This is a genomic window from Cupriavidus sp. 22TCCZM01-5 (assembly GCF_057798915.1).
Genome location: NZ_JBYOJR010000016.1, coordinates 1 through 115035 on the forward strand (window position 1 = coordinate 1; position 115035 = coordinate 115035).

The following is a 115035-nucleotide window of genomic DNA, read 5'->3' on the forward strand; positions in this document are numbered from 1 at the left end:
ACCGTACGTTTCTTCTTCATCGGCATATCCATGGTCATTACCTCTCATGATATGCCTCGTACACAAATTTCCGGATAGGTCCCGTTAGCTCCCCACGCGGCGACGACGCTACGGCCGCCCGGACGTGCCGGTGCTGAACGCCTCACTGAACTCATCCGAGTAGATTTCGGCCAGCGCAAGACGCAAGGCTGTGGCGCGCTCGGCGCCATAGACCAATTCGAAGCGTTCCTGTGCCCGTCGCCAGAGTACGTTTGCTTCGGCAAGCTTGTCGCGTCCCGACAGTGTCAGTTCAACGCGCCGGCTCCGCCCATCGCGTTCATCACGCCCCTGTATTAGATATCCATCTCGCTCCAGCGGTTGAAGGTTGCGTGCCAGTGCTGAGCGGTCCAACACCATGGCGTGGGGCCAACTCGGTCATGGTCGGGCGATCGGCCCGCGCGACATGCAGGAGGACCGATCGTTGCAAGATGCTCAGTCCACACGGTTCGAGTACGGCGTCATAGAGCTGCGCCTGTGAGACTATCTGGCATGCAGATCAACTCCAGTATGACTGGATTGACCAGGATCCATGAACCGTCTTGGCGAATCAAGTGACGGCAGCGTTACGGCGCCCATCCCGCTACCCCGGCGGCGTGGCCTCCTGTTCCCCGCGTTTGCGTGGACGGGCTTCTCGTCCGCATTTGCCTCCATCATCGTCGGCGGTTACCTGCAGGCCTCCCTGGGCACGTTCGACGCGCTGTTTGCGGCGACCCTCGGCAACTGGATTCTCTTCATCTATTCGGCGGCAATAGGCTTCGCCGCCGGGCGATGGGGCCTGAGTTCGCAGCTCGTGCTGGAAGGCGTCTTTGGCCGCTGGGGTGCCATCATGCCCGGCGCGCTGCTGGGGGTGTTGGTTACGGGCTGGTTTGCGTTCCACGTTGCCGTGACGGCGGACATCCTGGTCACCGCGCTGCACGTGCAGGGCGAATCGAAGCTCGCAATCTGCCTGATAGGCGTCCTGTTCGCGATGCCGGTCATCGTCCGAATCAGCCGCAGCTTCAACATGACTGCGATCGGGATCCCTGCGATGGCCGTATTCGCCATCGTCGTCTTCGCGCATCGGCTCGCACCCAGATGGGACGTGCTGCTGGATGGCCCGATCGGCGGGCCGATGCCGTTCGGCACGGGCGTGTGCATTGCCTTCGGCACCTTCGTCGTGAGCGGTACGATGACGGGCGACATCGTAAGGTATTGCCGAACCGGCAACGAAGCGGTTCAGGCGACGGCATTCGGCTTCCTGCTGGCGAACCTGCCGTTCCTGATTCTGGGTGTACTGCTTGCGGCATCAGGCACAAAGGTGAACGACCTCTTCACTGCGGGCAATGCGCTGTCGTGGCTGCTGCTGGCGCTGGTCATCATCGCCAACTGGACCACCTGCGATGCGTGCCTGACAAACGCCGCCGTAACGTTCAAGAGTGCGTTCCCGACACTGCCCTGGATGGGTGTCGCGGGCGCCGCGATGCTCCTTGGCATTCTTCTCGCCATCACCAACAGCGTTGGCGATGTATCCGGCTGGACGCTGCTGTTGACAGCCATGGCATCTCCAATCGGCGGCGTGATCATCGCGGATTACTACGTCGTGCGCGTACGGGCGGGTTTTTCGCGCGCACGGACAGCGCCGGTGAACCTGGCGGCATTGCTCGCCACCGGAGCAGGGATGCTGGTGGCGGTGTTCTGTCACCGGCTGATTCCCGGCGTGATCACACCGCTTGTTAGTGCGCCGGTTGCCGGATGCCTCTATCTCGTCATGTCCGGCATCGCTTCACGACACCTTGGCGCCGATCTCGGCGGCCAGTCTGCCGGGGCGGAAGCGCTCGACTGATACGCATGTTCGGCGCCCCAAGCAGACCGGTCACTCCGCGTCCCCCTACCGAGGCTAGAACCGCCATCGTGGTGATCGTGCTGATCTCCTCGCTCGCGTACCTGCTATTCCAGGCACGCAAGGACGCACTCGACAATCTGCTTCTGCATCAGGCACGCCTTGCCGCCCAGCTCGCTTTCGCCGAACTCCGTTCCGATCCGTCAGACGGCGTCACGCTGATCGACGACGGTGAACACGATTCGGGCAACTTCCTCGGTGGCATCCCCGCATGGCCGGGGCAGAAAACGATCGTCATTCCGCTCGCATCGGGCTGCGCGGCAAGTCCGTTTTGCGATGGTCTGACAGAGGCGCAGGCCAAGGATACCAGGGGCCGTTTCGTCATCCGGAATGGGGCGCTATTCGCTTCGCTTCGTGACAGCAAGTTCGCCGTCGCGACGTCCGCGCCGCTCTCGGCGCTGGCGGCGGGGCTGTTCGGCCGTCTTGCGATGGATATTGCGGCGGTGTTCTTCCTTGGGTGCCTGCTCCTGCTGGTGCGAGAAAGCCGCCTGAGCGACTACTCGGTTCACCGCTTGCTGGACGCTTCGCCCATTCCGCTCTTGCTGATCGATGCGCAAGGGCAGGTCGAATTCGCCAACCGTCAGGCGCTCGACCTGTTCCTGGACGATCCGCCGCGCACGCCGGGACGGCTGCAGGAAGCACTGCGGCGCGAGGTGAAACTGTTCACCTGGCTGGTCTCCGAAGAGGAAACGGGCGGCGCGATCGAGACTTGCGAATTCGAGACCGGCAACCAGGCCGGCGCAGTGCGCCATCTGCTGGTCTCGCGACAGTCGCTGTCGGTTCGCTCGAAGCGGATGATCATCGCGAGTGTGGCGGACATCACGGTGAGGCACGAAGCCGAGCGTGCGCTCGTCAAGGCGAAGAACGCGGCGGAGGCACTCGAGCGGATGAAGTCTGAATCGCTCGCCATGATCAGCCATGAACTGCGCACGCCCGTCAACGGGGTGCTTGGGCTTGCGCAACTGCTCGTGCAACATGAGCTTCCTGATGGCGCGGCGCAGATCGTGGGACGGATGATCCAGGCAGGCAAGACGCTGGCCGTCATCATCAACGATATCGTCGATTTTGCATTGCTCGAGGTCCGGCACATCCGGCTGGAGCGGCGCTGCTTCGATCTGCGTGAGGTGATCACGGGCGCGGCCACACTGGCGAGCGCGGCTGCCGCGGAGAAGGGGCTGATGGTTCGCGTGAGCGCTCTCGCGCCGCTGCCGCCAGCCGTGTTCGGCGACCCTGCGCGCTTGCAGCAGATCATCATCAACCTCGTCGGCAATGGCATCAAGTTCACTGACGCCGGGCATATCGAGGTCAGGACGGATGTCGCTGGCCGCGTCAACGATTCGATCGAAATCGTCATCGACGTGGCCGACACGGGAATCGGCATTGCGCCAGAAGTCATCCCGCGGCTCTTCCGGCCGTTCTCGCAGGCGGAAGCCGGACATGAAAGGCGCTTTGAAGGAACCGGCCTTGGCCTCGCCATCAGCAAGGGCCTTGCCGAAGCGATGGGCGGCTCGATTTCGGTGCGCAGCATGATCGGGGAAGGCACGACCTTCTCGGTGCGCCTACCGTTCGACCTTGCGCTGGGTAAAGCGGAGCGCGCGCCGAGGCCGGCGCCTGCCTCGCGCGTGCTGGTTGTCGACGACGTGGCGCTGAATCGCGATGTCGTGGGCGAATTGCTGCGCGCCGAAGGATGCGATGTGACGACTGCCGGCTCTGGGCAGGAGGCGCTGGATATCCTCAAGACCCGACAATTCGACCTGATATTGATGGACATCCGCATGCCTGTGATGGACGGTCTTGCCACTACCGCCGCGATCCGGTCGAGCCGCGAGCCGAACCGGCATACAGCTCCGATACTCGGGCTGACGGCGAATCCGCTGCCGACCGACAGACCGCTCTATTTGCTGCGCGGCATCGACGGAATCATCGAAAAGCCGGTCGAGGTGGAAGCGCTGCGCTCGGCGCTGAGGCAGGTGGCGCTGCCGGTGACATCCGCTGCCATCGAAGAGCCGGAGCGCCTCGGCCGGCTGCGCCAGAAGCTCGGGCAGGATCGCACCCTGCGCATCGTCGTGGCGTTCTCGCAAACGGCGGCCGATGCAGTGGAAGGCATCGCGACCGGCTGCGCCCGCGCCGCGCTGGACACGGTCGCGGAAGACGCGCATCGCCTTGCGGGCGCCGCATCGAACGTCGGATTTGACCAGTTGGCGAAGGCGGCCGCCAGGCTCGAGCAGATTGCCCGGACAGGCAGCGCCACAGAAGTCCTGGATGCGGCGTTGATAGTCGTGACGATCTACCGGGACGTGGAGCGCTTCGTGGGCGTCCTGATGTCGCCCGCGGCCGCCGGGCCCGAGAACAGATACCCGGTGCCGTGAACCGTCTTGATCAGGTGCGGGTTGTCGGGGTCCGCCTCGATCTTGCGACGCAAACGACGCACCAGCGTGTCGACCGTCCGGTCCATTGATTCGAAGCGGCGCCGCTTGATGGCCGACATCAGCCGCTCGCGCGACATGACGTGGCCGGCATTCCTGACAAGTACCAGAAGAAGGTCAAACTCCGCGGTCGTGAGGGCCACATTCTCACCCGCCGGACCGGTCAGGCTGCGGCCACGTGTGTCGAGTCGGAACTGGCCGAATGACAGCGCCGAGGGCGCGGCGACGTCCCGGCTGTGTTCGACGCGCCGCAGCAGGTTACGCACGCGCGGCAGCAGTTCACGTTCGTCGACGGGCTTCGCAATGTAGTCGTCCGCGCCATATTCGAGGCCCAGAATGCGATCCACCCGGTCGTTGCGGCCCGTGATCAGGATGATGCCCATTTCGGACTTCTCGCGCAGGTCACGCGTCAGCGACAGGCCGTCGCGTCCTGGCAGCCGAATATCCAGCAGCACGAGATCCACGGGACGAATGAGCATCAGGCGGTCGAGTTCGTCAGCGTCGGCCGCACAACAGATGTCGTAGCCCTCCGCCTCTAGAAAGCCTGCCAGTGTTTCGCGAATTGACGGATCGTCGTCGACCACGGCAATGCACTGGTCTGTCCGGCTCTGCTGCATGGGGTCCTCGCGAAGTCTCCTGGGCCGTCTGTCCGCGGCGCCGGCCGACGCTCGTGCGTCTCATGCCGTCTTTGCGCCGCTATTCACAAATTTTAACAAACCGCCATAGCCTGTTCAATTTGCGGGGCAGACTCGTTCACAAGATCGCCCGATAGTGAGATCACCACCCCAACGAACTGCTACAGAGATTGATCATGGATATCAAGCAACAGATTTGCGGCATGGACGCGGTCGGCCTCGCAAGGGCCATGCGCAGCAAGGAGCTTTCGCCCGTCGAAGTGGTCGAGGCCCACCTGGCGCGGATGGAAGCCGTCGAGCCGGCGATCCATGCGTTTTGCACGATTATTGCGCAAGCGGCTCGCGACCAGGCCCGCCAGGTGGAGGCGCGCATCCTGCGTGGCGATGACGTTGGTCCCTTGGCAGGCGTGCCCGTCGGCATCAAGGACCTGGTTTGCACGGCTGGCATCAGGACGGCTTCCGGATCTCCCGCATACAGGGATTTCGTGCCCGACGAAGACGACGTCGTGGTCGAGCGCCTGAAGCAGGCCGACGCCATTATCGTCGGCAAGACCAATGTCCCGGAATTCGGATACAGCGGTGTCGGCCACAACCCAATATTCGAAACCACCCGGAACCCATGGAACCTGGACATGACGCCGGGCGGCTCCAGCGCAGGCTCCGGCGCGGCGGTGGCAAGCGGAGAGATTCCGTTTGCCATCGGGAGCGACGGCGGTGGGTCGATCCGCATTCCGGCGGCGCACTCGGGAATCTACGGCATCAAGCCGTCGATGGGGCGCGTGCCGCTCTATCCCGGTTGCCGCGACGAACGCTATCCGGGCGTGTCGAGTTGGGAGAGCCTCGAACATATCGGCCCGATGAGCCGGACCGTGGCGGACAGCGCCCTGATGCTGTCAGTCATCGCAGGCCCCGATCCGCGCGACCGTCATTCGCTGCCCACCGCTGGCTTCGATTGGCGCGAGGCGCTCGATGGCGACCTGAAAGGGCTGCGGGTCGCGTACAGCCCGGACTGGGGCTATGCGGCCGTCGACCCGCAGGTGCGACGCGTCGTTGATGACGCCGTGCGTGTCTTCGAGCGCGATCTCGGCTGCAGCGTCGAGATCGCGCATCCCGGCTGGAGCGATCCCTTCGACGCGTTCTGGGCAATCGTCGCGATGGACACCGACCTCAAGGGCATGCGCGAGATGGTGGCGCAGTGGGGCAAGGAGATGTCGCCACACCTGGTCGCACTGCTGAATCATCCGTGGACGGCGGAGGACTTCACCAATGCAATGGTGACCCGCAAAAGCGTGGTCAACAAGATGTGGCGCTTCATGGCGAACTATGACCTGCTGCTCACGCCGACGCTGGCGGTTCCGCCGTTCCCGGTGCATTGCCAGGGTCCCGAGAAAATCGACGGACGCATGGTTGCGCCGACACAGTGGCTCGCGTTCACCTATCCGATCAATCTGACGGGACAGCCAGCAGCCTCGGTGCCTGCGGGCTTCACCAGCGATGGCTTGCCGGTCGGCCTGCAAATCGTCGGGCGTCATCTCGACGATCCGCTAGTGCTGCGCGCGTCGGCGGCGTTCGAGCGGGTGCGTCCGTGGCGCAACACCGTGCCGCCGCTACTCAAGGACCTCGGTCTCGTGCAATGACCCGCCTGTCCAGTCAAGAAACCCAGGGGAACCCCATGACCCATCCAACCGAACAGCATGGGCTCGACGAAGAGTTCGAGCACAAGCCCGTCCCGCTCTCGCATCGTCATCGGCTGTCGTCAGTGGCGGCGGTGTGGTTCGGCTTTCCAATGATCATTACGAACGCGGTATTCGGCGGGATCATCGCCTATAACCTCGGCTTCTCGCGAGCGCTGCTCGCGATCCTGATGGGCAATGCGATCCTGCTTGCCTACGTCGGCACGCTGAGCTTCATCGCCGGCAGTACCGGCCGCAATTTCGGGCTCCAGGCCGAACGCACGTTTGGAAGGAAGGGCTATGCGATCACTTCCGGCTTTCTCGCGAGCGTCGTCGTGGGATGGTACGCGTTTCAGACCGGCCTCACCGGCACGACGGTCCATGCGTCGTTCGGCTGGAACGAAACGGCCACCATTGTCGGGGCCACCCTGCTCTATACCGGCGTGACGTTCATTGGCATTCGCGCCCTGTCGATCGTCGGCATGATCGCCGCGCCGCTCTACGTGGTGCTCGGCTTCGTGGCGCTGTACCTGATCGGATCGGAGCATTCGCTGGGAGCCGTGTTTCACTACGACGGGCTTGGGGTGGGCAGCATGATGTCCTTCGGCGGCGCGGTCACGTTGGTGGTGGCGACCTTTGCCGATTCCGGCACGATGACCGCGGACTTCACCCGCTGGTCAAAGGACGGAAGGAGTGCAGTCTACGCGACGCTGACGGCGTTTCCGTTTGCGAACATAACAGCCCAGCTTTTTGGCATCCTGATCGTATGCGCGGGCGCTGCCGCGGCGCCGGCCACGCAGGGGGGCGACTTCATGTCGGTGCTCACCGGACATGGGGGCTTGCTGTCGGCCATTGCGCTGGTGTTCGTCTTTGTGAACCTGGGGTCCGTATGCACGCATTGCCTCTACAACGGTGCGGTTGGCTGGGGACGCATCGCGAGCAAGAAGATGCGAACCATGACGGTCCTGCTTGGCCTGCTTGGCGGGTTGCTGGCCGTGGCCGGCGTGTGGAGCCTGTTCCTGGACTGGCTGAACTTGCTCGGCGTGCTGGTACCGCCGATCGGCGCCGTCATCATCGTCGACCAGATATTCGTTCGGCATTACTCGCATGACGATGACGTACCGAACTTCCGCGGCAGCGCCTTCGCCGCGTGGGCACTGGGCGCGCTCTCCGCATTGTTCGTTCACGGGATGGCGCCGTGGTTTTCGGAAGCCGTTGCTGGGATGCTGGTCGGTGCCGTGGCGCATTATGTGTTGTCGCAGGGCGCGCTGCGCGAGGTGCGTCAGCGCAATGGCTTGCTGTAGGGGGGCGCCGTTCTGCGAGCCGCAAAATGGCGGCCCTGCAAAACGCGGGGGGCGAATCAACGCAGAATGACAAGAGGCAGTGCTCGCCCCCGGGGCGCCGAAATGTCATAGCGATATCGCAGGTAACAGTCCATCCGGTCGACTCCGTCATTCATGACTGCGCGTAGCCGAGGCGATTTCTTAGCCGTGGAATTCGCAAAGTCAAGGAACGCCCGCAGCTTCAGTGGTATCTGGCCCTGGCTGAAGTATATGAGGCTAACGGGCACCCGATGACAGTAATGGCGGCTTTGGGATGCAGAGGCGTCGCTCAATTGACTACGTGACGGAAGTTGCGAACGGCAGTTAGTGGCCGCATGCCGCCCGACGCTGAACACAACCGAGCGTTCCTCCCGGACCATCCCGCGTGGGGCCGTAGCCGACCCAACTCGGACATCTGACCTCATCTGCCTGAATGGCTGGACTCGCCAACGAACCAGCCATTCCCGGGCTCAGGACGGCGAGCGATTTCGGATCCCTTTCGGACGCTCAGCGAACAACGCAGCAGCCGACACCGCCTTGTGTTCGTAGACGCCTCTTCTTCCTCTTTGCCAGTCAGTGGTTTCCCGGTATGTCCCGGATCGCGAAGCCATCGTAAGTGCCCTTAAGTAGTACCAAACCACAGATGGGTGTCTTTCAGGCCACGCGACTGCACCTCCCTTGAAGGCGCCAAGTGAACGCTGCGGCTGGGTATGCATATCGCGCATTGGATCGATATAAAAGTTGCACTTGGTTTATTGCCAACATCCATGTCAAATAGTTGGAATCAGCGGGCTGACTGTCCAACGAACCTCGCGTGCTTTCTGTCCAGCGACGGCCAGGGGCAACTGATCTTCGACCTATTTCCTCCAGGAACATCGCATGTTTCGACAGAACACCTTGTTGGCAGAAGCCACATCCAGTCAGACGGGCGTTGCAGAACCCGCATATGAGCAACCGAAGCCGGCCACGAGAGATACCGAAGTTGCGAATGCCGCTGTATTGGAGCGACTGCCTTTCGCTAACCGCCAGGACTTCGAGGACGCGCAGCGGGGCTTCATGGGGACGCTGGAAACCGGTGATATTCGCGATGCAGAAGGTCGGGTGGTCTGGTCCCTGGAAAGCTACGCGTTCCTGAATGACAAGAAGGCGCCGCCCACGGTCAACCCCAGTTTGTGGCGACAGGCGCAGTTGAACCTTCTGAACGGTCTGTTCAAGGTCACCGACGGGATCTACCAGGTTCGTGGATTCGACATCTCGAACATGACGATCATCGAGGGCGAAACCGGCCTGATCGTCATCGATCCGCTAACAGCAACGGAAACAGCTCATGCCGGCCTCTCGCTGTACTACCAGCACCGCCCGAAGCGGCCTGTCGTCGCCGTGATTTATACCCACAGCCATGGCGACCATTTCGCAGGTGTCAAAGGTGTCATCCGCGAAGAGGATGTACAGGCTGGCCGCGTCGTAGTGCTGGGGCCGGAAGGCTTCCTGGAAGAAGCCGTCAGCGAGAACGTTTTCGCGGGCAACGCCATGATGCGTCGGGCGCAATACATGTATGGCGGAAACCTGCCGAAAGGCGTGACCGGCCACGTAGATTCAGGCCTGGGTAAAGCTACTTCGTACGGCACCATCTCCCTGATTGCACCGACAGACCTGATCAAGGAGAGCGGCGAAGTTCGTACCATCGACGGAGTCGAGATCGAGTTCCAGATGGCACCAGGCACCGAGGCGCCAGCCGAGATGCTGATGTATTTCCCGCAGTGGAACGCCCTGTGCACGTCGGAGGATGCCACACACGTCATGCATAACCTTTACACGATCCGTGGTGCCCAGGTGCGCGATGCAAACCTGTGGTGGCGCGCGCTGGATGACACGCTGGAGCGGTTTGGCCCGCGTTCCGACGTGCAATTTGCCCAGCACCACTGGCCCAAGTGGGGACGGGAGAACATCGGCGCATTCCTTCGCAATCAGCGTGACGCCTACAAGTTCATTCACGATCAATCCTTGCGTCTTGCCAATCATGGCTTCACTCCCATCGAGATCAGCGAGCAGGTGAAATTGCCGCCTTCGCTGGCTAACCAGTGGGACCTGCGGGATTACTACGGCACGGTGAACCACAATGCGAAGGCAGTTTACCAGCGCTATCTGGGCTGGTATGACGCCAATCCGGCCAACCTGTATCCGCTGCCGCCAGTTGAATCAGCCCGGAATTACGTGGAGTACATGGGTGGTGCGGCGGTGGTGATCGAACGGGCGCGGGTGTCGTTCGCCCGCGGCGAGTATCGCTGGGTCGCCGAAGTGATGAAGCACGTAGTCTTCGCAGATCCCGCCAACCAGGAAGCACGTAACCTGCAAGCCGACGCGCTGGAGCAACTGGGCTACCAGACAGAGTCCGCTACCTGGCGGAGTGCATTCCTCAGTGGAGCGTATGAACTACGCAACGGCGTGCGCAGGAACATCGTCGCGCGCAACACGGCGGATATGCAGCGCGCCATGACTGACGCGATGTTCCTGGACTATCTGGCCATCCGCCTCAACGGAGATCGGGCCGCCGGCCACTCGATCGCGATCAACTGGATCGCGTCGGATTCACAGAAGCGCTACGCGCTCACAGTCGAGAACTGTGTTTTTCACTACAAGGCCGACACGCTCCATGCCGCGCCGCAGGCAACCATGACCATGCCTCGCAGCGCCTTGGTGCGGATCGCTGCGGACCCGACCACGCTGCATGACGAAGTCGATGCAGCTCATGCCTGTCTGTGTGGCGATGAGGCGGCCATTGCTACGTGGCTGGGACTACTGGACAAATTCGATCCCTTTTTCAATATCGTGTTGCCCTGAACCGCTGGTCAGGCAAGAAGAGGAATTTACCCATGCTGAGCTATGACGTTGTCGAGCACGGAAAGCCGCTCCAAGTGCGTCTTCGCGAGACGCCTGTTCCGAAAGGACGCGAGGTGGTCATTCGGATTTCACATGCCGGCCTCTGCCATTCCGACGTGCATCTCTGGAAGGGATATTTTGATCTCGGGGGCGGCAACAAGGCCGCACTGAGTGCCAGTGGGGTGCTTCCCCCCCTCACGCTTGGGCACGAGCCGCTTGGGACAGTCGTTGCCTGCGGCGAAGATGTTACGGAAGTGAAGCCCGGAGACAAGCGCCTTGTTTTCCCGTGGAACGGCTGTGGCAAGTGCTGGGCATGCGAGGCCGAGCGAACGGACTTGTGCGCGACTCCCAGGAACATCGGCATCGTCGTGCCGGGAGGCTTCGCAACGCATCTTGTTGTCCCTGACCCGCGCCTGCTCGTCGATGTCACCGGCCTTGATGATGCCTTTGCGGCAACCCTTGCCTGCTCAGGGGTCACATCCTATGCATCCGTGTCGAAGTTGCCGGACATGACGGAGAAGGACTGGGTTGCCGTGGTCGGATGTGGCGGCGTCGGGATGACAGCCATCTCCATTCTGCGTGCCCGGGGCGTCAAGAACATCATTGCCTGTGATGTGGACGATGACAAACTGGCCGCTGCCGCTGGTCTCGGCGCCGCCAAGACAGTGCGCAGCGATCGCGATGGCGCCGCCGCTGCGCTGGCCGGTGCTGCCGAGGGCATGCTAGCCGGCGCCATCGATTTTGTCGGCACGCCGAAAACATTCAGTCTCGTGCAAGCGGCTTTGCGCAAGGGCGGTGTCTATGTGCTTTGCGGACTTCATGGGGGCGAATTGGTAACACCCATGCCGCCGATTTCCATGCGTTCGATTTCGATCGTCGGCTCGTTCGTGGGAACGATTGCGGATCTGCGAGCGACTGTCGCTCTGGCGCGGGAAGGCAAGTTGTCGCCTCTTCCGATCCGCATACGCAATGCTGCCGAGATCAATGAGGCGTTGCAGGATCTGGACGAGGGACGTGTCGTTGGTCGCACGGTACTCGACTTCTCCGAGGTAACGGAGTCGTAGCCTTCGCCGCAACCGACAGTCGCCGATACCCGATCTCCTCTACGTGCGCTGCCGCTCGATTTCGAAGCGGACAGCGCCATGCGAACGCACACCCATACAGGCCAATCCAATGGAGCTGACCATGAACCAACGTTGGACCTCGATTCATATCCGCCAGGTTGCTGTCGCCGCAGCCCTGGCGTTATCCGTACCGACAGCCATGGCGTGGACCAGCAATCCAGTTCGGATGCTGGTGCCAGCCCCCGCAGGCGGGTCCATGGACGCACTTGCCCGCGTGACAGCCGAACGCCTATCCGCCGAACTGGGTCAGCCCGTGGTGGTTGAAAACAAGCCGGGTGGCGGCGGCAGCATCGCTGTCAGGGCCATGCTGGGTGCGTCGCCCGACGGAACCACCATTCTGTTCACCTCCACCCACGTCTTTACGCAGATCCCGCACGTGATGAGCGTGCCATACAACCCACTGAAGGATGTAACGCCGGTTGCAGCCCTGGCAAAGACGGACCTGGTGTTGGTCAGTTCGTCAAACCTGCAGGCTAGCGACTTGCCAGGTCTGATTTCTTACGCAAAGGCCAATCCCGGCAAACTGAGCTTTGCGTCCCCTAGTATCGGGACGACCGCTCACTATGCCGGGCTGATACTGAACAAGAAGGCCGGGCTGGATGTGGAGCACGTGCCGTTCACAGGCGCGCCGGCGGCTCTGACGCAGGTGATGGGGGGGCAAGTCACGATGATGTACGACGCTGTGGTCAGTTCCCTGCCGTACATCGCCTCCGGAAAGCTTCGTCCATACGCCGTGGCTGCCGAAAAGCGCTCGCCTCTGCTCCCGAAGATCCCGACCTTCGCCGAGCTGGGATATCCGGATCTGTCATTCAGCAGTTGGTTCGGCGTCTTCGTGTCTGCTCAGACAAAGAGCGACTTGGTCAACAAGATCCACGACGCGACATACAAGGCAATGTCGACACCAAAGGGGCAAGAAGGTATCAAGACACTCGGCTTTGGGCAGATTCCGGTGCAAACGGTCGCTCAACTCAGCCAGGGATTGCGCAAGGAGTCGGAGCGAAACGGTGCCATTGTGAGTGACTTCCATATCAAGCCCTGATGAAGCCGACGGATTGAGGCCCGCGAACGTCGGCTAGTCCATCTTTCAACAAATTATCGGAGACAGTCATGTACCAGGATCTCGCCCTCTACATAGATGGAGAATTCGTCAAGGGCGGTGGCCGGCAGGAGCAGGACGTGGTCAACCCGGCGACCCTGGAGGTGCTGGGGAAGTTGCCACACGCAACTCGCGGCGACCTCGACCGCGCGCTGGCCGCTGCGCAGCGTGCCTTTGAGAGTTGGAAGAAATCCTCACCAATGGAGCGCTCGAAGATCCTGCGCAGGGTGGGCGAACTGACCCGCGAGCGCGCTAGCGACATCGGCCGCAATATCACGCTGGACCAGGGCAAGCCGCTGGCCGAAGCCGTCGCCGAGGTGATGGGCTGTGCCGACCATGCCGAGTGGCACGCGGAAGAATGCCGCCGGATCTATGGGCGCGTGATCCCGCCTCGCCAGACGGGCGTACGCCAGATCGTGGTGCGAGACCCAGTGGGAGTGTGTGCCGCCTTCACGCCGTGGAATTTCCCATTCAACCAGGCCATTCGCAAGATAGTGGCTGCGGTAGGGGCGGGTTGTACGCTGATTCTCAAGGGCCCGGAGGACTCGCCGAGTGCCGTCGTGGCACTGGCACAGCTATTCCATGACGCGGGCTTGCCGCCTGGCGTGCTGAATATCGTATGGGGCGTGCCGGGCGAGGTCTCGACTTACCTGATCGAATCGCCGATTGTGCGCAAGATATCGTTTACCGGCTCGGTACCGATTGGCAAGCAACTCGCTGCGCTGGCCGGGGCGCAGATGAAACGCGTGACGATGGAATTGGGTGGTCACTCGCCGGTCCTGGTCTTCGATGACGCTGATATCGAGCCGGCCGCCGAGATGCTGGCGCGCTTCAAGTTGCGCAATGCGGGGCAGGTGTGCGTTTCGCCAACGCGCTTTTATGTGCAAGAGAAAGCCTACGACAAGTTCCTGGCCCGCTTTACCGAGGTATTCAGCTCGATCAAGGTGGGCAATGGTCTGGACGCCGGCACGCAAATGGGGCCGCTTGCGCATGGACGCCGTATTGCTTCCATGGAGCAGTTCCTGGAGGATGCCGACTATCGCGGCGGCAGGGTCGTAGCTGGTGGGGCCCGCATTGGCAGCGTCGGCAGAGGCCACTTCTTCGCGCCAACCGTAGTGACGGATCTCCCCGACGATGCAAGGCTTATGGTTGACGAGCCCTTCGGCCCGGTGGCACCGGTCACGCGTTTCACTGGGACGGCAGATGTGCTGCGTCGCGCCAATAGTCTGCCGTACGGCCTCGCCGCATACGTCTTCACCGGTTCGTTGAAGACCGCGACCGAAGTATCCAATGGACTCGAAGCTGGCATGGTCAGTATCAACCATTTCGGCGTGGCGCTCGCCGAGACCCCTTTCGGCGGCACTAAGGACTCCGGGATCGGCAGCGAAGGCGGCCAAGAAACGTTCGACGGCTACCTGGTGACCAAGTTCATCACCCAGATCTGATTGCCCCGGCCAGCAATGCGGGTGGGAAACGGCGGCTGAGTTCTCCGGCATATAATCGCCGGGCTTGCCATGTCATTAATGCGCGGGGGACTCGGATTGAACTTGAAGCGTCTAGAGCATTTGATTGCCGTAGCGGAAGAGGGATCGGTCGCGGGAGCGGCCCGCCGTGTTCACTTGACCCAGCCAGCGTTGACGCGCAGCATCCAGGCCCTTGAAACAGAGGTTGGCATGCAGTTGTGCGATCGTGGTACTCGTGGCGTCACACTCACCGCTGTGGGGCAGATGGTCGTCGAGCGCGCGAAGCGCATCATGTTCGAGACGCGTTGCCTGACTCGTGATCTGACCCTTCTGCGTGAGCATGTGATCGGCAATGTCCAATTCGGACTTGGCCCGTTTCCCGCTGCAACGTTGCTGGCGGACACCCTACGGACGCTCCATGCCGAGTGGCCGCAGTTGCAGGTTGCGGCGGAGGTCAACAGTCCGCCCGCGCTCCTGGCTGCTTTGCAGGCAGAGTCGCTCGATTTCGTTATTGTCGAACGCCGCACCGTTCCGCAAAGTGAGGATTTTGCGGTGCACCGTTTGCGGCCGGAGGGAGCAGGTTTCTTTGTCCGTCCATCACATCCCCTTCGTAACAGTAGTCGAATCACGCCATTACAGTTGCGCGAGGCCACGCTGATATCTGTGCCTTTTCCTGTCCGGGGTGCTGGCCCGCTACGAAAGCTTTTGGGCTGTCGTAGTGACGAAAGGCTTCCGCTGCAACTGGAAAGCAATGACTTTCATGCCCTAACGCTACTGGCCTGCCAGTCTGATGCGGTGCTGCTGGGGCCGGTCCGGGCACTGACCGCAGCAGTCGAGGCCGGCGCGCTTGTGCAATTGGAGATTGCGAGTGCCGATATGGTCATGGACTTCGATATTGTTCACCTGGCGCACCGTACGCTGTCGCCTGCCGCACAGCGAGCGATCGCGACAATCAATGCCTTGGCCTGAAATCCCATGCGTTGAGGCTTCCGACTAGTGGAATCGCCGTAGTTGACAACTGAGCGCGGCGTCCGTCAGGGGGCTGACAGCGGTCAATAGCTTGGTACCCGCGGTAATGCTGCAAATCGGTTATCTCGGCCATTGAAGGGCGGAGGCCGAATGACTCAAACTGGCAAGCGACCGCAAGCCGGCCACGCCCCCTAACTACACTTCGGTCTGCTCTGCCATTTCGAGTGCGTCGTCCACTTCAATGCCAAGGTAACGCACTGTGCTCTCAAGCTTGGTGTGCCCGAGAAGCAGTTGAGTACATACCCTTAGTCGGCGGAGCCGGAGCCAGACGTGAAGGAACCTCAAGGAGATGAGGATGTCATCTATCGCCGAAGCGCACCCGACATGGCATTCGAAACTCAGTCCGCCTTGATATCAAACGATTTGACGATCGTTGCGTTACGGTCGAACTCGACGCGCACGTCACTTGCCAGTCGGGCTGTGGGCTGATCGGGCATGGGCTCAAGGCCCACGGAAACCAACCGGTCACGGACCTTTGGCGTTGCTGCGGCCTTGGACACCGCCACGTGGATCTTCTCTGTCAGTTCAGGAGAAATCTTTGCAGAGACCACGACCCCGGTCCAGTTCCTGAACTCGATATCGGGGTAGCCCTGCTCCCCGAGCGTCGGCACACTTGGCAACTGAGGCCACCGCGTCTTCGACGCCACCCCGAATACCTTGATCTTGCTCGCCGCAATCAGAGGTTTGGATGTCACGACGCCATCGAACATAAGGGGGACCTGCCCCCCCATGACTTGGGTCAGTGCCGGCACAGAGCCGGGAAACGGCACATGCGCAAGATCCAGACCGGCTTCCTTGTTGAATATGGCGCCGGCGTATTGTGCAGCGGTGCCGGGGCCATACGATGCATAGCTCAGTTTCCCCGGATTCTCCTTTACCCAGGCGACAACGCCCTTCACGTCCTTGGCTGGTACGTGCGGCGCCCCTACAAACACCAGGACGCCGCGCGCGAGCGCAACAACAGGCTTCACGTCCTTCAGCGGATCGAAGCCGACGCTGAGCACATGGGGCACCTCCGTCAATATGTTGCTGGTCGTCAGCAGGATCGTCCGGCCGTCCGGCGCGGACGTGAGCATTGACTTGACGGCGATGGATCCGCCTGCACCCGGCTTGTTGTCCACCACTACCGGCTGGCCGATCTGGGCAGTCAGTTCATCGGCCACGATTCTTGCCACCGTGTCCATGGTGCCGCCGGGCGGGGCAGGCACGATCATGCGCACCGGCTTGTCGGTCCAGGCGAACGCGCCTTTCGCCCCGAGCGCCATGAAGAGGACGCAAGTCAAATACTTGCAGGTTTGATTCATGTGTCTGTCTCCGCCGTGAATCATGTACAAATATGTGGCTTCGCAAGGATTGCTGAGTCCCTTAACCGATTACGCTGAAGGCTACTCAATGCTCAAGATGGGTAATGGGACTTCAAACGCCCGAAGCTCCTGACGCGGCGCGTAGGCCCGAAGGGTCAGTTGGAAATGACCGGTCGGTGCCGGAAACCAGTTGCCTTTCCGGTCAGGCTCCTCCGGCATCCTGTGCTGGATGTATATGCGAATTGAATTGTCCGGCTCCTTCTGGAGGCCTACAGTTCGGTCCCCGATCGAGTGCCGGCCGATCGAGTTCTCCACGAAAAACTTTCGTCCATCCGGCGTCGGTTCATAGAGCGACAACGACCAGAATGCGTCTACGGGAACGCCCTGAGGGGAGATAGTCAGGCAGTAGTTGTTCGTGCCATGCAGTGACTGACCGTCGTCGTCGGTCGTTCGACCCATGTAGATGGCCTCGACTGGCGGCAATGCACCCAAGCCCCCGAGAGCGACTGCGGCTCGCCACTCATAGCAATCATTCTCGTGTTCAGACTCATCGCGTACCCACCAGCCCTGGACGTTGCGCCGCCGGCTAAAGAAAGCAGCCTGGATGCGCCTGTGAGCGCTTTCCATGCCTGCTTGCCACGCATGCCGGGTTGCCTCGGGCAAACCGGTCCATGGATCGTACGCGCCCGGCAAAATCCCCACCGCCCCGATTCGCGACAGGATGGCCGCATCCTCCGCTGGTGGCGGATTGCGTTCAAGCTGTTCGGCAACCACAGCCAGGAAGTTGGCGGGATCCATCGAGTCTGTCGGCTCTGCGACGGGGCCGGGCACGGGCCTGCACGGGGTCACTGACAGACAGTCCTGCATCGCATTAGCGGCCCCGAGGTCGTCGTCACCATGGACGATCCACCGCGCAAGCAGCCAAACGTCATTGCCAGGTGCATGTATCACTCGCCCCGCAATCGGCTCGTCATGATCGTTGGGACAGGCAAGCGTCACTGTGACCGGCCCGGGCCCTTCAAGGCGCTGTCCAAGCAGTACGAAGTTGTTTGTGAATGCATCCATGAACGCGATCGACCAGTACCGATCGGGTGGGAGCGCGTCCACGGTGACCCGGACGGGGCCGCCCGACAAGTCAAGCCACGCCCGCGAATACAGCGTGTCGTTATTCGGGGTCGTAATCCAGTTGCACTGGTTATCGGCAAGCCTGCGGTCGTGGCAAACGGTGTTTGGCGCAATGCCGGGCTGCCCCATCCAGCCAGTGGTGTCCCGATATCGTGTTCTGGCCACCTCATAAAGCGGGAACCCGTAGGCAAATGCCTCGGCGATCGTGGCTTCGAGATCCTGCATCATGCGCTCCCCTTTCCGGGTGCGGCATCCGGATGCTCTGCGACCAACAGATCGCGCCGTCGCTCCCGGCTGGACCTGGCGACATGATTGAAGATGCCCCGGGTCATTGTCGCCGCCTCGTTGCTCGAACGCGCTGCGTAGATCCTTGCCCGGACCCGATGCGCGGCCTCCGATCCAGGCTCCGCCAGAATGGCCAGCTCCACCAGGTGACACGCCATCCGGAGATCGCTCTCGGCTTCGAGTTCTGCAACACGCTCGAGGACCCTGGTCACGCCACCAGACAACGCAATCCATTCACGGGCTTGCTGGTGCCGAGGCGCTGGAAGGAGGCCATCGGGCTCACCATCCCACCAGCCGCCGTAGCGACGCCAGACATTGCGCACCAGGAACTGGGGGTGGTCATAGATGGGCTTCAGGTAGGGCTTGTTTGCCAGGTGCGCAGGAGGTGAGACGCGATGGATGACGTCATCCAACGGCAAGCCTTGATTCATCAGGGCGAGCGTCTGCCGTTCGATCGACTCCAGGTACTCGGCGGTATCGAGCAGTGCCTCCCTGACCCGCGTCGAGCCGAAGATCGGCATGCCGTGGCCGCAGATCATCACGTCAGGCTGGCACCCCACCATCTCGCGCAAGGCAGTCGCCCACTCTTCGCAATAGCGCTGGACTTTCTGAGGATTGCCCGCATTGGGAACCGCCCAGATGAACAGGTCGCCAGGAAATAGCCAACGACGCTCTGGCACCCACACCCAGACATGATCGTCCGTTTCGCCCCGGGCATGCCGCAACTCGAAGGTCAACGCTCCGATCTTCAAAGTGAGAGCCCGGTCGAACGTCACGTCCGGATAGCGAAAATCCGTTGGACCCTTTGCCCGACCGAGCTGACGGCTAAACTGTCGCGCCTTGACGGCATCGATCCAGCCAGCCGTTTTCCGGTATCGGTCCAGATGCTGGGGCAGCAGCGAGTGTGCATACACAACCGGCGCGGCCCAGCCACGCTTTGCCGCTTCTTCGTCGAAGCGGCGCGTTGCCCAGATGTGGTCGAGATGGTGCTGGGAGAAGACGGCGGCAACCAGCGGAGTATCGGGGCGCCACGCCCGGACCGCTTCGAAAACGCGGTCCATGTCGCCGCGGGTACCGGCATCCAGCATGATGAGTCCCGCGCCGGTGTCAATCACCGTAATCGCCGCCACCCCTTTGAAATAGAGCAGGCCGGGTGCAAGTTCCTGGGCACCGGGATACGTCCCGGTAACAGGATGGTCGGTCTCGAGCAGATCGACCTGACCGTGCCAGTATTGCTCTGCGAGGGAAAGAAAATCAGTCTCAGTCATCTTGCCTGTCCAGGGGTTCCATTGGGCCACTTTGCACAGGTTGCGTTGGCGCGCTTCCTGGCGATCGGGTGTGGTCAATCTAGCCGAGGTACCATTCGAGAAATGCCACCTACGTGGCAAATCGCACTAGTACCTTCCCTTAGACGGAGGCGGACATGAAAGTACCTGCCAGGCCACCTTCCAGACGCTCATCGCCAAATATCAACGGCGTGGAGGTCTTGCCTGAGCATTCCCTTCTCGCCTTTCGCGAAATCGGCGTTCTGCGGCAATGGAGGCGGGGCCAGGTCTTGCATTGGGCGGGCGATCACGCCGAATCGATCCTGGCCGTGCAGAAGGGACTATTGCGCGTTTGCAGTCATGACTCCGCCGGGAACGAGAACATCCTTGCCTGGATCGAACCCGGCATGATCGGTGCCCTGGCACCGGTGATCGCCAACCAGCCTTTCAACTTCGACATCATTGCCGATCGTCAATGCGAGGTACTGCATATCCAGCGAGACCGGCTCCTGGAGTATCTTCGGCATGATTCGACGACAGCATTCGTCATCACCCTGATGCTCGCCAGCAGGTTGAACAATGTGCTGGAAATGTATAGCACGCAGACCTTCGAGGCACTTGCGGACAAGGTATGGGCTCGCCTTGTCCAGTTGGCAAGGCGGTCACCGCAGGGCAGTCCATCCACAATCTGTATCGAGGTGACGCAAGCGGACCTGGCGAGATCCGTTGGTGGTTCCCGCTATCGCGTGGGTCTCGAATTGAACCGGCTGGAGGCAACGGGAGTCATTGTTCTCTCGCGAGGCCGAATCGAGATCTCGCGCGAGCATATTGAGCGTCGTCCAATGAAAGGTTCGTAGTGCCTACGCTGACAGGACTGCGCGTTGTGAGTTCGCGAACGTTCCCCAGCTTCGCGTAGAAGTCCCCTTTGTAATGAGAGCAGCCACTCGAGTGGCTGAATCTTTCGATAGCGGATGGCAGAAAATGGCCGGGTGCGGCCCGACACCGAGCACAACCGAGCGGGTGGCTATCGGAAGCGGATGCTGCGCTTGTGGGATGCTCGGTGCGCCCTGACAGGATGCGCTATCGAAGAAGTCCTCAGTGCCTCGCACGCGCCCCCGTTTGCCCTGTGCGACACCGCGGCTGAGTGCCTGGACACGAATACAACGGGCTGCTGCTGTCCGCCAACATCGACCGCCTTTTCGACAGTGGCTTGATCGCCTTTCAGAATGATGGAACGGTGCTGCTCAAGGCCGAGGCTGGGCTGGCTGAACTTGTTAAAGCGGATCGCTTGCGATCCGTACACCCCCGGCACGCACCTTACCTCGCCTGGCACCGCAAACACTTCGGGTTCGAGTAGATCTTGGTGGTCTCACTTTCGCGAGACCAATTCGAAGCGGGTAACGGCATCACGCCCCCACGGCACTTGCCATCGAACGTGCCGCCGGCTAACCAGCGAGAAATTGTGCCCGGACTGCAAAATTTATGACAGAGATTGGTCGATAGACTTTAATAGTGCGGAGCTTGCTATGAAGGAATTTGCGGCAATTGATGTCGTTGGGCGGTCGCTCTCCCCAGGGCAGGCGGTTTCACGTTTGTGAAACGCCTGGTGAAGGTCTGGTCACCGGGTTGACCGCCGCCGCACAGGTTTCGCGGCCTATCGACTGCCGTGGCCGCCCGGCTCGATGCCGGGCGGTGCGATCTTCGGTTCTGTGCTCCGAATTTACGGCGCCACGACAAACACATCTCATTGCCGCAAGGGCCCAACGTCCAGCAGTTGTCGGAGACGCTCTACCCTGAGGTACGGCCGCCCGGCCACTGGCTTTCACGAGTCCTGAAGCGGCCGGTTCATCCAAGCGGTTACTCTAGCGGCTTCCCGATGCCTGGCTTCAGCGATTGAATCGCGGCGGCTGTTCCCTTTGTCCTTGCCTTGATTTCTTGTTCGACTTCGAACGTAGACGTCACGCCTACACATTCGAGATTCTTCTTAAGCCACGTCTCCGCCGTCTCCGACCCAGCATCACGCAGCGCGCGAAACAGGTCTCGTGACGGCGTACTCTTCGACGCGGCACCAATTTCTTCCATGTAGTGGGGCGCGGCGATCACGTGGAAGCGTTTCTCGGCATAGGGGCGGCCGTCCTCGTCTCTTGCGTCCGGGCTTAAGAGGCCTCGTTGGATGAGCTTGTTGAGTGACGCGATTTGCTTCATCTCTGTCACCCATGATGCGCCAAAGCTTACCTCATTGATCCGGTTCACAATCTGACGCGGTAGCTGGGGCGGACCTTTCTCCATGTGGAGGGGATTAATCAGGACAGTCAGGATGTCGTGCGCCTCTTGTTGAACAAGCGGCTTGAGGGCAGGGTTGGCCATATAGCCACCATCCCAATAGTATTCTTCTTCGATCTTCACCGGTTCGAACATCGTTGGGTAGCAGGCTGAAGCCATCAATACATCGACGGTGATATCCGTAGGCTTGAAAATCCGGAGCGCGGTTTTATTGACGTTCGTCGCCGAGACGAATAAATCGGGAGCTTGGTTATTGTGCTGCGTGATCGTCGCGAAATCCGGTATGAGCCGTGAGAGGATGGTGCGCAGCGGGTTCTTCACCCAAGGCGTCATGTATGGCGAGGTGGTTTGCTGAAGCATCCCTTGCCAGATGACGATCGGGTTGTAGTCGACGTTAAACTGCTGCGGCGAGTGAAGGCCGGATATCGGAAAGTTATGGAAGGGCGGAAACCAATAGGAGCTAGCACCGACGGACTCCCAAAGCTGTTCCAGGAGTTCCTTCGCCTTTGCTGGGCTCTCGTTCAGCCCACTTGTACAGGCCGCACCGTTCAAGGCGCCGCCGCTGGTTCCACTGATCCCGGTAATGAGCAGGTTGCCTTTGGCTACCTGGTCAAGCAGCCGGTTCAACACGCCCCACGTAAAGGCAGCATGGGCGCCGCCACCCTGCAGAGCCAAGCTGACGCGCTTCGGCTTGGTATTCGCCACCTTTGGCTCGTTCGAATGAGGCATCTTCGTCGCTCAGTTATGGATCACTGGAACAGCTCTGGTGGGACCGGCTGCTGGCAAACTCTTGAAAGAATAGATGCCCGAGGCCAGTCTACAAGACTGCATCTTGGCGTCCGTATGTGGGGCGGCGTACGGTAGTGGCAAAATGCAGGACGGGGGGACGCCTAAAGCTGGTAAGACGACTCGTCCGCAGATATTGCGACGGAGGGCGAATAGCAACTAATCTTCAAACGGTCGATCCGGTGCGGTGGTGTCCTCAGCCATTGTGCCTCTCCTTTTTCTTCTTGGGGCTGAGCGTTGCGCTGCCCGGTTGGGGGACGCTGCCCGCGCAGGCATAGACGGTATGTGCGACACCGCACGAATGACGCCACACCCCTACCTTGGGAGGGGTGTGAGGTTGTCAAAGCACTGAATGCACAGGGCGTCGAGGCTACCGGTGGTACGCCAAGCCAATATCGCGAGCTGATTCATGGCGAGTACGTACGCTGGAACAAGGTCGTCAAGGATACTGGCGCGACTGTTGATTTGGCGGGCGGGAGACCCTGATTTCCCTTCCGGACCCGGGCCTTCGGTACGCGACGTTCCCCGCCAACGGCGAGTTTCACAAATAGCGGCGCGAAGGCAGCTTTCTGCCGGGCCAGGCGCAGCGCTAGGCCCGTCAGAAATGATTAGAAGCGTCAGACGCCGCGCCCACGATGCCGCCGACGCTGAGCACGAGGTTCTCTTCAGACCGACGTTGGGGTGGTTCGAAGCGTCGTTGCTGATGGCGTTCACACCGGCCTCAAGGAACAGGCTGCCGCCGCGTCCGATCGGCGACGTATGCGAGAGGTGGGTAGTGGCCGACTTGAGGCGGCCGGGGGGAGGGCGCCGGTCGGCGCTACCCGACCCTTCTCGACCGGTCAGCCGATTGAGGGACATCGTCCGGGATGTTGCTATGAGTGTCATGACAGGCGTCGACGTCGTACCGCCACCAGAATGGTCGCTCGCGTCTGAAGACGCTGCCGCCGCGGTTTTATGAGCGAAACATGCCGGTGCGGGCTGGCACACAGTTGCCACCCCTAACTTCCATATCTATTGATAGGCTGAGGCGTTCCTCGTTTGTGATGCTATGACTCGGGCGAAAGGATAGGCAATGGCCGGGATACGCTTGCTGATGGGATTGGAGCTCCTCGGACTGTGCTCATTCGCATGGGCAGCAGAGTTGTCAGACGTGGATGCAGGCACCTATGAGTGGCTCAAGGGGGATCGCACCCCAACGGGCGTGCTCCAGAAATTCAGCCGCTGAGCAGCAGGCTTCATTTGCTTCCCCTTGACCAAGTTGCCCCCGATTGGAGCTTAGCCCCCGTTATGGCACCTGACCAAGCAACTGTCGTACCACCTGCTGTCTGCTCGCCCGATGTAACCGCCAGAGAAGATACGCACCTTAGCGCTCGCGTGCCAGCCAGAAGCTTGCAATGATCTGACGCGTCGTGGGGCTCATTGCAACCTCCCACAGTTCCAGTTGCGAGAACCACTGGTGGTGTGCAATTTCCTTGCTCGGCTTTGCAGCAGCAGATTTCCCCAATATTGGCGACGAAGACATGGGGCACAGTCGTTGCTGACTCAAACTGGCCGACCTCTGCCGTCGGCGCACCGTTTGAGGGCCGACGGCGGTCATCGGCGGCTGCCGACCCACAACGGCCTGTCATCTTGCTCCGAAGCGGACGCTCAACGATTGAAGTAACCGGCTCCGCCGGAGCGCGGAGGGCGGAGGGAACCCCCAAGCGCAGCTTGCGGGCGGCGTGCTGCGCACCGGCCGGCGGCCCTGTGGGAACTACTGCCAGACTGATCAGCTACAATTTAAACATTGACGCCAGTCAATGAATTTTCTTTCAATATGCAATTCAGTTGCAACATATTGGCGGCTTGGTCCGAGATTCCGACGTAATCGCCGGTCGTGATGCTTCGTCAACGCACCTTCGCAATTCTGCTGGCAATGCTGCTAGTCCTGTCCCAGTACCTGGGATCAGTGCACGTTGTTGCGCATTGTGTGTCGGAATTGGCACCGATCACTTTGACAGCATCCGACACGTCGCATGATCAGCAGCTACCTGGCGATCTGCACTGTGCACAGTGTCTGGCCTTTTCGACACTCGTTTCTGCCCTTCCCGCTGTGCCGCTGGCGATATTCACCATCGCCATTGAAACGCGGGTGGCGGGCCAGGCTCCGTTTATCATTTTCCTATCCGAGTCGATCCGCTGTTTCGATTCGCGTGCCCCACCTTCTCCACTCCTCTGAATTCTTTTGTCGCCGCTCGTATAACGCTGTCCGAGCGACCTTTCTCCTTTCGCTCGGAGGATCACGATGTTCAGGACTAGTGCTCTGGTGGCAGCGCTCGCTGCCGCCTATGGTTCGTTCGGCATTGCGCATGCAGCCGACGACCAGGACCTTGCGCAAATGCGCGAGGAAATTCGCCAAATGAAACAGGATTACGAAGCGCGCATTCAAGCTTTGGAAAAACGATTGCAGGCAGCGGAAACGCAAGCGGCACAGGTGCCCGCTCCCGGTGCCGCCTCCCCCGCTGCTTCCCCTTCGCCAGTCCCAGTCGTTGCAGCCGGGGGAGCATCACCGGCCGAGGGCGCACCGAACACGCCTGCGAGTAATACCAATGCCTTCAATCCCGCCATTTCGGCCATTCTCGGCGGCACCTACGCCAATCTTTCGCAAGACCCGAACAAATTCCGCTTGCAAGGCTTCATCCCCGCCGGCAAGGATATCGGCCCTGGCAGCCGCAGCTTCAGCCTCGGCGAATCTGAATTGACGCTCAGCGCGAACGTCGATCCGCACTTTGCCGGCGTATTGACCTTTTCAATCGCCGGCGACAACAGCGTGGACGTCGAGGAGGCCTACTTCCAGACCAAGAGCTTGTCGGATGGGCTCAATCTGCGAGGCGGCCGCATGCTTTCCGGTGTCGGTTATCTCAACAGCATCCACGCGCATGCGTGGGATTTCGTCGATGCACCACTCGTCTACCAGGCATTTCTCGGAGGCCAATACAAGACCGACGGCGTGCAATTGCGCTGGCTGGCACCGACCGAACGCTTCATCGAACTGGGAACGGAAGTCGGCAATGGTGGCGCGTTCCCCGGTAGTGCGCAGAACAAGAACGGTGCAGGCGCAGTCGCCGTGTTCGGCCATGTCGGTGATGACATTGGCGAAAGCGCAAGTTGGCGCGCCGGCCTGTCCTACGTGCACACCGGGGCAGCCAACCGAACCTACGACGACGTGAATAGCGCCGGCACCCCAGTCACCAACTCCTTCAACGGCCACGGAGATCTCTGGATGGTCGATGGCGTCTACAAGTGGGCACCAAACGGCAATTCCACGCAGACGAATTTCAAACTGCAAGGCGAGTACTTCCACCGCAGGGAAAACGGGACGCTGACTCACGACACGCTGGCGGCGGCAACGGGCCCGGCCACGAATAACTACTCAAGTGCGCAATCAGGCTGGTATCTGCAAGGCGTTTATCAATTCCGGCCAACGTGGCGCGTCGGCCTGCGCTACGACAAGCTGTATTCGGGTTCGCCATCCATCGGCCTCGTCAACAGCGGCACGCTGAGTTCCAGTGACTTCCCGCTGCTGTCTTCGTACAACCCCTCGCGTGCCACTGTCATGCTGGATTATTCGCCGTCCGAGTTCAGCCGTTTCCGCCTGCAATACGCGCGCGACAAGTCGCGTCCCGACGCGACCGACTACCAGATATTCCTTCAATACATCATGAGTTTGGGTGTGCACGGCGCCCACACTTTCTAGGAGCAGAGAATGAAAAAGACACTACTGAGCCTCGCGGCGTCACTCGTCATGTTGTTGGTTTTACCCGCGCATGCCACTGTCAACGTGTTGGCGTGTGAACCGGAATGGGCCTCCTTGGCATCCGAGATCGGTGGCGACAAGGTAAAGGCATCGAGTGCCACGACCGCGCTGCAAGACCCGCATCGGATCGAAGCACGGCCCAGCCTGATCGCAAGGACGCGCAATGCCGACCTGCTCGTTTGCACCGGCCTTGAGTTGGAAGTCGGCTGGCTACCTATCCTGCTGCAGCAATCCGGCAACGGCAAAATCGCGCCTGGCCAACCGGGCTATCTCGAGGTTGGCTCGCTGGTGCCGAAGTTGGAAATCCCAACACGACTCGATCGCAGCGAGGGCGATGTGCACGCCGCTGGCAACCCGCATATCCAGCAAGATCCGCGCAACATCGCACGCATCGCTGAAGTCCTGACGCTGCGCCTTGCGCAGATCGACTCCGCGAATGCGGCGTACTACCAGTCGCGCTACAAGGACTTCAGCACACGCTGGAACGGCGCGATCAGAAAATGGGAGCAGCAAGCCGCGCCGTTAAAAGGTGTCGCGGTAGTCGAGCATCACAAGAACATGGAATATCTGTTGAACTGGCTCGGTATGCGCGCAGTCGGCACGCTGGAACCGAAACCCGGTGTCGAACCGAGTGCAGCGCACCTGTCCGAACTGGTCAATCAACTGCAGCGCGACCCCGCAAAAATTGTAATGCGCGCCGCATACCAGGATGGCCGTGCGTCCGAATGGCTGTCCGACCATGCGCATATTCCGACAGTGGTTTTGCCCTTTACCGTCGGCGGTGACGACAAGGCCAAAGATTTATTCGGCTTGTTCGACGTCACGCTACAACGCCTGCTCGAGGGAGCCAAATGAATCTGGATGCCATTGACCTGAGCATCGTGGCGCCCGCCTTTCTGGCGGGACTGCTCGTTCTCATCACCCACGTTCCCCTCGGCGCGCAAGTCTTGAAGCGCGGTATCGTGTTCATCGATCTCGCGATTGCTCAAATCGCCGCACTCGGCGTGATACTCGCCGGCATGGTGGATATCGATCACGGATGGCAGGTACAAGTCGCAGCCGGCACCGCCGCAGTGTTGGGAGCCTTTCTGCTGACCTGGACCGAGAAGCGCTGGCCTGCCGTGCAAGAGGCGCAAATCGGCGTGCTGTTCGTATTGGCCGCCACCGGGGGATTGCTGCTTCTCGCACACAATCCGCATGGTGGCGAGCATTTACGAGATCTTCTCGCCGGGCAGATTCTGTGGGTACGCTATGACCAGCTTTGGGTCCCCGCCCTCGGCACGGCATTCATTACTGCACTCAATTTCTTGTTCAAGGAAAGGCTCGGCCGCCTAGGCTTTTACCTGATCTTCGCGGTGGCGGTCACTATCTCGGTGCAGCTAGTGGGGGTGTATCTCGTGTTTGCGAGCCTGATCGTTCCAAGTCTCGGTGTCAGAAACTACCGCAGCACGTCGCGCCTGTGGTGCGCCTATCTGATTGGTATTGCGGGTTATGCCGTTGGCTTGCTGATCTCGATGATGTTCGACCTTCCATCGGGCGCGCTCATCGTCTGGTGCCTTGCCCTCTTGGCGATTCTGGCGTATGCAGCGGGACCGGCGGACGGTGCTACCAAAGCAGGCGCTAATTCGCGATAGCGCTTGGGAGCTCGACAGCCGTCAACAACGCGAAATCGCGTTTAGGTATAAGAGGCGTGACGCTGTCTCACCTTATCGTCTTGATCAAGCAATATGGCCTGGGCGCCGTATTCGTACAGGTGTGAATCCGATCAACCTGCAAGTGACAGTCGTGAGGGTCGACGGCCGTCATCGGCGGCTGCCGACTGCGGATTCAACCGGTCAGTGCAGCAGCTTGTTGGAATCGTTCAGCCGGTGTATCGAAGTTTAGTGTCTTGCGCGGACGTTCATGAGCCGCCCGCCAGTCGTCATCGCGGCTACATCACTGGGAACAATGCCGTGGTAAGACTGAATACCCAAAAAGCTCGGGAACCGCGAACGGCCCAGCCCTCAGTAAACGACTATTAACGCGCAAGACTTGAGGTGACGGCAAGACTGCCCGGGCAGCCCACTTGTTATCACACGACGTGTCACGGTAGTGAGCCGTTTAGTCGTGAGATCACCTCGCCGGGAGTATTGACACCCAGCTCAGCCGGATCCCGGCCGCGAATCTGGAGCCGTCTCTGACCGACCCGTTGCTGTCCATCGACCCGGCCCGACCTCGATGGCCACTCCTAAGGGGTACAACGGTCATTCGTGCGCTTGGGTCGATCGGCAACTGCTCGGCCAAAGCGGTCCCGCTTTGCATGCAGCTCCTGCGCTTTCTTGTCACCATCGACGCTCCCTGCCGGATTCAGGGCCGGGCCAGTCCAGGCATCGCAAAACATCAGGCAAATCCAGTTCCACACGGAACTGACTTCCTTCTCTCTTGCGCAGCGGAAAATCGGGCTATCGCCTATAAACATTGTTCAACAAGATGTAGTGTTTTGTGCGAGAGCGTACATACGCCGCTTCATGACAGCATCTTTGATTGACCTGGTCGCAAGTGCGAAAGCAATAACCGTTCTGCAGGCGCGCATGGACGATCAACGCGTACAAGCGGGTGCAGGATCTGCAAGCGAAGTAAAGCGGCTCCGTTGCCGCAATGAGCCACCTACGTGACCACGGACGGAGTAACTCAGGAAGTTGTTGCGTTTTTTTACGTATAGCACTCCATAGGAGCGTATTTATGAGACAACTCAATCTCGTTGCGTCGGCGCTGTTCTCTGCCTGGCTGCTGGCTGCACCGCTCGCGTTCGCCCAAGGAGGAAATGTCGAGCAGCAAATCTCCGCGCTCTCAGATGAGATGATTCAGGCAAACCTGAAAGGCGACACCAACTTCTACCAAAAGTATTACGCTGACGACGCCACAATCGTCCACGGCAACGGCAAGCTGTTCACGAAGGATCAGGACATCGCGGATCTCAAGTCTGGCTCTCTAAAATACGAGTCAATTGACGTCCGAGAGAAAACAATACATGTGTATGGCGATACGGCGGTCGTTCACCTTCTGCTCACTTTCAAGGGGTCGCTTAGCGGCAAACCGTTCGATCCGATCGACCTCCGCAGAACAGTAGTTTGGGTCAACCAGAAAGGACACTGGAAGGTTGTCGCGTGGCAAGTGACGCGAGCAGAGAGCAAATAAGGTTCGGTAACGTACTCGGGCGGCTCACTCGTCTGGCCGGAAACTTCAAGGACAACTCGGTGGAGTTCGGGCTCAGGCGTTGCGGTGGGGTCACGGACGGCGCTTTAGCCGATGAAGCGACTAGCATCGCCGACCAGCGAAAGTCCGTTGGCTTGGCTGGAGCCGACGGTCGAACGACCGAGTGATCGCGCGGGCCTACGACGCTTCATGGCCGGGAAGAGACCGATTGCCCAGGCTCTCGGAGAACTCCGTGGCGACGGGCTGTAGCCGACCCATAGCGGGCGTTCCGCTTTGCACTAGACAATGGCCGATCTCAACGCATTACGGCCATCGGTCTACCGCTCTTACCCATAAACCCTTGCTCGTCCTGAACACGCGGCAAGGGCGCAGTTGAAACAATCGGCTATCCCTGAGGCCCGGCTCCCTGCTGCTTATTGATGAATATGGTAAGTCTTCACGATGTCGGCATTACGGTAATACTCCGTTCGAATTGCCTCGCTAAGTTCTTGGACGGTCTGTGATGGCATGGTATCGAAGCCGAGTTCGCGGATCTTGGCTTGCACTTTTGGCTCCGAGGCAGCCTTGTAGACTACATCGTGGATCCTTTGCATCAACTCGCCGGACATCTTGGCTGACACAAAGACGCCCCCCCAGTTGCCAAAGTTCATATCCGGATAACCTAGCTCGGCGAAGGTCGGAACCTGCGGAAGTTGGGCGGACCTCTGCTTGGAGGCCACCGCATAGGCGCGAACCTTGTCGGACCGAATCATCGGCAGGGAATTGACGATACCGTTATACATCAGCGGAATCTGGCCGCCGACCACCTGCGGCAGGGCCTGTGGCGACCCGGCAAATGGCACATGCTGCAAATCGAGTCCGGCTTTCTGATTCATGATTTCCCCAGCATAGTGCGAAATCGTGCCGGCGCTGTAGGACGCGTAGCTCATGGTGCCAGGATGAGCCTTGATGTATTGCACCAGGCTAGGAAAATCACGGGCCGGGAGATTTGGCGAACCGATCAGCACGGTGACAGATTTTGCCAATGCGGCCACAGGCTTCAAATCCTTCAGCGGGTCGAAGGAGACCTGCATTACATGCGGAATCTCCGTGATCACATTGGTTGTATTGATTAGGATCGTCTGCCCGTCGGGCGGTGCCGCCAGCAGGGCTTTCACTGCGATGTTGCCTGCGCCGCCTGGCTTGTTCTCTACTACAAAGGGCTGGCCCAGATCCGTCGCCAACTGTTGGGCCAAAATCCGCGCCACCAGGTCAAATGCCCCGCCTGCCGGGGTCGGTACCAGCACCTTCACAGGCCTGTCCGGCCATGCCGCCATGGCCGCGGGCACGACCAGGGACATTACCGCAGCAACTGCTGCTTTGCGTAGCATGGGGATACTTCTGCGACGATCCATTTGCAACTCCGTGGGATTCGTAACGTGGTAGGTACTAGGTGTGGCTTTCATTCGCCGCGACATCACGCAGCGCGACGCATGAGGCTGAAGCTCTGGGCGCTGGGGCCTGTATCGGGCATGCCTGCCAGGAACAATGCGAGAGGAATAACGTCGTCAACTTCCTTGAACCACTCGCCGGGGGGGATGACGGAGTTCCGGGTCATCTCCGTCTTGACCGGTCCCGGAATCAGTTCGTTGACGCTGATATTGTCTTCCCGCAACTCCATTGCCAGGGACTGGATGAGCATCCACAGGCCGCTCTTGGAGCAAGAGTAGGCGGAAATGCCATTTGGATTCGGCAGTTTGCGTTGCCCGGAGCCCATCATGATGATCTTGCCGCCGCCACGCTGACGCAGGTGGGGAATGGCCGCGTGCGCGGTATGGAAGGCGCCGGTCAGATTGATATCGATGGTCTTGCGCCAGAGTTCTGGATCGCACTCGGCAATCTTGCGCCGTTCGAGCGAGACCCCCGCGTTGGCGAACACAATATCAACGCCGCCAAACGCTTCAACGGCGCGCTGAAAGAGCGCTGAGACCGTTGCATATTTTTCCACGTCTACGGTATGTGCGATTGCTCGGCCACCCGCCTCCGTAATCAGCCGCGCTGTTTCGGCGATTTCAGCATCGCCTCGGGCGCTGCACACCACAGCCGCGCCGGCGCTGGCATACGCAAGCGCTATGGCGCGGCCGATTCCGCGGCTGGCCCCCGTAATCACTGCTACCTTGCCCTCGAGCAGGTTGGAATTCGTGTGGTTCATTCTCTGTCTCCTCGCGGTGCCGCTTTGAGGTGTGCGCCGCAGTCTGCGGGCCGATGATGTTGCCGTAACGCGTGAATCCCGCCGCGGCGTCGTGCTGTTTGGCGGATTTTCGACGAAAGCCGGTCTTGCTCGCGTAGCCAATCACGCCATGACTTGGCTCGCAACGTCAAACTCGGGCTTGGCGCGATTCGCCAATTTGTGGCGCTAACCGTTACGCGCTTGCTAGGAATCGCCCCGACAATCAACCTAGGCTCAGCTTTTCACTGCAAGGAGGAGAGGGACATGGAGTTGAAGGACAAGGTGGCGATCGTTACCGGTGGCGGTCAGGGAGGGGGTGAAGGCATTGCGCGGGTGCTGGCCCGTGAAGGCGCAAAGGTCGCTGTGGTCGACCTGAACCTTGAGGCCGCGCAACGCGTCGCATCTGCCATTGATCCGGAGGGCAAGCGGGCGATTGCCATCCAGGCCGACGTAACCAGCAAGGAAGACACGGAATCGATGGCCGCACAAACGCTGGAAGCGTTCGGCACCATCGACATTCTCGTGAACAACGCCGGCGTCGGTGGTGGGATCGCGCGAGTGGTGGACGTCCCAGTGGAAGCTTGGGACCGCGTGATGGACGTGAACGTCAAAGGTATTCTCTTTTGCTGCCAGGCGGTCGTTCCCACAATGAGCGAGCGTGGCAAGGGAAAGATCGTCAACATCGGGTCGATCGCCGGCCTGCGCATGGCATTCTTCAGCAGCGTGGAATACACCGCGTCAAAGCACGCCGTGTCGGGGCTCACCCAGCATCTCGCGTGGGAACTGGCTGACAAACGCATCAACGTGAACGCGGTTTGCCCCGGCGGCATCATGACGCCCGCCATCCAGGCATATGCATCACCTGAGAAGCGTGAAGCGCTGATCAAGCGTACGAAGCCCCTCGGCAGGTACTGTGAACCCGAGGAAATTGGCGAAGCGGTGTCGTTCCTCGCGAGTGATCGCGCTGACATGATCACGGGACAGTTACTTGCCGTCGACAGCGGCACGCTGACTGGCTATGGCGAGGATCTGCGCGCGGTTTTGCGTCAGAAGCTCGAGGAGAAGAGGACCGGCTGAGGTTCATGCTGCTCACCTGCGGCCCGAGATTTCCGGGGGGAAATATTCGGGCCACAAATTGCCACTGAATCGATCAGTATCCGATCTCGGCAGGGGCGCAGACGGCCGTCGAGCGTCCGATTTGGCAGAAGGTCAAGCGCCGACTATGGAAAGCGGTACTTGTTGGAGCGAGTCTCCTCGCCAGCGTCTTGGGGATTCGCCAAACTGCACTGTGAACCAGCGAGAGAAAGTACTGGCCTCGGAGAATCCAAGTAGCGTCGCGACTTGGGCGACTGGATATCGATGGTCCCCAAGATAGCGTCTGGCCAGATCGGACCGGACGTCATTGACTAGCGACGAGAATCCCTCCCCTTCCAGATCAAGCCGTCGCTGCAACGTACGCGGACTCATTCCGAGCTTCTGCCCAATCTGGTCGATGCCAGTCCGCCCCAGTGGCAAAAGCAGGTGGAGCGCACGACGCACATTGGATGCCGTTGAAACTTGCCTGCCTCGCGAATATTGGTCAAGAAGCTCTTTGGCGTAGCGTGAGAGGTTCACGTCGCCAAGGGGATTGGGGCGGTCCAGGTCTTGCCTGTCGACGATGATGCCGTCAAAGTCGCATCCGAAGTCGACTCTCGCGCCAAACACGCGATGGTGAATATGCAGAGACGCTGGCGCCGGATGCGAAAAATGTATGCTCCGCGGCTTCCCCTTCCCGCCAAGAATGGATTTCATCAGGCACAGGAAGTTGCCAACAAAAAGTTCGACAGGCTGCCTTCCAGGGTTCGGCCGCTCGGTGATCAGTTTCAGATGGACGATAGCGACATCGTCGAGCTCCTCGACGTGCACGGCCACAGACTCGCTCAGCAGATGGCGATACGTCTCCAACTGTCCCAGCGCGTGACGAAGCGTAGGCTGATGCTGCAACAACAGGCTGATAGGTCCGAAATCGGACAGCCGCCATGCCTCGGACATAAGCAGGCCCACGGAAGGGCAGCCTGACTTCTTTTCGGTGGACTCAAGCGCTGTTGCTAACCATGATTCCGGAACATGTAGATCGGGCGAAGAATCGCTCGACCAATCGGCTCCTGCATGACGAATCATGCGCTCAGGGTCGGCCCCCAAGGTGCGGGCAATCTCGAAGAACTTCACTAGAAGGGCACTACGAATCAGGGTGCTCATAGGTTCGTTGGTGCGAATCACTTCGCGATGGGATCGATCGTCGCTTTGGGGTGTGTTCACCGCGAAGCGAAGTAATGCGGCTACGCCATGCAGATCTACGGCGCCGTGCAATTCACGGGAAGTTATTCACATGGGACTCCGGTGTCAAGACTCCTATATAGGAGTTCGAGTAAACACCTAGCTCGGGGCAAATCGTCGTTCACATTATCTGCTTTGGATTGTGCTTGGTAGATAACGTCCGACCCGACTTAACCACACGTCTCCCGGGAAACATCGATATCCCGCCCACGGTGCGACGAGCCTGACGCGATTGGCCAAGTTGTGACGCTGCCCGTCATGTGACATCTGATGGAACTGCAGACAATCTCTAACCGTCAGGCCCGAGAGAGATGGCCTTGAATTTCCCGTCTCTCTACCGGCCCGGACGGTTTCCGCGGATAGCCGAACAGTGAGGCGTTCTGGGACACCTCTCGTGGTACGGCGCCAGGTGTCGATTGCCTGAAGCCCGGCGCCATGTGAACTCAAACACCACGGATCAGATGAGGAATCTTTCCAATGATCCAACACGCCAGGTACTTGCTGGCTGCCTAACCCCGTCACTCATTGAGGAATGAGACATGCATTTTCTAGATGACTCCCTGCATCCTGAGACTCAACAAAAGCTGGTGATCCAAGTTGCTCCCTATGGTCCGCAATACCTGCCGGGCGATTCCGAGGACATCCCAGTGACCCTGGACGAGCAGGTTCAGACGGCGGTGGACTGCTACAACGCCGGGGCTACTGTGCTGCACCTTCACGTGCGCGAAGCCGATGGCAAGGGATCGAAGCGTTTGTCGATGTTCAATGAAATGATCGGGCGCCTGCGCGAGGCAGTGCCCAAGATGATCATCCAGGTCGGTGGCTCCATTTCCTTCGCTCCCGAGAGCGAGGGTGAAGTGGCGAAGTGGCTGAACGACGATACGCGCCACATGCTGGCCGAGCTGAGCCCGGTTCCGGACCAGGTGACGGTGGCGATCAACACGAACCAGATGAACGTCATGGAAATGAAGACGCCGGACCTGTTGGCGGGTACGTCGCGGGCGGATCCGGTGTTGTACGAGGCGTATCGAAACATGCACGTTCCGGCCAATCCGTCGTGGGTGGAAGAGCATATCAAGCGCCTGGTGAACGCCGGCATCCAGCCGATGTTCATGACCGGAGACGTGGGGCAGTTCGAGACGCTGGAGCGGATGATTCGTCGCGGGGTGTACAAGGGTCCGGTGAACCTTTGCTGGAATGCACTGGGCGGCGGCTTTGATGGCCCGAACCCGCGCAACATGATGGAGTTCATCAACCGACTGCCCGATGGCGCGATCGCGAGTGTGTACACACTGGACCGCAACAACCTGCCGATCACTACGATGGCCATCGCGCTGGGCCTGCACGTGCGTTGCGGCAACGAAGACACGCTGTGGGGCCGCAAGCACGAACGCGTGACGTCCGTACAGCAGGTCGAAAAGCTCGTGCGCATCGCGCGGGAACTCTACCGCGAAGTCGCCAACGGCGACGAAGCGCGAGAGATCTACAAGCTCGGCGTGCAATACGAGACGACCGAGGAGACACTTGCGAAGAACGGCTTTCCACCTTCTCGCAAGCCGGGCGAGCGCGGCTTCACGCTCCACGCCTGAACTGACACCAGCCGGCACCGCGCACGAGTACCGTGTGGTGCCGAACTCCCAACACGGCGACAGAACAAACAAGGAGGTCCACTTGAGCCACAATGGATTTCTCGCCAAAGCTGGACTGGCGCTGCTCGCAGTCGTCGGCGCCACGATGTGCCTTTCAGCACCTGCGAATGCTGCCAATGAATGGCCCGGCGGCAAGGTAATTCGGATCGTGCTCGGCGCCCCTCCGGGAGGCGCGGCGGATATCCTGACGCGCCTGCTCACGGAAAGCCTCTCGCGCACACTGCATCAAACGGTGATCGTCGACTACAAGCCAGGTGCCAGCGGAGCGATCGCCGCTCACGACCTCATTTCATCGCCGGCAGATGGCTATACGTTCATGCTGATCCAGCGTGGCATCGTGACCGAGGTCCCACAGGCGATGAAGGTGTCCTATGACCCGTTCAAGGACCTGAAGCCGGTCGTCCAGGTGAGTCGGCAGGGCCTGCTGCTTGTGGGCAATCCGAATCTTCCGGCCAAGAGTCTGACTGAACTGATTGCCTACGTGAAGGCCAATCCGAAAAGGCTGAGCTGTGCGTCGCCTGGCTTCGGCGTTCGTCTGCACACCGCTGGTGTCCAGTTCGCCCAGTTGGCGGGGCTTGATATGAATTTTGTGGGCTATAAGGGTTCTCCGCCCGCGCTTCAGGATGTCATGGGCGGGCATGTTGAACTCATGGTGGACGGGCCTTCGACGTCGATTCCCTTCATCAAGTCCGGCAAGATTAGAGCGTTTGCTACCACGTATCCGGTTCGGATGGCGGCACTTCCGAATGTGCCCACGTTCAAGGAACTCGGCTTTCCAGCCCTGAGCGAAGTCAGTTGGTTCGGGCTCTGGGCAAGACCGGCCGTGCCGCAGGATATTCAGGACAAAGTCAGGAATGCCACGCTGCAATTCCTCAGTGCACCTGAGGTGAAGGGGAAGCTCGCAGAGTTGGGCCTGGAGCCAGGTCTGCCGCTCACCACCGAGGAACTGAATAAGGACATCCGCGAGGCCTATGAGCGCCACGGCAAGGTGTTGCGGTCGATCAACTTCACGCCAGAGTGAATCGGCCACGTCAAACCATACAGATTGGAGTACAAATGAAAGCAGTACGAATCATCCCAGGCGCCGAAGGTGGCCGGGCCGAGGTGCAAGACATCCCCGTTCCGAATCCCGGTCCCAACGAGGTGCTGGTTCGGGTCCGTGCATCGGGCCTCAACTATGGCGAGGTCAACTACATGCGCGAGCATCGGTCCGGCAATCCGATGACCGCTGGCGTCGAGTTTGCGGGCGAGGTCGTGCGTGTCGGCGATCAGGTGACTGTCTGGCGCGAGGGCGACCGCGTCATGGGTCATGGTCGCGGTTGCCACGCGCAGTACGTTGTCGCGGCAGACCTGGCGCTGATGCCGATTCCTCGTGATGTGTCGTGGGTCGATGCGGCGGCGTTCCCCAATGTCTTTATCACCGCCCATGACGCGCTGGTCACCAACGGCGAACTAAAGGCCGGCGAATCGGTGTTCATCAACGGCGCCTCGGGCGGCGTTGGCATGGCCGCGATAATGATTGCGTCGGCAATGGGCGCCAAGCCAATCATGGCCTCGTCACGATCGGCGGAAAAGCTGGAACGCCTGGTCGGTTTCGGAGTGGACGTAGGTATCAACGCGTCCAAGGACTCGCAAGTCGACGCCATCATGGCCGCGACCGACAATCGCGGTGTCGACATCATCATTGATACCATCGGTGGCTCGGTCTTTGAAGACCACGTCAAGAGTCTTGCCGTGAAGGGTCGTCTGGTCAATATTGCGCGATTGAGCGGGGAGCAGTATGGTCGGCTCGACATCAAGCTGCTTTGGCAGAATCGCCTGAAGCTGATCGGCGTCACGTTCCGTACGCGCACCGAGCAGGAACGCATCGAGTGCATCATGGCATGCGCACGGGATCTGCTGCCGTTCTTCAGTGAAGGCAAGCTGCGTCTGCCGATCGACCGCACATTCCAGATGGACGAGATCGCCGACGCCTACGCGTATATTGCGAAGAGCCAGCACATGGGCAAGATGGTGCTGATTGCCGACTAACTGCCTGTCTTAAAGAAAACTAACGACATCAGCTCCCGCCGCGCGGCCAGCAGGCGGATGTGCTGATGCTCGTCAGGCTTTTCTTTCTTCAGACAGCAATCAATTTCCAATTGCTATCGGAGTTGTAAATGGAACGCAGCAATGGCGCTGAGGTCTTGGTCCGTACCCTGCTGAACGGCGATATAGATGTCTGTTTTGCCAATCCGGGGACCTCGGAGATGCACTTTGTCGCGGCCCTTGACCGGGTTGATGGCATGCGCTGTGTCCTGGGTCTTTTCGAAGGGGTGGTGACCGGGGCTGCGGACGGGTATGCGCGAATCGCGGATAAACCTGCCGCAACCCTGCTTCATCTTGCTCCTGGCCTCGGAAACGGCCTCGCGAATCTGCATAACGCGAGGAAGGCACAGAGCCCCATGGTCAACATCGTCGGCGAGCATCGACAGGGCCATAAGGTGACAGACTCGATCCTGACCGGTGACATCGAGGGGACAGCACAGACAGTTTCCGACTGGGTCAGGACGACCACGTCCGCTGACAATATTGCCGAGGACGCCGCAGCGGCGATCCGGCATGCCAACTCCCGGCCCGGACGCATCTCGACGCTTGTCTTGCCCGCGGACACGGCCTGGACCGACACCCGGGTCGGTCCAGCCGTCGATTTCGCACCCGCGCCGGCCACCATGCCCTCGACACAGAAGTTCGCAGACGCAGTACGGGCTCTCCGAAGCGGCGAACGCACCATCTTACTGCTGTCGGGGCGCGCCCTTCGCGCCGCTCCGCTGGAGAATGCGAGCCGTATCGCCGCTGCAACTGGCGCTTCGCTGCTTGCCCAGTATGCCAATGGCCGCATCGAACGGGGCGCCGGACGCGTGGAAATCTCGAGGACGCCAGCACCTGTCGATCAGGGCCTGGCCACCTTCCGCGAGGCCAAGCATGTCATCATTGTCGGTGCGAAAATCCCAGCCGCCCTGTTTGGATATCCTGGCAAGCCAGACTGGCTGCTGCCGCCGGAAACCAATCTGATTGAGCTGACCTCCGAGACCGACGACCTGGAAGCTACGCTGGAGGAATTGGCGGCCAGTGTCGGCGCACTGCAAGTGCAGCCTGTAATCGGAGAAGCGGCGGCTCCGGCGTTACCCAGCGGCGCACTGACACCCGACGCTGTCCTGCAAGCGGTCGCCGCGCTGATGCCTGAGCATGCCATCGTGGTGGATGAATCGATTACCGCCGGTAGATCGTTTTTCCCAGTCTCGCGTGGCAGTGCGCCGCATGACTATCTGCAGCTTACCGGCGGCGCGATTGGCTCCGGGATCCCAATGGCAGTCGGCGCGGCCATTGCTGGCGGTCATCGCAAGGTGATCAACCTGGAGGGCGATGGAAGCGCCATGTACACGATCCAGGGACTCTGGACGCAAGCTCGGGAGAAGCTCAACGTCCTGACCATCGTGTTTGCCAACGGCGGCTACAAGATCCTGAAGGGCGAGATGGCCAATGTCGGCGCCAAGGACTGGGGTCCGAGCGCCGAGCATCTGCTCTCGATGGTCAGTCCTGAAATCAGCTACGCGAAGCTTGCGGAGAGCTTGGGCGTGGAGGCCGCGGTGGCTACGAGTGTCGAAGAACTGGTCCGGCTCATCCGGCATGCGGTCGCATCGGACGGTCCGTTCCTGATTGAGGCAAAGGTTCAATAAGGCCGCGCGAACCCATCTGCAATCAAGCTGCGAAGCCCGCTAGAGAAGCGCTGATCAATGAGGGCGGCAATCAACGATGCACGAAATCGGCCCGTGCATCTCGTGATGCTAGGGAAGGGGCGGAATTCATGCGGCGAAACCTGAGCAGCGTCGTCGCGTCCGGCACCCCTTCGACGGCCACGTCGATCCCGGCAAACGCGCGCATTGCCATGCTGTCGTACAGCGCGTCTTCCAGCGCCTCGTCCGACAGCCCATACCACTGCTGGAGGAAATAAATGCGCAGCATCCGCTCCAGTCCGATCGGCGGCTGCCCGCATTTTCCCTTGGGATAGTACGGCTCGACTGCCGCTATCAGCCGCGACCACGGCACAACGTTTTCCATCTCGTCAGGAAGCGTTGGCGGCGCGTCACCCGCTTCTTGCCGTGGCTTTCTGCTTCCGCAAAACTGATCTGTCGCTTCATCGCCGGACCATGAATCATGGGATGTCCATGACAACGCACTTGCTCAATGCCGCGATGACTTCCGCACTGATTTAATCAGCGTTTCCTTAGGCCTTTTCATCGACTACTGCGTTGCGCAGAACACCGATCTTCTCAATTTCGATTTCGCAGATATCTCCGGGCTTCATCCATATTTGAGGGGTTCTAGCTAAGCCAACGCCGGACGGAGTGCCGGTGATAATGATGTCCCCTGGATGCAGTTCCATTGCTTCCGAGCACGCGGCAACAAGCGTCGCCACATCAAAGATCATGTCGTTAGTATTGGCATCCTGCAGGACTTCGCCGTTAAGTCGACAGATCAAACGCAGGCCTTTAGCACCTGGGGGAAGCTCATCGGCTGTGACGAACTCCGGACCGAAAGAGCCGCTGGCATCGAAGTTCTTCCCAAGTGTCCACTGATTCGTGCGGAACTGGTAATCGCGGATGGAACCATCGTTGAAAATCGAGTAGCCAGCGATATGTTCAAGAGCATCCTCCGTGGAGATGTAACGACCGCGTTTGCCAATGACGGCCACAAGCTCCGCCTCATAATCAAACTGGGTAGAGGCGTGTGGCCGTATCAGCGGCTGATCGTGCGCAACCCACGATGATGGGTAACGCTGAAAGATGACCGGATACTGGGGCGGGGCGAAGTTGCTCTCTTTCGCATGGTCAACATAGTTAAGGCCTATAGCCAAAGCCTTGCCGGGAGCTCGGACCGGCGGTAGAACACAAACCTCATCCAGCCGGACCAAGTGTCGTGCTCGCGAAGCGGACTGGCGTGCCAGCTCCAATGCTCTCTCGCCTTCGCGCAGCACGGCATCAAGGCAATCCGGCAAACCATCGGCAGTCAGGTCTACCAATACGTTCTCGTCGATACGAGCGCCAAGTGCCTCACGGCCGTCTTTTCGGTTAAATGCAACAAATCTCAATTGCGTCTCCTTCAAAAGAAGTTAAGAGGAGCACGCGTTTGGCGACGCTGGCTACACAGACGTGGACAAGCGCAAGGAGACGCAAGGCAAGGCCGTGAAGTGGCAGGTGGCCGTCAAGCGCGGCAAGATCAGGGCGATGCGTGATTTCCCAGGGGCGGAGCCTCAACGTCTTGCGGCCCCGGGATCAAATGCGGAGAGCGGTCCCGGCGACTTGCCACACTTGCGCCGAACGAGTTCGGCGGCTTCATCGAGCTGGCTCAGCGTTGTGCTGTCCAGCGGTACCCATTCCGCACGGTTGCGTCGCGAGGCACGTTCCGGCTCGCCCGGCAACTGGATTGCTTCGTGTCCTTCCTGCAGCGCGGACGAGCGCAGCCAGTTGACGAAGGACTGAACCTCGTGACCAAAGGTCGTGCTGCTCCCTAGACGGTCTGGATCGAAAACGATGGTGAGCATGTTGTTCCAGACCGAGTGCTCATGTGTAAGCGTTTCGGGCCGAATAGTATGACCACCAGTGACAGCCGCGCCGAGCAACTCGCACATCACCGCCAGCACATAGCCTTTATGTGCGCCGAAAGAAAGCAACGCGCCGCGAGGGTCGCCGGGTGGCGGGAACATGACGCCCGGGTCGCGGGTCGGCTGGCCATTTGAGTCGACCAGGCAGCCAGGCGGCACCGGCTCCCCCTTGTTATTGGCAACGCGCACCTTCCCGAGTGCAATCGCACTGGTGGCGAAGTCGAGCACTATGGGAGCCGCACCGGGCACGGGAACGGCGATCGTGAAAGGGTTGGTGCCGTAGCGGGCCTCGAAGCCCCCGTGCGGTGCCACGATCTGCTTGGACAGGACGTTCACGAAGTGAATGGAGATCATGCCGGCCGCTGCCGCTTGCTCGGCCCAGTGTCCGACCCGCCCCAGATGGTGCGAGCGGCGCAGTCCGAGCACGCAAACGCCGTGATACTTTGCGCGCTCGATGCCCAGTCGCATAGCCTGCTCGGTGACTGCCTGGCCCATGCCGCGGTTTCCGTCCAGGCTCAGCATGCTTCCCGAGTCATGGACTACGCTGACCCGCTGATTCAGTTGCAGTTGATCGCCAAGCCAGGACATCACGTACTTGGGGATCATACCCACGCCGTGCGAGTCGTGGCCAGCCAGGTTTGCCCCTACCAGATGGTCGGCGGTCAGGCGGGCTTCACGTTCGTTGCTGCCGGCGGCTAGCCAGAGATCAAGTACCCACTGATGAAGAGCAGCGGTTGGAATTTGGGGTTCACTCATGGTGTTGGATGGTCGATGAGGACTGATATTCGCCGCTGCCAAAGTGCCTCCCATTACTAGCTTTGGGGGGGCAGGCGCCTGGACATAATTCGCTGCGCCGCAATGCGGCCGACGATTGACGGCTCGGAGGCTCTGATGATAGGCCGGTGCGAGTGCATGTTGGAATGACGTACTGCAAAGGTGGCACGACTGGCCAAGTTCTGGCGCGATGGGTCACGCGCGTTATGGACGTGGGTGCCGACAATTGAATCAAGCCATCCGTTGCCGGATGACGGGCCCGGACGCTGTTCGCATCCCCAACTTGATCCTGTCCGCCTATCTCATACGCCGAAGGAAAACTTCAACATGCACATCAACCAACTCACCTGCTCGATTGGCGCCGAGCTGACGGGTGTGAGTCTCGCGGACGTCGCGCGTGACGATTCGCTTTTCGCAGAAATCAAGGCGCTGCTAATCAAGCACCGCGTGCTTTTCTTCCGCGACCAGGACATCTCGCGCGCCGACCACGTTGCGTTCGCCAAGCGCTTCGGCGAACTGGAAGACCACCCAGTTGCTAACACGGTCCCCGGCTATCCGGGTCTCATCGAGATCGTCAAGAGCGAGAAGCGGGACCACTTCGAGAACACCTATCACAGCGACGCTTCGTGGCGCCCGAATCCGCCCAAGGGTGCGGTGCTGCGCTGCATTTCCTGTCCGGATGTGGGGGGCGACACCATCTGGGTGAACATGGTGGAGGCGTACAAGAACCTCCCCGAAGAGATCAAGCAGAAGATCGCGCACCTGCGTGCCAAGCATGGCATCGAACACTCGTTCGGCGCGATCATGTCGCCGGAAGAGCGCGAGGAACTGGTGAGAAAAAACCCCCTGGTGGACCACCCGGTAGTCCGCACGCACCCCGAGACCGGAGAGAAGGTCCTTTACGTGACACCGTTCTCGACCCATTTCATCAACTACCACACGCCTGGGAACGTGCGCTTCGGGCAGGACAAGACGCCGGGCGCCAGTCTGCTGCTGAACTACCTGCTTAGCCAGGCGGCGATTCCCGAGTACCAGGTGCGCTTCCGCTGGCGGCCGAACAGTGTCGCGATCTGGGACAACGTGGCCACGCAACACTATGCCGTGAGCGACTACTGGCCGGCGCCGCGCCACATGGAGCGCGCAACCATCATGGGCGATCGTCCCTTCTAATACGCCATGGCTTCCACGAATCTACCGACAGTCGTAATTGTTCCCGGACTTCGAGACCACATGCCAGATCACTGGCAGACTCTGCTGGCAGAGCGTTTGCAGCAGGGCAGGACCGTACATATCGTGCCCCAGATCGCCGAGGGCAAGATGCTGCGAAGCGCCAGGGTGGCGAATCTCGATCGCGTCATACAGAGTATTGAAGGTCCGATCGTGATCGTTGCTCACAGCGCTGGCGTTCTGATAACGGTTCACTGGGCGCAGCAGACGAAGCGCGAAATCCAGGGCGCTCTGCTTGCCGCGCCTCCGGATTTCGATACCCCGCTGCCCGCCGGATACTCCGATCCGCAGACGCTGGCAACGAACGGATGGACGCCGGTGCCGCGCACGCGTCTGCCGTTCCCAAGCATTCTCGTCGGAAGCCGCAATGATCCGGTCGGGAAGTTCGAACGCATCCGGGAGCTTGCAGACGCTTGGGGAAGCCGGTTCATCGATGGCGGAGAGGTTGGCCATATTTCTCCCGCCGATGGGTACGGTACCTGGGCGCTGGCAGAAGCGTTGGTTCAGGAACTCTAGGCAACGATCAATGACGTATTTCGCGACACGCTTCCCTGTTGCGGAACGTTGGGACGGAGATCTCCGCTCCGAAAGCCGGCCTCTTGCGATTTGGCACTTTCCACGGTAATTGGGGCATTCGGTTCCACAGGCTGTGCCTGTGGAACTTTTTTTGTCGAGAGGAAACTCCTCGGTCGAGATCTGGAGCGCGCCGGGACAACGCAGAAAGCGTTCGGCCGTTCAGTATCGAATAGTGCCGGGGCTGCCGCCTGCGACGGAAATCGCTTCACCATTGATTGCAACGCTTACCGGCGAGGCAAGAAACGCCACTACGGCAGCAACCTCCCTGGCTTCGACGATGCGCCCCAGCGTGTTGGTGGTGGCGGCCCAGGCCTGGAATGCAGCGTCGGTATTTTCCGTGCGAGTCGGCCCTGGATGGACCGCCGTGACATTGATGCCCTTGGGGCCGAGTTCATCGGCCAGATTCTTGGTAATCGCGGCCACCCCAACATTGCGCAGCGTCGCAACAGGACGACCGGTGCGGTATATTGCCAGGCCCCCGATGTTGACGATTCGCCCCCATCCGTTTGCGATCAGGTGCGGGGCCAGTGCGCGCGCGGTGCGGAGATAGCCGAGTACCTTGATATTGATGTCCTCCAGCGCCTCGGCGTCGACGATTTCTTCCAACTGGGTCGCGGCAGATAGCCCACCGGGCAACGCGGCAGCGTTGATGAGGATATCGATACCTCCAAGCGATTCAATCGCCTGCGCCACCATGGCATCCACAGATGCCTTGCTGGATGTATCTACGGTAAGTGGCACGATACGTCGGCCGGTCAGTTCGTTCAGCTCGGCAGCCGCGACCTCCAGCGCTTGCATTCCGCGCGCTGCCAGCACCACATCAACGCCCTCCAGTGCGAGCTGACGCGCAATCGCCTTGCCAATCCCCCGACTGCCGCCGGTAACGATTGCGCGTCTGCCTTTCAGGTCAAGGTTCATGGTTTCTCCTGTTTGTAAATGTAAAGGCGTCCGCTGTATGGCTTGGAGCCATGCCAGCCGCTGCCGGCGCTGGCCATATCGGTCCAGCAAGAATAGTTAGTTCGTCATGTGCAAGACAGCCACACCCGGCATTCTCGATGTTCCTGTGATTCGCTGCCTGACCCTGGATGTCACTTCTTGACGAATCGCGACAAGCGCAGGTGTCCACTTCCTACAACAGGGGAGGCCTTTGGCGTGATTCGCTAAGTCATGGCGTTCACGGTCACGCCGGCCAAGTCAGTCGTGCCGACAATTGAAGCGCCCCTGCCGGGGTGACGTCGATGTCAACGGTTGCCAACGTTCACGTCGCAATCACGGCGTGGCCAAACATTGAATAGTCGATGTCGAAAAGGCAATACCAAACGATGACCCACGGAGGAGACCGGGTAATGAAGCAAACAATTGTCGCCCTGGCTGCAGTTTGTGCCTGCGGCGCTGCTCAAGCGCAGTCGAGCGTAACTTTGTATGGCGTTGTCGATGCCAACATCGAGTACGTCAATCACGTCGGTGTAGTACCCCAAGCAAGCAATGGCTTCAATCCCGGGCCAGGCAAGTCGGTGGTTCGTGAAGACTCTGGCGGATACTCCGGCTCGCGTTGGGGTCTTCGCGGTTCGGAAGACCTGGGTGGCGGGCTGACATCCGTGTTCGTACTGGAAAGCGGCTTCAATCTTGATACCGGCACCATGCAGCAGGGCGGCCGCATGTTCGGTCGCCAGGCCTTTGTGGGTCTGAATTCTAAGTACGGTCAGATCACGTTCGGTCGGCAGTACCATTCGCTGTTCTCGACACTTGCCAACTTCGTCCCGGCGCGATATGCCACGCAGTTTGAACCCGTAGTCCTGATCGCTGGCGCAAACTTCCGTGAGGACAACGCGGTCAAGTACACCGGCAACTTTGGCCCTGTCACGGCGATGGCGCATTGGTCGTTCGGCGTAGGCGGATCGCTTCCACAAGTTACCCCGAATGTTCCGGCTGTCGGCGGCAATGGTGAAGTACCGGGACAAGCGCGCCGCGATTCTGCCTTTGGTGCCGGCGTGAACTATCTTGCAGGCCCCATCGGATTGGGCATCGGCTACGATCAGTGGAACCCGACCATCGGGGTCGGTAGCGGCACCTTCAAGAAGGCGGCGGTCATGGCAAGCTATGCCTTCAATGACACCGCAAAGGTAATGGGCGGGTATCGCTGGGGCCAGAACAGGGGTCAGAACGGTGCGCTGCTCCAGCGCGACGATTTCTACTGGATCGGTGCCCAGTACCGAGTTTCGGCTGCTCTCGATTTCACACTCGAGTATGACTATCAGAACGTCAAGAACCTCGGCGGCAACACGCATCTTGCCAACCCTTGGCAGGTCGCGCTGATTGCGGACTATGCGTTCTCGAAGCGCACCGACGTCTATCTGAGCACGGCCTATTCGAGGAATGCGGGCCTGAGCATGGATTCGGCAGCAAACGGTTACGCCACGAGCCTTACAGGCAATAGCTACGCGCTTGGAAGCGGAAAGACCTCGATGGTCGGCGTAGCAGTTGGCATCCGTCACGTGTTCTGAGGTCCGCGGGAAACGGGATAAGCCGCCTCTGCCCGTGATCAGGGGCGCTCAACTGGCAGCCCGAGCTTTCCCAGGAAAGCTCGGGCTGTGCAGCAAAACGGAACACCCGCGACCCGAACTCGCCGCGCTCAAACCTGCGTAATAAACTTCGTCACCAGGTAGCCGTCGAAGGTTTCCTGGCCGCCTTCGCAGCCGATACCTGAGTCTTTGATCCCACCAAACGGGGTCTCCGCCAGCCCCATGCCGAAATGGTTGATGTTGACCATGCCGGCTTCCAGGCCGTTCGATAGCAGGTTGGCCGTCTTCAGCGAGTTCGTGAAGACGTACGACGCGAGCCCAAAAGGCAGGCTGTTGGCGCGGCGCAGCACTTCCTCGGCATCCTTGAAGCGCGTGACCGGCGCCACTGGGCCGAACGGCTCGTCGACCATCAGCTTGGCATCGTCGGGCAGTTCGGTGACGACGGCCGGCGCGAAGAAGAAACCCTTGTCGCCGATGCGCGAGCCGCCGGCCACGATCTTGCCGCCGCGATGGCTGGCGTCGTCCAGGAACTGCTCCATCGACGCGATGCGGCGCTCGTGTGCGAGCGGGCCCATCTGGGTGCCGTCGTCCAGGCCGTTGCCGACCTTGATCGAGCCGATGACTTCGGTGAAGCGCGCCAGGAACTTGTCGTAGGCCTTCTCCTGGACGTAGAAGCGCGTGGGCGATACGCAGACCTGTCCCGCGTTGCGCAGCTTGAAGCGGGCCAGCATTTCGGCGGCCGGCTCGATGTCTGCATCGTCAAACACCAACACGGGCGAATGGCCGCCCAGTTCCATCGTCACGCGCTTCATGTGCGCGCCGGCGAGCGCGGCAAGCTGCTTGCCCACCGGCACCGAGCCCGTGAACGAAATCTTGCGCACGATCGGCGATTCGATCAGGTAGGTCGAGATCTCGTTCGGCACGCCCCATACGATGTTCAGCACACCCGGAGGCAGGCCTGCATCGTGGAACAGGCGGGCCAGCGCCACCACGGCGCTCGGCGAGTCTTCCGGGCCCTTCAGGATCAGTGTGCAGCCGGCGCCGAGCGCGGCCACGATCTTGCGGATGGCCTGGTTGAACGGGAAGTTCCACGGCGTGAACGCTGCGCAGACGCCGATCGGCTCGCGCACCACGATCTGCCTTACAGCCGGGTTGCGCGGCGGAATCACGCGGCCGTAGATGCGGCGGCATTCCTCTGCATGCCATTCGGCGTGTTCGGCGCAGATCATCACTTCGCCCACGGCTTCGGCCAGCGGCTTGCCCTGGTCCCGCGTGATGTCGCGGCCGATCTCCCTGGCGCGCGTGCGTGTCAGTTCTGCCACGCGGCGCAGGATCTGCGAGCGCTCCAGCGGCGAAGTCTTCTTCCAGGTTTCGAAGGCGCGCTGCGCAGCAGCCAGCGCGCGGTCCAGGTCCGCCTTGTTGGCGTGCGGCAGCTTGCCGAGCACCTCCTGCGTGGCCGGATTGATGACGTCCTGCTCGCGCCGGTCACCTCCCTTGACGAATTCTCCATCGATGTAGAGGGCGAGATCCTGGTACATGAGTGTCTCCTGAATGTGGTTGACATTGGCTGGGCCGATGATCGCAGCAATCGCCTGTCGTCTTGATAAATGAGGATGGAAGAGGGCGTAGCGCGCCTCACCTTAGCGAGCATGATGATAAGCGGCTTCATGGCGCGATCTATCGAGGGGTTGCCTCAAGAATGGAGCGATGACGCGGCCCGCCAACTATTGGCGCGATGGGACAAGAGTCGAGAGTGGCTTGCTTCCGCAGCGAAGATTAATCAAACGGAACTCTCGTACTCTACTGGGATTACTCAGGGCGCGGCCCAGCCTGAGCGCTTTGGCTCTCAGACTAACGTGATCGGTCTAGGTGCTGCCGTCGTGGACCTAAAAGGGGCGACCATGATCCTTTTCAGGCAGTGTAAAGATCAAGCTCAACGTTGCTCGCGGCGTGGGTGAAGGTCTCAGAACCACCCCTTAGCAGTCAGCGAGACGGGCGCCGATGAAAGGCTGAAATTGGCCGGGAACCGTCCGATCGGCTGGGGAGTCGTTTGCGATTCTTCACAACCCGCGGCCGAAAGATATGTCCGAACGCGTTCCACCCAAGTTCCGTCCGTCAACTGCAACGGCGCCTTCTGTTCACCGACCTACTTCAATCCGAGCAGTTCATATACTTCCAACGGCTTCTGCCGACCTTTCACCTGAATGACGGTCACCGGACGCACGATGACCTGATCCTGCACTCGGGCGTAGACGGCGGCACTGATCAGGATTTGGTCGATCCCGGCATGTTCCTGGATGCGCTTGGCGATGTTCACATCGTCGCCGATCGCAGTGTATTCCATGCGCTGTTCGCCACCGACCAGCCCCAGCACTGCCTCGCCGACGTGCAGGCCGATCCCGACGGAGAGGTGAAACAACGGGGAGATCTGTTGGTACAGGGCCTGGATGGCCACGCGGATACCGAGTGCAGCGCGAAGTGCGCGCATTACGTGGTCGGGCTGGGGGAAAGGGGCATTGAACCAAGCCATCACCGCATCGCCCAGGAACTTGTCGATCGTCCCTTCCTGCGCCAGTACGGCGTCCGTCATCACGCCGAGATAGCGGTTGAGCAAGCCGAACAGATCGTCCGGATTCAGTTGCTCGCTGATGCTGGTGAAGCCGTGGATATCGGCGAACAGGGTGGTGATCTCGGTGCGCTTGCCCGCCGGCTGCAAATGCTCGGTATCGATCTGCGCCAAGATCGCCGGCGATACCATGCATTTCAGCAATTGCTGCTGGGCTTCCATCAGCCGCTTTTCCGTCACGTCGTCCAGCACGATCGCGATGCCCTGTGGCTGCTGCAAGCCTTTGAGCGTGGAGAGGTTGAAGCGCAGATAGACAGTACCGCGCCCGGTGACGGTGGGAGCGAGTTCAAGGCCGATTACCGCCTTGTCAGTGCGAGCGGTGCTCAGTACGTGCGACAGCAGGGTCGTCCCCAACGGAGGCTGGAGTTCAACGATATTGCGTCCGACCAGTTCTTCGGCATCCCGATACCCCAGGATGTGCAAGGCGGCCAGGTTACACAGCATGATTTTGCCTTGCAGATCAGTGGTGATCACTCCGCTTACGATGGAGGCGAACACATTGTCGAGCAGATCCTTCAATTCGATGGTCTCGGTCAACGCGTGGCGCAATTGAGCCTGGTGTTCCTGCAGCCGCTCGGCCATCCGGTCGAAGGAGCAGGCCAACTGGCTCAATTCCCCGTGCCCCGGCAACAGCCCGGCGCGCGCTTGAAGATCGCCTTTCTCCAGCCGTTCGGTGGCCGCGAGCAGGGCGCGTGCCGGACGCAGGATAAATACCGCGCCAAACCACCAGGCCGTGGCCAGAGCGAGCAAGGCGACTGCGCTGAAGAACAGCAGGCGGTAGGCGAAGGCGCGGTTGACCTGTGCGAACGCCACCGAGGTGGGGATGCCGACCGCAAGGTACCCCTGCGTGGTGATGACCACCCCGCGTGTGCTGCGCAGCGGCGCGAACGCGAACAGGCTGGTGACGCCTTCCAGGTTGGGGAGCTCAACCGTGCCTTCCTCCTGGTGGGAGAGAATGGTTTCGACCAGCGCGTTACCCTTTGCGGCAACCCCCATCCAGCGTCGCCAATCCGGATGCTCGAAGAGCACGGTGCCGTGGAGGTCGAGCAAAATGAGCACGGCATCGGGCGGCAGACGCGCCTCAACAGCCAACTGATCGAGCCACCTCAGATCGAGTGCGGCGAATACCACCCCTTTGGGGGAGCCGGTCTCATCGAGGATCGGGTAGCCGAAGTTCACACTAGCTTTGCGGCTAGTACGGCTGATCTGGTAATCCCCGATCGCCAGGCCTTTGTACTGCAGCGCACGCTGGAAATAGCCGCGGTCGGCGACATTCACCGGTTCGGCCAGGCGCAGTCCGCTGCAGTACACATTGCCTTCCAGGTCCGCAGCGGCCAGATTGGCATAGAAGGGGTACTGCTTAAGGAAATTACCAAACAGAGTACTGCAGGCCGCCTCGGAGCGATCGTGCACCACCGGAATTTGGGCCAGCGCGATTAGCAATTGTCGTGACCCCTCGATGAGTCGCTCGTGCTGGCTGATCGTCAGGCGGAGGAGGCGTATGGTACCGTCCTGAACGCGCTGCTCCGCAGCACGCCGCTCCTCAAGGTTCGTGGTAAGAATCAGCAGGAGCATCGGCAGAATGGCAAGCAGCACCAACAGCAGCATCCGCACCCGCAGGCTGCCGGTTTTACCGGTAACGGCGGCCCATCGGCGGAAGAGCCTTTTGAGGTGAGGGGCAGACATGCGGTCATTCCCTCCGCAGTACTCGCCCGAGAGCGCTGAATGACGCGCCTTGGCCTTCCAGGGACTGACCCCGTAGGATCGGCTGGGTGGCGCTGACATTCGGCATTCCTCGCTCCGCTCATAGGAAGGTGTCTGTGATGTCTATCTTAGAGCGTTGCCCCGGCGCGTCGAAGTTTGCCGTCAGCCAGGCATCGGGAGGGCACTGTCAACTTGGCGCAATGGAAACTGGCCAGTGGCCGACATGCCCACTGCTCAGAAAGGAGACCGCGCGAAATCGGGGGCAACGACGACGTTCGCCGCAGGGAGACTAATGAGCCACCTGCAATGCGCGCATGGCTTCCGATCCTGGGTCCGTGACTTCCGTCCAGCAGCGCCGAATAGCTCTGCGCGGCTTGAGCCCGCTGGTCTGGCGGCGTGTGCTCATTCCTGAGCACGTCACGCTGGCTCAGCTCCACGAGGTCATCCAGGCAGCCATAGGCTGCACGATCCGCGTAGTCGTGGCTGACTGTCGAGCCCATGTCCATGCCGATGTCCAGCGTTTCGGTCGCCGGGAAGCGCGCCGGGACGACAGCGTCGAGCATTTGCTGGCCGACTGGCTGGTCATTCAGGTAAGGCGTAGCCGGACCGCCGGTAAGCCTCTTCAGGAACTTGAGCGGCTACTGCCCAGACCAGTGCGCCTTCGCGTCGCTGCCAGCCTCCTGGTCCAACTGTGCGGCGGCCTTGGCCACCCCCAACGGCAAGTTGGCCAATCTACTGCCTTCGATCTGCAAGGAAGGATTGCACCCGCTATATCCGGTCATTCTTGCATCACTTCCCGCCAGTACCCTCGGAACAAGCCGGCCTATCGTGTGGAGAAGCATCCTCGGACTGACGGCAACAACGACACTCCGGACTGGCAGCACTGCAACCGGAAAGGCCTGTCGCTCGGAGCGGTCATCGTAACGGCATATCGTATGCGCGCGACTTTCCTTACCGTCCTTTTCTGGCTTGCCGGCTCGCCGGGGAAACGGCGGCAAGATGTCCGAGACCACGGGCAGCGCGCTGTGGCACCTGAACGCCGCCGGGAGCAATGGACTTCTGATGGTCAAGCTGGGGGAGGAACATGACGTTCTCTCAGCATGTCACGGCCCGATACCTGGGCAACGGCATGCCCGCACCGCATTGAGCGCCAGCGCGGGCTGCACAGCAACGCCGTTTTGCACGCCTTTCAACACGCCGATGGTGAAGTGGTCGTAGATCTGCACCACGTTCCTCGTGAAGCTCGCCACTTTGAGCCGATGCCCGGGATCGACCCTTCTCGGCCATCGACGGTGGCTGTCGGCAAATGTCCGAAACTGATCAGACTTCAGTCAACCGAGGAAAGGAGTTCCGGTCGACTGGTCCGGCCGGACTGCAGAACTATGGCGATACGCGAGGCAGGGTAGTCGTGTCCGTCGCCCGATCGCATCAGTCGTGGATGTCGCCGGGCATCCCACCTCCGACCGGTATGGCATCGTCGTTGAAAGCGACACTCAGCGGCGAAGCGAGGAAGGATACGACGCTCGCCACCTCCCTGGCATCAACAATGCGCCTGAGCGTGTTCCACGATGCAACGCGTGCTTCGGTCGCAGCGTCCGTTTCGTCCGTGCCGGGCGCGCTGATGCGGGCTTTCGAATTGCAACGACGTAGCCGCGTTTGAGGCGCTTCGGCCTCGCTCAGCGATACGCGATCAGCAATTGCTACTCTAAGAGGATCTGTGCCGGAGCAGCAGAAGCTCCGAGTAGCTGTGGCGCATATGGCGAAGTACGAGCAGAGCTAATCCCACATCTCCATCATGAAGCTTTGCTTCTCTTACGCGGCCAATCTGCTCGCGGACTCGGGTGCGCGACTCGGCGATGTCGCTGTCGAGTCTCTTCAGGCGTTCAGCCCTGAGCCATTTGAGGAGCAATCGCATTCGAGGTTTGCCTCGCGCTAGAAGGAACGGAATCAATTTGATTCTAGTGTAGCTTTACTTGCTGTGCCTTCGGATGCTGCCGTCCTGGCCGTGAACGTAGAGTGCTACGCCGTTTTGGCTGGCGATCCGCAAGCCAGCAGCGATAGCCTCCTTTTGAGTGTCATAGTGCGACCTCGACGTGCCCTCCCGGGTGACATCCCAGCCGTCGCCTTGCGGCATCACGTGGATGTGCCGTGGCATGGTGCATCCTCCTGCCCCCCGACTTATTCGTACACCACTCTGCAGCAGATGGTTGTCGGGCGCCGTCCTACATGCTGGCAAATGGTCGAGGCGTGCCAAATGTTGGCGATGTCAACAAGCGCAAGAGTTTTTGCGAAACATACTGACGACCGCCCATCTCGGTCGGCTCGAATCGCTGAAACGGCTAATGGCGGGACATGCATCTCTGGCCCATCGAAAGTCCGTTAGCTTGACGGGACCCGACGTTCCAACGACAGAGGGATCGAGCGGGCAACGACGCTTCATGGCCGTTCCGAGACATCCTCGCTTCGAGGCGAGCGGCCGGCTTGGCCGAGTTTGCTACGCTCAATGCGGTCCGTCCATATGGCCGCTTTTCGCTCAGGAACAGGCGGAGCGACGCTTCGTGATTTACTGAAAGGCGAAATTGATGAGTTGCTTGGCCGCCACAAATCGTCCCTCGTTGGTCGATGCACCGAGGACGATGGCAAAGATGCGCGTCACCTTGTGATCCGCGCCCGTAGTCCGCTCTGAGGTCGCTGCCAAGCAATAGCCTGCCTTTGCCGTGTGGCCAGTCTTAAGACCGTCCACGCTTGGATCTTCGGCAAGCAAGCGGTTCTTGTTGTGTTTCACGATCCCGTTGTATCTGAATTCGCGCTGCGAAGAGAAGGCGAGGTACACCGGAAAATCCTCCGTCAACCGCATCGACAGCGCAGCAATATCGCGAGCAGTAGAGTAGTGACGCTCCGTCGTCACGCCAGAGGGCGTTGCGAAATGAGTGGAATTGAGCCCAAGTCGACGGGCGTATTCATTCATCAGCGTCAGAAACTCCTCAGGAGACCCCGAGATGGTACGCGCCAGGACCATCGCGGCGTCATTTGCTGAAATGACTATGAGACCAGTTAGGAGATCCTGCACGCTGACGATCTGCCCCGATTTCAGATGCATGGTCGCTTCATCGCCGGCCACGAGCGCAACGTCAGCGCTACGCACGCTCACCAATTGCGTCCACCTGATCGACCCCTGGCGCAGCGCATCCAGCACGATATAGGCAGTCATCAGCTTGGTCAGAGATGCAGGCTGCAGTCGCTCATCCGCATTCTTCTCTAACAGCACGCGGTGGGAATTGCCGTCCAGGACGATGTAGGAGCGAGCGGCAACGTGCGGAGGTTCAACCGCGCTAACGTTCTGGGCGAATACGCCAAAAAATGTGAGCGACAGGCCGAAGCGTCTGAACAAAAGCAAAAAGGGCATCAGGAGACTTCAATTGCCAGATGGATGGATAAGGGACGTACCTGCCATCGTGACGATGGCAGGTACGATCAGGCAGGTTGCGCAAGCTGGACGCAACGTATCGCGAGCACGTCGGTCGGGTCGACCAGGGAGACGGTAGCTGTGTTCCCAACCTCAAAGTGATCCGTTTGGGGAAATATCAACGGCAGTTCGGTGCATCCGAGAATCTGCACACTGGCGCCCTTGGCTTGCAGGTGAGCAATGGCGGCGCGCAGCAGTTCGGCGCAATGGCCTTGCGTATGCCCGGCCTTGACCCCTTCGGTGCCATAGATCGCATCCATGACCATTTGCTGTAACGCTGGCTCTGGCGTGATAAGTTCCAGTTGTCCCGCGGCTGCTTCATGATAGACGCGACTTTCCACGGTGCCTGATGTCGCAAGCAGTCCAACCTTCGAGCCTTTGCCATACTTGTCGACGATATGTCGCACCGTCTCGGTCAGCATATTTACGATTGGTATTGAGAGATGAGGCTGGATACGCTCAACATACGCGTGGGCCGTGTTGCAGGGAATCGCAATTGCGTTCGCGCCCTCGGATTCCAGCCGCTTGCACGTTGCGTAGAGTGCAACTGTCGGGTCGGCTTCTTGGCGCAGCAGGTTTGCTGTACGGTCTGGTATTTGAGGGTTCTGCTCAACGACCATCTTGATATGGTCCTGGTCCTTTGTCGCAGTGGTGTTCTTCACGACTTTTCCCATGAAGTCGACCGTGGCAGCCGGTCCAACCCCGCCTACAATCCCCAGCTTGAACGCGGGAGTGATCTGCCCATCCGCAAGGGCGGTCGCGTAGTCAGCATAGACTTGGTTCACGTCAACGAATGCGATGCCGCGGCGCTGCAAGGCCGCGGCCACGAGTGAGAGTTCGGTCATGCCTGGAACAACCAGTTCAGCGCCAAGTTCGAGCAGTTCCTGGCAGGCTTGGCAAATCCGCTCCAGAGCGAGACCTTCCGTATTGCCGGACCTGATGCCGCCAGCACCATAAACGGCGTCCATCAAACTGGCCTGCGTTGCTTCGGTGGGATACACAATCTCAAAACGACGGCCGAAGCTGTCATCGAATAGCCGCGACTGACGGACAAAGTCCGAAGCGAGAATGCCAATTTTTCCACCGTGGGGTAAGGCGTCATTCAGCGCGGGCGCCAATGCATCGAGCATATTGACAATGCGCACCGACAGCTCAGCCTGAAGCTCTTCACGGAAGGTGTGGGACGCGAAGCAAGGCATGAGCACCGCATCGACCTTTCTGCCTTCAAAGGACTGGCAAGTCTTGAAGACATAGAGCTTGCGGCTTGTCATGATGGCATCGTGCGTCAGCGGCATCGCCACATCTCGAAACGGATGTTGCTCGAATAGGAAGTGGTACCGGCCCTGGTCGGCCATGACCGCGCGGCTTTTGACCAGCTTGAGAAAAAGGTCCGCGCCGGCCAGTGCGCCTAGGCCGCCAATGATTCCGAACGTGAGCTGTTGCATGCTTGTGAGATAGCAGTGGTTGCCGGAGGCAGAAGGCGATTCTGCCTCCTTCGCGCCTTATGAAGTCTAGCCCGCAGATGTACCGGGGGTGCCTTGCGCGGCGTAAGTACCGTGCGCTTCACCTGTCGACTCTGCCTCATCGAGCACAGGCGATATCTCGCTTTCCAGCTTGGCTACTACGGCGGTAGCAACGCTGTTACCGACGACGTTGGTAGCCGTGCGACCCATGTCGAAGAATTGATCGATGCCGATAATAAGCAGCAGGCCGGCCTCCGGGAGATTGAACATGGGAAGCGTTGCGGCCACGACGACCAGTGAAGCGCGTGCGACCCCGGCCATCCCCTTGCTGGTCACCATTAGGACCAGCAGAATGGTCAACTGCTGCGTGAGGGTCAGCTCGATGTTGTATGCCTGCGCAATGAACATCACCGCAAAGGCCTGGTACATCATCGAACCGTCCAGGTTGAACGAATAGCCCAGAGGAAGTACGAAGCTCGAGACACGCTTGGATACGCCAAACCGCTCGAGTGCCGTGATGGTCTTCGGATAGGCGGACTCGCTGCTGGCCGTCGAAAATGCGAGCAGGATCGGCTCACGGATCAGACCCGCGAGCTTCCCGGTGCTCCGGCCCAGAAACAGGAAGCCAATGCCGAACAGGATGGTCCACAGGATGGCGAGGCCCAGGTAGAACTCCCCCACCAGCTTGCCGTAGCTGGTCAGCACGCCGATGCCTTCCACCGTAATAGAAGCTGCCATGGCGGCAAAGACGCCTACCGGAGCGAAACGCATCACGTAGTCGGTGATGCGGAACATTACCTTCGTCAGTTCTTCGATGCCGCTGACGATAGTGGACTTTCCACTGCCCTTCACAAACGCCAGCGCCGAGCCGAAGAAGAGGGAAAACACAAGAATCTGCAGAATCTCGTTGTTGGCCATGGCTTCGAAGATGCTCTTCGGGAACACATGGGTAAAGAATCCCTTGAGGCTGAAATCTCCCGTCTTCAGGTTGGTGACCGCGCCCGCATCAGGCAATGCGAGGTTCAGATGGGCGCCGGGCTGGAAAAGATTGACCAAAAGCATGCCGAGCGCCAGCGAAATGGCCGAGGCCGAGACGAACCAGATCATGGCCTTTAGGCCGACTCTACCCACTGCGCCGCCATCTGCCATGCTGGCCAAGCCGCCAACGAGGGTGGCGAAAACCAGGGGCGCAATGATCATCTTGATCATGCGCAGAAAGATGTCGGTCACGATACCGAAGTACCCGGCAATCTCCTTGGCCGCTTGAGCGTCTTTCGCCAAATGATGGCACAGCCAGCCGACGGCGATGCCCGCAACCATTGCGACCACGATTTGAGTAGTCAATTTTTTTGTATTCATTGTTTCCTCCACCTGCTGATGGTGTTGCCAGGAATTCTGACGATTCCTGGTGCCTTATTGGTTCAGTGCAACCGGCGCACGTGGCGCAGTCAGGACCTCGGGTCGCAAGATCTCCGCTAGCGCTGCAGCCGAGAGAAGTTCGCGTTCGAGAACGATGTCAGCGACCTTTCGTCCGGTTTCCAGAGCTTCCCGTGCAACCTCCGTTGAATTGGCGTAGCCGATGTAGGGATTCAGCGCTGTCACTAAGACGATTGAACGGTCTAGCATCTCGCGCATGTGCTCGGGGTTTGCCGTAATCCCACGCACGCACTTTTCATCAAGCGTGGCGCATGCTTGAGTCAGGTGGCCGATGCTACGGAACAGCGAATAGGCAATGACCGGCTCGAAGGCGTTGAGCTGCAGTTGGCCGGCCTCGGCGGCCATGGTGATGGTCATGTCGTTGCCAATAACCTCGAATGCCACCTGGTTCACGACTTCCGGAATGACGGGATTGACCTTGCCCGGCATGATGCTCGATCCGGCTTGGACGGGAGGCAGGTTGATTTCGCCGAATCCCGAGCGGGGGCCACTCGACAGCAGGCGCAAGTCATTGCACACCTTGGACAGCTTGACGGCGATGCGCTTGAGAACGCCCGACAATTGCACAAACGCGCCACAGTCCTGCGTCGCCTCGATCAGGTAGGGAGCCGTATGCAACGGCAGACCGCTGATGGTGCAGAGGTGCTGACAAACGCGGACTGCGTATTCCGGGTGGGCATTGATGCCGGTACCAATTGCGGTCGCGCCGAGGTTGATCTCGCTAATCAGTGGGAGCGCCTCGGCCAGTCGTTGGCGATCCTCGTTGAGCATGACCGCGTACGTGGCGAATTCTTGGCCAAGCGTCATTGGCACTGCATCTTGCAACTGCGTACGGCCGACTTTCAGCATGCCGCGGAACTCTGTTGCCTTGCGTTCGAACGACGCTTCCAGAAGCGCCATCTGGTCCAGGAGTCGGAGTGCACTGCGATAGGTCGCCACCTTCAGCGCTGTGGGATACACGTCATTGGTCGATTGACTCATGTTGACGTGTTCGTTGGGGTGCAGGACGTCATACTCCCCACGCTGGCGTCCCAACAGGTCCAGCGCCTTGTTGCAGACGACCTCGTTGGCATTCATGTTCGTCGAGGTGCCGGCGCCACCCTGGATGAGATCCACCGCAAATTGTTCAGCGTGCTGGCCGGCGCGGATGGCCTTGCAAGCCTCGACGATGGCGTGGCAGCGCGCCTCATCCAGCAGGCCGAGGTCCCGGTTCGTGACTGCGGCTGCCTCCTTGATGTCGACCAGGGCGACAATCAGTTCGGGATACTTCGAAATGGTGTCGCCCGAAATCGGGAAATTCTCCAGCGCCCGCAGGGTATGGATCCCGTAGTACGCGTCTGCCGGCACCTCGCGGTAGCCCAGCAAATCGTGCTCGCGTCGCGACCCCTTGAAAATCTCTTGCTTGCTCATCGCGTTCCTCATCAGTGCGCCTGATTGGCGCAACCGGATTCTAGGAGCGCAAGGAAACCGACCTGATGAGGATGTACACTAAAACTATTCCATACCGGAATACTTTTATAAAGTGTCGCATAGGCTACGTTTTTGCAGCCATAAAGCGAAGCAAAGGATGCTTTTCGTTCGCATGATAGCGGAAATATCCGGGTTTACCATGGCGGCAGCATCGGACAAACCGGGCGGCACGAGGAGAGGCACAATTGCAACTGAAGTGGATAGAAGACCTCTTGGCAATCGAGCAGACCAAAAGCTTTTCCCGCGCGGCTGAATTGCGATTCGTCACCCAGTCGGCGCTTTCTCGCCGGGTCAAATCGCTCGAAGACTGGGTCGGGGTCGAACTGGTCGACCGCGGAACCTATCCGGTCGAACTAACCTCGGCCGGCCGGCGGTTTTGTGAGCAGAGCAAGGAGTCAGTTGGCGCTCTGACTGAGATCCGCTCAGCGCTGCGACAGGAGGCCAGGATGCCTGGACGCTCCATCCAGATCACCGCTGGGCACACTCTGTCACTGACATTCCTGCCCAAATGGCTAAAGCAGTTTCACCAGCGATCCGGGGATTTCAATGCCCGCGTCGTCGCAGCCAATGTTCACGACGCTGTCATCGCGCTTGCCGAGAGCAATTGTGATCTGATGATTGGCTATCACCATCCGCTCGTCCCCATGCAACTAGATGAGGACAAATTTGTGAGTCTGACCTTGGGACAGGAAGCGTTCATCCCGGTTTCTGCGCCGAACGGTCGCGGCGCACCAATATTTGCGCTGCCTGGCTCGCCAGCTTCCCCTCTGCCATACCTTGCTTACACGGCGACTACCTTCATGGGACGCGTGGTCGACGTGATCCTAAATAGCGTGGATACCGCCTACCATTTCCGCGCTTGCTATGAAGCAGATATGGCGATGCTGCTCATGAAAATGGTTGTCGAGGGATACGGGGTTGCCTGGCTTCCATTCAGTGCCGTCAGCGAGGAAATCGACGCAGGCCGGCTTGTCCGCGCCGGCGGCGACGAGTGGAGCGCGCAACTGGAGATTCGGTCCTATCGTGCAATATCCAACACGAACCCCACTATGCAAGACCTGTGGAAGTCGTTGGAAGATTCCGTCCACCGAGGCGCATAGGAATTGTCGCGTGGGTGAATCGAGGATAGCAGCCAAGCTCTTATTGCCGATCAGGCAGCGCACTTCAGTAACCGCAATCGTAAGCATCTCTAACGGTGTAAGGGCGGATGGCCGAGATTGGCCGGTCTCCGTCGGATGCCCGCCGCGATTCTGCGACCGTCTCAGGCCGACCCAAAGCCGCCCTACGATTCGATCCAAAGCGGTCCCTAGAAGGGGCAGCGCACCGTCCCCCGTTTGAAGCTAGCCCGTGCGGTGGTTGGCAAACTGGCCTTAACGAAGAAGATGGCGGTTGCCTCTAGCGAGCTGCTAACCCCTGGCCGCCAATCGGCGTTGTCTCAAACCGTTCGCCGAAACCCACGATGAGTGGTTTGCCGCGCGTGATGGCTTGTTGCACTGACGGCAAAGACAGGGAGGCTCGATGGCTATCTTGGCTATCCCAGACCTCCGTGATCAGAGCGCATCAGCATCATTCGGATCATGCGCAACGATGTAGCTCAAGCAGCCAGGCATTCCGCTAATACCCTCAAGGAGGATCGAGACCAGTGCCTCGCGGCGTCCAGGAATGACTTTCATCCTTCCAATCAGTCCGTACATCCTTGTTTCCTCATCATAAAAAACTCAACTTGCGTCACCTTGAGCAAATGATGGCCGAGCGTGGTGTCTCAGTCGATCACTCGCTGGCTTCACCTCACCGTCGTTATCGCGACAGAACCGCAGCGGGCATCGGCGCCTACTTCAGCAACTTCTCGAAATCCCGGTCGAGTCGGGCCAGCGAGCCAGCGATCGCCGCCCGCCGTGCGCGGATCCACGCATCCTGTTGTGCCAGTTGTCCCTCGGACGCCTTCAGCATGCGTTCCATCTCTGCTGGCTGCGGTCCGCCCGCCGTCACGCGATGTTCGACGATGGCCACCGGATCGAGCGCCGCGCGAAACTCCGCATCGCTCATCGGAAACTCCCCACCACCGTAGTCGCGCACGGCTTCGGCATAGATGCGCTTCGCCTCGGCATAGGGGAAGGCACTTGGCTTGATGTCGTGCGCCTTCCCATAGTCCACCAGGTTCGACGCAAAGTGATGGCCGACGCGGAACGGCAGCTTGTACTTGCGCATCAATTCGTCGGCCAGTTCCTGCGACGCCGTCCAGTCGCTGTCCAGTTCATCCAGCGCGCGCTGCCGATCGATCACCAGGGCCGTCATGATGCGGTCCAGCCCCTTCAATGTCGTGATCGCGCTCTGCACCATCTGGCCATTGGTAACGGCATCCTTGGCATCGGACATGCCCGGCGGCAGGTTGTGCGCACGGATCACCGGCCCCATGGCCAGCGTAACCGCTGCGGAGGCCTTCTCGCGTGTGGAATTGAGCAGCCCCGGATTGCGCTTCTGCGGCATCGCACTGGACACATAGGTATTGCCGCCGCCCTCCTGCAGCAGGATCCAGGGGCGCGGCTGCGCATACTGCGTCATCACGTCCTCGATGAAGCTCCCTGTGTGTAGAGCGATGCTGGTCACGATCGAGCCCACTTCCACCGGCAGGTCCACGGCGCTGATCTGCGACGCATCATAGGCGTTATCCACCAGCGCGGAGAAACCGAGGTAGCTCGCCATCCGCGTGCGGTTCAGCGGCCAGCCCGTGCCGTTCAGCACCGTCGTTCCCATCGGCGAGCGATCGATGCGCTGATAGGCTTCCCGCAGGCGCTGGGCATCGCGTTCCAGACCCGCATTAATGCCGAGCAGATAGTGGCCATAACTGTTGGGCTGTGCAGCAACGCCGTTCGTGTAGTTCGGCACGATGGTTTCGGCATGCTGCCGCGCCAGCTTGACGATGGTGGCGGAGGTCTTGTTGAGCTGGTCGGCCAGCGACAAGACTTCCTCGCGCAACATCGCCGCGCGCACCGTGGCAAGCATGTCCTGGCTCGAGCGGCCGGCATGGATCAGCGTGACTTCCTGACCTGCCGCCTGAATCATCAGTGGCTCGAAAGTAATCACCGTCGACGGTCGCTGGCCGCCGGGCTTGTCGCCATTGGCCAGCACCGTGGCAATGCCGCCCGCCACGCGCGGCGCCAGCGAGCGATCCAGCAATCCTTCGTCTGTATTGATGACCGTCGACGCCTTGTTGATCTCCCCTAGCCAGAAAAAGGCATCGTGGTCAGCGCCACCCGCCGCGAATGTGGCTTGGGGGCCGACCGAGATCATTAGCATGGCTAGTGCGGTCAGCCTGGCCAGCGATTTGACTCGGCTGTGCAGTCGGGGGGTAGGCATGTAGTCTCCAGAGGTGTTCGCTTGTTCGGACAGGATTCCGGATTTTAGGGTGGTATCGCCGAGTTGTGGAGCACGTGAAATTCTGCCTGTGGTGCGCATTGCTGCTGCGTTATCGTGATAAGAAGGCAACGCCGGATATATAGAATTGGTGTCTCTATGCTCGATCTCTTGGCCAGGGAAGCCGGGGGCCGTGCAGCGTCGGGGGATGGGCTTGGTGTGCTGCGACGTGGGCCTACCGTGCGCACCGCCGTTCGACGTTTATTCCGTCGGTCCGAAGAGCTGTTCACGACCCGCCTGTCATTCGCGCACGGCTCAGCATGTGGCCGCAATCGGCCTGGTTACAGTCGGTGCTCTCTGCGAAGCTCCCACCGCCTCCTGACCGGGACCCATTTCGGCCGTTCGTACATCGCGATGTAAACGACCGAAGTTCGGCAGACTGCGGATGCCGAGAAGCGCGACGCACAGTTCGCAGAGGCTCAGTAGGTCGCCCCAGACTTTCGCACGATACGCGACTGTACCCACTCACCAGCCGTCTCGCCGAAATGAGTGCGGAACCAGCGCGAGAAAGTCGTCGGACAGGTGAAGCCAAGCAATAAGGCAATATCCGCTTGCTTGCGCGGCGCCCCGTTCAAGTAGCGCACGGCAAGTTCCCTACGTACCTCGTCCAGTAGCTCCTGGTAGGTCTTTCCCTCCCTGCTCAGGTGGCGGCGGATCGTGCGCTCGTCGACGCCGAGATGCCCGGCGATGGCCATGAGCGAACAGGTGGCGGCGGGCAGCAGCGTGAGCACAAGATGACGAACCTTGTCCGACATCGAGTGCGTTCCGTCGGCCTCGACGGATTCCACGTACTGCTGCACATATCGATCCAGGCGCGCATAGCTGGATAGCGGCAGCGCCATGTCGCCATTCCGGCAGACGATGCCGTTGAACGGCTCACGATAGGAAACGCGGTGCGCGAAGAAGCACCGGGCCGTGCGCATGTCGGCAGGCGGATCATGCATGAAGCAGACTCTTTGGGCCTCCCAGGCATCGGGCAACGCCTGCTTCAGCAGGCGATAGAGCATGCCCATCGACAGTTCCATCGGCTGCCTGACCTGTGCCTCCCGCCCGAGGTAGCCGAGATGGATAGTCGCGAACTTCGCATCCTCTTCCAGCCAGACGTGCAGCGTCTCGTTGTGCAGGCGCATGTAGCGCATCAGCGCGTCGATCGCCTGCTTCAGCGTGGCCTGCTCGCGTACCACCAGTGCCAGCGGCCCCAGTACCTGGAACTGTCGGGACTCGGCCATGCGCAAGCCGAAATCCTCCCATCCGGACTGTCGAGCCGACGCCTCCAGCAGCCGCCCCGTCGCCAGGGCCGAGATCTTCAGGTCCGGGTCGTCGAGGCAGGCCAAGGCCAGCCCCGCCGCCCGCAGCATCGCAGCCGGATCGAGGCCGGCTGCCCGCGCCACGGCGGCGTAGTTGGTCAGGCTGGCACTGCGAACGAGTGGTGTCATGGCGATCAAATAGGACTTTTGGCGTTTACCCGATATGTCCGGTAATGCTAATCAAGTGTCCGCTTATGTCAATCTGGGGCTACTCTGGGTCCCTAAGCTTCAGGTCATCACTACGCCACGCCCATGCCAACGATGACCGACACCTCAGAAATCTTCGAGCCGTATCGCCACCCCAGCGCCTGGACTGGCGCCGACATGCGGCAGCGCCGCGACTGGATGGTTGAACTCGACGAGCAGGACAACGCAGCCCTGTCGGCTGCCGTGCGGCGCGCACGCACGCGTGGCCTGGCCATTCCCGGCCTGCGCGCCGAGGACTTCGATCTCGGCCCCCTGTCGGCACGGTTGCTCGCGCTGCGCGACACGCTCGTCAACGGAGCGAGCTTCGTGCTGCTGCGCGGCTTCCAGATGGACGCCTGCTCGCTGCAGGATGCCGCGCTCGCCTACTGGGGCATCGGCATGCATCTGGGGCGTGGCGCTGCGCAGAATGCCCAAGGTGACCTGCTCGGCCACGTGACCGACCTTGGCGTCGACTACCGCACCGACCCCCGGGCCCGCGGCTACCAGACGCGGCTGACGCTGCCATTCCACAACGATGCGATGGACGTGGTAGGCCTGCTCTGCGTGAATCCTGCGCGGCAAGGCGGCGAGTCCCGCATCGTCAGTTCGACCACCCTCCACAACGAACTACTGCGTCGCCGCCCCGACCTGATGCCGGTCGCCTACGCCGACTTCCACATCGACCGGCGCGGCGAAGCACCCGCTGGCAAGCCGCCCTGCTATGTGGGGCCGCTGTTCACCAGGCTGGATGGGCGCCTGTTCTGCCGCTACAACCGCGGGTACATCGAGTCTGCGCAACGGCTGCCGGGCGTGCCGGCCCTGACCGTATCGCAGCGCGAGTTGCTGGAACTCATCGATGCAATGTGCAATGAGGAGGCATTGCAGTTGTCCATGATGATGCAGCGCGGCGACATGCAGTTCCTCTCCAACTACACGGTCCTGCATGCGCGGGCCGATTATGAGGACTGGCCCGAGCCGGCGCGGCGGCGTTATCTCTTGCGCCTCTGGCTCGATACCGGCCTCATCCCCCGCTTGCCTCCGTCGTTCATGGACCGCTACGAGGACATGCGCGAATGGCAGCGCCACCCCCGGCCACCGATCTTCGACCTTTCTGCCGTGCGCACCGATCTCACACACTGAAATCCCGAAGTTTCCCGAGGAGACAGGCATGACAATGACGATGACGCCCCCCGAGTGCGAGTCCGGGCTTGCCCGATACGACACCAGCCAGGCCTGGTACGGACGCGATATGCGCCAGCGCACCGACTGGATCCATCATCTCGACGGCCGTGACATGGCCGAGATCCGGCACGCCGTGGATGCCGCCATCGCCGCCGGTGTCGACCTGGTGTCGATGCGCGCCGAAGACTTCCCGCTGCCGTCGCTGGGTACCCGGCTGGCTGCCATCGGCGAAGACATCAAGCACGGTCGCGGCTTCGCGCTGCTGCGCGGGCTGGACCCGTCCACCATGACGCTGGCGCAGCAAGCCTGCGCGTTCCGCGGCATCGGGGCGCATTTTGGCGAAGCGGTCTCGCAGAATGCCAAAGGCCATGTGCTGGGCCATGTGGCGAATCTCGGGCTCGACTACTCCGACCCCACCACGCGCGGCTACCAGACGCCGGCGGAGTTGCGTTTTCACACGGACGGGGCCGACATTGTCGGACTGATGTGCATACGCGGCGCGCGCGAGGGAGGACTGTCACGCATCGCAAGCTCCACGACGGTATGGAACGAGGCCGTGCGGTGCCGGCCCGACCTGGCGGTCGAATTGACCCGGCCTTACGCCTTTACCCGATGGGGCGAGGCACGCCCCGGGCAGCAGGCTTTCTTCAGCATCCCGCTCTTCCGCGAATGCGGCGGCCGCATGATTGCCGTGTTTATCGCAGGGGCGATCGAGAAGGCGCAGACATTGCCCGGGGTGATCCCGATGACGGCTGCACAGCGCGAGGCCCTGAAGCTGGTGCAGTCGCTCGCGGAGCGAGACGACATTCGCCTCGACATGGAATTCCGTCCAGGCGACATGCAATTCCTGCTCAATCACACCACGCTCCATTCGCGCACCGCCTACCAGGACTGGCCGGAAGCGGAGCAGCGCCGGCACCTGCTGCGGCTTTGGCTGGCAAGCGAGGACGGGCCGGCGCTGCCCGACTACATGACCACCGAGTTCCAGGGGCGCACGGCGAGCGGTCGGCCGGACGGAATCCGGCTGCCGGGCGTCGAACTGAAGGCGAACCTCTATCCGGACTGAGACGGCGATCTACAGCGTTGCGTGGCCCAGGCTACTGCAACCTCGAATCGGTGCCACAAGGCACTTCACCTCCGCACTGGAGGAAAGGCAGTGCCATCGTCATGGAGGAATACCGGATGCGAACCATTTTGCGTCTCGGTGCCGGCTGGCTGCTTGCGGCAGGCGCCTGTTTCACGAACGCCCAGCCCGCCGCGGCTGCCACGAACGAAGATGCCTGGCCGGCAGCGCGACCGATCCGCATGGTCATCCCCGCCGGCGCCGGCAGCGGGACAGACATCTTCGCCCGCGTCATCGGCGCGCGTCTCGCGCAGGAACTGAAGCAGACATTGGTTTACGACAATCGTCCGGGCGCGAACGGCATCATCGGCAACGACCAGGTGGCGAAGGCCGCGCCCGACGGCTACACCGTGCTTTTCAGCAATGCGTCGGCCATCGCGGTCAACGCAGCCGTTCAGCCGCGCCTTCCCTACCAGGCGCAGCGCGACCTGGTGCCGGTCGCGCAGGTCGGGGCCGGCGGGGTGTTGCTCGTCGTCACCGCGGACGTGCCTGTGCGGGACGTGCGGGGCTTCGTGCAGTTCGTGCGGGGGCGTCCCGGCAAGCTGACCTACGGCACGTGGGGCACCGGCTCGACGGGGCACCTGTCGATGGAAGCGCTGTGTGCCGCCGAGGGACTGTCGATCACGCATGTGCCGTACCGGACGACGGGACAAGTGCTGACCGACCTGCAGGGCGGCATCCTGCCGATGGCATTCGTGGACGCGGCCTCTGCGCTTCCGCTGATAAAGACGGGCAGGCTGGCGCCGATCGGCATTACCGGGTCTCACCGCGTGCCAGCGCTGCCGGCCTTGCCGACCATGCAGGAGCAGGGGTTCAACCTGGGGCCGGACGGCTGGTATGGCGTATTCGTACCGGCTGGCACGCCGCAAGCCATCGTCCAGCGCCTGCATGACGAGGTCAATCGCGTCCTGGCGTCGCCCTCGGTAGTGCCCACGTTCTTGCGCTGGAACATGGCCGCGCCACCGTTGAAGTCATCCGCCGATTTCGCGCAGACGATCGGCGGCGACATCGAGCAATGGCGGCGCATTGCGCGCGCCGCGAACGTCACCCTGGACTGAATCGCCCCCGCGCCAAGGTCCAGGCCAGCCCACCCCCCACCCCCCACTTCCCGGCCGACGTCAAGCCGGCGCTTTACCAACGGATGAATCATGCAATTTGAAATGATTGACACTGGCTGTCTGAACGCGGACGAGTCCCCGTGGATTCCCTATGCTCCGTATTCCGACGAGGTCATGATCAAGTACTTCAAGATCGACCCGGTGCGCGGCGAAACCGTCAGCCTTCTGAAGCTGCCAGGCGGGGCAAGGCTGTCCATGCACCATCACACCGGCACCGTCATCGTCTACACGGTGCAAGGGCGGTGGAAGTACCTGGAGCATGACTGGACAGCCAGTGCCGGCGGCGTTGTGTACGAGACGGCTTCCACGCGCCACACCCCTGTGGCGCTGTCCGATGAAGCCGTGATCACCTTCAACATCGTGGTGGGCGAACTGCTCTACCTCGACGATAGCGGCAAGCTCATCGCCGTGGAGAACTGGCGTACCGCGATGGACCGCTATCTCTCGCATTGCCGCAAGCACGGTATTGCGCCGCGTGACCTGTCGAGTTTCGCCGGATAGGCGCCGATCCTCACTGAACGCGCTGCACGATCGCGTGCGGTGTCCCCAGAGTAACCATTCGCATGAATCCAGAGAAGGACATTGCCCATATGAACTACGGTCCCGATACAAACTTCCTCTCCCGTCGGTTCGGACTCGACGGCACCACGGCCGTCGTGACCGGCGCCGGCTCCGGCCTGGGCCGTCAGGCCGCCTGCACGCTTGCAGCGGCTGGCGCACAGGTGGCGCTGCTTGGACGGCGGGAGGGTGCGCTGCGGGAAACCGCCGACCTTATCGCCGGCCAGGGAGGCATCGCGCAGTGCCATGCCGTGGACATCACCGACAGCGAAGCGCTTGCCTGCGCGCTCGACGCGATCGAGGCCGGCATGGCGCCCCTTCGGGTGCTGGTCAACAATGCCGGGGTGAGCGGGCGCGCGCCCCTCCTCGACGTCTCCGAAGACGCGTTCGACCAGATCTTCGGCGTCAATACGAAGGCAGCGCTGTTCACGGCTACGGCCTTCGCCAGGCGCCTGATTCGCGCGAACCGTGGCGGCAGCATCGTCAATATCTGTTCCCTCGCCGCGCGCTCGCATCCACGCGGCCTGGGCCTCTATGGCGCCAGCAAGGCGGCGCTGGAGCACCTGACGCGGAGCATGGCGCACGAGTGGGCGCCTCACGGGATCAACGTCAACGCGATCAATCCCGGCTACATCGAGACCGATATCAACCGAGCCGTGCTGCGCTCCCCGGCTGGGACAAGGATCGTGGAAGCGTTGCCCCGCCAGCGCGTTGGCACGCCCGATGCGCTCGATGGCGCGCTGCTCTTGCTGTGCTCGCCCGCAGCCGAGTACATCACGGGGTCGACGCTCGCTGTCGACGATGGCCAGGCGTTCGGGGTGGTCTGACCGTACGCGAGCATCGGGCGGAGTGGCGACGCATTTGGGTAGCTGGCCCGTTTCAAGGCTCTCTCATGTGTCCGCCTGCTCCGCACTCGCATCCCCGGCCCGCCAACGCGAAACACTGCACCCGAACTGGACGGCGAACCAGTGCGAGAACGCGCTCAGCGACGCAAAGCCGAGGAGGGCAGCCACTTCCGACAGGGGACGTTCGAGATTCTCGATATAGCGCCCGGCGAGATCCCTCCGGATCGCGTTCAGCAGCCCCGAGTAGCTCTCGCCCTGGCTCGCGAGGCGACGTTGCACAGTCCTCGCATCCATGCCGAGGTGCTCCGCCACGCGGTCGATCGAGCACGCGCCCGACGGCAGCAATGCGATGACCAGCCGTCGCACCTTCTCCGCCATGCTGTCTTCGGACCGGGCAAGCATCGCGTCGAGATACTGCCGCACCTGACGGGCGATGGCGGGATCGTAGGAAGGCAGCGGGGCGTCGAGATCGGACGCGTCGCAGATGATGCCGTCGAACTCCTGGTTGAACAGCACCGGCATCTTGAAAACGCGCAGGTGCGTCGCGGTACTGGTAGGTGCGGAATGGGTGAAACAGATATTGCGCGGCTTCCACCGGGGACCGAGGAACAGCGCGAGCAGGCGATACAAAACACCGACCACCAACTCCGAGGACTGCCTCAGCGAGCCGGGGAGCCCGGCCAGGGCTTCCTGCCGGACGGTCACCAGGCCGTCCGCCGCGTCGATACGCATGACAATGGCCTCGTTCTGCAGGCGCAGGTACCGGACCATGGATTCCAGCGCACGTCGCAGCGTCGGCTCCTCCCGCATGACGAACGCCAGGGGACCGAGGTTGGCGAGTTCCCGCGTCTCGGCCATGCGCAGCCCGAAATCCTCCACGCCTGCCGCCTGTGCGGACACCTCGAGCAGCCGGGACACGGCTGCCGCGGAAATCCGCATATCGGGATCGACCAGCGCGGCCAGGCTGATGCGGGCGGCTCGCAGGAACGCCAACGGCTCCAGGCCCAGCGATCGGGCTACATCGACGTAATTGGTGAGGCTGGCGCTTCGTAGCTGGTAGAGCATGGCGTTTTCCCTGAGTGTCGTGAATTCTAAAACGTATGTCGTGTTTAATCAAATCAACTTCAGTTGATAGTCGATACTTTTCAACGTCGGCGCTACCGTCAGCGCCTGAAGTCAACCTAATCCGTGGAGGGAAACCAACATGAGCAGCCAGAGCCGCCCCAGCGCCACACCTCTGTGTGATCAGTTGCGGGCAACCGGGAATTGGAATCCAGCCTGGGACCCCATCGCCGAGCTGGACCCGGCATGGATCGAGAAATTCATGGCGATGGGCATGCACCCGGTCCTCTCCGGCGTGCTCGATCCCAAGGTCTACGAACTCATCGCCATCGCGGTCGATGCGTCATGCACCCACATGTACGCCCCGGGCACGCGCCGCCACATCCGCAAGGCGCTCGAACTGGGCGCTACCAAGGAAGAGGTCGCCGCGGTGCTGCAGGCCGTCAGCGTGCTCGGCATCCATACCAGCAGCCTGGGCGCGCCGATCCTGCTGGAAGAACTCGCAGCACTGCAGCAGGAACAGGTGTCGGCTGAGCGCGCCGCCGCCTGAACACGATTCGCGCTACACACAATCCAGTGAGACAGACATGCATTTTCTAGACGATTCCCTCCTGCCCGAGAACCAGGAAAAGCTGGTTATCCAGGTCGCCCCGTTTGGGCCGCAGTGGCTGCCCGGCGATTCGGACGACATTCCGGTGACCATGGACGAGCAGGTCCAGAAGGCTGTCGACTGCTACAACGCCGGCGCCACCGTGCTCCATGTGCATGTGCGCGAGGCCGACGGCAAGGGCAGCAAGCGGCTGTCCATGTTCAACGAGATGCTGGCGCGCCTGCGCGAAGCCGTGCCCAAGATGGTGCTGCAGGTGGGCGGGTCGATCTCGTTCGCGCCGGAAGACGAAGGCCAGGCCGCCAAGTGGCTGGCCGACGATACCCGCCACATGCTGGCCGAATTGCAGCCCAGGCCGGACCAGGTCACGGTCGCCATCAACACCGCCCAGATGAACATCATGGAGTTGATGACCGAGGCCGACGTCGCGGGGACTTCCCTGATGAACCCGGCCGTCCAGGCAGCGTATCGCGACATGATCGTGCCCTCCAACCCGTCATGGCATGTCGAGCACATCAGGCGACTGGTCGCGAACGGCATCCAGCCGCATTTCATGCTGGGCAACCTGACAGGCCTGGAAACGGTCGAGCGACTGATCCGCGCCGGCGTCTACCGGGGACCGCTGATCCTGAACTACGTCGCTATCGGCGGCGGCGCTGCCGGGCTGCATCCGGCCGACATGCTCGAGTTCGTGCGCCGCACGCCGGACGGTGCCGTGCTGACGATCGAAACGCTCAATCGAAACGTGTTTCCGATGAGCGCCATGGCGATCGCGCTGGGCCTGCATGTGCGCGTCGGCATCGAGGACACCCTGTTGGGGCCAGACGGCGAGCGCGCCACGTCGGTCCAGCAGGTGGAAAGGATGGTCCGGATGGCCCGCGAACTGAACCGCGAAGTCGCCACCGGCGAGGATGCGCATCGCATCTACCAGACTGGCACCTTCTGGAAGACCACGGAAGAGACGCTGGATCGGCTTGGCATGGTGCCTAACCGCAAGCCAGCGCAGCGTGGCGTGCCGCTGCGTCAGGCCGCCTGAGCTTGCCCCTCTCCTTCCGGGAGAGGGGCATAGACGATATTCAAAACGTAGCAAATAACTGGTCCGTACCAGATAGAGGCCAGAAGCACTCAAGATAGGAGACAAAGATGTTCTGGAAGAAGAGCCCCTCCGCCGTGCTGGCCAGCTTGCTGGTCATCCACGTTCTGGCCATGGTTGACCGCAACATGCTGCTGGGCTTTTCGCCCCAGATCATCGCGGACCTGCATCTCAGCAACGCCCAATACGGCTTCCTCGTCGGGGCAGTGTGGGTGCTGAGCTATGCGTGCTCGGTCGTGTTTCTCGGCTCCATGGCCGACCGCTTCAGCCGCACGCGGATTCTGGCCGGTGGCGTCTTTGTCTGGAGCCTGTGCACCTGGGCTTCGGGTCATGCCCAGAGCTTCGAGCAGATGGCGGTGGCGCGCTTCTTCGTTGCCATTGGCGAGGCCGCGCTGGTGCCGTCCACGGTGTCGCTGCTGGCCGAGTTGTTCGTGCAGGAGCGGCGTGGCACGGCGATGGGCATCTTCTTCATGGGCATTCCGCTGGGCATCGGCGTCAGCTTTCTGCTGGCCGGCACCTTTGGCGCGGTACATGGCTGGCGCGCCACCTTTTACGCCCTGGGTGGCGTGGGCATCGCCATCGCCGTGCTGCTGGCCGGCCTTAAGGACGACCGGGGCCAACTGCCGGTGCACGAGCGTGGTGCCCCGTTCATGCAGCAGGTGCGCGACACGCTGGGCCTGCTGCGCCGCAGCCCTGCGCTGTTGCTGATGATTGCCGGCTTTGCCCTCTTTCACTTCTTCTTCGTCGGCCTGACTTTCACGCAGCTATGGCTGGTGAACGAGCGCGGCATGGACGCCGCCGCCATTGCCTCGCGCATCGGCATGCTGCAACTGGTGTTTGGCGCGGCGGGCTCGGTGGTGGGCGGCGTGCTGGGGGATCGCATGGCGCAGCGGCTGCCTGGCAAGCACGCCGCCGTGGTCGTGCTGTTCATTGCCGTATGCGCGGTGCCCATGATTGCCTACCGTTTTGCCGAACCGGGTTCGTGGGTGTTCTACACCGGCATGTGCGCAGGCTTTTTCCTGCCGCTGGCCCTGTACGGGGCGGGCAACGGCGGCATCGTGAACCTGACGCCGCCGCAGATGCGCTCCACGGTCAGTGCCTTCAACATGCTGAGCGTCAACGTCTTTGCCCTGTCCATCGGCAACGTCGCGGCAGGGCGCGCCGTGGACGTGATGAAGGCCCAGGGCGTTGCCAATCCGCTCTCGCACGTGGTGCTGGCGTCCGACATCCTGGGCATTGCATCGATCATCTTCTTTGCGCTGGCGGCGGTGTCCATCGCTCGGCAGCAGCGCGGCGCGGCGGGTGGCGTACCCGTCTGCGCCTAGTTCTTCCCCAGTTACAGATCGGAGTGAATCCATGAAAAAACTGCAAGGCAAAGTGGCCCTCGTCACGGGGGCCGGACAGGGCCTGGGCAGTGCCGTCGCGCAGGCTATGGGCCGCGAGGGCGCACGCCTGATCCTGTGCGACATCAACACGGAAACGCTGGAGCACACCCGTGCAGCGGTCGAAGCCGAAGGCGTGCCTTGCCTCGCGCTGCGCTGCGATGTGTCGGATGTGGCTGCCGTCGACGCCATGTTCGCGCAGGCCGCCGAGCGCTTCGGCGCGGTGGACATCCTGGTCAACAACGCCGGTATCGTCCCAGCGGCCCAGAAGGACACCGAGCGCCGCAACAAGCTCTATGCCTACCTCACCACGCCCATGCCGCGCCAATCGCTGGGCATCGTGTCGTCGCTGACCGACGACGACTGGCTCAGATGGTGGGGAGTGAACATGCACGGCGTGTTCTATTGCACCCGCGCCGCGCTGCGCCAGATGGAGCCGCGCCGCAGCGGCAAGATCATCAACATTGCCTCGATTGCCGGGATGAGTACGCTCAGCACGCACAGCCCCGGCTATTCGGCCACCAAGGCGGGCGTCATCAGCCTGACCAAGACCACCGCCATGGACGTGGCGGGCGCCAACATCTACGTCAATGCCATTGCCTGCGGCGGGGTGATGACGCCGCCCTTCCAGGCCTATATCGCCAATGCCAGTGAAGGGGAGCGAAACAGCCTGTTCCAGTTGTCGCCGCTGGGGCGGCTGGGGGAGCCGTCTGAATACGCCTCGCTGGCGGTCTACCTGGCGTCGGACGACCATTACCTCGTGGGCCAGGTCATCAGTCCCAACGGCGGTGCGGTGATATGAGCAACGGCCAGGCCACGACCCACGGCGGCGCAGCCCCGGATCCGTGCATCAATCTTTGCCGGATGGATGCCTTGCGCCAGTACTGCCAGGGCTGCCGGCGCACGGTGCACGAGATCGGCCTGTGGAGCCGCATGAGCGACGAGCAGAAGACCCGCACCCTGGAAGAGGTCCAACTCCGCAGGAGCGGAAGTTCCTGACGGATTCCATCGAACACACATTATCCGCGCGCACTACCGATACACGCAGCATGCAAGATAACCTCATCCTGCCGACGCCGTCGGCCTACGCATATCCTCTTCTCGTGAAGCAGTTGCTGGTCAACGCGCTGAGCCTCTACGGCGAGCAGGAGATCACCTACCGCGGCGTAATGCGCTACCGCTTCCGCGACTTCCGCCAACGCATCGGCCGGCTGGCGTCCGCCCTTGACATCCTTGACGTCCGCCACGGCACGACGGTGGCCGTGATGGACTGGGACAGCCATCGCTATCTCGAGAGCTACTTCGCCATCCCGATGATGGGCGCGACGCTGTTCACTGTGAACGTGCGCCTGTCGCCCCAGCAGATTCTCTATACGTTGAACGATTCCGGCGCGGAGGTCGTGCTGGCCCATGCCGAATTCATTCCGGTTCTGGAGGAAATCCGCGGCGAACTCAGGCATCTGCGGCATGTTGTCCTGCTGGCGGACGGGCAGGATGTCGCGCCGTCCGGCCTTCCGGTCGCCGGCGAGTATGAGGCGCTGCTGGACCGCGCATCGCCCGACTTCAGCTTCCCGGAGTTCGACGAGAACACGAAGGCCGCAACCTTCTACACGACAGGAACCACGGGCGACCCCAAGGGCGTGAGCTACAGCCACCGCGACATCGTCTTGCACACGATCACCACGGCGATGAACCTGTGCGCGCCGCGCGAAGGCCAGCGGCTGCATCGCGAAGATGTCTACATGCCGATCACGCCAATGTTCCACGTGCTGGCGTGGGGCATGCCGTATATCGCTGTCATGTTGGGGTTGAAGACGGTGCTTCCGGGCCGCTATGCGCCGGAAGTGCTGCTGAAGCTGCACCACGAAGAGAACGTTACGTTTTCGCATTGTGTCCCGACCATTCTGCAAATGCTGCTGCAGGCATCGCAGAATGGTCGGCACGATTTGAGCGGCTGGAAGATCATCATCGGCGGGTCGGCGCTTTCGCAGGCACTGTGCGAAGCTGCCCTGGAAAACGGCGTCGACGTGTTTGCCGGCTATGGCATGTCGGAAACGGGTCCGATCGTTTCGCTGGCCCAGCTTCCGCCGGGTGTCGATCCCATGGACCCCAGGTCCGCCAGGATGCGCTGCTCGACCGGCCGTCCGGTGACGATGGTCGACTTCCGTGTGGTCGACAGCGAGATGTGCGACGTGCCGCGCGATGGCAGGACGCAGGGCGAGATCATACTGCGTGCCCCATATCTGACGAAGAGCTACTTCAACAAGCCCGAAGCGTCCGAGGAACTCTGGGCTGGTGGCTACCTGCATACGCAGGACATCGCCGTGGTGACGCCAGACGGATTCATCCAGATCGTCGATCGCATCAAGGACGTGATCAAAACCGGCGGCGAATGGGTGTCGTCGATCGAGGTCGAGGGGCTGATCGCCGAAGTGCCAGGGGTGCAGGAGTGCGCGGTAATCGGCGTGCGTGACGAAAAATGGGGGGAGAGGCCCATGGCGTTCGTCGTCGCCAGGCCGGATGCCCGGGTTGTGGCCGAGGCGATCCGCGAACGCCTGTTGCGGCATGTCGACGCGAACCGGATCAGTAAGTATGCAGTGCCGGAACAGGATCGCATTGCGTTTGTGTCGGAGATTCCGAAGACGAGTGTCGGCAAGATCAACAAGAAGCTGCTGCGCGAGCAAGTCCAATGATGGCTGGGGCAACTAGGGACTTCCAGTGACCGCATTCCTGATTGCAGATCGCCACCATGACAAGGATGTCCAGGGCACCTGATACCGACATGCCCCCAACTAGCGTCCCGACGGGGACATCAGCCGTGCCGGCATCAGGCGTAGCACCGCATACGGCGCGCCTGCCCGGTGTCGCGGCCATGGCAACCCTCACGGCCGGCCTGTCGATGCTCGGGCAATTCGCCATCGCGAGCTACCTGCCAGCATTTGCCGTCATGGGCAGCGACTTGCATGCAACGACTGCGCAGGTCCAGGATTCGCTGACCGCGTATCTGCTGCCGTTCGCGCTGATGATTCCGTGGCACGGTGCCATCTCTGACGCAATAGGCCGACGGTGGATGATTCTGCTCGGCTGCGCGCTATTCACCGTCGGCTCGCTGGTTTGCGCGGGTGCTTCCGGAATTGGCATGCTTCACGCGGGGCGGGCGTTGCAGGGGGTCAGCGCTGGTATCGGCGTGATCGTCGGCAGGGCCTTGGTCCGGGACGTGTTCGACGGCATGCAGGCCCAGAAGGTCATGGCCATTGTGGCGATGATCTTCGCCCTGGGTCCGGCCCTGGCACCCGTCTGCGGCGGCTGGCTATTGCTTTGGACCGGATGGCGCAGCATTTTCGTCTTTCTGGCTGTGGTGTCGGCCTCGTTGCTTGCCGCCTGCTGGCTATGGGTGCCAGAGACCTTGCCGCCCGCGCGCCGGCAGGCCCTTCACCCCGTATTCTTGGCACGCGCCTATGGGGCCATGCTGGCGCATGGCCGTTTCATCGCGCTGGCGCTCGCCAATGCTGGCGTCAACGTCGCCATCTATGTCTATGTCTTTACCGCCCCCCGCTTTGTGAACCAGTATCTCGGCCTTGGCGCGCAATCGTTCGGCTGGCTATTCCTTCCGATCGTAGCCGGCATCCTGGCTGGCTCGCTGGTTTCGCACCGTATCGCGGGGCGGATCAGCCCCGAGCGCAGCGTGCTGCTCGGGCATGCCGTCATGCTGCTGGCCGGCACGTTCAACATCGCCGTCTGCGCCGCCCACGCCCCAGCCATGCCTTGGGCCTTGGTGGCACTGCCGCTCTTTGCCACCGGCATGACCATGACGCAGCCGAGCCTGCAACTGCTGGCGCTGGATTGCTTTCCCGAACGGCGCGGGCTGGCATCCAGTGGATATGTCGCGACGCAGCAGTTCGGCAATTTCCTCTTGTCGGCGCTGCTGGTCCCGCTACTGGACTCCACCGTCAAGATGGCGATCTGCATGGCAGGGTTGCAGTTGCTCGGCCTGGTCATGTTCGTAGCGGCGCAACGTCGGAGGGTGGCCGTAGTTTCTCCATGAGGGTGGTTCCCCCTTAACGTGGCGAGACAGTGCAATGGCAGCGCCAACTAATCGAGGCGTGCCTGCGGCCAGGGATATCGGTCGCGGGGATGGCGCTCAAGGTATGCGCAGCAGAAAGGCAGAAGGTTTCCCCGGACGGGGTTGCGGTCGATGCGGAGGCGCCTGGCGATCTTGCGAAGAGGGCTCCGGTCGCGCGGGGTGCCAGCTTCGAATCATGCGAAGTCTGGCCATGTCGTTCAATCTGAACTCTTGCCTGTTGCCGAGCAGAACAGCGGAGTTCGGCGGTGAACCCAAATATTGCCCGGCACGACACAAGTTGTCATGCCGGGCTTCTGGCGTTTTGACTCAGCCGGCGGTAGGCGTGGTCGCGACGCTAGCCCCGCAGGCTTCGGTTACTGTTTGTTTGCACCGTCGGTGTACGGATCTGGCTTGCCGGTCTTTGTGCCGTCGGTGTACGGGTCGGGCTTGCCGGTCTTTGCGCCGTCGGTGTACGGGTCGGGCTTGCCGGTCTTTGCGCCGTCGGTGTACGGGTCGGGCTTACTCGGTGCGAGATCAGTTCGCGTGGAAGTTTTGGCGCCATCAGTATAGGGATCGAACTTGCCCGCCTTGGCGCCGTCCGTGTATGGATCCGGCTTTCCGGTCTTGGCGCCCTGTGTGTACGGGTCAACCGGCTTTTGTTGTGCAAAAACCATCGGCGCTGCCACTATGGCAGCGGCAGTAACAATCAGCCTCGACAGTAGGGTCTTGCTCATAGGGCACCTCGCGAGATGGGCGGGATTCAGGCACCTGCCCCGACTGCGCCCATCAAAGCATCGGGCAGGCGGCCGCCGGGTAATAGTACGCTCCTGTGTTCAACCATGCCACTGACGGCCCAGTAACCGTCATATGACGAAAGTTGGGCATCGTCGGGCGTCGTTTAATACTCATTCTTGGCGGCGGGAGAGGGCGGTTACTGCTGATCGGTACTGCATTTAGCATGTCAATCTCTTGTCCGTCCGCGGTACCAGGCTGCTTTAATAGTTCCACAAGCATTCCTCAGGAGCTTTGGTCCAATTTCTCATGCAAGTGAAGCATGCAATACCGAGAACGCCCGCTTTTTGAAATGCCGAATATGGTCGTTCGCTCATTTGGGCGCCTGACCTGCAGCGAGTTCGGGCCTTGGTCGCGTGCCTGTGCTGGTGTTGTGCGGGGGGTATACGCTGGGAGCCGGTCATGGGCACGGTCCCGTTGAGCAGGGGCGGTACACCCACGGTCCCGTTGAGCAGGGGCGGTACACCGAAAGGATTTGCAGTGGCTGGGACGCCATTGAGCTCGCGTGCGGAGCGGCGCGCGATGGGAAGAAGCCTCCGGGAAAGGTGTCCGCGCGAATTGCACGGAACGTGGAAGCATGCTTCCGACCGTCCCGATCCCGTCCGCCTAGTCCAGCAGGCCGAAAAGCGCCGCCTGCCGGAACTGATTCCGCTTCGACACGGGCGCATGGTTCAGTCGCCGTTCACCTTTTACCGAGGCGCTGCGCTAAACATGGCGAATGATCTCGCCTCGCTGCCGAGCCCCGGCATACGGGTGCAGTGCTGTGGCGATGCCCACTTGCTTAATTTTGGGGGCTTCGCAACCGCTGAACGCCGCATCATCTTCGCGATCAACGATCTCGATGAGACCTTGCCCGCACCGTGGGAGTGGGATCTAAAGCGTCTTGCTACCAGTTTTGTGATCGCGTGCCGCGACAACGGACTGAGCGATTCCACGGCGCGAGAGGCAGCGCTCAACTGCGTGCGCTCGTATCGCGAGCACATGACAACCTTCAGCGAAATGAGATCACTCGATCTTTGGTATCACGCGATCGAGGCGGAGGCATTGATCACATCGATCACGGATCCGGCGAAGCGCCGCCGTGCCATCAGGAGCGTCCAAAAGGGGCGCGCAAGCAGCATGGCCGAGCACCTGTTCCCGAAGCTCACTGTTGGCACCGGCGAATCGGCAGTCATTCGGGACGAGCGTCCCGCGATTTTCCATCCACAGGGAACACAACCTGGGGCCGTAGAGGCGGCGACGAGGAAAGTGTTTGACGCGTACCGGAACAGCCTGGCGCCAGAGCGGCGCGTGCTCCTCGATCACTACGAAGTGGTGGACGCCGCGATCAAGGTAGTGGGGGTGGGAAGCGTTGGTACGCGGTGCTGGGTGGTCCTGTTGATGGACGGCGCCGGGGATCCACTCTTTCTGCAGCTCAAGGAGGCACGCGCCTCGGTGCTGGAAGCATACGCGGGGGCGAGCATCTATGACAATCACGGGCAGCGCGTGGTCATCGGTCACCACCTCATGCAGCCGGCTGGCGACAGCTTCCTCGGCTGGACCAAGGGGGTGAAAGGGTACGACTACTATGTTCGCCAATTGCGTGACATCAAGGTCAAGCCCGCCGTGGAAACCTTCGGCAAAGTTGCAATGGGCGCCTATGCGGACTGGTGCGGTCATTCTCTCGCGCTTTCGCACGCGCGCTCCGGGGATCCATCCGTCATCAGAGGATATCTCGGCAAAAGCGATGAGTTCGACGAGGCCATGGCCACATTCTCACTCCTGTATGCCGACCAGAACGAAGCAGACCATGCTGCGTTCAAACGCGCGATCAGCAATGGGGTGCTCAAAGCGGAGTTTGACCCGCCGGAATGAAGCCGGTTGCGATCTTCGATTGCAGATGGCATAGCCGAGAAGGCAATGAACTGGGAGAAAGGCGATCATGAATGATGATTCATCGACAAGCCGGCGTTCCGCGTTTCGCGTTCCTGTTCTGGAATGGGTTCAGGACTACCAGAAATCATGGCTAAAGCCGGACGTCATCGCCGGTCTCACGGCAGCAGCCGTTGTCCTTCCAAAGGCGATGGCTTATGCGACCGTTGCCGGGCTTCCCGTGCAGGTCGGGCTCTATACAGCCTTTGTCCCGATGGTGATCTATGCGCTCTTCGGCAGTTCACGGCCGCTCAGCGTCAGCACGAGCGCAACTCTTGCCATCCTGACAGCAACTGCTCTCAGTCAGGCAGCCCCTGGCGGGGGGGCAACGGAACTGGCTGCGGCGACGGCTACGCTGACCTTGCTGGTCGGCGCGATCCTGGTCCTCGCTTCGCTGCTGCGACTCGGGTTCGTCGCAAACTTCATCTCGGACCCGGTCCTGACCGGCTTCAAGGGGGGCATTGCAATCGTCATCGTACTCGATCAGTTGCCCAAGCTGATCGGCATTCATGTGGTGAAAGGCTCGTTCTGGCACAACCTGTGGGCACTCGTCACCGGGATACCCCACGCGTCGGTGACTACCGTCGCGGTAGGCGTCGTGACGATCGGGATTCTGGTCGCGCTCGAGCATTTCTTTCCCAAGTCACCCGCCCCGCTCATCGCGGTGGCGTGCGGGATTGGCGGCGTGGGCCTGCTTGGCCTGCAGGCGCACGGAGTCGGCATCGTCGGTGACATTCCCCGAGGGCTGCCCTCGATCGTCATGCCGGACCTCACGCTGATCGATTCGCTGTTGCCACCCGCCGCGGGCATCGCGCTGATGAGCTTTACCGAAACGATCGCGTCCGGGCGCGCCTTCGTGCAGAGTGGGGAGCCCGTCCCGCGGCCGAACCAGGAGTTGCTGGCGACCGGTCTTGGCAATGCGGCGGGTGCCCTGCTGGGTTCGATGCCGGCCGGCGGAGGGACCAGCCAGACCGCGGTCAACCGGCTGGTGGGCGCGCGTTCGCAGTTGTCGGAACTCGTGACAGCGGCCGTCACACTTGGCACGATGCTGCTCCTTGCCCCGCTGATCGGTCTAATGCCGCACGCCACGCTGGCCGCAGTGGTGATCTTTTACTCAATCGGCCTTCTCAAGCCCGCCGATTTTCGCGCCATCCTCGACGTGAGGCGCACGGAGTTCATCTGGGCGTTCGTCGCACTTGCCGGTGTTGTGCTGCTGGGCACATTGAAAGGCATTCTCTTTGCCATCGTTGTGTCGCTTTTCGCGCTGGCTCACCAGGTGTCTGATCCGCCCGTATATGTGCTGCGACGCAAACCGGGTACAAACGTGTTCCGACCGGTTTCCGACGAGCATCCTGGCGACGAGGAATTCCCGGGACTGCTGCTTCTGCGGCCTGAGGGACGCGTATTTTTCGCCAATGCAGGGCATATCGGGAACAAGATTCTGGCGCACATCGCGCAGACGCAACCACAAGTGGTTGCGCTGGACATGCGCGCGATATTCGATCTGGAATATACGGCCCTAAAGATGTTGATTGAAGGCGAGAAGAAATGCCGCGAACGAGGTGTCACGCTTTGGCTCGTGGGCCTCAATCCCGGCGTATTGCGGATGGTGCAGAATTCGCCACTCGGCCAAACTCTGGGACGGGAGCGAATGTTTCTCAACCTCGAGCAAGCGCTTATCGCGTGGCAAACGCTGCGTTCCGCGCATGACACGCCAGGCATGCCGAGCGGGGCTGTGCAATGAAACTCTCGGCGATCAGCCCAACATAATCGGAGCATGAAAGTCCGTTGATGGAGAGAACCGTCGCATAAAAATCGAGCCTTGCTGCGGGGCCCAACGGTAATCTCGTATTGGCGCCTGCTTGAGGGCTGACAGCCTGGATTTTGTGCATGCAATATGCCATGTGCATTCCCCGTGGAGGGAAATGAGATAGGGATCCTTGAGAAATTGCAGCAGCGCGGCGCCGCAAGTGGTGTACCCGCCTGCGCCTAGGTCTCCCACGCCAGAGAGCGGGGTGATTTCAAGGCCAACGAAAAGGTGCTGCGCGGGCAGCACGTGAATGGAGAACTCCGATGGAACTGAAAGACAAGGTCGCAATCGTCACCGGCGGCGGGCGCGGTGCGGGAGAGGGCATCGCCCGTGTCATGGCGCGCGAAGGCGCCCGCCTGGCCCTGGTCGACCTCAACCTCGAAAATGCCCGGCGCGTTGCCAACAACATCGACCCATCGACCCGACCGGCACGCGCGCCATCGCGATTCGCGCCGACATCTCCAGCAAAGCCGACGCCGAGGCCATGGTCGCGGAGACGGTTCGTGCTTTCGGCACGGTCGACATCCTGGTGAATAACGCAGGCATCGAGGGACCACCCGTGCTACTCCAGAATCTCGCCGAAGAGCAGTGGGATCGTGTGATGGGCGTGAACGCCAAGGGCGTGCTCTTTTGCTGCCAGGCGGTACTGCCGATCATGATCGCCAACAAGAGTGGGAAGATCGTCAATATCGATTCGATTGCAGGCATTCGCATGACCTTCTTTGGCAGCATTGCCTATACCGCCTCGAAACATGCAGTCTCAGGGCTGACCCAGCATCTTGCGTGGGAATTGGCGGATCACCGCATCAACGTGAATGCCGTCTGTCCCGGCGGCATTCTCACGCCAATGATGGAAGAAAACACAGAGCCGCAGATGCGCGAAGCCATTGTCAAGCGCGTCGTCCCGCTCGGCCGTTTCTGCAAGATCGAGGAGATTGGCGAAGCGGTCTCCTTCCTGGCCAGCGAACGGGCGAACATGATCACTGGCCAGTTGCTCGCCGTCGACGGCGGTGTGCTGACGGGCTACGGCGAAGACCTGCGAGGCATACTTCGCCAGCGCATGGGAGAAGTGGAAGCCACTCAACATTAAGAAGGTACTTGCGGGATGCGCCGGACTGTTCCGGTACGAGTCTCTTCCCGACTATCGCGCGCGCTGGCCTTCCGGCGGTGACACCGGACCGCAAGCGCGTGCGGCCAACCTCACCTTTCTACCTTTTGCGGGGCGATACAAGGCCTTCAGTCAAAAAGCCCGGCACTATAATCACTTTGCATCACGTAGCGCAGCCAAACCTCGAATGAAGAGAGGTCGCAATGAAATGCAGCATGAGACACATGTTGGCTGTCGTGATCCTCGCCTGCTGCCTCGCAGGCTGCGCCGCCGACCCTGCCGATGTATCCGCAAGCGATTACCGCAGCCGCGCGGTGACGCGTGTCGATGGTGCGCTGCAGGTATCGGCAGCCGTTCTTTCGGCGGAGGAAAGCGCCAATGTGTATGGCGTTCCCCTGGCAAAAAAGAAGATTCAGCCGGTGTGGGTCGAAGTCCGAAACAATGACGATCGCAACCATTTCCTGTTGTCGCCGGGCATGGACCCAAACTTCTTCCCCGCGTCTGAAGCCGCCGAAGCGTTTGCTGGCAGCGCGTCGCGAGCTGACGCGGCCGGGCTCGCTGCGCGCTTTGGCGCGTTCGCTTTTCGCAACCCCATCCCACCGGGGGAGACGGTCTCGGGCTTCGTGCTCACCAACCTGAACGCGGCTGGCAAGCTGGTTCAACTGGACCTGGTCGCGAGCAATCGCGCAACGACGTTCTCGATCCTGATACCGGTCCCGGGCTTCCGGGCCGACTACAGAATCAGCGAGGTCTTTCTGCGCGAGGTCTATCCGCGCGACCGGATCGTGGACTATACGGACGACGACGCATTTCGCGCTGCGCTCGAGGCACTACCCTGCTGCTCGACCAACGAAGACAGTTCGAGGCATGGCGATCCGCTCAATCTGGTAATCGTAGGCGGGGTAGACGATGCGTTTCCCGCGCTCGTGCGCCGCGGCTGGAGGCCGACCGAGCAGAAGTGGTCAGGCGCGGTCATGAAGATGATCACATCGGCGCTGTCAGGCGAGCGTTATGCCAATGCACCCATCAGCGATCTATATGTGTTCGGGCGCCCGCAGGATCTCGCCTTGCAGAAGGCGCGGGATACCATCCACCAGCGCAACCATCTGCGACTCTGGCTGACCCCAATGCGCTACCACGGCAAGCCCGTCTGGGTAGGCCAGATCAGCCGCGACATTGGCGTTCGTCTTACGATGCGTTCGCCAACGCTGGTCACCCACAAGATCGACCCCGACGTTGATGAAGCCCGCGTAGCGCTCTCGGAAGACATGGGTTATTCGCAGAATCTCCTCAAGCTCGGGTTCGTCGGGGGCGTTGGCGCGGCACCGCCAGACGCGCCGCGCGAAAACCTGACGGCCGACCCCTACTACACGAACGGATTCCGCGTCGTATTGGTGTTCGACCGCGTGCCGACATTGCTGTCGGAAATCAGCCTGTTTCCGTGGAATTTGGAGGAGGTGCTCAGGTACCGGGGATCGGCAACAAGCTCTGAAATCAAGCCCGGAGCGAAGCCATGAGTGCGCCCGGGCGCCTCGGTACGGTATTGCCCCGCAGCGCACGCACCGCATGCCTGCTGCTTGCGCTCGGCGGCTGCGCCACGTGGCAGCCGCCCGCCGATGCCGGCGACGGTCCGCTGCGCGAACGCGCCATCAGTGCGACGAGTCGCGATGTGCGTGTCAGTGCGGCGGTACTCGGCAAGGAGGACAGCAAGCGCATGCTCGGCGCCGACGTGACGAAGATGGACGTGCAGCCGGTATGGGTGGAAATCCAAAACGGGACGGCACAACCGCTGTGGTTGCTGCGTTCGGGCACCGACCCCGATTACTATTCGCCGCACGAGGTGGCATGGTCGTTGCACAGCCTGCTCGGCGGGACGACCAACTCGCGCATCGATGCCTATTTCAACGGTCTTGGCTTCAGGAACCCCATCCCGGCCGGGCAGACCCGCGCCGGCTTGCTGTTCACCAATCCGGATCGCGAAATAAAGCTCGTCAACATTGATCTCTTCGGCAGCAATACGCTGATACCTATTACGCTGTATCTGCAAGTGCCAGACGACGATGCCTCTAGGGTCGTATCGCGGTCGCCGCTCAGCTTCCGCTACCCCGAATCCGACATCCGGGATTACTCCGACCTGGCGTCGCTGCGCATGGCACTCGAGGCGCTGCCCGCCTGCGCCACGGATGGAGGCGGCGCCGATCCGGGCGATCCATTGAACGCGGTGATCGTCGGCGAGATCAACGACATCAGCTCAGCGGCAGTGCGTCGAAACTACCGGCGTAACATGCGCCGGACCGACCTCCCTCAGCGGGTGTTCGGCCGCCAACCGGACGTAGTCATACGCAAGCAGGCGCAGGCCGGCGCACCGGCGATCTGGGTACGCGGATGGCTCGCGCCAATCCGTTTCCAGGGGCAGCCTGTCTTCGTCGCGCAGGTCGGACGTCCCGTCGGCGGACGTTTCGCGCGAGGCGACAATCCGTCCATGCGCCTGCACGGCGATGTCGACGAGGCCAGGAATCTGTTTATCCAGGACATGATGTATTCGGGTGGCCTCGAAAGGATCGGCTTCGTGGATGGCGTCGGTGCGGCTTCGCTGCAGGATCCGCGAAAGACACTGGGCGATGCGACCTACCACACCGACGGGTTACGTGCCGTCTTGTTCTTCGCGACGCGTCCGCTCAGCTTTTCGAATGTGCAGTTTATAGACTGGGTGCCCTACCTTGAGCAGCGCGAGCGTTTCCAAACCGAGGAGGGCCAGGATGCGGCCCGACACGCCGGACACTGAAGCGCATGCCGTCGACGCAACGCTGGCGTCCCGCGCGATCCATGCCTGGCTGGCAAGCTTCGGGAGCTCGATTGCGCTCGCGGCGAGCCTTGTGCTCTGCGCATGCGCATCGAAGCCGCTGGTCCCCTATTCGTCCGATACGCCACCGCTTGTGCTGGTTCCGGCGTCCCTTGCCGGGGTGACGGACAAGCGGGCGCGCTTTCGCGAAATCTACTGTGCCGTGTTGCAGGCCCATGGGGCCGCGCTTCCCGACCACCGTCCTTGCGAGGAGGCACTGACCCGCGTAGGCGCCGAACCTTCCGGCACGGGCAAGCCCGTGGAACTCGGTCCGTCAAAACGGCATCTCATTGCAGCGATCGTAGCGGGCATCGGGTATGAATGCTTCAAGCCCTGGCTGGATCCGCCGGGAACTGTCGCAACCCATTTGCGCGAGTTTGGCTATGACGCGACGGTCATCGCCGTCGACGCACTGTCGAGCTCGACGAACAATGCCCGCCAAATCCGCGATGCGATCATGGCCATGCCGCCCGCAGTGGACGAACCGCGCATTGTATTGATCGGTTATTCCAAGGGCGCACCCGATATCCTCGAGGCTGTCGTCACCCACCCCGAGATCCGCAGCCGTGTGGCTGCCGTGGCCAGCGCGGCGGGCGCCGTCGGCGGGTCGCCGCTTGCCAATGATGCTGAGCAATATCAGGCCGACCTGCTGCGGCACTTTCCGGGGGCGACGTGCTCGTCCGGCGATGGCGGTGCGGTAGAGAGCCTGCGGCCTCGGACGCGCAAAGCATGGCTTGCGCAGAACCCGCTTCCACACGATCTTCCCATCTACTCGATCGTCACGTTCTCGCAGCCAGAACGCATTTCGTCGATTCTCAAATCGAGCTACAACAAGCTGTCCCGCGTCGACGCGCGCAACGACAGCCAGATGATCTTCTATGACGAGATCGTGCCCGGGAGCACGCTTCTTGGCTACGTCAATGCGGACCAATGGGCGCTCGCTGTGCCCATCGCGCGGACGATCGGATCGCTGTTCGTCACGCAAAACGCCTATCCGCGGGAGGCACTGGCAGAGGCTGTGCTCCGGTTCATCGAGGAAGATACGACAATGCCTGCGAGCCATGTTCCTGCCTCCGAGCGTAAGCTGCCGGCGGACATCAGTTTGCGTTCTGGCGAAATCGCACGGTAGGCGACAGCGATGGCCGGCGACCGGCCCAACGTAATCCGGGCATGAAGGTCCGTTGATGGAGCGGACCGGTCGCTTGAATGACCGCATGACCGCGACGGCGAGCGGCCGAGAATGGCCGGACCCGGACGACCGCGCAGGTTGGTGGATGACTGTGATCGGAGACCCTGCCTCCTGCCCTACCTTCGACACGACGTTGCTGTCTCAGGACAGGTTCACTGCTTCACGGGCCAACTTCAACGAAGAGACCAAGCGGTACACAGAACGCACGCCCGTGCCGACTTTTGAAAACATGCTGGCGGTAGGACCTTATGCCACGCCTTAACATGGCCAGTCTTGCAGTGCTCAACCATCTCACTTGCGTCGATCCGTTTCCATCACTGGGCCCTGGGCAGCGTGCAGCAGGAATCGGCCTGGCCCGCCGACGCCGCACCCTGGCGAGGAGCCGGCGCGTCGTGTCGCGCTGGCGTGGCTGACCTCGGCCGATCCGGCAAATGCGGTGCGCCTCGCATCTGATGAAGAGCGCGGCGCGCTGCTATCTGCCTTGAGTAGCAACAGACTCAAGTGGCCCGGCGGGGTTACCATCAGCCGTTTCCCTCGTCCCCCCCGAAGCCGTCGATCAGCGCATCCCATCTTGGCGGCGCGGTAAATACCTCATCGAGCAAGTCGAGGAATGCCCGCACGTTGGGGCTTGCGCGCCGGCTCTCGGGCCATAGCGCGGTAATGTTCGCGCGAGTGACCGCTAACCGCGGCATGACCGGGACCAGCTCCCCTCGCATCACATGCGTCGCCGCCAGATAGGTCGGCATGATGCCGATCCCGCCGCCGGCGATGACGATCGACGCCACCACGTCGCTTACATCCGCGACGATGCCCGCATCTGGAGCAATCTCGACCAGCTCCCCATCCACGGAAAACGGCCAGCGCAACGCCTGGCCCGAACTCTGGAAGCGAAAATTCACGCAGTCATGCCGAGCCAGCTCCTCCGGGCGCGTGGGCGTGCCTTTCCGAGCCAGGTACGCGGGCGCGGCAAACGCGCAGATCCGGTGCGGCGCCAGATGGCGCGAGATCAGGCGGGAATTCGGGAGATCGCCCACGCGGATGGCGATATCGATGCCCTCGGCAACGAGGTCGGCCATCTGGTCGCGGATGCGCAGGTCGACCGCGAGGGCGGGATGCCGCGCGCGAAATAGCACCAGCGCCGGTGCCAGCACATGCACGCCGATCGGATACGGCGCCGCCACGCGGATTATCCCGGAAGGACCGTTTCTAGTGGAAATCGCGGCCTGCTGTATTTCCTCCGCTTCATGCAACAGGCGCATCGCGTGCTCGCGCAACCCCTCGCCCTCGTGGGTCAGTCGCAACGACCTCGTTGTGCGGATGAACAGCGGGATCCCGAGCTGCTGTTCCAGGCGCGCGATGCTCTTGCTGACCGCCGACGGCGAAATGCCCAGCTCGCGTGCTGCGGCGGAATAGCTGCCCAACGCCGCCGCCTTGGCGAACGCGATCAGGCCCGTCAGGCGATCGAGGGTTATCTGTTCCATGATGGACATTATGTTATGCCAATTAACTCCCTTATGGAATAAATCACGGCTAACTAGAATCCGTTTCAGCACTTGCGCTGATCCTCAATTCTCAGGAGCACCACCATGAAATTCACTACCGATCCGGCCATGTTCCTGGCCAGCCAATCGCTCGAGGGCAAGACCGTCCTAATTTTCGGCGGCACGTCGGGAATCGGCCTGGCCACCGCCATCCAGGCCAAGGCGGCTGGCGCCAGCGTCGTGGTTATAGGGTCCGATCTGGCGCGCTCCGAACGCATCGCGACCGAGCATGGCCTTGAATGGCGTGCAGCGGATATCACCGACACGGAAGCCGTTGGGGCAGCACTGAAGGACATCGGGCATGTCGATCATCTGGTCCTGATGGCCGGCTCCTTCGTTGCCGGTAAGATTCTGGAAACGGACACCCATTACCTGCGCCGTGCGTTTGATGAGCGGATCTGGGGCGCGCTCGACGTCATCCGGACGCTGGACCAACGTCTTGACCAGCGGGCGTCCGTCACCTTCATCTCGGGGGTGCTGGCCGAGCGGCCGAATGCATGGGGTACCGCCGTACTCGCCGCGGCATCGGCCGCCATGGAAGCGCTGGCCCGCGGTCTGGTGCTGGAACTTGCCCCACGCCGCTTCAACACGCTTTCACCCGGCACCACCGACACCCCGCTGTTGGGCCGCACGCTCGGCGACGCCCTCGGCGGCTATGTCACTGAGCTCAGCGCACGGCTGCCGCTGAAGAAGATCGTTCCTATGCAACAGGCTGCCGCCGCCGTCATGTTCCTGATCCAGAACGACTTCATGAACGGCGAGACGCTGCACATCGACGGCGGCCAGCGCCTAGTTTGAGCCGGCCTTGCGGCAGTCAACGGCCAGGTTCCGTTTGGCCGGGGACGATATTGACCTAGCCTCACGCCGGCCGGCGCTCTTCAACGATCCAAACAGGAGAAATCATGCAATCGAAAGTAGTTCTGGTAACGGGGGGGCTGTCCGGCATTGGCCGCGCGACGGCGCTGGCATTCGCGGAGACTGGGGCGAACGTCATCGTCACCGGCCGCCGGGAGGAGGCAGGTCCCGGTCTGGTCGACCAACTCAATGCGGCGGGCGCCGCCGATGCGACGTTCGTGCGCGCCGACGCGCAGTCCGAAGACGACATGCGGAGTGTCATCAGGCAGACCGAATCACGCTTCGGTCGCCTCGACATTGCCGTCAACAATGCGGGCATCGAGGGCACGTTCTCGCCAATCGAGCATATTTCGGTCGAGACTTACAGGAGCGTGTTCGACACTAACGTGCTGGGTGTCATTCTTGGCATGAAGTACGAGCTTGAACTCATGAAACGCCAGGGCTTCGGAAGCATCGTGAACCTCTCTTCGATCGGTGGCCAGATTGGGTTCCCGACCAGTGCGGTGTATGCGGCGAGCAAGCACGCGGTCGAAGGCTTGACGAAATCGGCAGCGCTCGAGGTTGCGGCTGTGGGCATTCGGATCAATGCGGTCGCGCCCGGACCGACGGAGTCGCCGATGTTCGATCGGCTGGCAGATTACGGTATGACCAAGGACGTTCTCGCAGGGATGATCCCCGCGAAGCGAGCAGGTACCCCAGCCGAAGTCGCGCAAGCGATCCTGTTTCTATCATCGACGCGGGCAAGCTTCATCACCGGCCACACGCTGGCCGTCGATGGCGGCTACCTAGCGCAGTGAAGAAAAGCCCCGGACAACCCGGAGGCCTGCGGCGGCCCTACCAAGCGTCGACCAGCACCTTGGTCGCGCTTGCTTCGCCGTCGGTATGACAAATCCGGCAATCTTGCCGATGCTCTGTGGCCGGCGATGCAAAGACGGGTATCAGCGGCCAACTAACCTTGGAAGTACCCTCCGTCGGTGGGCCCACACGAAGGATAATGGTTGCTATCGGGAGGCCGCTGCCGACCCACGGACTAAACCGCTCGCGCGGTAACCCTCCGGCCAAGCGCGAAGTGACTCAACCGCCAGCGCTGTTTCCTAAGTTGAGGACCGAGGCAATTCGCCTCGATCCTCGACAGGAGCACAGCCATATCAGTCGCGACGCGTACCATCAGCCCGCTACGCCAGCGCATGATCGAAGACATGCGGATGCGCAAGCTCGCAGACAAGACCCAGACCCAATACATTCGTGCCGTGCGCCAGTTCACGGTCTTTCTCGGCCGCTCTCCCGACACGGCCAGTACCGAGGACCTGCGGCGCTATCAACTCCATCTGGTCGATCACGGTATCTCCCCGGTTTCGCTCAATGCCGCGATCACCGGATTAAAGTTCTTTTTTGAAGTGACGCTCAGCGACGCCCAGCGCATGGCCAAGATGCGTCCGGTACGAGTCCCACGCACCCTGCCTGTGATACTCAGCCCCGACGAAGTCGCTCGCGTGCTGGCGGCCGCAGGGAACCTGAAGCACCAGACCGCGCTCGCGGTTGCCTACGGCGCCGGCTTGCGCGCCAGCGAAGTGGTGGCATTGAAGGTGACCGATATCGACAGTGAACGCATGACCCTGCGCATCGAACAGGGCAAGGGTCGCAAGGACCGCTACGCGATGCTCTCGCCCGTGCCGCTCGAACGCCTGCGCGTCTGGTGGCGTGTCGCCCATGCCCAGGGCAAGATGCTCGACGGTGGCTGGTTGTTCCCGGGCCTCACGGCCTTCGGCCGTTGACTGCAGGGCCGCGTCGAGGAGTTGATGCATACGGACGGCATCCTTGAATGTCGGCGCGTTCGCGCTGCCCGTGCGCACGTCTTCTGCATAGGCGACATAAAGTTCGGCCAGTTCGAGCACGGCCGAAGGCAGTTCCGAATGCGGCAGGCGGTCAGACTCAACCGGCACCTGCAGCACTTGTATCGGCATGTCCAGGCCGCGCGCGTCTTCGATGACGTAGTCATCGCCGACACTTCCAAACGCCGAAGTATTCTTGATACGCAGATCGCCTTCGTCCCCGGTGATGTCAATCTGCACGCCACGGCCGCTGAGTTTGCCGGCTTCGACATGCACCGAAACTACGGCTTCTTCGGGCATGCGACCTACCAGCATCAGTTGATCGGGAGCGGTCGAGGGTAGTACCTCGCCTGTTTCGCGAATCGTCACCGTCTTGAACTGGTTCGGTGCCAGGGCCGAAACATGCGTGGGCCAGCCCGTGGCCGTGAACAGCATATCGAGGAAATGCCCCGCGTAGATCGAGATCGCGCTCGAGAAATTTTCGGCTGGCACGGTCCAGCGTAGTGCCTGGGAGCGCTCACGGCCGAACGCGTTCATGCTGACATGGATGCGTACCGAGCGAATTTTTCCTACGTAGCCGCTTTCCAGCAGATCGCGCAGATAGCGGTTGTGCGATGCCAGCCGGCGCTGTAGGCCGACAATGTGACGGACTCCCACCCGTTCTGCCAGCGTCAGCAGTTCGCGCGTGGTCTCCGTGGTCACTGTTAGGGGCCATTCGCAATAGACGTGCTTGCCAGCCGCAATTGCCTTGCGAACCGTCTCCGCGTGCTGGGGCGCAGTGTTCAGGACAACGACGAGATCGACATCGGGATGGTTCACAAGCTTGTCGAGGGTATCGACAACCTCCTCGCCATGTGCCGCCGCCGCTGTGCGTGCGGCATCCGGGCGGGTGCTCCAGAGCGCCCGCAATTCGTACTGGGGCAAAAGGTTCAGTACGCGCACGTGGCCGTGGATGGCCCAGTTTCCGATGCCGACCAGGCCAACACGGATTGGCCGGGCGGAAGTAGGAATGGGGGGCATGGACATGATGGTTTCCATTTCCGGAAGTGGATGACAGACGAAATATAGGTACGTTTGCCGGGCGGACTATCCGGCATGGCGGCAAGACACTTGAGCCGTGAAGTTGAAAATGGCGCGCTTGCCGCGGTTGCGAGTTACGCGTGTCTATACAGCCCCCGACTTCGGACGGTTCTGTCCGCAATGCCCGGACCAATAGGCTGTTTTGCGCCGCCTTGGCTGATCCATGATGCAAGGCATTCCCGGTTTGATTCGATGCACCGACCCCGGGGCAGTGCGCAACAAAGGACACAGCATGTCTATCACCCAGTCCGCTGACAGGATTCCTGGCACCGTCTACCTGCTAGCCCTTGGCGCCTTTGCGATTGGCACCGAAGGTTTCATGATCTCCCCATTACTGCCGGGCCTTGCCGCCGATCTCGGGGTTTCAATCGAACGGGCAGGGCAGCTCGTCACCGTATTTGCGCTGGCCTACGGCATCAGCTCGCCGGTACTCACGGCTGCAACCGGCAACCTGAATCGCCGCACGCTGCTGCTGGCCAGTATGATCGCCTTTGCGCTGTCGAACCTGCTTGCCTATGTGGCCGATGGATTCTGGTGGCTGATGGGCGCACGCGTGCTGCTGGCGCTGTCGGCCGGACTGTTCGTGCCGGGCGCCAACGCGCTGGCGGGAGCCATCGTAAGTCCGGCACGACGCGGACGCGCGATCGCAGTCGTCAATGCCGGCATCACCGTGGCGCTGGCATTGGGCGTGCCATTGGGGGCCGTCATCGGTCACGGGCTTGGCTGGCGCATGACCTTCGCTGGCGTTGCCGGACTGTCGGCGATTGCCGCCATAGGCGTCTACGTCGGTGTACCGCGCGAGATCGGCCAGGGCATCCCGACGGCCACGCTACGCGAACGTGTTTCCGTAGCGGTGCGGCCTGTCGTACTGGCGACGCTGCTGGCCACCACGCTGTGAGCGACCGGTGCCTATACCGTCTATACTATCTCTCGCCACTGGTTACGAGCCTGACCAGCCTGCAAGACACGCAGATACGTCGTGATGTTCGCGTGGGGCATCTCGGCTGCCGTTGGCGTATTCATCGGTGGTGCTCTTAGCGATCGACTGAGCCCGCCGCGCGTGATCGTGCCCGCCGTAGCCTTGATGGGGCTGGCCTTCCTGAGCCTGTCGATTGACGCGAGGTTCCTGCAACCCGTGCACGCGACATTGCCGGTACTGGCTGCACCGATGATCTGGGCGGTGGGCCACTGGGCGTTCTATCCGGCGCAGCAGGCCCGCCTGATAGAACTGGCTGGCGTAAAGGTGGCGTCGATTGTGCTGTCCCTGAATGCATCGTTCATGTACATCGGCTTCTCGATTGGCGCTGCGGCGGGTGGTTTGACGCTGGCCCACAGCCATATCGGCACGCTCGGATTGGTTGGTGGACTCTTTGAGCTGGCTTCGGTGGCCGTCACGCTGTCGATGCTCGCACGCAACCGTAGTGCCGTGGCGGCAGGCAAGGTGGCTTGAGCTGCATTCACAACCGCTAGGTTCGCCGGCTTCATCGCGCCGCGCCTGGCGTCAACGTCACTGTCTGTGCCTCTGTGTGGGTTTGGCGCCTAGCGGCTCCCGCCTTTTACGGCGATCCCTGGCTTCGAGTAGGAGCACTGGGTTGAACCGCCTTTCAAGTCGTGGGCGACGGAGCCTCTAGTGCGTTTTGTGTTCACCTTGTATGGCTTGAGCCCATCGCGGCCCAGCGTAAACCGGGCGTGCAAGAAGGCCTGGTTTAGGGGCAGTCGCTGACGCTGTCTGTGAAGGGATCGCGCAGGCGGTACAGGAAGACAGCCAGAGCCATGTCGAGACCATGCGGAACCTGTCCGGCCATCTGGCGAGCGTCCGGTTGGTGACGCACATGAGCAGGAGATCTGGCTGCGACAAGATGATGGCGGCGAGGTGCGCGTGCCCGTGGGCGGCGTCAAGGTGCCCCTGCGGGCCGGCCACCGGCTGCGCGTCTACTACGGTGCGATCTGTCCGTCCGCGCGCGGCACATTGGTCGCGATCAAGAACCTGACGACGGGCGAAGCCGTTTCGACGGTCAACCAGTTCCAGCCACTGCCGCTGCGCAGTATCTGGCAGCAATCGTGGCTGCATTGGCTGAGGCCTGTGGGGGTCGTGGTCCTGAGCTTCGTGCTCGGGTGTCTGGGCGGGAAGCTGCTCAGTGGCATCGGGCTCCGCTTTGACATTGGGGCGCCTTGGGTGGGCGGCGGCGTCTTTGTCGGGGTGCTCGTACAGCATATTCAGTTGGCGTTCGCGGAGCAGGACTTTGCCCGTCACGCGTTGTCGGCGGTGAACGCGGATCGGTAGGGATCCACGCAAGGGGTGGTCGCGGTGGGTGGGGCATTCCTGCGCGCTATCGCGCGTCCAGCCGTATCCGGCTGGGGGGGGTTGGGTGGGTTGGGGGTTGGTTCGGAAGGCCGGTTTGGTATCTCGAACACTTTGTGGTGCGGTACCGCAGAGACTGGATGGGCTACCGCCACCACTGCCCGCACCACGATTCCTTCCACCGATCGGGGACGCGTCCGGATTTTGTACGACACGTGTCACACCGGCATCGTTCGCGCGCGCAATTTTGTGCGCCAAATGTTCCACCTGTGCAAATAGTGTTGCCGATTGCTTGGCGCGCCGATTTCGCCTTGCTACGCTCGCGGCGCGATCCGGTGGTGAAGCCGGATCGCATCGGGCGTCGTGCCCAAATCTGCCCCGGTACAACCGGGACGTCACCTAGCAAAAAGGGGAAACACGTTTCTATGAAGGCCATGTTCTGTCGTGCCGCTGTGGCGGCGTGCGTGCTGTCGACCTCCGTGAACGCCGACACGCTGGTGGTCGCGCGGTGGATCCTCCACGGCCAAGCCGAGTCCGGCCAAGTCCTGCGATTCCCCATGGACGCCCCGGCCGTTGCCCGCAACTTGCCGCAAGATCGGGCTGTCAGGACGACCTCGCTGCGCCAGTGCCGGCAGGTGGGGCTGAGTGCGCAGCAGTATCTGGAGTCGGTCCAGCTGGACACCCGATCGTTGCGGGTCGACAAGCTGCGCGACACCGCCGACGGCACGCTGGTGCAGGTCGCCATCGAGAAGACGACCGGCCGGGTTGAGGAGGTGTCGCCCGGCTGTGATCGTGTGGTTCGCACGGGCTTGCTGCCCCAGACGCTGACGCTCGCGCTGCGCAAGGATGTGCCGACCCCGGTGCCGCTGTCGGGAAGCGGCGATGCGATCGAACTCACGCTCATGGACGAGGCGCCCATCGGCATGATGCGCTGACACGGGGCAGGCGTGCCGTCGCAGGGGACCGGCCGTGGCTCGCGGGGTCGGCCCATCGGCAGGCTGTTCCCCGGCTGCCCCCGGAAACGACCCCCGTTACGAGGCCACGCGGTTCAAGGCACGCAGTCGGGGGTGTCGGTGCCCTTGGGCAGTGCTGGCGTGTCCCCGGCGGACGCGCCCTCGGGCTCGGCCTGTACCGCGCGGGCGAGGGCCACGGCATCGCGTAGATTGAGGCGCAGCATCGCCTGTCCCGCCACAAAGCCGCCCAGCGCCTCGGTGGCGCGCGCCTCGATCGCATCGGCGCTGGTCAGCCCTAGCCGAACCAAGGCGGCAATGTCTTCTCGGTCGTTATCGGCCAGCCGCGCGATCTTGCTCACCGCCAGATCCACGGGCGCCAGCACGTGCACGCGCAGGTGCTCGACGCCCATATCGACCGGCAGCGCATCATCCTGATAGTCCTCGTGCAGAAGGGCGAAGGTCGGGTTGTAGTTGGTGTCAAAATAGACCACTTGCGGCGAACCATCCTCCAGCGAGACCTCGACCATCAGATCATTGGGCAGCAGCACGCGACCACCGAACTCGGCATCGACATCGGTGGTGACGCGGCTCGCGGTATAGAGATGGACGGCCATGCCCCCCGCCAGATATACCTTAAGCGGCTGGCGTAGTGTGAGGCGCTCTTCGAGCTCTTGCAGAAGGGTGCGCAACGCGCCCGCTAGGGCGGTGTCCGTATGAAATGCGATCGGTGTCGTCATCGTTTTAGCGCCATTGCAATTGCTGACTGAGCGCATCGCGCAGCCGGGGCAGGCTGATGACCCAGCCATGACGCACCACGTCGGCGGCCGGTAATTGTTCGCCCGGGTGACTGGCAAAGTACTGCACGCTTGCGCCCATCAGTTGGCGGGCTTCCTGCGGAAAGCGAGACTGGACCACCATCGCGGCCACGCGAAACACGTTCGCTTCGCGCTGGTCTTGGGCGGGCGCGGCCTGTTCGCGCGCGACGGCCGCACACCGACTGAGCAGCGCCGCTTCCAGCTCACGGGATTGCATGGATCAAAGCTCCGACGTTCGTTGGGCACCACCGCGCCACTGCGGATACTGTACTCGCAAATGGCGCGCGACGCACCGCGTCACGCGGTCGGCGTCGGTCCGGCTGGCGCCGCAACAGGGGACACGGCGCTCGCGCGATGATGCGGTACGACGGCGGCTGCAAGGTGCGCGCGACGAGGCGAGCGCTGGCCCCGCGCCGGCATCGGACCGCGTGCGAGGAGTGACAGACTCACAGAGCATCTGAGGCGTTAGGAGGTGCGATGCGGCGAGCGGTAACGATGGTGCTGGGGGCGGTGCGATTTTCATGGCCGGTGTGGGCGTCGGCATGTGGCTGCACGCGCGCTCCGCCCAGCGCGTCGCGCCCGACTGGATCGTGCTGGCCCGGCCCACGACGGACTATGGCGTCAGCCTCAACGAGGCGGCCCCGAACCCCGCATCGCCGACGCGATCGTGCGGCGTACGGCCGCGATTGAGTTGCGCATGCGAGTCGAGCACTGTGAAACCTGCGAGGCGGAGTAACCCAAAAGGAGGGGGACGTGATGACCGAAGGCACGCGTCATCCACCACCCTCAACATGTTGACCGCCGTTGCCCGCTATCAGGTCGGCCGCCTGACCGAGATCGATCGGGCTGACCCCTTGTATCCCGATGCCGCGCAGTCACGGCCCGCGCGGTGCAACTGTCCCAAGGCCGCCCGGCCACGGGCTTCGGCATCTGGTCGGCCGCCGACGCGGAATCGACCCTCGTGGCCATCGCCTATGGCGGCGCCCTGTACTGGCAACACCCGCAAACGGAAATCGAGACCCCCATGACTGACTCCCAACTTACCTGGCAGGACGTGCAGCAAACTCAGGCCACGCAGGTCACCGACAAGGCCCTCGCACAGGCCAGCGCCGCCGCCCAGCGCGCCCCGCACGTGGCGCAGGCGCGCGAGCGCTTCGCCGCGATCCGCCTGCACCGCTACCTGCAGGAGTAGGCCAGCGCGATGCAGGCGAACGGCTTCTGGGCCAATTACATGGAAAACGGCGTCGCCGGCCGCGCGCAAGGCTCGCTGGAATTTGTGCCGGCCCCGGGCGAAGCCTTTTGCGATGACCAGATCGGCGGGCGCAACACCGTGACGATGATCGTGACGTCGTAAGGCGAGGCGGTCATCTGCCGCCTGTACTCGCGCCAGACGGGTGACAACACCATTCCCGAGGTGCCGCTGGCGGATCTGACGCTGGCACATGTGCAGGCGTGGAGGATGACCGCGATGGGCCGCGACGTCGCGATCGGGCACTGGTCGGAGAGTGTGCGTCGGCCGCCGAGCGCCGAGCGCTCGCACGGCCGGCACGGCCGCTTTGCCCGCCCCCTGTCACGATGCGGACGCGCAAGCGCGCTTGCTGGCCAAGCTGCGCTCCCTTGGCGAGCAGTTCTTCGCCATGTCGGAATGCGAATATGGGGACTGGCTCGACGCGTTACCGCGCGAGGAGTTCATGGAACTGGTGGCACTGAGCCTTGAGGACGCCAAAGCACCGACCGTCGCGTCCGGCCGTAGGCAGACAACATGAACCGGGAAGAAGAGGGAACGATGGACCGTGGTGCAGTGATATCCGATTGCGAACAGTACCGGTACCTGCTGTGGCCGGTCTCGTGTGCGAGCAGGGCCGATGGCTGGAGAGCGCGGTACGCAATGTGCCGCGGCACATTGCAGTGGCAGGGCGTCCCGCGTCGCCTCTACACCGCCACGGTGGGGTCGGGGTACGTGCTGGCCGCGCGCTGTACCTCCCGCAATGGGTCGTCTCGATGCCGGGCTTCATCTGGGATGTGGCGGGCGAAGGCGGCTCGACCACGACGCGGGCCCTGTATATCCGGACCTCGCCATCGATCGCTTTCCCGAGCTCGGCGCAGGCCAAGCGCGCCGTCGCAGACGCTTACCGGGCGCTCATCGCGTCGGGTGCGGGGACGAGCTGAGGGCGGGATCCCGGCCGCCTGCGGCGGGGGCGCTGCCACGCCGTGGGTTGGTGGGTGTGATGGATTCCGGAACACCCGGCAGAGAGAGGGTAGTTTTCTGATGCGCTTGGCAGTGGTCTACGTACTGCTGAGCTCGCTTCACTACTCGACCCACTTCGAGCACGCGGACGTGATGCTGCCGGGCGCGTGCGTGGCGGGGATTTCGGCGCGCGAAGTGGCCGAAGACTGGGCGTACGCACGGGAGGATAAAGGGCCCTATGAAATCCGGGAGCTCAAGGGACCGGCAACGGCCGGCGAGCATACCCGAGTACCCTGAATAGGCAGCGTGGGGCAACCCGCGGACATGTGGGGTCGCGAAAGGGCGTGCCCAACGGGCCGGGCACGTGGGCGCGGGGCGCGCCCGGTGGGTCAGCGGGTTAGGTTGGTTGAGGCACTGCGCACGTCCAGCGCATTCGGCGCTTCAGGATTACGCCGGTGTTGGGACGACGACCGCGCCGTTTCGCAGTAATCAGCGATGGGGCGGCCTCTGACAATTCAGGGATGGGGAATCTGCACGAATGGAGACACCAATCACTGTTTCGCGTAGCGGGGGCGATACGGAGATTCGCTTTTCTGCATACCATGGTCTCACTGAGCATGCTGCCGCATTGCGTGCGGCCGCCATCTTTGGTCCTGTTGGCATTCGCGATCCGTGACGAAAGCCCCCGCACGGCCGGAGGGGGACACATCACTAATGCCTTTGCCAAGGCCTTTAGCAATGCCTTTGGTGACGACGGCCGGTTTCCACTTCCGACGCCGTTCCAGATCGTGCCCTCCGCGTTCCTGCGGCGGCGCAAGAGCAGCCACCCGAGCAGCCGGAGGCGGCGGCCTCGGCGTTTGCGCAATGGCTTTACTCGCTTTACGGCACGGCCTTCGGTAGCGAGGAAGATCGTGAGCGCGGACTGGCGGCGGAGGCCGAGATCTTCGCGTTCCGGCGTCGCGCATTCAGCCTTGTCGATGCCGATTTTCTCCGCCAATGGCATCCGAAGTGGGAACTGGTGCATTGTGGCCTGCACGTCCGCGACGATGCCGTGGTGCCTTACTTCAGCGTCGACGAGCTACCAGTGAAGGGGCAGGCCCTGCGCGCGTCCCCCGATCTCATTTATCGGCACAGGACGATGCGGGCCCACGGCTTATGGGCACAACACCCTGCGAACGACCGCAAGGCTTTCCTGAAGGGGGACTGGCGCGTGGGGCGGGGCTGGGCCTCGATCGGTGTTGAGGCGGAGGTTTCCCGTGCACATCCGCGATCTCTATAGCTATTTGTGCGGCAACTCTCATGCGAGCTGGCTGAGCATACTGCAGGTCCGGGATGCGCACGATCTCGCCCAGCAAGCCACCTTGGCCGCCACGTCTGTGAGTACTGCATGTGTACTGATGAGCTTCTTCGCGCTTCACTATGTGGCACTCTTTCCCGAGGCGGTGCAAGTCATGGCCGCGCAGCCGGCGGCGGCCGCTTTGGTAAAGAAGTGGCATCTGCGGAAAACCAGTACGGATAACGATGGCAAAGATTGTCATTCTAGCGCCTCATCGGCTTGCTGCACCACGGCTAGGTCAACACGAGGCTGGGCACTATGTTGTCGCGGCGCGCTGCGGGTTCGCCGTTGGCGAGATCGCTCTCAGCCTTAAAGGCGTCGACAGAATGGGCAGATTACTCCATGACGGGCATGCCCAGTTGTTTCTTCATCGCGACGTTTCGACGATTGAGGCAGCTATTCACTTTCTCCGGCAGCGGATACAGATCCTCTACGCTGGCGCACTAGCCGAGTCATTGAGCAACGGGGGAGATTGACGTAGCACACGCAATAGACGCGCAAGCGGATAATGCGGCCTCGGACGTGGAGAAGGCTAGCGAATTGCTCGAACTGCTACTCAATCTGGTCCATGGTTCCGACGCTCTGCAAGCAGACCCTGCTGCGCGGCTGATTGTACGAAACGAGCTCTGTGGCGAACTGTACCAGGCGGCCGGGGCCCTCGTGCTGGAGGCCGAGTGGCCAATAGCTGCCCTCGGATATGCGCTCGCTGAACAGGCCTTGCAACCGCCTATCCCGGCCGTCTTGAGCCGGGAAAGCGGCGAGTGACGTCCTTTGCCGAACAGTTGAATAGGAAAAGGGCGATTCGCCGTCTAGGGTAGGGGATCGAATGGCTCGATCTGAGCCGAGAAATATGCCAGGCGCGAACTGGCGGGAACATCGGAGAACTCTGTGACGACTAACGCCCGGCCCTCGTAAGAAGAGCCAGTGTGGTCGCATTGCAACGAGTGCGGTCACGAAACCCAGCACAATGTGGTGAAGCTGGTCCGCAAGTCGCGCGACTATGATTTTGACCAGCATACGGTATCCGTTGGGACCAATTGGCGCGTCCTGCAATGCTGCGGCTGCCAAGGAGTTGCGATGAGTCGAGTAGATTGGTGCTCAGAAGATGATCCTCAAGATCCCCACGTCCCAATCTACTTTCCTCCGCGAGTTCAGGCGTAAGCCGGACTGGCTCGTTCGGCAAGAAGCGCTGGCCTACCAAGGGCTGCTCGATGAGGTCTACGCCGCGCTTCAATTAGACGAGTCAGCTAACTGATCGGAAAAGCCGACCAAGCCGGCGTATGCGAACAATGACATTGCAAAAGAAGTTGGCTAATCGGCTGCGCTCGCTTGAAGAGATGGGTCAAATCACGATTGCTATCGCTTCCACCACGTCGCGGATCTTTCGCTCAAATGGGTTGATGACAGCAGCGTAGACTTGCCGCGATCCAGCGCGAGATTGATGCTGCGCAGAACGCGATCAATTCTAAAGATGTTCTTGGTCCGGCTGGCGCGGAAGAAGCGAGGATCGCCTTTGGACGCTGGGAGGCCGAATATGGGGAACGTGTCGGCTCGCTCCGCACCCGTATTAAGGTATTGCTATCGGATATTTTCCTGGGTGATGATCTGGCGCAGTTTGCCGAAGCTGCGCTGATGCGCTCGAGTCCCAAGCACGTCACGTATCTCTTGCCGCCGCGCGCGAGACATTGGACGAATTTGCACTCTCGATTGGGGCTCCCAGGCGGCAAGAGGGCGAGACATTTGACGCAGCCACTTCGCGGCTATATGCGCTTCTTGGCACCCAGCAGTGCGTCTAGAACAGCGACTTTCGATGTGTCGCCGGGGGAACGATCATATCGAAAGCATTCGCTCGGCGCTTACGCGCCGGAAGGAACCCGAAGACCAGATCTCAGTCGATTCCGCGTCATGGACACGCGCCGACCGGGCGCAGACCCTTCGCGAGCACAGCAATGTTATTCGAAGCGCTGTAGACAAGATTCCCTCTACCATAATTCGGCGGGAGTTCAACGACCGGCTCAATCGAGTGTGGCGAGACCTGTTCGTGCGGTTGGCGCCAGCCGAGCCATTCGTTCCAGCATTCCGCATCCCGGAGTCGTCCTCGCAGAAGCTTCCGCCCAAGCTCATCACCGAGCATCGGGATGGTGGCGAGGCTGGAGGAACGCCGGGTGCCATGCTAAGTGCCGGCAACCTCAATACGGCTGCACTGACTTTGTTCATTGCGTTGCATCTCTCGGTGCCCCGAGAATTGCCTTGGCTGATTTTGGATGATCCAGTGCAATCAATGGACGACGTCCATATCGCCCAATTCGCTGCACTGGTTAGGACTCTGTCAAAGGAGCATAATCGCCGAGTGGTGATCGCCGTTCATGATCGCCAACTGTCGAGTATCTCAAGCTGGAACTAAGCCCCGCCTTCCCGGAGGATAGCTTGCTAACGCTCGAACTCTCTCGTGGCGCTCGTCGAGACAGCGTGCCTCTCCAACCGATTCTCGTTCAAGCAGGAGACGGCTCTTCTTGCTGCGGCGTAGCCGATAACGCAAAGCCTTGTGTATCTTCTCAGTAACCGTGGTCGAGCGGTACTTTGAACTCGGCAGCCGATCATTGAACAACTATTTGGGCAGCTTAGCTCGTCTGCGGGCATCGTTCCAGGCCAGCCAACCCAAACGGTGAGCACGCGCGTCATGCCAAGCGTGATGCCAAGGTTGCTCGGCCACATCGTGGTAGCGACACACAGCCTTATGGAAAACGGTGGTGTCGATGAGCGGACGCAGATCAAATCGTCCCGAGATGTTTGCCGGAAGCGGGAGTCCCACCGTTTCACAAAGGATTTCCCAGTCCCAGTCACTATCGCAGGCGATGGTTAGGCTGCGGGGCAGAGTGTTGATCCATTGCCTGAGGTCGTCCACCAATTTTGCCCGGCGGACGGTTGTATCCTGGAAGCTCCCAAGTAGGGGAAGAACATTTGCTCGTACGAAAGCACTGCAGGATTCATGATCGAAATCCTGCAATTCTCGATAAAGAGCATGCTGCCCGTCTTCCGACACCATACCGATGCTGATCAGCCTTCGGTCAATCGGATTGGTATACTCTGTATCCAGGAATATAAGCATCGGAGGGTCTAGACTGGCGTAGCATCTTCAAATTGCGCTCAGTACCTACAGGTTTCTACAGCGAAAAGCGCGCTTTTACCATTGAACCGTCTATCTCGCCAACCTCCGCCATGATTTAACATAAGCTTATGCGTTTTCTGTTTGTTATCCGTCCTGAAGGGCTACTCTGGCCCTCGGACAATTTCTCCCCACGAATATAAAGAGGTCGCGGTCGTTCGCTTTACCGGGGCGAGAACTTGCAGCGCGATGCTAACGAGTTGGACCGGCCTGATCAGTTCGCGGTCCACGTCGTGAATTTTGGCTTCAGTGGTATAGATGGCTTGCTGGTCTCCTGCAGTTCGCCACGCTTCCTTCAAGACGGCGCTGTAATGCCCGGTACTTGGCGTACCGCTACCGTCGTTGCTGATGTCGACAGCAGCAAGCAGCTTAATTGCTTCCTCATCGCCGTCTGGCAGCAGTTCAATGCGTACCCGCAACATAAATGATTCCTTGCCTGATTGGTTCACTAGATGAGCGCCGTGCTGCGACGCGCTTTCCGTATCAACGACGGATGGCGACTACAGAGGTGTTGCGAAGGCGCTGCTACTGGGCTTGCTCCATGTCGTCAAGCTTGGCTCGAAGTGTTTCGACGAGCCAGCAGAGGAAACTCTCCCATCCTTCCCGGGTAATGGCTAAACCCTTGCCACTCTCGACCAGAACGCAGGTTGATAGATCCGTGTCTGTAAGCTCAGGCTGCAGCAGCAGCCAACGAGCAAGGATGCTCTCCAACTCGTATGGGACGTCATGCAGGCAAAGGTAGGAGCCGACTTCAGTCTCGACGTAAGGAAGCCCGGCAGGCAGCCAGGCCGACAGGAGCCGCATTTTCTGTTGCAGTGACATAGCAGATCTGGCTAAGACAGCCCGTTCCATTCCCATCTGTGATGGTAAAGCGGATTTCGGTGGGCGAGTCAGAATGTTGGCCGAAGTGACCTTGCAGCGATCCAGCTCCCGCATGCTCATGGTGATCGTGTCGGGTCGGCCCATGATCGCGCTCCTGGCTCGGCAACAAGGCCGCCAGCTTGGCATGATCCGGAACGGGGTACGACATTTGAATTCCTCTCAAGTACGACATTAGAAAAAACGGCTAATAGTCCACTTTCGGATAAGATTCATTATGTTAAAGCGTCGTCGCATTCCGAGGTGATGCGGCGGAGACCATCGGACCGCGACGGTCTCCGCGTTCGAACCACCGAAGGCCGTTCGTTGGCGTCGCTAATCTCCACGTTGACGACGGAGCGATGCGTTGGGGAAACGCAATTTTTCACCTGCCCGCCAAATCACCCCTTGAAGGTGCCCGGTCCCTTGGCCTCCGAGGCGGTCAACCACACACGATTGTGGATCGGTTGCGCCACCTTTCATATGTTCAATAGATTGGACAAAACCATAAGGTTAGCCTAATCTATTGAACATATGAGAGTATCCACTGATGCCACCTCGGTCCTCGAGCACCAGCTGCTTTTGCAGTTGGGCGATCGCCTCAAGCGCCTTCGGAAGGCGCAAGGGCTGACTGCGGTCGAAATGGCCAAGCGGGTCGGCATCTCAAGGACCACCCTCAACTCAGTGGAATCCGGGGATCCGGCACCCAGTGTCGGCACGTATCTCCGCGTGATGTCGGCTTTGGGCGTTGCCGGCGACTTCGCCTTGTTGGCTAACGACACCTTCCAGCCGGCCCCGGCGAAGTCCGCCGCTGCGACCTCCCGGCGCATGCGACCACAAGTTCAGGTCTTGGTCACTGCCGATGCCTCGCGCCACCAAGCCCAGGACTTGCAGAGCCTCGCATTGCACAAGGAAGCAGTGCGATTAATCAGTGCGAATCCCGATCTGCTGGCTCGCGCTCAGGATACGCTAAAGAGATGGCGTTCGAATGGTCTGTCGCGCTCAGATTCCCTTTGGGCCGAATGGGAAGAAATTCTGGCGCGCGGCTCGTGGCGGAAAGCCTTGGGGCGAAGCAGGCGTGCCCAAGAACTCCGACAAGCCTCTCCCCTGCCGACCGTATTGCCGGAGGAAGTCCGGCGTGATGTCCTTGCTCAAGTACAAGCGCTTAAGAAGGGGGTGGTTCTGGGGGATGTCAGCGAGGATAATGAAAAATGAACCGCGAAGACCTGGAGCACATCATTCGAGCGGCGGGCGAGATTACGGATGAATACGAATTCGTGATCGTGGGCAGCCAGTCTATTCTGGGTGGAATCCCATATCCGCCCGCAGTCTTTACGGTGTCTTCGGAGGCCGACATTTACCCCCTTAATGCTCACGAAAAAGCCGATCACATCGACGCGGCGATTGGTGAGGGCTCGCATTTTCATGACACACATGGCTATTATGCGCAGGGTGTAGGCCCAGAAACGGCCTGTCTGCCGGCCGGCTGGCTGCATCGTGTGGAGCGCATCCAAAATCAAGGTACGAATGGGCGCGTTGGCTATTGCCTGGGCGTCCTTGATCTTTTCATGGCTAAGGCCGTCGCAGATCGAGATAAGGACCGCGACTTCGACGTGGCACTTCTCGTGCACGGTTATGTCAAGGCGGATGAAGCGATCGCAATGGTCGATCAAATGCCAATTGATAGCGCCTCCCAAGGGCGGCTGCGCGCACGAATCAAGCGGTGGATTAAGCTTGCGGAAGAACGAAGGGGGAAGATGCCGCCGGAAGCAGAAAATTAACCGTAGCAAACGTTCCCTACCGATCAGGGTAACTTCCTGAGGCGGCCGTTGCAGCCGCTTCTGGCGGGCGACGAAGGTGAAACCGGCGCCCAATTCCGGCAGAAACTGCTCCAGCTCGCGCAGATTGGCGTTCGAGGTCGCGCTCGAGGTGGCGGTCCCGCCTTCATGCGAATGAAGCGGGAAGTGCTGCGCCAGGGCGGGTACGAGCGTGAGTTCTTCATCTCGCACACGCCGGACCTGGTCGACGAAGCCGATGCGGTCATTGATGTGGTGGCCTTGGCTGCCCAGTAGTTCGTAACAACCTTTTTAGCCATGCCCGTTGTCCCGAGAGGGACGCGGGCATTTTTCTATTTGAACGAGGAGATTCTGATGAGAAGTAACATCGATGTGGTCGCGACTCCGCAGCCTATCGAGCTGACCGGAGAGCAGGACGGTGCGATCGCTCGGGCGATTGAGCTCGGTAAGCGGCAGATCCAGCAGGAGATCGCCGATGGCCGTATTCCGCCGACGGTGACCGACTTCGCCAGGCTGCACGATTTCGTGGATGCCAATGAGTTTGGCGGACTGTGCGAGGACGATGGCGAGTGGAACCGGCAGTTCCCGCGCACCAGCACCGCGGAAGAAGATGCCTTCTGCGAGGCCGCCAACCGCGTGCAAGGGGCGCTGGGCCAGTGGTTGACCGCCAGCGTCGAACGCAACGCATTGTTGGTCGAGAAGCTTGTCGAGGATGCACTGAACGCTGCATGCCTCTCCGTGCAGGATGGCCTCAAGGTGAGCGCGGGTGACGTAGCGGGGGTGTTCTTTTCCGGATCGCAGAAGGAGGCGTTTCAGACTATGTTTGCGCGCTACGTGCTCTGCGAGATTTCCGTGATGGCTGAAGATGAAGGGGTTTGACCAGCCGGAGCATGAAACCGGCTGAGGGTCGGTATCACTGGCCTCATGCCTGCGGTAGAAAAAAGACAAGGCCGCTAGTCAGGTTTGCGAACACCCGCGAAAGCCATGAGGTAAAGAACGCTTTTGGAGGAGTTGCGCACCGATTCCTGAAAGGAGACCCAGCAGCATGCCGGCGCTCAAGTCCACGGCCACATGCTGTCGAACCTGGATGACGGTATAAAGGACGGCCAGACCCCACACAAAACCAACAAGTGTGACCCAAAAGTTCTTCGTTTTGGCCAACGCCCACGCGCACAAAAAGGTCAGGGCCCCATGCAGAGAGGGCAGGCAGTTGCAACGACTGTCCCATTTTTGCATCCAGACCAGGAACTGCGCACTGATACTGTTGTCGACTATGGTCGGGTAGTGCAGCGTCGTGGGCCACAGCACAAATATGGTTCCTGCAACCACCCCGCTGGTCTGCAGGGCACGAGTCAGCCAACGCAGGGTAGGGGTGTCAACGACCAGGTAGGTCAGTGGAACCATAATAAAGAATGACAGGTATATCCATACACCTGCTGGATTGAACGGAATGGCCCTGTCCAGGAATGTTTCCGGCAGCACCGTTTGTGACGTTGGGGTGAAAGTACACAGCAGGATGTACAGTAGTCCAACGGGCCCCCAGCCCCGCAACTGCTGCATTAAGCGTGTGCGCAGGTTCATCATGTCATCTGCTATGAAAAGCGTGCGCAAATGTGCGCGCCGTTTCCTTCCCGCCCGAGGCTCCTTGCTGGCCGACCTCGTCTCTGACGGACGTAACTTTCCCGCCTACAATTGGCGACATGCCTCTCGCAGTGCGATTCGTTGCCGAACCACTCGCCACGGGTAGCGCAGTTTCGGTTGCGAGCCGTTCAAGGTTGATCGCTGCGTTGTGATCGCGGTCATGACTCATGCCGCAGGCCGGGCACACGATGCGACGCTCGCTAAGCGCAAGTCTGTCGAGCTTATTGCCACAGCAGGACATCAGCTTACTCGACGGAAACCAGCGATCTGCAAACACAAGGTGCGTGCCGTATCTCTTCGCCATGCAAGTCGTCAACGTGCAGAAAGGCCCCGGAATCGCGAGATTTCGGGGCCTTTCCTTTTGCAGCTGTCGGTCGCGAAACGATTACAGCGCGGCGTCCTTGAGCTTCTTCAGAGGACGCACCTTCACCTTCACGCTGGCCGGCTTGGCGGCGAACCACTGGTCCTGACCGGTGAAGGGGTTCTTACCGAAGCGCTTCTTCGTGGCGGGCACCTGGATCGCCTGCACCTTGAACAGGCCCGGCAGGGTGAATTCGCCGGCACCCTTCTTGTGAATGGCGCTGACGATGGTGTTCTCCAGATGGGCAAGCACCGTCTGAACGGCCTTCTTTTCCAGCTGGGTCTGCTCGATCAGGTGAGCCAGCAGGCTGGACTTGTTGAAGGTGTCCTTGATCGGCTTGGCGACCGGGGCAGCAGCGGCTGCCTTCTTAGCCGGGGCGGCAGCCTTCTTGGCCGGAGCGGCTTTCTTCGCTGCGGTCTTCGTTGCAGTCTTTGCTACAGGTTTTGCTTTCGTGGCCATAGTCATAGGTCTGGATGGAAATGCGCGCCTGCAAGCCGGATTTGGCTTGCAGCCACCGGCGAAGCATAGCAAAGAGGGGCGGCTGTGCAAGGCCGGGATTTCACGCAGCGTTCGAACGGTGCGCGCTTACAACGGTCTGTCGACAGGGATCGTGGCGGCGATGCGGTCGCACGTGCGGTGGCTGGACAGGCCCAGCATCTGGCTGACTTTCTCGCGCGAGCGTCCGGCCAGTAGTTGCCGTCGGCCGAAGGTATTGCGCAGTGTGCGCGGGCTCATCTCCGCGTCCGCCCCGCCAATCGCTTTGAACACCGCTGACACGATGCGGCCGAAGCTCATGTCCGTGATCGGGCGCCCGTCCGGGGTGAGCGTGAATAGTCGATTGCCCTCGACCGGCAACGTCTTGCGCCGTGCCAGCCACACACGCAGTACAGGCACAGCGAAGTCGGGTAGGTGCACTGTGCGGGCTTCTCGTGGCCCGTGTGCCGGCACGAAGAGGTAAGGGGGGCTGGCGTCCGGAACCAGGTCCACGATGCGCGCGGCACGGGCTTCGGCGGCGGTGATGCCGGTCGCCAGAAACGTGGCGACGATGGCGCAGCTGCGCAGTTGTGCCAGTTCGTCGGCAGGCGACTCCAGATAGGCCTGCAGCCGCGCATCGGCGTCGGCGTCGAGATACTGCGGCGTGGGTTCGATGTCCGGCCACCGCTCGGCGGCGAGAAGAGAGGCAGCTGGGTTGTCCTGACGCACGCCGGCGAAGATCAGGTGCCGGCATAGCCGGTCCAGCAGCTTAACGTACCGCATGCGCGTGGCCTGCGCATAGGTGCAGGCCTCCGCGCTCAGCCAGAACGCCTCGATATCGTCGGCGCCAAACGCGATGACGGACGTTCCCCTGGCCAGTAGATGTCGGCGGAAGTGCTCGAACATCGCCTGGTGTTGGACGATTGAGCGGGCCGAGAACGGGCGGCGGTCCGAGCCGGTCGCCTCACGCGCTTGCCAGTCTCGGTAGGCCAGGGTGGGATTCGTCAGCCAGAGGGTATCCATAGCTGCTGTTATATACTGAAATTGCCTCTCCCCACATCCCTGCCGCCTCGCTGAGGCGGATATTGCTAGCAGGCGAGGGGGTCAGAAGCGCGGGCGGCCATGGCAATTGCGCCGCGCAAGCAGCCGTGCACGGGTTCGCGCGTAGCGGGGATAGGCTGCGTCAAGCATGTCGGCAATTTCCTGCAAGCGGTATTCCTGCGAGTAGCAACACGCCAGCAAGCACTCCGCGGCGCAGTAACGCAGGATTTCCTGGAGCAGGGCGTAGTGCCGCGACGCTGACCCAGCGGGGGCCGATTGTCGTGCGGCCGCGGACAAGCTCCTCGACCTCGACATCGGCGGTTGGCCCGCTCGGCCCCTCGAAGACGGCCAGCACACGTGCCGTCAGGGCAGGGTGACCGGGCACGGCGCGGTACCGCAGGCTCGCCATGGCGCCGGCCTCGATCCAGCCATAGCGGCGACAAATCGGTGTGCCGTTGGGATGCTGGCCGATTTGGTCGCTGAATGCCGGCGCAAGACCAGCGAGGAAAGCGCCGAGCTGGGAGCGCTGCATGCCGATCCCCCCGGTCGTCTCCCGCATGGTCGGCACCGCGCGGTATTGGCGCGCCAGTGCCGCGCGCATGACGCGCCGATACTCCTTGCCGCCAGCCAGCATCACCATGCCAACCTTGGGTGGCCACGCCGTGGCGCGCAGGTAGGTCGGCAGATCGGCCAGCATCTGGTCCGCGCGCTCCGGCGCCATCCGTTCGTCGTAAGGGGCAATCTCGGTGTCGGGGTTGAGAAAGCCGTGTCGTGCGGAGAGGATCAGGACGTTCGGTGCGGCGTCCCCGCGCAGGTGGGCGCGGTATGACTCGTACATGACGCCTCGGTAGAGGTCGATCGCGGGCGCCGGCCGGTCGAGCTTCGTGCCGGAACAGGCAAGCAGCAGTAGGGCTGGCGCACTGGCGCGATTGGCGCGGTCAGGCGCCGGAGGAAATGGGGTGAGTTGCGAAAGCATGGTCGTGATGTCGCATGGATGCTTTCACTCTACCGGCGCCCCAGCAAAGTCAAGGGCGGGCCGAGGGCCGCACGTGCACATGGCTGCGACACACTGCACGCTTGCATCCATCCGCCGAAGCGGCGAGCCGCACATTCTGGGCGCCGCCACCGCTTACCCGACGACCACTTTTGGAGGCGAAGTCTGTCAATAGCGGTTGCGGCACGCATTCAGACGTGCTCGCGTGCACGCATAGCGCGGATGCCGCGCATCCAGCATCCCGGCGATCGCGTGCAGGTGGTACTTATGCGTCGGATAGCATCGAGTGGATGCTGGCCGGCGCAATTGCGCACGATCTCGCGGAGCCGGGCGTAGCGCTTTTCTCGGGAAAATGCAGGTTGCCGGCCTCGCGGCCGATTCCAGTAGCCCAGTTCGATGGAGGTCGGCGAGAAATCGCCCACGCCCTTTCGCGAACACTCTACATGCAACTGACGAATCAGCTTCTCGAACGCGTATCCCTCGTGCCCGTGCAGCCGAGGGAGCGTTAGATCGATCGCCTTCAATAACGGGCACATGCGGGAAGCGTCCCGCGCCGGCTTCACGACCGACAGCCACGCCTGCAGAAAGTTGTCGGTGATGTAATAGCGGGAATTGCGGCTCTTGCTCTCCGAGAACACCGGGTGGCGCTTGTCGACCATATGGTAATTCTCGACCAAGCGTTTGACTGTGACCTTCAACGACGCTTCGTCTTCATCCCGCAGCAGTGTGCCGACCAGTTGCCCGTGGCTCGAGCCCGGATGTTCCGAGAGGAAGTTTAGGACTGAGAGCAGTCTGCCCTTCACCTCACGGAGGAAGGAGGTGTCTGCCTCTTCGGCCAAAGGGCTGCCTTCGCGAAGGAACATCCGCTCGAGTAAGGCTTCCTGAAACCGGGCGCCCGCCTGAAACAGGCCTTGGTCATGCGCGTCCCGGTAGAACTTGGGAACGCCCTCGAAGAAGCTCCAGAGCGTGAGCCAATGGTGCGGTTCGCGGATATCGTGTGCACCGTACACCTCGATCAAGTCCTCGAAATCCCAGTGCTGCAGATCGATAGTCGCCGTGAGGCGCCCAAAGAGCGGCGCACCGTTGTCGTCGAGGAGCGCGCTCATTTCCGACTGCAGGGAGCCAAGGACAAACAGCCCGCCCGCTTGCGTATCGCGCAACCGGTCCACTTGCTCCTGCAGGAATGAGTTGAAGGTGTAGAGCCTCGCCTGCGTGAAATACTGGAATTCGTCCAACACGACTATCAGGCCGCGGCGGCATAGATGGCCGATCACGCCGGACATCGACGCGAAGTCAGTGACTTGCGGGGCCAGTGCATTTGCGATCTCGGATTCGCAGTCTTCCAGTGCCCGGCGGAACCCAGCCGCCACATCTCGCTCGTCTGAGTCCGGTATCTGCATGTAGACCATCCGGGCGAGTAACGACGGTTCGCCCTTGGACAGCTCACGCAGCAGGGTTATCTTACCGATGCGTCGTCGGCCTTGGATGCGGCAGAAGAACCAGTTTGGCCTATGGACAATCCGGTCCAGAGTTTCCAGCGTCCCTATCCGTCCGTAGAATTCCCAGGAGGTCATGCTCCAATAGTCCCAAGCCTACTGGAGCATCGTCCTGGCGATGCTCATCTGTTCATTCTCAAACGCGGGCGCGAAATCGTCCAGGTCGCGTGCGGTCATGCCCACGGCGGAAGACCGGGCGACGGTTTGCCAGTCGACGATGGCCTGGTGCACCTGGCCCAGCACTCGCTGAACGGCAGCCGCATTGAGGCGAAAATAGGCAGCCACACCTACGACCGCTTCGATGGAGTCGACGGGGCCATAGCCTTCATCGAGCCACAGCTTGAGCTCCTGATCTTTGTCGGGGAACGGATTGATATCGAAGGCCGGCGACAGGCGCCACTGGCCGTGCTCCACATGCAGAAAGCCGTGGTTTTGTACGTGGTCGTCGACGTTTGTGATAAGCAGATTGAACGCCAGCCGACGCCATAGCTCTTCAAGGTCGCGGGCGGGATCGACACTGTTGGCGATGATGGCGTCGGCAATCTGCGTGTATGCGTAGTCTTCCTGCCGAGAAGCCTGCATCATTGAGCCAGCTGACAGGTAGGGAATTCGCCCGCCATTGGCGACCCGGTCGAACCGGCGAACAAGCGCGACAGGGATGTCATCAGACATGACGATGCGGGAGTCTGCTACCGAGATGCCCGCGGCGGCTGCCAGGTGCAGGGCCAGAATCTCGCCCCGGGTCACGCTGCGGTCGTCCTTGACACTTGGAAACTTGCCGATGGCCAGGTGGCCGTCTTCATCGACGATGGTGCACTTCGGGCGCATCCCGCCCAGCGACGTACCGCGTCCGCGCAGGTAGCGCAAGTCGGCTTCGGTCTCCTGGTTCATCTCCACCGCGCGAGAAGCTGCCATGAGGTGTGCGAGCTCTAGCAGCGGCGGTGTGCCTCGGCCGTCGTCTTCGATGACCAGCAGGAACTCCTTGGTATTCTGGTCGACAAGCCGGACGGCGCCGATTCGACTCACATCGTCAACGCCCAGCAGGTAGTCCAACTCGCTCAATTCGGCGGCTGGGACGGGCTTGCCGTTCTGCTGGGCCTGTTTGCGGCGCTTGGCGTGGTCGCGCGCGATGACCCGGCAGCCCCAACCGTCGGGCTCCGTGTCCGCGAACGCGAAATGGAAGATGGAGTCCTCCTTGGAGGGAGCTTTGCGGAACTGGTTGCCCTCTACAAGGGGGAGGTCGGGTGAAATCCAAAACCTGTCAGCACCGGCCAGCCAGACGTTATCGTAAGAAAAGCTGGAATGTTCCCGTTTGCCGTCCTTCGTATACGACAGTTCGCCAAGAGGAATCCCGGCCTGGCCCAGCACGACGCTCACCTTCTTTTGTTTGAGGGCCATTAGAGTGCCCCCGTCTTCTTGGCGCTCTTGCGCCGCACGCGCTGGGGCAGCCGCTCGTTCATGAGTGACAAGCCAATCTCATCGGACGCCGTGTCCAGCAGGTCAGTGATTTTGTTGAGCTCGCCAAGGACGAAGAATGCTTGGACGACTGTCCCGATTTGTACCCGCGAGTCACCCTTTTCCATCCGACGCAGGGTGGCGACCGACGTCTGAATGCGCTCGGCCATGGACTCCTGTGTCAGCTGTCGGCGACGGCGGGCCAGCGACAGGTCGTGGCCCAGTTTTATCAAGGCGCGAGAGACTGGCGTCGGCAAGACGTTGTCATCACTAGCGCTCATATATGAGCGCTTTTGAAAGATACGGGTGGCCATGTGAGCGGTTATGGGGCGGGTGACTATACCGCAGTATTTTCGCCAACCTTCGGTGAGAGGTCAAGTGATCGCTCAGATATGAGCGATCACTTTGGTTTTTCGCTTATGTGTGAGTGCTTATTCCGGACCTGGGTTCGGTGGGTTAGATGCCCAAACGGCGTGAAGCGTCATATGCGGCGCCTTTGTGCGCTTATCGCGCAAATCTCGGCGGAGAGGGCTCTTCTTTCCCACATCTTCGATGCTGCCGCACGGAAAATGGATCGGCCGACCGTGTCGGTTGCGAATGCCCTCCAGAAAGAAAATAGGGCCGCAGGACAATGAAAGATGGAGATGAAATTGAGCGTCAAGAAGCATTTGATCAGCGTGGTGCAGCTTGCGGCTATCGCCTGCGTTGCTGTTGGCAACAATGCCGTCGCGGCCGACGCCTGGCCCGCCAAGCCGATCAAAGTGATTGTTCCCTACACGCCCGGGGGATCTACCGACACTGTGTCGCGCGTGGTATTCGAGAAGGTCTCTCAAAGTCTTGGGCAACCGATCATCATCGAGAACAAGCCGGGCGCGAACAGCACGCTGGGGGTCGGTGTCACGGCCCGCTCGGCACCGGACGGTTATACCTTCGTGTCGGTCCTGGCGGCATACAGCGCAAACATGTCGCTGTATTCAAAACTGAGCTACAAACCGTCGGATCTGGTGCCAGTTGCTCAAATGGCGGAGCTGCCGCTGTTCCTATTTTCAAGCAAGAAGCTGCCGGTCAAGACGGTGGCCGAGCTGGTCGCTTACGGCAAGGCGCATCCAGACACGCTTACCTTTGGCTCCAGCGGCGTCGGCAGCTCGGCGCATCTGACCGGCGAGCGGTTCGCGATGGAATCGAAGGTAAAGATGACGCACGTCCCGTATAACGGTAGCGCCCCGATCTTGCCGGCACTTGTTTCGGGCGAGGTCTCGGTTGCATTCGATCCGTTGCTCGTACCGATGCCGCACGCGAAGCAGGGCAAGATCAACGTGCTGGCGGTGGCATCTGCCAAACGCTGGCCTGGCGAGCCAAATATCCCGACCATGGAAGAAGCAGGATTTCCGGGCTTCGTGATGAGTTCGTGGACTGGACTCCTCGCGCCCGCTGGCACGCCGCAGGCAATCGTCGACCGGATGGCCAGGGAGATCGCTACGGCTGTGCGCAACCCGGATGTTGCAAAAAAGCTGACCGACCTGGGTTTTGTGCCGGTGAGTGGTACGCCGGATGAGTTTCGCAAGCTGATCGAGCGGGACACCGCGCGTTACGCGGCAATCGTCAAAGCCGGCAAGATTTCGCTCGACTAGGGGTCTTGTTCCGCAGACAGTGGAGCCGCGCAAGTTGGTGTATTGCGCGGCGTTCGCTAGCATCTAGCCGAATCTGGCAAGCAAAGGATTCCATCGCCCAACGGCCTATCTCACCATGATGCGCGTGAAGCCCCGGCATTCAAGCCGGGGAGGTATAGCGCGTCGTGCAAAGCACGACTTCAACCGCGCTTGACCCGCCACGCAGGCGTGGTACTGTGCCTGACTTGATGATCGACGATCTGAGTACTCATCATGGCTCGCTGTAATACTCCCGTTCGAGTCCTCCGCCTGCGCATCAAAGACAAACACGCTTCGGCGCTGTCCGCGATGGCGCGGGAGGTCAACTTCGTCTGGAACTACTGCAACGAGCTTTCCTACAAGATATTCGAGCGTGAGCGCCGCTTCGCTTCTGGCATCGAGCTTCAGCGATACTTAAACGGTGCATCGAAGGAAGGTCTGGGCATCGGATCGGCCGTATTCCAGCAGATTGCAGAGGAGTACGCCACACGCAGAAGGCAGCACCGCAAGGTCAAGCTCCGCTGGCGCAAGAGCTGTGGCGCGCGCCGATCGCTGGGTTGGATACCTTTCAAAGCCCGCTCGGTCGTATGGCGTAGTGGGCAGGTTCATTTCCAGGGCCTGCATTTGCGTGTCTGGGATACCTATGGTCTGTCGGGCTACGAACTTGGCGCGGGCACCATTAGCGAAGACAGCCGCGGGCGGTGGTATCTGAACGTGACCGTCAAGTCTACGCCAACTCAGCTCAGCGAATCGAAGTGGGAACTGGGCATCGACCTGGGTCTCAAGACCTTCGCTGGCTTCTCGGACGAGAGCCTTCAGAACGTGGAAGCTCAGCGCTTCTACCGCGACCTTGAGCCTGCTCTGGCCATCGCCCAGCGCGCTCGCAAGAAGGCTCGCGTGAGGGTGATCCACATGAAGATCG

The 115035-nt window shown here is 61.3% G+C and carries 102 protein-coding genes and 6 pseudogenes (1 of these 108 only partly in view); 65 read left to right on the top strand and 43 right to left on the bottom strand.

Annotation, left to right across the window (positions count from 1 at the left end):
• Positions 1-108 precede the first annotated feature (108 nt).
• Positions 109-396: a hypothetical protein gene (locus tag AC3FNH_RS16360; RefSeq protein WP_488720787.1), complete on the bottom strand. Its 288-nt coding sequence runs from the start codon at positions 394-396 to the stop codon at positions 109-111.
• A gap of 172 nt (positions 397-568) precedes the next feature.
• On the opposite strand from AC3FNH_RS16360, the gene AC3FNH_RS16365 reads away from it, so the two are divergent.
• Both AC3FNH_RS16365 and AC3FNH_RS16370 read left to right on the top strand, forming a co-directional pair.
• Positions 569-1861, top strand: coding sequence for a purine-cytosine permease family protein (locus AC3FNH_RS16365; protein ID WP_488720788.1), 1293 nt, complete (start codon positions 569-571; stop codon positions 1859-1861).
• Positions 1862-1929: 68 nt separating this feature from the next.
• The gene (locus AC3FNH_RS16370; protein ID WP_488720789.1) at positions 1930-4287 is read left to right on the top strand and encodes a hybrid sensor histidine kinase/response regulator; all 2358 of its coding nucleotides are present in this window, start codon (positions 1930-1932) and stop codon (positions 4285-4287) included.
• On the opposite strand, the gene AC3FNH_RS16375 is transcribed toward AC3FNH_RS16370, so the two are convergent.
• Positions 4206-4961 carry a response regulator gene (locus AC3FNH_RS16375; RefSeq protein ID WP_488720790.1) on the bottom strand — a complete coding sequence of 252 codons (756 nt, stop codon included), beginning with the start codon at positions 4959-4961 and terminating at the stop codon, positions 4206-4208. The two genes, AC3FNH_RS16370 and AC3FNH_RS16375, sit on opposite strands and share 82 nt — an antisense overlap.
• A gap of 194 nt (positions 4962-5155) precedes the next feature.
• Between AC3FNH_RS16375 and AC3FNH_RS16380 the strand changes: the two genes are divergently transcribed.
• The 7 genes from AC3FNH_RS16380 (at position 5156) to AC3FNH_RS16410 (ending at position 15506) form a co-directional block, all read left to right on the top strand.
• Positions 5156-6616, top strand: coding sequence for an amidase (locus AC3FNH_RS16380; RefSeq protein WP_488720791.1), 1461 nt, complete (start codon positions 5156-5158; stop codon positions 6614-6616).
• Positions 6617-6651: 35 nt separating this feature from the next.
• Positions 6652-7956 carry a purine-cytosine permease family protein gene (locus tag AC3FNH_RS16385; protein ID WP_488720792.1) on the top strand — a complete coding sequence of 435 codons (1305 nt, stop codon included), beginning with the start codon at positions 6652-6654 and terminating at the stop codon, positions 7954-7956.
• 897 nt (positions 7957-8853) lie between these two features.
• Complete coding sequence (locus AC3FNH_RS16390; protein WP_488720793.1) at positions 8854-10815, top strand: alkyl/aryl-sulfatase; 1962 nt, start codon at positions 8854-8856, stop codon at positions 10813-10815.
• Positions 10816-10847: 32 nt separating this feature from the next.
• Complete coding sequence (locus AC3FNH_RS16395; protein ID WP_488720794.1) at positions 10848-11918, top strand: alcohol dehydrogenase catalytic domain-containing protein; 1071 nt, start codon at positions 10848-10850, stop codon at positions 11916-11918.
• Between the two features lie 121 nt (positions 11919-12039).
• On the top strand, positions 12040-13017 hold the full coding sequence (locus AC3FNH_RS16400) for a tripartite tricarboxylate transporter substrate binding protein (protein WP_488720795.1): 978 nt from the start codon (positions 12040-12042) through the stop codon (positions 13015-13017).
• Positions 13018-13085: 68 nt separating this feature from the next.
• A complete protein-coding gene (locus tag AC3FNH_RS16405) occupies positions 13086-14519 on the top strand; it encodes an NAD-dependent succinate-semialdehyde dehydrogenase (protein ID WP_488720796.1) in 1434 nt (477 codons plus the stop codon).
• Positions 14520-14621: 102 nt separating this feature from the next.
• The gene (locus AC3FNH_RS16410; RefSeq protein WP_488720797.1) at positions 14622-15506 is read left to right on the top strand and encodes a LysR family transcriptional regulator; all 885 of its coding nucleotides are present in this window, start codon (positions 14622-14624) and stop codon (positions 15504-15506) included.
• A gap of 195 nt (positions 15507-15701) precedes the next feature.
• On the opposite strand, the pseudogene AC3FNH_RS16415 reads toward AC3FNH_RS16410, so the two are convergent.
• The 4 genes and pseudogenes from AC3FNH_RS16415 to AC3FNH_RS16430 form a co-directional block, all read right to left on the bottom strand.
• Positions 15702-15806 (bottom strand): annotated as a pseudogene (locus AC3FNH_RS16415) (integrase); the annotation flags it as partial.
• 98 nt (positions 15807-15904) lie between these two features.
• On the bottom strand, positions 15905-16870 hold the full coding sequence (locus AC3FNH_RS16420) for a Bug family tripartite tricarboxylate transporter substrate binding protein (RefSeq protein WP_488720798.1): 966 nt from the start codon (positions 16868-16870) through the stop codon (positions 15905-15907).
• 81 nt (positions 16871-16951) lie between these two features.
• Positions 16952-18223 carry a DUF1254 domain-containing protein gene (locus tag AC3FNH_RS16425; RefSeq protein ID WP_488720799.1) on the bottom strand — a complete coding sequence of 424 codons (1272 nt, stop codon included), beginning with the start codon at positions 18221-18223 and terminating at the stop codon, positions 16952-16954.
• A complete protein-coding gene (locus tag AC3FNH_RS16430) occupies positions 18220-19548 on the bottom strand; it encodes an alkyl sulfatase dimerization domain-containing protein (RefSeq protein ID WP_488720800.1) in 1329 nt (442 codons plus the stop codon). Before AC3FNH_RS16430 ends, AC3FNH_RS16425 begins: the two co-directional genes overlap by 4 nt.
• Positions 19549-19703: 155 nt before the next feature.
• Here AC3FNH_RS16430 and AC3FNH_RS16435 point away from each other — a divergent pair, with 155 nt between their 5' ends.
• Together AC3FNH_RS16435 and AC3FNH_RS16440 are read left to right on the top strand one after the other, a co-directional pair.
• The gene (locus tag AC3FNH_RS16435; protein ID WP_488720801.1) at positions 19704-20402 is read left to right on the top strand and encodes a Crp/Fnr family transcriptional regulator; all 699 of its coding nucleotides are present in this window, start codon (positions 19704-19706) and stop codon (positions 20400-20402) included.
• Positions 20403-20689: 287 nt separating this feature from the next.
• Positions 20690-20902, top strand: a complete 213-nt coding sequence (locus tag AC3FNH_RS16440) for an HNH endonuclease (RefSeq protein WP_488720802.1) — start codon at positions 20690-20692, stop codon at positions 20900-20902.
• A gap of 500 nt (positions 20903-21402) precedes the next feature.
• On the opposite strand, the gene AC3FNH_RS16445 is transcribed toward AC3FNH_RS16440, so the two are convergent.
• Positions 21403-22533 carry a patatin-like phospholipase family protein gene (locus AC3FNH_RS16445; RefSeq protein ID WP_488720803.1) on the bottom strand — a complete coding sequence of 377 codons (1131 nt, stop codon included), beginning with the start codon at positions 22531-22533 and terminating at the stop codon, positions 21403-21405.
• A gap of 2386 nt (positions 22534-24919) precedes the next feature.
• Here AC3FNH_RS16445 and AC3FNH_RS16450 point away from each other — a divergent pair.
• The 4 genes from AC3FNH_RS16450 (at position 24920) to AC3FNH_RS16465 (ending at position 29587) form a co-directional block, all read left to right on the top strand.
• Positions 24920-26350 (top strand): hypothetical protein, encoded by a 1431-nt coding sequence (locus tag AC3FNH_RS16450; RefSeq protein WP_488720804.1) that lies wholly within the window; start codon positions 24920-24922, stop codon positions 26348-26350.
• A gap of 9 nt (positions 26351-26359) precedes the next feature.
• Positions 26360-27265 carry a metal ABC transporter substrate-binding protein gene (locus tag AC3FNH_RS16455; RefSeq protein ID WP_488720805.1) on the top strand — a complete coding sequence of 302 codons (906 nt, stop codon included), beginning with the start codon at positions 26360-26362 and terminating at the stop codon, positions 27263-27265.
• Positions 27262-28044: a metal ABC transporter permease gene (locus AC3FNH_RS16460; RefSeq protein ID WP_488720806.1), complete on the top strand. Its 783-nt coding sequence runs from the start codon at positions 27262-27264 to the stop codon at positions 28042-28044. The genes AC3FNH_RS16455 and AC3FNH_RS16460 overlap by 4 nt, the downstream gene beginning before the upstream one ends.
• Positions 28045-29131: 1087 nt before the next feature.
• Positions 29132-29587 (top strand): nuclear transport factor 2 family protein, encoded by a 456-nt coding sequence (locus tag AC3FNH_RS16465; protein ID WP_488720807.1) that lies wholly within the window; start codon positions 29132-29134, stop codon positions 29585-29587.
• A gap of 431 nt (positions 29588-30018) precedes the next feature.
• On the opposite strand, the gene AC3FNH_RS16470 is transcribed toward AC3FNH_RS16465, so the two are convergent.
• Positions 30019-30975: a Bug family tripartite tricarboxylate transporter substrate binding protein gene (locus tag AC3FNH_RS16470; protein ID WP_488720808.1), complete on the bottom strand. Its 957-nt coding sequence runs from the start codon at positions 30973-30975 to the stop codon at positions 30019-30021.
• An 86-nt stretch (positions 30976-31061) separates the two neighbouring features.
• Entirely contained in the window at positions 31062-31796 is a 735-nt protein-coding gene (locus AC3FNH_RS16475) for an SDR family NAD(P)-dependent oxidoreductase (protein ID WP_488720809.1), read from the bottom strand.
• Positions 31797-32078: 282 nt separating this feature from the next.
• On the opposite strand from AC3FNH_RS16475, the gene AC3FNH_RS16480 reads away from it, so the two are divergent.
• The gene (locus tag AC3FNH_RS16480; RefSeq protein ID WP_488720810.1) at positions 32079-32891 is read left to right on the top strand and encodes an SDR family NAD(P)-dependent oxidoreductase; all 813 of its coding nucleotides are present in this window, start codon (positions 32079-32081) and stop codon (positions 32889-32891) included.
• A 132-nt stretch (positions 32892-33023) separates the two neighbouring features.
• Here AC3FNH_RS16480 and AC3FNH_RS16485 read toward each other — a convergent pair whose 3' ends face one another.
• Positions 33024-34052: an AraC family transcriptional regulator gene (locus AC3FNH_RS16485; protein ID WP_488720811.1), complete on the bottom strand. Its 1029-nt coding sequence runs from the start codon at positions 34050-34052 to the stop codon at positions 33024-33026.
• 617 nt (positions 34053-34669) lie between these two features.
• On the opposite strand from AC3FNH_RS16485, the gene AC3FNH_RS16490 reads away from it, so the two are divergent.
• From AC3FNH_RS16490 to AC3FNH_RS16505, 4 genes are all read left to right on the top strand, one after another.
• Entirely contained in the window at positions 34670-35719 is a 1050-nt protein-coding gene (locus AC3FNH_RS16490; RefSeq protein WP_488720812.1) for a beta-keto acid cleavage family enzyme, read from the top strand.
• An 82-nt stretch (positions 35720-35801) separates the two neighbouring features.
• Positions 35802-36800, top strand: a complete 999-nt coding sequence (locus AC3FNH_RS16495) for a Bug family tripartite tricarboxylate transporter substrate binding protein (RefSeq protein WP_488720813.1) — start codon at positions 35802-35804, stop codon at positions 36798-36800.
• A gap of 35 nt (positions 36801-36835) precedes the next feature.
• On the top strand, positions 36836-37810 hold the full coding sequence (locus AC3FNH_RS16500) for a quinone oxidoreductase family protein (protein ID WP_488720901.1): 975 nt from the start codon (positions 36836-36838) through the stop codon (positions 37808-37810).
• 128 nt (positions 37811-37938) lie between these two features.
• Positions 37939-39498 carry an acetolactate synthase large subunit gene (locus tag AC3FNH_RS16505; protein ID WP_488720814.1) on the top strand — a complete coding sequence of 520 codons (1560 nt, stop codon included), beginning with the start codon at positions 37939-37941 and terminating at the stop codon, positions 39496-39498.
• Between the two features lie 127 nt (positions 39499-39625).
• On the opposite strand, the pseudogene AC3FNH_RS16510 reads toward AC3FNH_RS16505, so the two are convergent.
• Together AC3FNH_RS16510 and AC3FNH_RS16515 are read right to left on the bottom strand one after the other, a co-directional pair.
• Positions 39626-39960: pseudogene (locus AC3FNH_RS16510) on the bottom strand (transposase); the annotation flags it as partial.
• Between the two features lie 86 nt (positions 39961-40046).
• On the bottom strand, positions 40047-40910 hold the full coding sequence (locus AC3FNH_RS16515) for a fumarylacetoacetate hydrolase family protein (RefSeq protein ID WP_488720815.1): 864 nt from the start codon (positions 40908-40910) through the stop codon (positions 40047-40049).
• Positions 40911-40935: 25 nt separating this feature from the next.
• On the opposite strand from AC3FNH_RS16515, the pseudogene AC3FNH_RS16520 reads away from it, so the two are divergent.
• Positions 40936-41061: pseudogene (locus AC3FNH_RS16520) on the top strand (IS5/IS1182 family transposase); the annotation flags it as partial.
• Between the two features lie 11 nt (positions 41062-41072).
• Here AC3FNH_RS16520 and AC3FNH_RS16525 read toward each other — a convergent pair.
• Positions 41073-42179, bottom strand: a complete 1107-nt coding sequence (locus AC3FNH_RS16525) for a malate/lactate/ureidoglycolate dehydrogenase (RefSeq protein ID WP_488720816.1) — start codon at positions 42177-42179, stop codon at positions 41073-41075.
• 345 nt (positions 42180-42524) lie between these two features.
• Here AC3FNH_RS16525 and AC3FNH_RS16530 point away from each other — a divergent pair, with 345 nt between their 5' ends.
• The gene (locus AC3FNH_RS16530; protein ID WP_488720817.1) at positions 42525-43367 is read left to right on the top strand and encodes a TauD/TfdA dioxygenase family protein; all 843 of its coding nucleotides are present in this window, start codon (positions 42525-42527) and stop codon (positions 43365-43367) included.
• A gap of 6 nt (positions 43368-43373) precedes the next feature.
• Entirely contained in the window at positions 43374-43940 is a 567-nt protein-coding gene (locus AC3FNH_RS16535) for an RBBP9/YdeN family alpha/beta hydrolase (RefSeq protein ID WP_488720818.1), read from the top strand.
• 219 nt (positions 43941-44159) lie between these two features.
• On the opposite strand, the gene AC3FNH_RS16540 is transcribed toward AC3FNH_RS16535, so the two are convergent.
• A complete protein-coding gene (locus AC3FNH_RS16540) occupies positions 44160-44918 on the bottom strand; it encodes an SDR family NAD(P)-dependent oxidoreductase (RefSeq protein WP_488720819.1) in 759 nt (252 codons plus the stop codon).
• Between the two features lie 428 nt (positions 44919-45346).
• On the opposite strand from AC3FNH_RS16540, the gene AC3FNH_RS16545 reads away from it, so the two are divergent.
• Positions 45347-46504 carry a porin gene (locus tag AC3FNH_RS16545; RefSeq protein WP_488720820.1) on the top strand — a complete coding sequence of 386 codons (1158 nt, stop codon included), beginning with the start codon at positions 45347-45349 and terminating at the stop codon, positions 46502-46504.
• 128 nt (positions 46505-46632) lie between these two features.
• Here the strand turns inward: AC3FNH_RS16545 and AC3FNH_RS16550 are convergent, their stop codons facing one another.
• Together AC3FNH_RS16550 and AC3FNH_RS16555 are read right to left on the bottom strand one after the other, a co-directional pair.
• A complete protein-coding gene (locus tag AC3FNH_RS16550; protein WP_488720821.1) occupies positions 46633-48060 on the bottom strand; it encodes an NAD-dependent succinate-semialdehyde dehydrogenase in 1428 nt (475 codons plus the stop codon).
• 608 nt (positions 48061-48668) lie between these two features.
• Positions 48669-50834 carry an adenylate/guanylate cyclase domain-containing protein gene (locus tag AC3FNH_RS16555; RefSeq protein WP_488720822.1) on the bottom strand — a complete coding sequence of 722 codons (2166 nt, stop codon included), beginning with the start codon at positions 50832-50834 and terminating at the stop codon, positions 48669-48671.
• A gap of 332 nt (positions 50835-51166) precedes the next feature.
• On the opposite strand from AC3FNH_RS16555, the gene AC3FNH_RS16560 reads away from it, so the two are divergent.
• Complete coding sequence (locus tag AC3FNH_RS16560; RefSeq protein ID WP_488720823.1) at positions 51167-51940, top strand: IS1096 element passenger TnpR family protein; 774 nt, start codon at positions 51167-51169, stop codon at positions 51938-51940.
• Positions 51941-51955: 15 nt separating this feature from the next.
• On the opposite strand, the gene AC3FNH_RS16565 is transcribed toward AC3FNH_RS16560, so the two are convergent.
• The 6 genes from AC3FNH_RS16565 to aspA all read right to left on the bottom strand — a co-directional run bounded on the left by AC3FNH_RS16565 (position 51956) and on the right by aspA (position 58628).
• Positions 51956-52078 (bottom strand): hypothetical protein, encoded by a 123-nt coding sequence (locus tag AC3FNH_RS16565; RefSeq protein WP_488720824.1) that lies wholly within the window; start codon positions 52076-52078, stop codon positions 51956-51958.
• A 743-nt stretch (positions 52079-52821) separates the two neighbouring features.
• Positions 52822-53007, bottom strand: coding sequence for a DUF2188 domain-containing protein (locus tag AC3FNH_RS16570; protein WP_488720825.1), 186 nt, complete (start codon positions 53005-53007; stop codon positions 52822-52824).
• A 408-nt stretch (positions 53008-53415) separates the two neighbouring features.
• Positions 53416-54258: a D-alanyl-D-alanine carboxypeptidase family protein gene (locus AC3FNH_RS16575; RefSeq protein ID WP_488720826.1), complete on the bottom strand. Its 843-nt coding sequence runs from the start codon at positions 54256-54258 to the stop codon at positions 53416-53418.
• 68 nt (positions 54259-54326) lie between these two features.
• A complete protein-coding gene (gene cuyB, locus AC3FNH_RS16580; RefSeq protein WP_488720827.1) occupies positions 54327-55763 on the bottom strand; it encodes a cysteate racemase in 1437 nt (478 codons plus the stop codon).
• A 66-nt stretch (positions 55764-55829) separates the two neighbouring features.
• The gene (locus AC3FNH_RS16585) at positions 55830-57140 is read right to left on the bottom strand and encodes a dicarboxylate/amino acid:cation symporter (RefSeq protein WP_488720828.1); all 1311 of its coding nucleotides are present in this window, start codon (positions 57138-57140) and stop codon (positions 55830-55832) included.
• A gap of 54 nt (positions 57141-57194) precedes the next feature.
• Positions 57195-58628: an aspartate ammonia-lyase gene (gene aspA, locus AC3FNH_RS16590; RefSeq protein WP_488720829.1), complete on the bottom strand. Its 1434-nt coding sequence runs from the start codon at positions 58626-58628 to the stop codon at positions 57195-57197.
• A 245-nt stretch (positions 58629-58873) separates the two neighbouring features.
• Between aspA and AC3FNH_RS16595 the strand changes: the two genes are divergently transcribed.
• Complete coding sequence (locus AC3FNH_RS16595) at positions 58874-59788, top strand: LysR substrate-binding domain-containing protein (RefSeq protein ID WP_488720830.1); 915 nt, start codon at positions 58874-58876, stop codon at positions 59786-59788.
• 450 nt (positions 59789-60238) lie between these two features.
• Here the strand turns inward: AC3FNH_RS16595 and AC3FNH_RS16600 are convergent, their stop codons facing one another.
• The 3 genes from AC3FNH_RS16600 to AC3FNH_RS16610 all read right to left on the bottom strand — a co-directional run bounded on the left by AC3FNH_RS16600 (position 60239) and on the right by AC3FNH_RS16610 (position 63538).
• A complete protein-coding gene (locus tag AC3FNH_RS16600) occupies positions 60239-60382 on the bottom strand; it encodes a putative quinol monooxygenase (protein WP_488720831.1) in 144 nt (47 codons plus the stop codon).
• Between the two features lie 136 nt (positions 60383-60518).
• Positions 60519-62045: an argininosuccinate lyase gene (locus AC3FNH_RS16605; protein WP_488720832.1), complete on the bottom strand. Its 1527-nt coding sequence runs from the start codon at positions 62043-62045 to the stop codon at positions 60519-60521.
• A gap of 476 nt (positions 62046-62521) precedes the next feature.
• A complete protein-coding gene (locus AC3FNH_RS16610; RefSeq protein WP_488720833.1) occupies positions 62522-63538 on the bottom strand; it encodes an AraC family transcriptional regulator in 1017 nt (338 codons plus the stop codon).
• A 123-nt stretch (positions 63539-63661) separates the two neighbouring features.
• On the opposite strand from AC3FNH_RS16610, the gene AC3FNH_RS16615 reads away from it, so the two are divergent.
• From AC3FNH_RS16615 to AC3FNH_RS16635, 5 genes are all read left to right on the top strand, one after another.
• On the top strand, positions 63662-64735 hold the full coding sequence (locus AC3FNH_RS16615) for a TauD/TfdA family dioxygenase (protein ID WP_488720834.1): 1074 nt from the start codon (positions 63662-63664) through the stop codon (positions 64733-64735).
• 28 nt (positions 64736-64763) lie between these two features.
• Complete coding sequence (locus tag AC3FNH_RS16620) at positions 64764-65843, top strand: TauD/TfdA family dioxygenase (protein WP_488720835.1); 1080 nt, start codon at positions 64764-64766, stop codon at positions 65841-65843.
• Between the two features lie 101 nt (positions 65844-65944).
• On the top strand, positions 65945-66958 hold the full coding sequence (locus tag AC3FNH_RS16625; protein WP_488720836.1) for a Bug family tripartite tricarboxylate transporter substrate binding protein: 1014 nt from the start codon (positions 65945-65947) through the stop codon (positions 66956-66958).
• Positions 66959-67048: 90 nt separating this feature from the next.
• Positions 67049-67519, top strand: a complete 471-nt coding sequence (locus AC3FNH_RS16630; RefSeq protein ID WP_488720837.1) for a 2,4'-dihydroxyacetophenone dioxygenase family protein — start codon at positions 67049-67051, stop codon at positions 67517-67519.
• 89 nt (positions 67520-67608) lie between these two features.
• Positions 67609-68403 carry an SDR family NAD(P)-dependent oxidoreductase gene (locus tag AC3FNH_RS16635; RefSeq protein WP_488720838.1) on the top strand — a complete coding sequence of 265 codons (795 nt, stop codon included), beginning with the start codon at positions 67609-67611 and terminating at the stop codon, positions 68401-68403.
• 63 nt (positions 68404-68466) lie between these two features.
• Here AC3FNH_RS16635 and AC3FNH_RS16640 read toward each other — a convergent pair whose 3' ends face one another.
• Positions 68467-69486: an AraC family transcriptional regulator gene (locus AC3FNH_RS16640; protein WP_488720839.1), complete on the bottom strand. Its 1020-nt coding sequence runs from the start codon at positions 69484-69486 to the stop codon at positions 68467-68469.
• Between the two features lie 139 nt (positions 69487-69625).
• On the opposite strand from AC3FNH_RS16640, the gene AC3FNH_RS16645 reads away from it, so the two are divergent.
• The 7 genes from AC3FNH_RS16645 (at position 69626) to AC3FNH_RS16675 (ending at position 76610) form a co-directional block, all read left to right on the top strand.
• Positions 69626-70033 (top strand): carboxymuconolactone decarboxylase family protein, encoded by a 408-nt coding sequence (locus AC3FNH_RS16645; RefSeq protein ID WP_488720840.1) that lies wholly within the window; start codon positions 69626-69628, stop codon positions 70031-70033.
• Positions 70034-70070: 37 nt separating this feature from the next.
• Positions 70071-71126, top strand: coding sequence for a beta-keto acid cleavage family enzyme (locus AC3FNH_RS16650; protein WP_488720841.1), 1056 nt, complete (start codon positions 70071-70073; stop codon positions 71124-71126).
• A 107-nt stretch (positions 71127-71233) separates the two neighbouring features.
• Positions 71234-72508, top strand: a complete 1275-nt coding sequence (locus tag AC3FNH_RS16655) for an MFS transporter (RefSeq protein WP_488720842.1) — start codon at positions 71234-71236, stop codon at positions 72506-72508.
• Positions 72509-72539: 31 nt separating this feature from the next.
• Positions 72540-73367, top strand: a complete 828-nt coding sequence (locus AC3FNH_RS16660; RefSeq protein ID WP_488720843.1) for an SDR family NAD(P)-dependent oxidoreductase — start codon at positions 72540-72542, stop codon at positions 73365-73367.
• Between the two features lie 62 nt (positions 73368-73429).
• On the top strand, positions 73430-73564 hold the full coding sequence (locus tag AC3FNH_RS16665; RefSeq protein ID WP_488720902.1) for a DUF1289 domain-containing protein: 135 nt from the start codon (positions 73430-73432) through the stop codon (positions 73562-73564).
• A 50-nt stretch (positions 73565-73614) separates the two neighbouring features.
• Positions 73615-75258, top strand: coding sequence for a fatty acid--CoA ligase (locus AC3FNH_RS16670; protein WP_488720903.1), 1644 nt, complete (start codon positions 73615-73617; stop codon positions 75256-75258).
• Between the two features lie 179 nt (positions 75259-75437).
• Positions 75438-76610, top strand: coding sequence for a multidrug effflux MFS transporter (locus AC3FNH_RS16675; RefSeq protein ID WP_488720844.1), 1173 nt, complete (start codon positions 75438-75440; stop codon positions 76608-76610).
• Positions 76611-77002: 392 nt separating this feature from the next.
• Here AC3FNH_RS16675 and AC3FNH_RS16680 read toward each other — a convergent pair whose 3' ends face one another.
• The gene (locus tag AC3FNH_RS16680) at positions 77003-77362 is read right to left on the bottom strand and encodes a hypothetical protein (protein WP_488720845.1); all 360 of its coding nucleotides are present in this window, start codon (positions 77360-77362) and stop codon (positions 77003-77005) included.
• A gap of 580 nt (positions 77363-77942) precedes the next feature.
• On the opposite strand from AC3FNH_RS16680, the gene AC3FNH_RS16685 reads away from it, so the two are divergent.
• The 7 genes from AC3FNH_RS16685 to AC3FNH_RS16715 all read left to right on the top strand — a co-directional run bounded on the left by AC3FNH_RS16685 (position 77943) and on the right by AC3FNH_RS16715 (position 86220).
• Positions 77943-79274, top strand: a complete 1332-nt coding sequence (locus tag AC3FNH_RS16685; protein WP_488720846.1) for a DUF2252 domain-containing protein — start codon at positions 77943-77945, stop codon at positions 79272-79274.
• Positions 79275-79341: 67 nt separating this feature from the next.
• Positions 79342-81075, top strand: a complete 1734-nt coding sequence (locus AC3FNH_RS16690; protein ID WP_488720847.1) for a SulP family inorganic anion transporter — start codon at positions 79342-79344, stop codon at positions 81073-81075.
• Positions 81076-81404: 329 nt separating this feature from the next.
• Positions 81405-81674, top strand: a complete 270-nt coding sequence (locus AC3FNH_RS16695; RefSeq protein WP_488720904.1) for an SDR family NAD(P)-dependent oxidoreductase — start codon at positions 81405-81407, stop codon at positions 81672-81674.
• On the top strand, positions 81599-82231 hold the full coding sequence (locus AC3FNH_RS16700; RefSeq protein ID WP_488720905.1) for an SDR family NAD(P)-dependent oxidoreductase: 633 nt from the start codon (positions 81599-81601) through the stop codon (positions 82229-82231). Before AC3FNH_RS16695 ends, AC3FNH_RS16700 begins: the two co-directional genes overlap by 76 nt.
• A 221-nt stretch (positions 82232-82452) precedes the next feature.
• Positions 82453-83766: an LssY C-terminal domain-containing protein gene (locus AC3FNH_RS16705; RefSeq protein ID WP_488720848.1), complete on the top strand. Its 1314-nt coding sequence runs from the start codon at positions 82453-82455 to the stop codon at positions 83764-83766.
• Positions 83763-85034 (top strand): LssY C-terminal domain-containing protein, encoded by a 1272-nt coding sequence (locus AC3FNH_RS16710; RefSeq protein WP_488720849.1) that lies wholly within the window; start codon positions 83763-83765, stop codon positions 85032-85034. Before AC3FNH_RS16705 ends, AC3FNH_RS16710 begins: the two co-directional genes overlap by 4 nt.
• Complete coding sequence (locus AC3FNH_RS16715; protein WP_488720850.1) at positions 85009-86220, top strand: lipase family protein; 1212 nt, start codon at positions 85009-85011, stop codon at positions 86218-86220. Before AC3FNH_RS16710 ends, AC3FNH_RS16715 begins: the two co-directional genes overlap by 26 nt.
• Positions 86221-86801: 581 nt before the next feature.
• Here the strand turns inward: AC3FNH_RS16715 and AC3FNH_RS16720 are convergent.
• Positions 86802-87770: a LysR family transcriptional regulator gene (locus AC3FNH_RS16720; RefSeq protein WP_488720851.1), complete on the bottom strand. Its 969-nt coding sequence runs from the start codon at positions 87768-87770 to the stop codon at positions 86802-86804.
• A 96-nt stretch (positions 87771-87866) separates the two neighbouring features.
• Here AC3FNH_RS16720 and AC3FNH_RS16725 point away from each other — a divergent pair, with 96 nt between their 5' ends.
• The 3 genes and pseudogenes from AC3FNH_RS16725 to AC3FNH_RS16735 all read left to right on the top strand — a co-directional run.
• On the top strand, positions 87867-88619 hold the full coding sequence (locus AC3FNH_RS16725) for an SDR family oxidoreductase (RefSeq protein WP_488720852.1): 753 nt from the start codon (positions 87867-87869) through the stop codon (positions 88617-88619).
• Between the two features lie 104 nt (positions 88620-88723).
• On the top strand, positions 88724-89473 hold the full coding sequence (locus AC3FNH_RS16730) for an SDR family NAD(P)-dependent oxidoreductase (protein ID WP_488720853.1): 750 nt from the start codon (positions 88724-88726) through the stop codon (positions 89471-89473).
• 390 nt (positions 89474-89863) lie between these two features.
• Positions 89864-90433, top strand: a pseudogene (locus tag AC3FNH_RS16735) (tyrosine-type recombinase/integrase); the annotation flags it as partial.
• 12 nt (positions 90434-90445) lie between these two features.
• Here AC3FNH_RS16735 and AC3FNH_RS16740 read toward each other — a convergent pair.
• Positions 90446-91546 (bottom strand): annotated as a pseudogene (locus tag AC3FNH_RS16740) (Gfo/Idh/MocA family protein); the annotation flags it as partial.
• 274 nt (positions 91547-91820) lie between these two features.
• On the opposite strand from AC3FNH_RS16740, the gene AC3FNH_RS16745 reads away from it, so the two are divergent.
• The 4 genes from AC3FNH_RS16745 to AC3FNH_RS16760 all read left to right on the top strand — a co-directional run bounded on the left by AC3FNH_RS16745 (position 91821) and on the right by AC3FNH_RS16760 (position 94825).
• On the top strand, positions 91821-92486 hold the full coding sequence (locus AC3FNH_RS16745; protein ID WP_488720854.1) for an MFS transporter: 666 nt from the start codon (positions 91821-91823) through the stop codon (positions 92484-92486).
• An 81-nt stretch (positions 92487-92567) separates the two neighbouring features.
• Positions 92568-93038, top strand: coding sequence for an MFS transporter (locus AC3FNH_RS16750; protein WP_488720855.1), 471 nt, complete (start codon positions 92568-92570; stop codon positions 93036-93038).
• 435 nt (positions 93039-93473) lie between these two features.
• Positions 93474-93872: a hypothetical protein gene (locus AC3FNH_RS16755; protein ID WP_488720856.1), complete on the top strand. Its 399-nt coding sequence runs from the start codon at positions 93474-93476 to the stop codon at positions 93870-93872.
• A 443-nt stretch (positions 93873-94315) separates the two neighbouring features.
• Entirely contained in the window at positions 94316-94825 is a 510-nt protein-coding gene (locus AC3FNH_RS16760) for a hypothetical protein (protein WP_488720857.1), read from the top strand.
• Between the two features lie 113 nt (positions 94826-94938).
• On the opposite strand, the gene AC3FNH_RS16765 is transcribed toward AC3FNH_RS16760, so the two are convergent.
• Positions 94939-95580, bottom strand: a complete 642-nt coding sequence (locus AC3FNH_RS16765; RefSeq protein ID WP_488720858.1) for a DUF6036 family nucleotidyltransferase — start codon at positions 95578-95580, stop codon at positions 94939-94941.
• Between the two features lie 4 nt (positions 95581-95584).
• On the bottom strand, positions 95585-95875 hold the full coding sequence (locus tag AC3FNH_RS16770; protein WP_488720859.1) for a hypothetical protein: 291 nt from the start codon (positions 95873-95875) through the stop codon (positions 95585-95587).
• Between the two features lie 672 nt (positions 95876-96547).
• Here AC3FNH_RS16770 and AC3FNH_RS16775 point away from each other — a divergent pair.
• From AC3FNH_RS16775 to AC3FNH_RS16805, 7 genes are all read left to right on the top strand, one after another.
• On the top strand, positions 96548-96850 hold the full coding sequence (locus AC3FNH_RS16775; RefSeq protein ID WP_488720860.1) for a hypothetical protein: 303 nt from the start codon (positions 96548-96550) through the stop codon (positions 96848-96850).
• Between the two features lie 9 nt (positions 96851-96859).
• Positions 96860-97012 carry a hypothetical protein gene (locus AC3FNH_RS16780; protein ID WP_488720861.1) on the top strand — a complete coding sequence of 51 codons (153 nt, stop codon included), beginning with the start codon at positions 96860-96862 and terminating at the stop codon, positions 97010-97012.
• Positions 97013-97253: 241 nt separating this feature from the next.
• Entirely contained in the window at positions 97254-97424 is a 171-nt protein-coding gene (locus tag AC3FNH_RS16785; RefSeq protein ID WP_488720862.1) for a hypothetical protein, read from the top strand.
• Between the two features lie 503 nt (positions 97425-97927).
• Complete coding sequence (locus tag AC3FNH_RS16790) at positions 97928-98143, top strand: hypothetical protein (protein WP_488720863.1); 216 nt, start codon at positions 97928-97930, stop codon at positions 98141-98143.
• Positions 98144-99722: 1579 nt separating this feature from the next.
• Positions 99723-99947, top strand: coding sequence for a hypothetical protein (locus AC3FNH_RS16795; RefSeq protein WP_488720864.1), 225 nt, complete (start codon positions 99723-99725; stop codon positions 99945-99947).
• A gap of 340 nt (positions 99948-100287) precedes the next feature.
• On the top strand, positions 100288-100437 hold the full coding sequence (locus AC3FNH_RS16800) for a hypothetical protein (RefSeq protein ID WP_488720865.1): 150 nt from the start codon (positions 100288-100290) through the stop codon (positions 100435-100437).
• Positions 100438-100968: 531 nt separating this feature from the next.
• Positions 100969-101586, top strand: a complete 618-nt coding sequence (locus tag AC3FNH_RS16805; RefSeq protein ID WP_488720866.1) for a hypothetical protein — start codon at positions 100969-100971, stop codon at positions 101584-101586.
• A 204-nt stretch (positions 101587-101790) separates the two neighbouring features.
• Here AC3FNH_RS16805 and AC3FNH_RS16810 read toward each other — a convergent pair whose 3' ends face one another.
• From AC3FNH_RS16810 to AC3FNH_RS16820, 3 genes are all read right to left on the bottom strand, one after another.
• A complete protein-coding gene (locus AC3FNH_RS16810; protein WP_488720867.1) occupies positions 101791-102291 on the bottom strand; it encodes a hypothetical protein in 501 nt (166 codons plus the stop codon).
• Between the two features lie 161 nt (positions 102292-102452).
• Entirely contained in the window at positions 102453-102770 is a 318-nt protein-coding gene (locus AC3FNH_RS16815; protein ID WP_488720868.1) for a hypothetical protein, read from the bottom strand.
• Between the two features lie 103 nt (positions 102771-102873).
• A complete protein-coding gene (locus AC3FNH_RS16820; protein ID WP_488720869.1) occupies positions 102874-103314 on the bottom strand; it encodes a hypothetical protein in 441 nt (146 codons plus the stop codon).
• A gap of 426 nt (positions 103315-103740) precedes the next feature.
• Between AC3FNH_RS16820 and AC3FNH_RS16825 the strand changes: the two genes are divergently transcribed.
• Both AC3FNH_RS16825 and AC3FNH_RS16830 read left to right on the top strand, forming a co-directional pair.
• Positions 103741-104421, top strand: coding sequence for a helix-turn-helix transcriptional regulator (locus AC3FNH_RS16825; protein ID WP_488720870.1), 681 nt, complete (start codon positions 103741-103743; stop codon positions 104419-104421).
• Positions 104418-104987 carry a DUF6036 family nucleotidyltransferase gene (locus AC3FNH_RS16830; RefSeq protein ID WP_488720871.1) on the top strand — a complete coding sequence of 190 codons (570 nt, stop codon included), beginning with the start codon at positions 104418-104420 and terminating at the stop codon, positions 104985-104987. Before AC3FNH_RS16825 ends, AC3FNH_RS16830 begins: the two co-directional genes overlap by 4 nt.
• Positions 104988-105038: 51 nt before the next feature.
• Here the strand turns inward: AC3FNH_RS16830 and AC3FNH_RS16835 are convergent.
• Positions 105039-105144: pseudogene (locus AC3FNH_RS16835) on the bottom strand (PDDEXK nuclease domain-containing protein); the annotation flags it as partial.
• Between the two features lie 8 nt (positions 105145-105152).
• Between AC3FNH_RS16835 and AC3FNH_RS16840 the strand changes: the two are divergent.
• The gene (locus AC3FNH_RS16840) at positions 105153-105278 is read left to right on the top strand and encodes a hypothetical protein (protein WP_488720872.1); all 126 of its coding nucleotides are present in this window, start codon (positions 105153-105155) and stop codon (positions 105276-105278) included.
• 78 nt (positions 105279-105356) lie between these two features.
• Positions 105357-105881: a hypothetical protein gene (locus AC3FNH_RS16845; RefSeq protein ID WP_488720873.1), complete on the top strand. Its 525-nt coding sequence runs from the start codon at positions 105357-105359 to the stop codon at positions 105879-105881.
• A 78-nt stretch (positions 105882-105959) separates the two neighbouring features.
• On the opposite strand, the gene AC3FNH_RS16850 is transcribed toward AC3FNH_RS16845, so the two are convergent.
• The 8 genes from AC3FNH_RS16850 to AC3FNH_RS16885 all read right to left on the bottom strand — a co-directional run bounded on the left by AC3FNH_RS16850 (position 105960) and on the right by AC3FNH_RS16885 (position 112778).
• Positions 105960-106586, bottom strand: a complete 627-nt coding sequence (locus tag AC3FNH_RS16850) for a phosphatase PAP2 family protein (protein WP_488720874.1) — start codon at positions 106584-106586, stop codon at positions 105960-105962.
• A gap of 1 nt (position 106587) precedes the next feature.
• Complete coding sequence (locus AC3FNH_RS16855; RefSeq protein ID WP_488720875.1) at positions 106588-106947, bottom strand: zinc ribbon domain-containing protein; 360 nt, start codon at positions 106945-106947, stop codon at positions 106588-106590.
• Positions 106948-107028: 81 nt separating this feature from the next.
• Entirely contained in the window at positions 107029-107463 is a 435-nt protein-coding gene (locus tag AC3FNH_RS16860; RefSeq protein WP_488720876.1) for an HU family DNA-binding protein, read from the bottom strand.
• 126 nt (positions 107464-107589) lie between these two features.
• On the bottom strand, positions 107590-108501 hold the full coding sequence (locus tag AC3FNH_RS16865; RefSeq protein ID WP_488720877.1) for a tyrosine-type recombinase/integrase: 912 nt from the start codon (positions 108499-108501) through the stop codon (positions 107590-107592).
• A 160-nt stretch (positions 108502-108661) separates the two neighbouring features.
• Entirely contained in the window at positions 108662-109495 is an 834-nt protein-coding gene (locus AC3FNH_RS16870) for a DUF6884 domain-containing protein (RefSeq protein ID WP_488720878.1), read from the bottom strand.
• Positions 109496-109704: 209 nt separating this feature from the next.
• Positions 109705-111087, bottom strand: a complete 1383-nt coding sequence (locus AC3FNH_RS16875) for an AAA family ATPase (RefSeq protein WP_488720879.1) — start codon at positions 111085-111087, stop codon at positions 109705-109707.
• A gap of 18 nt (positions 111088-111105) precedes the next feature.
• Positions 111106-112407 (bottom strand): type II toxin-antitoxin system HipA family toxin, encoded by a 1302-nt coding sequence (locus tag AC3FNH_RS16880; RefSeq protein ID WP_488720880.1) that lies wholly within the window; start codon positions 112405-112407, stop codon positions 111106-111108.
• On the bottom strand, positions 112407-112778 hold the full coding sequence (locus AC3FNH_RS16885; protein WP_488720881.1) for a helix-turn-helix domain-containing protein: 372 nt from the start codon (positions 112776-112778) through the stop codon (positions 112407-112409). The genes AC3FNH_RS16880 and AC3FNH_RS16885 overlap by 1 nt, the downstream gene beginning before the upstream one ends.
• Before the next feature lie 330 nt (positions 112779-113108).
• Here AC3FNH_RS16885 and AC3FNH_RS16890 point away from each other — a divergent pair, with 330 nt between their 5' ends.
• Together AC3FNH_RS16890 and AC3FNH_RS16895 are read left to right on the top strand one after the other, a co-directional pair.
• Positions 113109-114095, top strand: a complete 987-nt coding sequence (locus AC3FNH_RS16890; protein WP_488720906.1) for a Bug family tripartite tricarboxylate transporter substrate binding protein — start codon at positions 113109-113111, stop codon at positions 114093-114095.
• Between the two features lie 252 nt (positions 114096-114347).
• A protein-coding gene (locus tag AC3FNH_RS16895) for an RNA-guided endonuclease InsQ/TnpB family protein (protein WP_488720882.1) crosses the window boundary here: on the top strand, positions 114348-115035 show its 5' portion. The gene runs 419 nt beyond the window's last position; only the first 688 of its 1107 coding nucleotides appear in the window; its start codon is at positions 114348-114350; its stop codon lies off the right edge, out of view.

Bases quoted from the DNA above. Each gene is read 5' to 3' on its own strand.
- AC3FNH_RS16360 (WP_488720787.1), bottom strand. From the start codon at position 396: ATGGTGTTGGACCGCTCAGCACTGGCACGCAACCTTCAACCGCTGGAG.
- AC3FNH_RS16365 (WP_488720788.1), top strand. From the start codon at position 569: ATGAACCGTCTTGGCGAATCAAGTGACGGCAGCGTTACGGCGCCCATC.
- AC3FNH_RS16375 (WP_488720790.1), bottom strand. From the start codon at position 4,961: ATGCAGCAGAGCCGGACAGACCAGTGCATTGCCGTGGTCGACGACGAT.
- AC3FNH_RS16380 (WP_488720791.1), top strand. From the start codon at position 5,156: ATGGATATCAAGCAACAGATTTGCGGCATGGACGCGGTCGGCCTCGCA.
- AC3FNH_RS16385 (WP_488720792.1), top strand. From the start codon at position 6,652: ATGACCCATCCAACCGAACAGCATGGGCTCGACGAAGAGTTCGAGCAC.
- AC3FNH_RS16390 (WP_488720793.1), top strand. From the start codon at position 8,854: ATGTTTCGACAGAACACCTTGTTGGCAGAAGCCACATCCAGTCAGACG.
- AC3FNH_RS16395 (WP_488720794.1), top strand. From the start codon at position 10,848: ATGCTGAGCTATGACGTTGTCGAGCACGGAAAGCCGCTCCAAGTGCGT.
- AC3FNH_RS16400 (WP_488720795.1), top strand. From the start codon at position 12,040: ATGAACCAACGTTGGACCTCGATTCATATCCGCCAGGTTGCTGTCGCC.
- AC3FNH_RS16405 (WP_488720796.1), top strand. From the start codon at position 13,086: ATGTACCAGGATCTCGCCCTCTACATAGATGGAGAATTCGTCAAGGGC.
- AC3FNH_RS16420 (WP_488720798.1), bottom strand. From the start codon at position 16,870: ATGAATCAAACCTGCAAGTATTTGACTTGCGTCCTCTTCATGGCGCTC.
- AC3FNH_RS16425 (WP_488720799.1), bottom strand. From the start codon at position 18,223: ATGATGCAGGATCTCGAAGCCACGATCGCCGAGGCATTTGCCTACGGG.
- AC3FNH_RS16430 (WP_488720800.1), bottom strand. From the start codon at position 19,548: ATGACTGAGACTGATTTTCTTTCCCTCGCAGAGCAATACTGGCACGGT.
- AC3FNH_RS16435 (WP_488720801.1), top strand. From the start codon at position 19,704: ATGAAAGTACCTGCCAGGCCACCTTCCAGACGCTCATCGCCAAATATC.
- AC3FNH_RS16455 (WP_488720805.1), top strand. From the start codon at position 26,360: ATGAAAAAGACACTACTGAGCCTCGCGGCGTCACTCGTCATGTTGTTG.
- AC3FNH_RS16460 (WP_488720806.1), top strand. From the start codon at position 27,262: ATGAATCTGGATGCCATTGACCTGAGCATCGTGGCGCCCGCCTTTCTG.
- AC3FNH_RS16465 (WP_488720807.1), top strand. From the start codon at position 29,132: ATGAGACAACTCAATCTCGTTGCGTCGGCGCTGTTCTCTGCCTGGCTG.
- AC3FNH_RS16470 (WP_488720808.1), bottom strand. From the start codon at position 30,975: ATGCTACGCAAAGCAGCAGTTGCTGCGGTAATGTCCCTGGTCGTGCCC.
- AC3FNH_RS16475 (WP_488720809.1), bottom strand. From the start codon at position 31,796: ATGAACCACACGAATTCCAACCTGCTCGAGGGCAAGGTAGCAGTGATT.
- AC3FNH_RS16480 (WP_488720810.1), top strand. From the start codon at position 32,079: ATGGAGTTGAAGGACAAGGTGGCGATCGTTACCGGTGGCGGTCAGGGA.
- AC3FNH_RS16485 (WP_488720811.1), bottom strand. From the start codon at position 34,052: ATGAGCACCCTGATTCGTAGTGCCCTTCTAGTGAAGTTCTTCGAGATT.
- AC3FNH_RS16490 (WP_488720812.1), top strand. From the start codon at position 34,670: ATGCATTTTCTAGATGACTCCCTGCATCCTGAGACTCAACAAAAGCTG.
- AC3FNH_RS16500 (WP_488720901.1), top strand. From the start codon at position 36,836: ATGAAAGCAGTACGAATCATCCCAGGCGCCGAAGGTGGCCGGGCCGAG.
- AC3FNH_RS16505 (WP_488720814.1), top strand. From the start codon at position 37,939: ATGGAACGCAGCAATGGCGCTGAGGTCTTGGTCCGTACCCTGCTGAAC.
- AC3FNH_RS16525 (WP_488720816.1), bottom strand. From the start codon at position 42,179: ATGAGTGAACCCCAAATTCCAACCGCTGCTCTTCATCAGTGGGTACTT.
- AC3FNH_RS16530 (WP_488720817.1), top strand. From the start codon at position 42,525: ATGCACATCAACCAACTCACCTGCTCGATTGGCGCCGAGCTGACGGGT.
- AC3FNH_RS16535 (WP_488720818.1), top strand. From the start codon at position 43,374: ATGGCTTCCACGAATCTACCGACAGTCGTAATTGTTCCCGGACTTCGA.
- AC3FNH_RS16540 (WP_488720819.1), bottom strand. From the start codon at position 44,918: ATGAACCTTGACCTGAAAGGCAGACGCGCAATCGTTACCGGCGGCAGT.
- AC3FNH_RS16545 (WP_488720820.1), top strand. From the start codon at position 45,347: ATGAAGCAAACAATTGTCGCCCTGGCTGCAGTTTGTGCCTGCGGCGCT.
- AC3FNH_RS16550 (WP_488720821.1), bottom strand. From the start codon at position 48,060: ATGTACCAGGATCTCGCCCTCTACATCGATGGAGAATTCGTCAAGGGA.
- AC3FNH_RS16555 (WP_488720822.1), bottom strand. From the start codon at position 50,834: ATGTCTGCCCCTCACCTCAAAAGGCTCTTCCGCCGATGGGCCGCCGTT.
- AC3FNH_RS16560 (WP_488720823.1), top strand. From the start codon at position 51,167: ATGGCTTCCGATCCTGGGTCCGTGACTTCCGTCCAGCAGCGCCGAATA.
- AC3FNH_RS16570 (WP_488720825.1), bottom strand. From the start codon at position 53,007: ATGCCACGGCACATCCACGTGATGCCGCAAGGCGACGGCTGGGATGTC.
- AC3FNH_RS16575 (WP_488720826.1), bottom strand. From the start codon at position 54,258: ATGCCCTTTTTGCTTTTGTTCAGACGCTTCGGCCTGTCGCTCACATTT.
- cuyB (WP_488720827.1), bottom strand. From the start codon at position 55,763: ATGCAACAGCTCACGTTCGGAATCATTGGCGGCCTAGGCGCACTGGCC.
- AC3FNH_RS16585 (WP_488720828.1), bottom strand. From the start codon at position 57,140: ATGAATACAAAAAAATTGACTACTCAAATCGTGGTCGCAATGGTTGCG.
- aspA (WP_488720829.1), bottom strand. From the start codon at position 58,628: ATGAGCAAGCAAGAGATTTTCAAGGGGTCGCGACGCGAGCACGATTTG.
- AC3FNH_RS16600 (WP_488720831.1), bottom strand. From the start codon at position 60,382: ATGTACGGACTGATTGGAAGGATGAAAGTCATTCCTGGACGCCGCGAG.
- AC3FNH_RS16605 (WP_488720832.1), bottom strand. From the start codon at position 62,045: ATGCCTACCCCCCGACTGCACAGCCGAGTCAAATCGCTGGCCAGGCTG.
- AC3FNH_RS16610 (WP_488720833.1), bottom strand. From the start codon at position 63,538: ATGACACCACTCGTTCGCAGTGCCAGCCTGACCAACTACGCCGCCGTG.
- AC3FNH_RS16615 (WP_488720834.1), top strand. From the start codon at position 63,662: ATGCCAACGATGACCGACACCTCAGAAATCTTCGAGCCGTATCGCCAC.
- AC3FNH_RS16620 (WP_488720835.1), top strand. From the start codon at position 64,764: ATGACAATGACGATGACGCCCCCCGAGTGCGAGTCCGGGCTTGCCCGA.
- AC3FNH_RS16625 (WP_488720836.1), top strand. From the start codon at position 65,945: ATGGAGGAATACCGGATGCGAACCATTTTGCGTCTCGGTGCCGGCTGG.
- AC3FNH_RS16630 (WP_488720837.1), top strand. From the start codon at position 67,049: ATGCAATTTGAAATGATTGACACTGGCTGTCTGAACGCGGACGAGTCC.
- AC3FNH_RS16635 (WP_488720838.1), top strand. From the start codon at position 67,609: ATGAACTACGGTCCCGATACAAACTTCCTCTCCCGTCGGTTCGGACTC.
- AC3FNH_RS16640 (WP_488720839.1), bottom strand. From the start codon at position 69,486: ATGCTCTACCAGCTACGAAGCGCCAGCCTCACCAATTACGTCGATGTA.
- AC3FNH_RS16645 (WP_488720840.1), top strand. From the start codon at position 69,626: ATGAGCAGCCAGAGCCGCCCCAGCGCCACACCTCTGTGTGATCAGTTG.
- AC3FNH_RS16650 (WP_488720841.1), top strand. From the start codon at position 70,071: ATGCATTTTCTAGACGATTCCCTCCTGCCCGAGAACCAGGAAAAGCTG.
- AC3FNH_RS16655 (WP_488720842.1), top strand. From the start codon at position 71,234: ATGTTCTGGAAGAAGAGCCCCTCCGCCGTGCTGGCCAGCTTGCTGGTC.
- AC3FNH_RS16660 (WP_488720843.1), top strand. From the start codon at position 72,540: ATGAAAAAACTGCAAGGCAAAGTGGCCCTCGTCACGGGGGCCGGACAG.
- AC3FNH_RS16665 (WP_488720902.1), top strand. From the start codon at position 73,430: ATGGATGCCTTGCGCCAGTACTGCCAGGGCTGCCGGCGCACGGTGCAC.
- AC3FNH_RS16670 (WP_488720903.1), top strand. From the start codon at position 73,615: ATGCAAGATAACCTCATCCTGCCGACGCCGTCGGCCTACGCATATCCT.
- AC3FNH_RS16675 (WP_488720844.1), top strand. From the start codon at position 75,438: ATGGCAACCCTCACGGCCGGCCTGTCGATGCTCGGGCAATTCGCCATC.
- AC3FNH_RS16680 (WP_488720845.1), bottom strand. From the start codon at position 77,362: ATGAGCAAGACCCTACTGTCGAGGCTGATTGTTACTGCCGCTGCCATA.
- AC3FNH_RS16685 (WP_488720846.1), top strand. From the start codon at position 77,943: ATGGGAAGAAGCCTCCGGGAAAGGTGTCCGCGCGAATTGCACGGAACG.
- AC3FNH_RS16690 (WP_488720847.1), top strand. From the start codon at position 79,342: ATGAATGATGATTCATCGACAAGCCGGCGTTCCGCGTTTCGCGTTCCT.
- AC3FNH_RS16695 (WP_488720904.1), top strand. From the start codon at position 81,405: ATGGAACTGAAAGACAAGGTCGCAATCGTCACCGGCGGCGGGCGCGGT.
- AC3FNH_RS16705 (WP_488720848.1), top strand. From the start codon at position 82,453: ATGAAATGCAGCATGAGACACATGTTGGCTGTCGTGATCCTCGCCTGC.
- AC3FNH_RS16710 (WP_488720849.1), top strand. From the start codon at position 83,763: ATGAGTGCGCCCGGGCGCCTCGGTACGGTATTGCCCCGCAGCGCACGC.
- AC3FNH_RS16715 (WP_488720850.1), top strand. From the start codon at position 85,009: ATGCGGCCCGACACGCCGGACACTGAAGCGCATGCCGTCGACGCAACG.
- AC3FNH_RS16720 (WP_488720851.1), bottom strand. From the start codon at position 87,770: ATGTCCATCATGGAACAGATAACCCTCGATCGCCTGACGGGCCTGATC.
- AC3FNH_RS16725 (WP_488720852.1), top strand. From the start codon at position 87,867: ATGAAATTCACTACCGATCCGGCCATGTTCCTGGCCAGCCAATCGCTC.
- AC3FNH_RS16730 (WP_488720853.1), top strand. From the start codon at position 88,724: ATGCAATCGAAAGTAGTTCTGGTAACGGGGGGGCTGTCCGGCATTGGC.
- AC3FNH_RS16745 (WP_488720854.1), top strand. From the start codon at position 91,821: ATGTCTATCACCCAGTCCGCTGACAGGATTCCTGGCACCGTCTACCTG.
- AC3FNH_RS16760 (WP_488720857.1), top strand. From the start codon at position 94,316: ATGAAGGCCATGTTCTGTCGTGCCGCTGTGGCGGCGTGCGTGCTGTCG.
- AC3FNH_RS16765 (WP_488720858.1), bottom strand. From the start codon at position 95,580: ATGACGACACCGATCGCATTTCATACGGACACCGCCCTAGCGGGCGCG.
- AC3FNH_RS16770 (WP_488720859.1), bottom strand. From the start codon at position 95,875: ATGCAATCCCGTGAGCTGGAAGCGGCGCTGCTCAGTCGGTGTGCGGCC.
- AC3FNH_RS16780 (WP_488720861.1), top strand. From the start codon at position 96,860: ATGCAGGCGAACGGCTTCTGGGCCAATTACATGGAAAACGGCGTCGCC.
- AC3FNH_RS16790 (WP_488720863.1), top strand. From the start codon at position 97,928: ATGCGCTTGGCAGTGGTCTACGTACTGCTGAGCTCGCTTCACTACTCG.
- AC3FNH_RS16800 (WP_488720865.1), top strand. From the start codon at position 100,288: ATGATCCTCAAGATCCCCACGTCCCAATCTACTTTCCTCCGCGAGTTC.
- AC3FNH_RS16810 (WP_488720867.1), bottom strand. From the start codon at position 102,291: ATGCTTATATTCCTGGATACAGAGTATACCAATCCGATTGACCGAAGG.
- AC3FNH_RS16815 (WP_488720868.1), bottom strand. From the start codon at position 102,770: ATGTTGCGGGTACGCATTGAACTGCTGCCAGACGGCGATGAGGAAGCA.
- AC3FNH_RS16820 (WP_488720869.1), bottom strand. From the start codon at position 103,314: ATGGGCCGACCCGACACGATCACCATGAGCATGCGGGAGCTGGATCGC.
- AC3FNH_RS16825 (WP_488720870.1), top strand. From the start codon at position 103,741: ATGAGAGTATCCACTGATGCCACCTCGGTCCTCGAGCACCAGCTGCTT.
- AC3FNH_RS16830 (WP_488720871.1), top strand. From the start codon at position 104,418: ATGAACCGCGAAGACCTGGAGCACATCATTCGAGCGGCGGGCGAGATT.
- AC3FNH_RS16840 (WP_488720872.1), top strand. From the start codon at position 105,153: ATGCGAATGAAGCGGGAAGTGCTGCGCCAGGGCGGGTACGAGCGTGAG.
- AC3FNH_RS16845 (WP_488720873.1), top strand. From the start codon at position 105,357: ATGAGAAGTAACATCGATGTGGTCGCGACTCCGCAGCCTATCGAGCTG.
- AC3FNH_RS16850 (WP_488720874.1), bottom strand. From the start codon at position 106,586: ATGATGAACCTGCGCACACGCTTAATGCAGCAGTTGCGGGGCTGGGGG.
- AC3FNH_RS16855 (WP_488720875.1), bottom strand. From the start codon at position 106,947: ATGGCGAAGAGATACGGCACGCACCTTGTGTTTGCAGATCGCTGGTTT.
- AC3FNH_RS16860 (WP_488720876.1), bottom strand. From the start codon at position 107,463: ATGGCCACGAAAGCAAAACCTGTAGCAAAGACTGCAACGAAGACCGCA.
- AC3FNH_RS16865 (WP_488720877.1), bottom strand. From the start codon at position 108,501: ATGGATACCCTCTGGCTGACGAATCCCACCCTGGCCTACCGAGACTGG.
- AC3FNH_RS16870 (WP_488720878.1), bottom strand. From the start codon at position 109,495: ATGCTTTCGCAACTCACCCCATTTCCTCCGGCGCCTGACCGCGCCAAT.
- AC3FNH_RS16875 (WP_488720879.1), bottom strand. From the start codon at position 111,087: ATGACCTCCTGGGAATTCTACGGACGGATAGGGACGCTGGAAACTCTG.
- AC3FNH_RS16880 (WP_488720880.1), bottom strand. From the start codon at position 112,407: ATGGCCCTCAAACAAAAGAAGGTGAGCGTCGTGCTGGGCCAGGCCGGG.
- AC3FNH_RS16885 (WP_488720881.1), bottom strand. From the start codon at position 112,778: ATGGCCACCCGTATCTTTCAAAAGCGCTCATATATGAGCGCTAGTGAT.
- AC3FNH_RS16890 (WP_488720906.1), top strand. From the start codon at position 113,109: ATGAAATTGAGCGTCAAGAAGCATTTGATCAGCGTGGTGCAGCTTGCG.